The 115343-nt window shown below is 40.8% G+C and carries 84 protein-coding genes and 1 tRNA gene (1 of these 85 running past the window's edge); 33 read left to right on the forward strand and 52 right to left on the reverse strand.

Translation table 11 applies throughout. The annotated features are described in order from the left end of the window. Positions 1-167 precede the first annotated feature (167 nt). Positions 168-419 carry a hypothetical protein gene (locus tag ACSX1H_RS14800; protein WP_439185001.1) on the reverse strand — a complete coding sequence of 84 codons (252 nt, stop codon included), beginning with the start codon at positions 417-419 and terminating at the stop codon, positions 168-170. A gap of 494 nt (positions 420-913) precedes the next feature. Continuing rightward, a complete protein-coding gene (locus tag ACSX1H_RS14805) occupies positions 914-3052 on the reverse strand; it encodes a S9 family peptidase (RefSeq protein ID WP_439185002.1) in 2139 nt (712 codons plus the stop codon). A gap of 273 nt (positions 3053-3325) precedes the next feature. Between ACSX1H_RS14805 and ACSX1H_RS14810 the strand changes: the two genes are divergently transcribed. Beyond that, the gene (locus tag ACSX1H_RS14810) at positions 3326-3763 is read left to right on the forward strand and encodes a hypothetical protein (protein ID WP_439185003.1); all 438 of its coding nucleotides are present in this window, start codon (positions 3326-3328) and stop codon (positions 3761-3763) included. A 42-nt stretch (positions 3764-3805) separates the two neighbouring features. Next, the gene (locus ACSX1H_RS14815; RefSeq protein ID WP_439185004.1) at positions 3806-6895 is read left to right on the forward strand and encodes an ATP-binding cassette domain-containing protein; all 3090 of its coding nucleotides are present in this window, start codon (positions 3806-3808) and stop codon (positions 6893-6895) included. Positions 6896-6940: 45 nt separating this feature from the next. Here ACSX1H_RS14815 and ACSX1H_RS14820 read toward each other — a convergent pair whose 3' ends face one another. The 8 genes from ACSX1H_RS14820 to ACSX1H_RS14855 all read right to left on the reverse strand — a co-directional run bounded on the left by ACSX1H_RS14820 (position 6941) and on the right by ACSX1H_RS14855 (position 14721). After that, the gene (locus ACSX1H_RS14820) at positions 6941-7321 is read right to left on the reverse strand and encodes a DUF1987 domain-containing protein (protein WP_439185005.1); all 381 of its coding nucleotides are present in this window, start codon (positions 7319-7321) and stop codon (positions 6941-6943) included. A 16-nt stretch (positions 7322-7337) separates the two neighbouring features. Then, complete coding sequence (locus tag ACSX1H_RS14825; RefSeq protein WP_439185006.1) at positions 7338-7886, reverse strand: SiaB family protein kinase; 549 nt, start codon at positions 7884-7886, stop codon at positions 7338-7340. 157 nt (positions 7887-8043) lie between these two features. Continuing rightward, on the reverse strand, positions 8044-8967 hold the full coding sequence (locus tag ACSX1H_RS14830; protein WP_439185007.1) for a serine O-acetyltransferase: 924 nt from the start codon (positions 8965-8967) through the stop codon (positions 8044-8046). Positions 8968-8973: 6 nt separating this feature from the next. After that, positions 8974-9507 (reverse strand): AAA family ATPase, encoded by a 534-nt coding sequence (locus ACSX1H_RS14835; protein ID WP_439185008.1) that lies wholly within the window; start codon positions 9505-9507, stop codon positions 8974-8976. Further along, positions 9497-10105, reverse strand: a complete 609-nt coding sequence (gene pnuC, locus ACSX1H_RS14840) for a nicotinamide riboside transporter PnuC (protein ID WP_439185009.1) — start codon at positions 10103-10105, stop codon at positions 9497-9499. Before pnuC ends, ACSX1H_RS14835 begins: the two co-directional genes overlap by 11 nt. 17 nt (positions 10106-10122) lie before the next feature. Next, positions 10123-11712, reverse strand: a complete 1590-nt coding sequence (locus tag ACSX1H_RS14845) for a S41 family peptidase (protein ID WP_439185010.1) — start codon at positions 11710-11712, stop codon at positions 10123-10125. 105 nt (positions 11713-11817) lie between these two features. Beyond that, positions 11818-13347 carry a glutamine-hydrolyzing GMP synthase gene (gene guaA / locus ACSX1H_RS14850; protein WP_439185011.1) on the reverse strand — a complete coding sequence of 510 codons (1530 nt, stop codon included), beginning with the start codon at positions 13345-13347 and terminating at the stop codon, positions 11818-11820. Positions 13348-13512: 165 nt separating this feature from the next. Further along, positions 13513-14721 carry a retropepsin-like aspartic protease gene (locus ACSX1H_RS14855; protein WP_439185012.1) on the reverse strand — a complete coding sequence of 403 codons (1209 nt, stop codon included), beginning with the start codon at positions 14719-14721 and terminating at the stop codon, positions 13513-13515. 108 nt (positions 14722-14829) lie between these two features. Here ACSX1H_RS14855 and ACSX1H_RS14860 point away from each other — a divergent pair, with 108 nt between their 5' ends. Genes ACSX1H_RS14860 through ACSX1H_RS14870 form a run of 3 tightly spaced genes read left to right on the forward strand, consistent with a single transcriptional unit; the run spans position 14830 to position 17203 of the window. After that, positions 14830-15336 (forward strand): UpxY family transcription antiterminator, encoded by a 507-nt coding sequence (locus ACSX1H_RS14860; protein WP_439185013.1) that lies wholly within the window; start codon positions 14830-14832, stop codon positions 15334-15336. A 59-nt stretch (positions 15337-15395) separates the two neighbouring features. Continuing rightward, entirely contained in the window at positions 15396-16400 is a 1005-nt protein-coding gene (locus tag ACSX1H_RS14865) for an NAD-dependent epimerase/dehydratase family protein (RefSeq protein ID WP_439185014.1), read from the forward strand. A gap of 2 nt (positions 16401-16402) precedes the next feature. Beyond that, positions 16403-17203: a hypothetical protein gene (locus ACSX1H_RS14870; protein ID WP_439185015.1), complete on the forward strand. Its 801-nt coding sequence runs from the start codon at positions 16403-16405 to the stop codon at positions 17201-17203. Here the strand turns inward: ACSX1H_RS14870 and ACSX1H_RS14875 are convergent. From ACSX1H_RS14875 to clpB, 3 genes are all read right to left on the reverse strand, one after another. After that, positions 17200-17880, reverse strand: a complete 681-nt coding sequence (locus ACSX1H_RS14875) for a hypothetical protein (protein ID WP_439185016.1) — start codon at positions 17878-17880, stop codon at positions 17200-17202. The two genes, ACSX1H_RS14870 and ACSX1H_RS14875, sit on opposite strands and share 4 nt — an antisense overlap. A gap of 101 nt (positions 17881-17981) precedes the next feature. Further along, positions 17982-18446 carry a hypothetical protein gene (locus ACSX1H_RS14880; protein ID WP_439185017.1) on the reverse strand — a complete coding sequence of 155 codons (465 nt, stop codon included), beginning with the start codon at positions 18444-18446 and terminating at the stop codon, positions 17982-17984. 423 nt (positions 18447-18869) lie between these two features. After that, complete coding sequence (gene clpB, locus ACSX1H_RS14885) at positions 18870-21455, reverse strand: ATP-dependent chaperone ClpB (RefSeq protein ID WP_439185018.1); 2586 nt, start codon at positions 21453-21455, stop codon at positions 18870-18872. Between the two features lie 683 nt (positions 21456-22138). Here clpB and ACSX1H_RS14890 point away from each other — a divergent pair. The 7 genes from ACSX1H_RS14890 to menB all read left to right on the forward strand — a co-directional run bounded on the left by ACSX1H_RS14890 (position 22139) and on the right by menB (position 34810). Beyond that, positions 22139-24082 (forward strand): glycogen debranching enzyme N-terminal domain-containing protein, encoded by a 1944-nt coding sequence (locus tag ACSX1H_RS14890; protein ID WP_439185019.1) that lies wholly within the window; start codon positions 22139-22141, stop codon positions 24080-24082. Next, positions 24079-25374: a glycosyltransferase family 4 protein gene (locus ACSX1H_RS14895; RefSeq protein WP_439185020.1), complete on the forward strand. Its 1296-nt coding sequence runs from the start codon at positions 24079-24081 to the stop codon at positions 25372-25374. Before ACSX1H_RS14890 ends, ACSX1H_RS14895 begins: the two co-directional genes overlap by 4 nt. A gap of 18 nt (positions 25375-25392) precedes the next feature. Further along, on the forward strand, positions 25393-26691 hold the full coding sequence (locus tag ACSX1H_RS14900) for a glycoside hydrolase family 57 protein (RefSeq protein WP_439185021.1): 1299 nt from the start codon (positions 25393-25395) through the stop codon (positions 26689-26691). Positions 26692-26755: 64 nt separating this feature from the next. Continuing rightward, the gene (gene glgP / locus ACSX1H_RS14905; protein WP_439185022.1) at positions 26756-30979 is read left to right on the forward strand and encodes an alpha-glucan family phosphorylase; all 4224 of its coding nucleotides are present in this window, start codon (positions 26756-26758) and stop codon (positions 30977-30979) included. Positions 30980-31207: 228 nt separating this feature from the next. Continuing rightward, entirely contained in the window at positions 31208-32287 is a 1080-nt protein-coding gene (locus ACSX1H_RS14910) for an isochorismate synthase (protein ID WP_439185023.1), read from the forward strand. Positions 32288-32300: 13 nt separating this feature from the next. Further along, on the forward strand, positions 32301-33992 hold the full coding sequence (menD, locus tag ACSX1H_RS14915) for a 2-succinyl-5-enolpyruvyl-6-hydroxy-3-cyclohexene-1-carboxylic-acid synthase (RefSeq protein WP_439185024.1): 1692 nt from the start codon (positions 32301-32303) through the stop codon (positions 33990-33992). Continuing rightward, on the forward strand, positions 33989-34810 hold the full coding sequence (gene menB, locus ACSX1H_RS14920; protein WP_439185025.1) for a 1,4-dihydroxy-2-naphthoyl-CoA synthase: 822 nt from the start codon (positions 33989-33991) through the stop codon (positions 34808-34810). Before menD ends, menB begins: the two co-directional genes overlap by 4 nt. Positions 34811-34898: 88 nt before the next feature. On the opposite strand, the gene ACSX1H_RS14925 is transcribed toward menB, so the two are convergent. Continuing rightward, positions 34899-35537, reverse strand: coding sequence for a LysE family translocator (locus ACSX1H_RS14925; protein ID WP_439185026.1), 639 nt, complete (start codon positions 35535-35537; stop codon positions 34899-34901). Positions 35538-36060: 523 nt separating this feature from the next. Here ACSX1H_RS14925 and ACSX1H_RS14930 point away from each other — a divergent pair. Continuing rightward, the gene (locus ACSX1H_RS14930; RefSeq protein ID WP_439185027.1) at positions 36061-38310 is read left to right on the forward strand and encodes an inorganic phosphate transporter; all 2250 of its coding nucleotides are present in this window, start codon (positions 36061-36063) and stop codon (positions 38308-38310) included. A gap of 165 nt (positions 38311-38475) precedes the next feature. Next, positions 38476-39495 (forward strand): hypothetical protein, encoded by a 1020-nt coding sequence (locus ACSX1H_RS14935; protein ID WP_439185028.1) that lies wholly within the window; start codon positions 38476-38478, stop codon positions 39493-39495. Between the two features lie 34 nt (positions 39496-39529). Here the strand turns inward: ACSX1H_RS14935 and ACSX1H_RS14940 are convergent, their stop codons facing one another. After that, positions 39530-40456 (reverse strand): bile acid:sodium symporter family protein, encoded by a 927-nt coding sequence (locus ACSX1H_RS14940; protein ID WP_439185029.1) that lies wholly within the window; start codon positions 40454-40456, stop codon positions 39530-39532. 176 nt (positions 40457-40632) lie between these two features. On the opposite strand from ACSX1H_RS14940, the gene ACSX1H_RS14945 reads away from it, so the two are divergent. The 3 genes from ACSX1H_RS14945 (at position 40633) to ACSX1H_RS14955 (ending at position 42407) form a co-directional block, all read left to right on the forward strand. Further along, on the forward strand, positions 40633-41337 hold the full coding sequence (locus ACSX1H_RS14945) for an SAM-dependent methyltransferase (RefSeq protein ID WP_439185030.1): 705 nt from the start codon (positions 40633-40635) through the stop codon (positions 41335-41337). A gap of 50 nt (positions 41338-41387) precedes the next feature. Beyond that, a complete protein-coding gene (bamJ, locus tag ACSX1H_RS14950; protein WP_439185031.1) occupies positions 41388-42047 on the forward strand; it encodes a BamJ family beta-barrel-assembly machinery protein in 660 nt (219 codons plus the stop codon). 275 nt (positions 42048-42322) lie between these two features. After that, a tRNA-Ser gene (locus ACSX1H_RS14955) sits at positions 42323-42407 on the forward strand. A gap of 246 nt (positions 42408-42653) precedes the next feature. Here the strand turns inward: ACSX1H_RS14955 and ACSX1H_RS14960 are convergent. The 24 genes from ACSX1H_RS14960 to ACSX1H_RS15075 form a co-directional block, all read right to left on the reverse strand. Next, on the reverse strand, positions 42654-44210 hold the full coding sequence (locus tag ACSX1H_RS14960) for an OmpA family protein (protein ID WP_439185032.1): 1557 nt from the start codon (positions 44208-44210) through the stop codon (positions 42654-42656). A 46-nt stretch (positions 44211-44256) separates the two neighbouring features. Then, positions 44257-44721 carry a sll1863 family stress response protein gene (locus ACSX1H_RS14965; RefSeq protein WP_439185033.1) on the reverse strand — a complete coding sequence of 155 codons (465 nt, stop codon included), beginning with the start codon at positions 44719-44721 and terminating at the stop codon, positions 44257-44259. 334 nt (positions 44722-45055) lie between these two features. Beyond that, positions 45056-45898, reverse strand: coding sequence for a formate/nitrite transporter family protein (locus tag ACSX1H_RS14970; protein ID WP_439185034.1), 843 nt, complete (start codon positions 45896-45898; stop codon positions 45056-45058). A gap of 2 nt (positions 45899-45900) precedes the next feature. Continuing rightward, positions 45901-46401 (reverse strand): hypothetical protein, encoded by a 501-nt coding sequence (locus ACSX1H_RS14975; protein WP_439185035.1) that lies wholly within the window; start codon positions 46399-46401, stop codon positions 45901-45903. Positions 46402-46485: 84 nt separating this feature from the next. Continuing rightward, positions 46486-46830 carry a cupin domain-containing protein gene (locus tag ACSX1H_RS14980; protein WP_439185036.1) on the reverse strand — a complete coding sequence of 115 codons (345 nt, stop codon included), beginning with the start codon at positions 46828-46830 and terminating at the stop codon, positions 46486-46488. Between the two features lie 82 nt (positions 46831-46912). Continuing rightward, positions 46913-47431, reverse strand: a complete 519-nt coding sequence (locus tag ACSX1H_RS14985) for a helix-turn-helix domain-containing protein (protein ID WP_439185037.1) — start codon at positions 47429-47431, stop codon at positions 46913-46915. Between the two features lie 662 nt (positions 47432-48093). After that, positions 48094-50106 (reverse strand): outer membrane protein assembly factor BamD, encoded by a 2013-nt coding sequence (locus tag ACSX1H_RS14990; RefSeq protein WP_439185038.1) that lies wholly within the window; start codon positions 50104-50106, stop codon positions 48094-48096. A 10-nt stretch (positions 50107-50116) separates the two neighbouring features. Beyond that, positions 50117-51508 carry an OmpA family protein gene (locus tag ACSX1H_RS14995; RefSeq protein ID WP_439185039.1) on the reverse strand — a complete coding sequence of 464 codons (1392 nt, stop codon included), beginning with the start codon at positions 51506-51508 and terminating at the stop codon, positions 50117-50119. 1414 nt (positions 51509-52922) lie between these two features. Beyond that, entirely contained in the window at positions 52923-54095 is a 1173-nt protein-coding gene (locus ACSX1H_RS15000; RefSeq protein WP_439185040.1) for a hypothetical protein, read from the reverse strand. 626 nt (positions 54096-54721) lie between these two features. Beyond that, complete coding sequence (locus ACSX1H_RS15005) at positions 54722-55267, reverse strand: HdeD family acid-resistance protein (protein ID WP_439185041.1); 546 nt, start codon at positions 55265-55267, stop codon at positions 54722-54724. Between the two features lie 131 nt (positions 55268-55398). Further along, entirely contained in the window at positions 55399-55818 is a 420-nt protein-coding gene (locus ACSX1H_RS15010) for a potassium channel family protein (RefSeq protein WP_439185042.1), read from the reverse strand. A 155-nt stretch (positions 55819-55973) separates the two neighbouring features. After that, on the reverse strand, positions 55974-56414 hold the full coding sequence (locus ACSX1H_RS15015) for an SDR family oxidoreductase (protein ID WP_439185108.1): 441 nt from the start codon (positions 56412-56414) through the stop codon (positions 55974-55976). Further along, complete coding sequence (locus tag ACSX1H_RS15020) at positions 56411-56737, reverse strand: SDR family NAD(P)-dependent oxidoreductase (protein WP_439185043.1); 327 nt, start codon at positions 56735-56737, stop codon at positions 56411-56413. The genes ACSX1H_RS15015 and ACSX1H_RS15020 overlap by 4 nt, the downstream gene beginning before the upstream one ends. A gap of 116 nt (positions 56738-56853) precedes the next feature. Beyond that, a complete protein-coding gene (locus ACSX1H_RS15025) occupies positions 56854-57495 on the reverse strand; it encodes a MarC family protein (protein ID WP_439185044.1) in 642 nt (213 codons plus the stop codon). Between the two features lie 16 nt (positions 57496-57511). Then, positions 57512-58474: an acetoacetate decarboxylase family protein gene (locus ACSX1H_RS15030; protein WP_439185045.1), complete on the reverse strand. Its 963-nt coding sequence runs from the start codon at positions 58472-58474 to the stop codon at positions 57512-57514. 161 nt (positions 58475-58635) lie between these two features. Then, entirely contained in the window at positions 58636-59085 is a 450-nt protein-coding gene (locus ACSX1H_RS15035; RefSeq protein ID WP_439185046.1) for an aconitase X swivel domain-containing protein, read from the reverse strand. Between the two features lie 85 nt (positions 59086-59170). Continuing rightward, positions 59171-60463, reverse strand: a complete 1293-nt coding sequence (locus tag ACSX1H_RS15040; RefSeq protein ID WP_439185047.1) for an aconitase X — start codon at positions 60461-60463, stop codon at positions 59171-59173. A 216-nt stretch (positions 60464-60679) separates the two neighbouring features. Then, complete coding sequence (locus ACSX1H_RS15045) at positions 60680-62134, reverse strand: CoA transferase (RefSeq protein WP_439185048.1); 1455 nt, start codon at positions 62132-62134, stop codon at positions 60680-60682. 155 nt (positions 62135-62289) lie between these two features. Further along, on the reverse strand, positions 62290-62538 hold the full coding sequence (locus ACSX1H_RS15050) for a DUF8691 family protein (protein ID WP_439185049.1): 249 nt from the start codon (positions 62536-62538) through the stop codon (positions 62290-62292). Between the two features lie 174 nt (positions 62539-62712). After that, positions 62713-65430, reverse strand: coding sequence for a LuxR C-terminal-related transcriptional regulator (locus ACSX1H_RS15055; RefSeq protein ID WP_439185050.1), 2718 nt, complete (start codon positions 65428-65430; stop codon positions 62713-62715). 33 nt (positions 65431-65463) lie between these two features. Next, positions 65464-65712, reverse strand: coding sequence for a DUF8691 family protein (locus tag ACSX1H_RS15060; RefSeq protein WP_439185051.1), 249 nt, complete (start codon positions 65710-65712; stop codon positions 65464-65466). A gap of 376 nt (positions 65713-66088) precedes the next feature. Beyond that, positions 66089-68773: a LuxR C-terminal-related transcriptional regulator gene (locus ACSX1H_RS15065; protein ID WP_439185052.1), complete on the reverse strand. Its 2685-nt coding sequence runs from the start codon at positions 68771-68773 to the stop codon at positions 66089-66091. A gap of 569 nt (positions 68774-69342) precedes the next feature. Then, the gene (locus ACSX1H_RS15070) at positions 69343-70788 is read right to left on the reverse strand and encodes a hypothetical protein (protein ID WP_439185053.1); all 1446 of its coding nucleotides are present in this window, start codon (positions 70786-70788) and stop codon (positions 69343-69345) included. A gap of 714 nt (positions 70789-71502) precedes the next feature. Beyond that, positions 71503-71991 carry a PaaI family thioesterase gene (locus ACSX1H_RS15075; RefSeq protein WP_439185054.1) on the reverse strand — a complete coding sequence of 163 codons (489 nt, stop codon included), beginning with the start codon at positions 71989-71991 and terminating at the stop codon, positions 71503-71505. A gap of 184 nt (positions 71992-72175) precedes the next feature. On the opposite strand from ACSX1H_RS15075, the gene ACSX1H_RS15080 reads away from it, so the two are divergent. The 3 genes from ACSX1H_RS15080 to ACSX1H_RS15090 are packed head-to-tail and all read left to right on the forward strand — an operon-like array spanning position 72176 to position 77840. Next, positions 72176-73318, forward strand: a complete 1143-nt coding sequence (locus ACSX1H_RS15080; RefSeq protein ID WP_439185055.1) for an efflux RND transporter periplasmic adaptor subunit — start codon at positions 72176-72178, stop codon at positions 73316-73318. Between the two features lie 2 nt (positions 73319-73320). After that, the gene (locus ACSX1H_RS15085; protein ID WP_439185056.1) at positions 73321-76467 is read left to right on the forward strand and encodes an efflux RND transporter permease subunit; all 3147 of its coding nucleotides are present in this window, start codon (positions 73321-73323) and stop codon (positions 76465-76467) included. Further along, positions 76464-77840, forward strand: a complete 1377-nt coding sequence (locus ACSX1H_RS15090; protein WP_439185057.1) for an efflux transporter outer membrane subunit — start codon at positions 76464-76466, stop codon at positions 77838-77840. Before ACSX1H_RS15085 ends, ACSX1H_RS15090 begins: the two co-directional genes overlap by 4 nt. Before the next feature lie 80 nt (positions 77841-77920). On the opposite strand, the gene ACSX1H_RS15095 is transcribed toward ACSX1H_RS15090, so the two are convergent. After that, positions 77921-80128: a bifunctional alpha,alpha-trehalose-phosphate synthase (UDP-forming)/trehalose-phosphatase gene (locus ACSX1H_RS15095; RefSeq protein ID WP_439185058.1), complete on the reverse strand. Its 2208-nt coding sequence runs from the start codon at positions 80126-80128 to the stop codon at positions 77921-77923. A gap of 257 nt (positions 80129-80385) precedes the next feature. On the opposite strand from ACSX1H_RS15095, the gene ACSX1H_RS15100 reads away from it, so the two are divergent. Beyond that, positions 80386-82194, forward strand: a complete 1809-nt coding sequence (locus tag ACSX1H_RS15100; protein WP_439185059.1) for a glycoside hydrolase family 15 protein — start codon at positions 80386-80388, stop codon at positions 82192-82194. A 94-nt stretch (positions 82195-82288) separates the two neighbouring features. Here the strand turns inward: ACSX1H_RS15100 and ACSX1H_RS15105 are convergent, their stop codons facing one another. After that, the gene (locus ACSX1H_RS15105; protein WP_439185060.1) at positions 82289-82795 is read right to left on the reverse strand and encodes a ferritin; all 507 of its coding nucleotides are present in this window, start codon (positions 82793-82795) and stop codon (positions 82289-82291) included. 227 nt (positions 82796-83022) lie between these two features. Here ACSX1H_RS15105 and accC point away from each other — a divergent pair, with 227 nt between their 5' ends. From accC to ACSX1H_RS15125, 4 genes are all read left to right on the forward strand, one after another. Continuing rightward, positions 83023-84537 carry an acetyl-CoA carboxylase biotin carboxylase subunit gene (gene accC / locus ACSX1H_RS15110; RefSeq protein WP_439185061.1) on the forward strand — a complete coding sequence of 505 codons (1515 nt, stop codon included), beginning with the start codon at positions 83023-83025 and terminating at the stop codon, positions 84535-84537. 11 nt (positions 84538-84548) lie between these two features. After that, complete coding sequence (locus tag ACSX1H_RS15115) at positions 84549-85055, forward strand: acyl-CoA carboxylase biotin carboxyl carrier protein subunit (protein WP_439185062.1); 507 nt, start codon at positions 84549-84551, stop codon at positions 85053-85055. Between the two features lie 17 nt (positions 85056-85072). After that, positions 85073-86611 carry an acyl-CoA carboxylase subunit beta gene (locus tag ACSX1H_RS15120; protein WP_439185063.1) on the forward strand — a complete coding sequence of 513 codons (1539 nt, stop codon included), beginning with the start codon at positions 85073-85075 and terminating at the stop codon, positions 86609-86611. A 300-nt stretch (positions 86612-86911) separates the two neighbouring features. Beyond that, positions 86912-87763 (forward strand): restriction endonuclease, encoded by an 852-nt coding sequence (locus ACSX1H_RS15125; RefSeq protein ID WP_439185064.1) that lies wholly within the window; start codon positions 86912-86914, stop codon positions 87761-87763. A 30-nt stretch (positions 87764-87793) separates the two neighbouring features. On the opposite strand, the gene ACSX1H_RS15130 is transcribed toward ACSX1H_RS15125, so the two are convergent. The 5 genes from ACSX1H_RS15130 to ACSX1H_RS15150 all read right to left on the reverse strand — a co-directional run bounded on the left by ACSX1H_RS15130 (position 87794) and on the right by ACSX1H_RS15150 (position 94950). Then, positions 87794-88435, reverse strand: a complete 642-nt coding sequence (locus ACSX1H_RS15130) for a hypothetical protein (RefSeq protein ID WP_439185065.1) — start codon at positions 88433-88435, stop codon at positions 87794-87796. Between the two features lie 80 nt (positions 88436-88515). Then, positions 88516-89634 (reverse strand): MFS transporter, encoded by a 1119-nt coding sequence (locus ACSX1H_RS15135; protein WP_439185066.1) that lies wholly within the window; start codon positions 89632-89634, stop codon positions 88516-88518. Between the two features lie 117 nt (positions 89635-89751). Continuing rightward, positions 89752-91041, reverse strand: coding sequence for an MFS transporter (locus ACSX1H_RS15140; RefSeq protein WP_439185067.1), 1290 nt, complete (start codon positions 91039-91041; stop codon positions 89752-89754). Between the two features lie 136 nt (positions 91042-91177). Continuing rightward, the gene (locus ACSX1H_RS15145) at positions 91178-92893 is read right to left on the reverse strand and encodes an alpha-amylase family protein (protein ID WP_439185068.1); all 1716 of its coding nucleotides are present in this window, start codon (positions 92891-92893) and stop codon (positions 91178-91180) included. Positions 92894-92949: 56 nt separating this feature from the next. Further along, positions 92950-94950 (reverse strand): alpha-amylase family glycosyl hydrolase, encoded by a 2001-nt coding sequence (locus ACSX1H_RS15150; protein WP_439185069.1) that lies wholly within the window; start codon positions 94948-94950, stop codon positions 92950-92952. Between the two features lie 364 nt (positions 94951-95314). On the opposite strand from ACSX1H_RS15150, the gene ACSX1H_RS15155 reads away from it, so the two are divergent. Both ACSX1H_RS15155 and rimK read left to right on the forward strand, forming a co-directional pair. Then, entirely contained in the window at positions 95315-95662 is a 348-nt protein-coding gene (locus ACSX1H_RS15155) for a hypothetical protein (RefSeq protein WP_439185070.1), read from the forward strand. A gap of 290 nt (positions 95663-95952) precedes the next feature. Further along, positions 95953-97332 (forward strand): 30S ribosomal protein S6--L-glutamate ligase, encoded by a 1380-nt coding sequence (rimK, locus tag ACSX1H_RS15160; RefSeq protein ID WP_439185071.1) that lies wholly within the window; start codon positions 95953-95955, stop codon positions 97330-97332. Positions 97333-97409: 77 nt separating this feature from the next. On the opposite strand, the gene ACSX1H_RS15165 is transcribed toward rimK, so the two are convergent. The 6 genes from ACSX1H_RS15165 to arcC all read right to left on the reverse strand — a co-directional run bounded on the left by ACSX1H_RS15165 (position 97410) and on the right by arcC (position 107108). Next, positions 97410-99380, reverse strand: a complete 1971-nt coding sequence (locus ACSX1H_RS15165; protein ID WP_439185072.1) for a GNAT family N-acetyltransferase — start codon at positions 99378-99380, stop codon at positions 97410-97412. Positions 99381-99420: 40 nt separating this feature from the next. Beyond that, positions 99421-100665 (reverse strand): radical SAM protein, encoded by a 1245-nt coding sequence (locus ACSX1H_RS15170; protein ID WP_439185073.1) that lies wholly within the window; start codon positions 100663-100665, stop codon positions 99421-99423. 233 nt (positions 100666-100898) lie between these two features. Further along, positions 100899-101753: a mechanosensitive ion channel family protein gene (locus ACSX1H_RS15175; RefSeq protein ID WP_439185074.1), complete on the reverse strand. Its 855-nt coding sequence runs from the start codon at positions 101751-101753 to the stop codon at positions 100899-100901. 215 nt (positions 101754-101968) lie between these two features. Beyond that, positions 101969-104827 carry a S9 family peptidase gene (locus ACSX1H_RS15180; RefSeq protein WP_439185075.1) on the reverse strand — a complete coding sequence of 953 codons (2859 nt, stop codon included), beginning with the start codon at positions 104825-104827 and terminating at the stop codon, positions 101969-101971. Between the two features lie 118 nt (positions 104828-104945). Continuing rightward, positions 104946-105947 carry an ornithine carbamoyltransferase gene (locus ACSX1H_RS15185; protein ID WP_439185076.1) on the reverse strand — a complete coding sequence of 334 codons (1002 nt, stop codon included), beginning with the start codon at positions 105945-105947 and terminating at the stop codon, positions 104946-104948. A gap of 174 nt (positions 105948-106121) precedes the next feature. Next, positions 106122-107108: a carbamate kinase gene (arcC, locus tag ACSX1H_RS15190; protein ID WP_439185077.1), complete on the reverse strand. Its 987-nt coding sequence runs from the start codon at positions 107106-107108 to the stop codon at positions 106122-106124. Between the two features lie 319 nt (positions 107109-107427). Here arcC and ACSX1H_RS15195 point away from each other — a divergent pair, with 319 nt between their 5' ends. The 6 genes from ACSX1H_RS15195 to ACSX1H_RS15220 all read left to right on the forward strand — a co-directional run. Beyond that, positions 107428-108108 (forward strand): hypothetical protein, encoded by a 681-nt coding sequence (locus ACSX1H_RS15195; protein WP_439185078.1) that lies wholly within the window; start codon positions 107428-107430, stop codon positions 108106-108108. A gap of 133 nt (positions 108109-108241) precedes the next feature. Continuing rightward, on the forward strand, positions 108242-110707 hold the full coding sequence (locus tag ACSX1H_RS15200) for an FtsK/SpoIIIE family DNA translocase (RefSeq protein WP_439185079.1): 2466 nt from the start codon (positions 108242-108244) through the stop codon (positions 110705-110707). A gap of 168 nt (positions 110708-110875) precedes the next feature. Then, entirely contained in the window at positions 110876-111517 is a 642-nt protein-coding gene (gene lolA1, locus ACSX1H_RS15205; RefSeq protein WP_439185080.1) for an outer membrane lipoprotein periplasmic chaperone LolA1, read from the forward strand. 335 nt (positions 111518-111852) lie between these two features. Further along, positions 111853-113454 carry a carboxyl transferase domain-containing protein gene (locus ACSX1H_RS15210; protein ID WP_439185081.1) on the forward strand — a complete coding sequence of 534 codons (1602 nt, stop codon included), beginning with the start codon at positions 111853-111855 and terminating at the stop codon, positions 113452-113454. After that, entirely contained in the window at positions 113435-114235 is an 801-nt protein-coding gene (locus ACSX1H_RS15215; RefSeq protein ID WP_439185082.1) for an enoyl-CoA hydratase/isomerase family protein, read from the forward strand. The genes ACSX1H_RS15210 and ACSX1H_RS15215 overlap by 20 nt, the downstream gene beginning before the upstream one ends. Positions 114236-114244: 9 nt before the next feature. After that, positions 114245-115343, forward strand: the 5' portion of a protein-coding gene (locus ACSX1H_RS15220) for an acetyl/propionyl/methylcrotonyl-CoA carboxylase subunit alpha (RefSeq protein WP_439185083.1). Its footprint extends 830 nt past the window's final position; the window shows 1099 of its 1929 coding nt (coding positions 1-1099); it begins with the start codon at positions 114245-114247; its stop codon lies beyond the right edge, outside the window.

The following is a 115343-nucleotide window of genomic DNA, read 5'->3' on the forward strand; positions in this document are numbered from 1 at the left end:
GCAAGAATCGGACTATTAGAAGTTCGCCAAAAAGTGTCTTGATACTTCTCAAAAAATGTCTTGATGCTTTTCAAAAAGTGTCTTGATACTTTTCAGAAAGTGTCTTGATGCTTTTCAGAAAGCAACTATTCAAGCCGGCATTATCAACGTGCAGCAAGGGCTGCCACTCAAGCAACCCCCCTTAACTTTTTAATTCCATCAACTCCATGACTCCCTTTATTCCTACAGACCTGCAAATAAGCCTTGTTTAGATTATAAGGGTTCAAAACCTGACCTAATAAACCATCTTCCTCGGGGAGTGCTACAGTATTGTTTTCAGTTATCCAAATAGAAGTAAACCCTTTTGTACTGCCTCGGTGTTCCGCACCTACCTCCTGCAAAGAGGTATCTTTCGATATTTTCTGTTCTAATCCTTTCATTTGGTAACAGCCGTTAATACTGTCGATTGAAGTTCAGTCCTTCTCTCGTTTTTAAAAAAAACGAGGTACTATGACCTCTGCTGACTTCTCACAACCAACCTTTTTCGACCGTGTTTCATACTTTTGTTTCAACACGTTTGTGAGACCTCCCGTGGTAAGGTAAATTACTTTCATTCCATGTACCCACATCATTTACAAGCCATTGCCCGTGTAGTATTTGGACTTCGTTTTGTTGCGCAAACTCATCCCAACGGATATACCTGATAATGTGTGTGTTCCTTGGGTCGGAATTTTGCCGGGTATTTGCTCATTATTCAATCGCAAATAATCTTCAGGTTATATCTCGCGATAAGCACCCTTGCCTTAAGCTAGTGGTTGGCTACTACAAACCCCTACAATGGACTTGCACCATCTAGTAATTTACCATGCACGGCACACACAAAAGAGGCCGCCCTTTTGGGACAGCCTCTTCATACTCTATTCTTAGTCAATATTTACAAAAAATCATCAAAATATCGGCTTACCTTTTCCATTAGGTGAATGCGGTCCTTACCAAGCACATTGTGCTCATGGCGCGGATAAGGAAAGTAATCGATTTGTACCCGATTTTTAACACACTCCCGAACAAAAGTCAGACTGTGCTGCCAAACCACCACCGGATCGATGGCTCCATGAATAACCAATAGGCGTCCATTGATATTTTTCACTTTACTGTTTAAGTTGGCCTTTTCATAGCCTTCCGGATTTTCCTGGGGCATATCCATGTAGCGTTCGCCATACATTATTTCGTAGTATTTCCAGTCGATCACGGGTCCGCCCGCTACTCCGGTCTTGAATACTTCAGGATGTTGCGTCATCATCGAGATAGTCATAAATCCACCATAACTCCAACCATGCACCCCAATACGTTCAGCATCCACATAAGGCAAAGACTTTAGGTAGGCAATGCCTTGCATTTGATCTTCAACCTCCAACTGCCCTAACTGGCGATGAATAGCCTGCGCGAAAGCCTTACCCCTGTTGGCTGTGCCTCTGTTATCGAGCGTAAAGGCAATATAACCCTTTTGCGCCATATAGAGCTGCCATCCGCGGGCACCACCCATCCACTTATTCTGTACCAACTGTGAATGTGGACCTCCGTATACATACACAATAACAGGATATTTTTCAGCCGGATCAAAGTCGACAGGTAACACCACGCGTGCATTGAGGTCGAATTGTCCATCTTTGGTTTTAAGTTTTAGTAGTTCAACCTTTCCTGTTTCAATGGTTTTATAAGGATTATCCACTACCTGCAGTGTTCTTATCAGGCGGCCCTGCGTATCTTTAAGATTGGTTTTGGAAGGTACATTGAGTGATGAAAAAGTGGTAATTGCATAACGCCCATCAGGGCTAACCTTCACCTTATGAACACCTTTTTCTGTTGTGACCCGCGTCATCTTACCTGACGATAAACTCACTTTATAAACATGGCGTTCCAAAGCTTCCTCTTTTGTAGACTCAATAAAAATGTACCTGGCCGACCGATCAAAACCCAATACCTTAGTGACCTCCCATTCGCCTTTAGTCAGTTGCTTTTTTAACTGCCCGTCGATTGAATAGACGTATAAATGGTTGTATCCGTCTTTCATGGATTGCCAGATAAAATCGCCTTTTTTATTGGGAATAAAAAGAGCCGGATGCTGCGGCTCAGTCCACCTGTCGTCTTTTTCTTCGAAGAGCATAGACACGAACTCTCCTGTAGCAGCCTCATATTTCTTCAGTTGCATATGATTTTGTTCCCTGTTCAACTCTGCCACCAAAAGATACCGGTCGTCTGGTGTCCAGCAAATATTTGTGAAGAAGCGGTCTGCCGGTTCGCCAGTTTTTAAGTAAACGATTTTTTGGGTAGCCAGGTTGTATACGCCTACTTTCACCTGATGGCTGGTCATGCCGGCCATTGGATATTTGATATTTTCGAGTTTAGCAACCCGCTCAGCCACATTAACCAGAGGATAGTCACTTACCATGGAGTTATCTTCGCGGTAAAAAGCCAATGCCTCATCATTATTCGACCAAAATGTACCCTTGTTAATGCCGAATTCATTCCGGTGAACCGTGTGCCCGAAAATCACATCGTCCCCTTCCTTTCCGGCAACAAATACCGGAGTTTCATGTCCCGACCTGATGTACAAATCGTTCCCTACTGTATAGGCCACCCTTTCAGCACCGTGGCTCAAATCATAGTTTTGTCCGCCCTGCTCGCGACCTGCAAACGCCACTACCTGTTTGTTTTTTAAATCAACAGTATAATACCCGTCGGCTGTGCTGAACGAAACCTTATTAGCTGTTTTCCACTTGAGAGAAGGCATTCTTTTCAATGTTGCATGCTTTCCTTCTTTTAGGATAGTATTGAGCTCGTTTAAATCGAACAGAAAAGACTGTTGACTGCTCTTTATTGTCTGTACAAACACCGAATCATTGCGCTGATAAACCAGCTCACTTGCTTCTCCTCTAAACTCAACGTTTAAAGCACGAGGATAATAATTGTAAAACGTTTTTCCGCCGTGAATTACATCTTCAAGCGACAATTGCCCCTTTGCCGATAATAACGTAATTCCAACAAGAAATAATAATAATATTTGTTTTTTCATCAGTAAGTATTTATTGTTGTGATAATGCCATGTAATGCTCGTTACAACTAAGCGTTGAACATGCATAAGTGGCAAATAATTACATATTAAACAATGAGAAAAGTAAATGTTTTTCAGAAAGTGTTGATTGGTAGCTAAATCAAATGCAATTTTAGCTGGCCTGTACGGCAACATTTTTTGCTTTTTTTGATTCATCACTCCCATTTATTGGTAACTTTTAAATATCTTTCTGAAAATTTTGAACCTATTAAACCTCGATAAAGCACTTATAAAATGAAGAAACACTCAATTATTTTCTTGTTAGTCGCCATTATCGCTGTATTAGCACCGGTAAAACTTAATTCGCAAGAAGACGTGTTATTCACTAACTGCATCGACCAGCTTAGGTCTCCGTTTGTCGCCAGTGGTCAACCTTTCAGGGCTTTTCTAACAGGCTCTGAAGTTGCTGAATTTCACACAACCTTTTTTTCTGGAAGCATGTACCGCGTGGTCGCCTGTAGCCACGAAGAAAACAACATATTATTCTCTATTTACGACAAAGAGCGCAATCTTCTTTTTTCAAACGAACAGTTTGAGGCGGCCAGCTCCTGGGATTTTAAAGTCGAAGGATCGCTGGAGTGCATTGTTGAAGCAAGGCTCAATCCAGAAAAATCGACATCTGGCATAGCCATGCTAATGATCGGCTTTAAGAGCCTGGAAGCTTTTAATTAATCAGTTTTTTATAAGGCATAACAGTCCGTTTGAACGAGTGGTATGAGCGAAGAAATATTAAAAGCCCTAATACAGCTATTTGCGCTCATCGCATTTCCCAGAACTGAAATTAAATCGCGCCGGACCATTGTTAAGTCCTTTCTCAATCAGCAACTCAACAGCCGACTTGTAGAAGAATATCTGCAGTTGTTTGACACGCTGCAGGAGGAGCATGAACAGCGCTTATCCAATAAAGAAAAGTTTAACAAACGCTATGCCGCCAGCTCGGTAAAAGTACTTAAAATAGCTACGGGCATTAACGATGCCCTTACCTATTATCAAAAACTGATTGTCCTCATTCAGCTTATTGAATTCCTGAATATTGATGTGGGAATGAGCGACTACGAACGGGAGTTTATTGAAACCGTTGCGCAAACCTTTAATATTCCTCAGGACGAATACCTTTCCATAATCAAATTCGTAACCAGCCCATTTAATGAGCTGCCTGATGACGCCAACTTGCTTATAGTTGACAACTACCCAAAGCAGGAACGAACACCTTTCAGGCACTTATTCTGGGACGGCTTAAAAGGCGAACTGCGGGTCATCCATCTAAAATCGGTTAACCTATTCGCATTCAGGTTTAGCGGAAATATGGATCTAACCATGAACGGGCAACTGATTAGCGAGGGGCGCGTTCAAATACTCAACCCGGGCAGCTCTCTGCGAAACAAACTTATCGATACCATCTTTTACAGTGATATTTTTAGTCAGTTCATGACTGACAATAAGGATCATGAGGTCGATTTCAGGTGTGTGGATGTCGAGTACCATTTTAGCAAGAAGGCAATAGGTCTTCATAGAACCTCCTTTGCCGCCAAGTCAGGCAAGATGGTAGGCATTATGGGCTCCAGCGGCGCAGGAAAAAGCACCCTGGTGAATGTTTTAAGCGGAATTAATGCCCCTACCAAAGGACAGGTTTTTATTAATGATGTTGATGTTCATAAGAATCTGGATAAAGCGAAAGGCCTTATTGGCTATGTTGCCCAGGATGATCTATTAATGGAAGATCTCACCGTATATGAGAACCTCTATTACAATGCTAAGCTCTGTTTTGATAACCTGACAGAGCAGGCTGTACAACGAAAAGTATTAAAGCTTTTAAGAAGCCTGGGACTTTACGAAATCCGGTTTATGAAGGTCGGCAGTCCGCTGAATAAAAAGATTAGCGGAGGACAGCGCAAGCGACTTAACATTGCCCTTGAGCTAATCAGGGAACCCTCCATCCTCTTTCTTGATGAACCAACATCTGGGTTATCGTCGCGCGATTCCGACAACATTATTGACTTACTTAAGGAATTATCCATCCGAGGTAAACTCGTATTTGTGGTCATCCATCAGCCCTCATCAGCCATATTTAAAATGTTTAACCAACTATTGGTATTGGATACGGGTGGATACCTCATTTACAATGGCGATCCGGTGGAGAGCGTCAACTATTTTAAAGCATGTATCAACCATGCCAACCGGGATGAAAGCGAATGCCCGTCTTGTGGGAACGTGAACGTAGAACAAATTCTGAACATCATTAATTCGCAGATACTGGATGAATATGGTAATTTCACTCAGACCAGACGCGTTGATCCGAAAGAGTGGTATGACCTTTTTCATGAAGGATGGGAATCGCATGAGCCACCGGCAGCCAATAAAAGCACGCTGCCCCCAATAAGCTTTCAAATTCCCAGGCGGTTGAAGCAGCTTTTCATTTTTATGAAAAGAGACATTGCTTCTAAGCTGGCCAACAAGCAATATTTACTAATCAACTTGCTCGAAACACCGGTACTGGCTCTTCTACTGGCCTCTATCATACGGTATTACGATGTCGATAATGCTACCGAATCGGTTTACAGCTTTTCTAAAAACCCCAATATTACGGTTTATATTATCATTTCAGTGATCATCGCGCTGTTTGTGGGCTTAACGGTCAGTGCTGAAGAAATCATTAATGACCGAAAAATTAAACGGCGAGAATCGTTTTTAAAGCTCAGCCGCTTAAGCTACCTGCTTTCTAAACTACTCATTTTAGGAGGAATATCAGCCATTCAATCAGCTCTTTTCGTGCTGGTTGGCAACTCTATTATCGCTCTTAAAGGCATGTTTCTTCCCTATTGGCTCATCCTGTTTAGCAGCTCTGTTTTTGCTAACCTTTTGGGTCTGAACATCTCCGATACCTTTAAAAAAACGGTCAACATCTATATCATTATCCCTTTTTTAATCATTCCACAACTAATCCTGAGCGGAGTGTTTATTAGCTTTGATCGATTAAATCCCAATCTATCAAGTCCTGCACGCATACCGGCTTATGGCGAAATTATAACAGCCCGGTGGGCATTTGAAGCACTCGCTGTAACGCAGTATACCGATAATAAATTCGACAGCCAATTTTACAGTTACGAAAAACTTAAAAGCCAGGCTAAATACCGGAAAGAGTTTTGGATTCCGGCCCTGGAAAACCACCTGCAAAAGGTAATCGCTCTTCAGAGCGAACATGTGCAGGAATCGACACAGACACTTAGTTATTCCGTAAATCTGATTAACAAGGAATTAAAAAAACACCATCGACTCTATCCCGAACGAGCAGTTGGTTTAACCTTATTGAATCACACAATACATAAAACTAATCTGGACTCAGTAAAAACTTACATTACCTATCTTACAGAGTATTATAAGGCCTTATACAACGAAGCTGATAATCGTTTGGACCACAAAACAAAACAACATACCAGCAGTCAGGCCGATCGGATTAGTTACCTGAATGCTAAAAGCACCTATCACAATGATGCACTTGAGCGCTTCGTCACCAATTCGAACAACTTTTTTTCCAATAAAATAATTGAATACGATGGTGAGCTGTGGCAAAAACTTGACCCAATTTTTCAGGATCCGGAAGGTAGATTTATTAAAGCTCATTTTTTGTCGCCCACCAAACCTATTGGGACTTCTCGTATAGACACCTACGCTGCTAATATGGGCGTCATATGGCTTATCAATCTGATACTTTTTATAACACTTTACACAAGAGCTCTACCGGGTTTACTATCGCTTCGAACCAGGCTTATCTGGTATTTTAGAGATCGAAAAAAGGCTGAGTAATCACTTTACTCAGCCCTTCAAATATTTCATAATTACGGTCGTTCCTTATTCTTCCATTTCAATCATCTTAAACGGAATATTAATAATGGACTGGTAGTCTTCCCCGGCTTCAAACATATCTTCATCATCCTCCTCGTAATACCAATTGATTTCAACCGGATGTCCTTTTTTATGGATCAACTCAAGCCGTTTAAAAATATCTAATATGCATTTTGAAGAACTGGTATTGAAGTATTCCAGTTGAATATTCACGTTTGTTTCTTCAGAAGGCGCATCTCCAAATTTATCTAACCAATCGATAATTGGCTTATAAAACTCAACAGAATTTTCTGGAATAGAACGCCCCTTTATTTCAACTACTCCTTTTTCTCCATCCAGTCTTACAAATGGTGTTTTAGGACTTCCTTCACGAATTATTGTTTCCATACTGGTAGCTATACGGTTAACTAATGTATACATCTAGCGAGAAGAAGATGTATTCATCATCAAATTGATAAAAATAATATTCTAACTTATTACCTGTTTTCCTCACAATGTCGAGCATTCCCAAGCCTCCCCCTCCTTTTTCAGAAAACTCATCATTGTTGAGTATATCTCTGTATAACATCCGAACTTCTTCATCTGACAGAGAATTAACCTGGTCAATTCGGTCTTTAATGTAATTTAATTTTTCCTTTTTTACAAAATTGCCGGTTGAAATACGGTAGAAGGTGCCATCTTTACTTAAAATAATGATGCCAAAGCTACTCGTTTGCTCAACAGGCGCCGTTGAAGGTGGCAAATCAACATGGTGGTATAGATTTTGCAGGCTTTCAACAAACACATTGTAAACCTTTTTACGAACACGATTTTTTTCATTTTTCATGTTCAAACTGTTTTCAATGGACTGCAAAGCTTCAGAAATCAGTTCTGGCGTAATACTTCCGTTGTATTCCAGAATTACATCTCCTTGCTTCTTTTCTAGATACCAGTTCTTTAAATCAAATGCCATTTTCAATGGTCTTAATTACCTACAAATATAGAAAAATAATAATACCCTTTGTTTAATTACAAGTTTACATTAAAAAAGGGATTTTTCTTTAATTTGCTTAAGATATTTGGTAAAGACCTGAATAGCGCGGATAAATACCTGCTTTTCACTGATTATTTTAGATACCACCACCCTCGGTATACACAGCATCACGAGGTTTGAACTGCACTATTTTTGAATTGGGTGCCACAGAATTGGTGACCCACACATTACCACCAATCACCGAGCCAGCTCCAACAGTAATGCGCCCCAAAATAGTAGCCTGCGCATAAATCACCACATCATCCTCAATAATCGGATGCCGGGGAATACCTTTAATTGGATTGCCGTTTTCATCGAGCGGAAAGCTTTTGGCCCCCAGCGTTACTCCCTGAAACAATTTCACATTATTCCCAATAATGGAAGTAGCACCAATAACAACACCCGTTCCATGATCGATACTGAAATACTCACCAATGGTTGCCCGCGGATGGATATCAATGCCAGTTTCGGAGTGGGCCATCTCACTAATCATACGCGGGATTAAGGGAACGCCAATGGTCAATAGAGCATGAGCAATGCGATAGTTCGTAATGGCTCGGATGGCCGGATAGCAAAATATAACTTCACCTCTGCTTTTAGCAGCTGGGTCGCCTAAAAAAGCAGCTTCCACATCTGTAACCAACACCCTCCGAATTTCAGGAAGCTTGCAGATAAACTGAATGGCATATTCATGAGCAATACTTTTTCGTTCACTCAAATCAAACTTTTCGGGCTGCTCGCACATAAAACACAAGCCTGCAAATATTTGATCGACCAGCAATGCATGCAGGTTTTCGGTATTGACACCAATGTAATACCTGACACTATCCGGGCGGATAGCACTATCGTCATAATAGCCCGGGAACAGGACCTCACGCGATAAGTTCACAATTTTTTCCAGTGCATTAATGGAGGGCATTTGGTGGTCCTTAAAGTGCGGATGGCAAACCCCTTTATAGCTTTGCTCCATGGATAATGCATCAATGGCTTTTTTAATTTTTGAGAAATGGTTAGTGGTCATTGCTAATTATGGTTTTAATAGTAAATTGTTTACATAGCTAATTGCCTGACAAATACGTTCATCACCTTCTCCTTTAACCACCTGATAGGCCAACCCATAGTTTTCCAACTCGAATTTGTATTGCTCATACAGGTAGTTCCTCTTATGCTCATTCTCCCGCACCCCATCGGCCACCCATCGTATATCGGGATAACACAGCAGATGCAGATCAACCTTTAAATCCTTCAGCTTACTTTCGAACCAATCAGGCACCTTTTGATACACTTCGGTAAACCACACCTTGGTGATAATTAGAAAAGTATCAAACACAACCACCGACTTACCCGATCGCATAGCTGCTTCGTAGGCCTCAATTTGCTGCCTCGCAATAGCAATCACGTCCTCATACGTATATGGTCGGTTGAGCTGCTCCACATATTCGCGGGCATGCTCCGGTATCCACATCCCATCAAAAGCAGCACTCACCTGTTTGGATAAGGTTGATTTTGCTGTAGATTCGGGACCCGTGAAAACAATGACAATCGGCTTATTACTCTGCATGCTTTGCCATTAATCGTTTCCACTCAAAAAATCCGATGACCGCACCGATTGTATACACAAAAAACAAAAAGCTGTAAAAATACAATCCTTTATAAAGATACATACCCATCGATACCGAATTAATCAACACCCAAAATACCCAGTGATGGATGTATTTTCGGGCCAACATCCAGGTGGCAATAATGGATGCGGCTGTGGTAAATGAATCAAGGTATGGCATATCTGAACTCGCAATATTTACCATGGCCGGCACATTGAGCAAAACCACCAACAACGCTGCGTAGATTATTGCCCCAATTAGTATCAATTTAAAAAACAGCGACTGACTAATTGCTTTGATCGCTATATAATTATCCGTCGCATTACCTCTACCACTTAACCAATACCACCAGCCATAGGCGCTAATAATCACGTAATAAAACTGCAACCCCATATCGGCGTATAAGGCCGATTGATAAAAAACGGCAATTGATACGGCGGAAGCAAGAATACCCCAGGGCCAAAGCCAGGCATTTTCTCTAATAGAATATATTAGATAGACCAAGGAAGCTACTGTTCCAGCAACTTCCAGTCCATACTGCGTAAAAAATTCGTTCATTGGTGTGTGAGCAAATATTATTTAAGGAATTGGGTATAATCCCGCTTAGACTCAACAATCTCTATTGCTTTTTGATAAGCCTCCGAAATTGGATTAATCATTTGAAAATACTCCGATGGCGTAAATAAATCGCGGGCGATTAAAGCTTTTAATTGAACCACAGCCAATGGCTTGGACACCCCCCACTGCTCGTCATTATATTCTATTCCGGCAGTACTTCCCTCATCAATAAGTTGTTGAACAACCGCGCTATCTAATTCAAACTCTAGCTCGAAATCTGAATAGCTGGTATAACGTTCAGCCAGTTGCTGCCGATTCTGGTCAACATAGTTTAACACCATTCGATTGACAGACCCACTAGCAATTAAATCGCGGTAATAATCGGAGTACATACTGGTATCAACGGCAACAAATACATCGGGCATAATTCCACCTCCACCATACACTGTTCGTCCGGCTACTTTGGTTCTGAACTCCAAAGCCTCATCAAAATGAATGCTATCGGCATTAGACAATTCACCGTGCAGGTAACGCTCGCCGAGTTCATTATGATACGCATCCACACCATCCTCATAATCCTTCTGAATACATCGTCCGGCGGGCGTATAATATTTGGCGATGGTTAAGCGAACCATGGAACCATCGGGGAAATCAAACGGACGTTGCACCAATCCTTTACCAAAACTCCTACGACCTATTACCAGTCCGCGATCCCAGTCTTGCACAGCGCCTGAAACAATTTCGCTGGCGGATGCAGAACCTTCGTCGATCAGCACCACTAAGTTGCCTTTCTCGAACACACCCTTTTTACGGGCCTGATGCTCGCGCCTGGCACTATTAATTCCTTGTGTATAAACCAGTAATTTATCTTCATCAATCAGTTCATCGGCAATATCGATGGCTGCCTTCAAGTAACCGCCTCCATTACCACGCAAATCGAGAATCAGGTTTTCAAAATCATGTTCTTTAAGTACCTTGATGGCTTCAATAAACTCCTCGTGCGTATTGAGCGCAAAGCGGGAAATTTTTACATAAGCTGTTTTTGAGGTGGCCATATAAGCAGCTTCAACACTGTGCAGAGGTATCTTATCACGAACCACTACAAATTCCAAGTCTCCTTTTGTTCCTCGTCGCTGAATGGTTAAGTTAACTTTAGTGCCCTTCTTACCTCTCAGGTATTTAAATACATCGCTGTTTTTAATACCGATGCCCGCTACATTATCGCCATCGATGCCAATAATTCGATCACCGGCCCGTATGCCAACTTTCTCGGAAGGACCACCAATAACCGGATTAACAATCAACAAGGTGTCATCCATGATATTAAACTGGACTCCTACACCTTCGAAGCTTCCATCCAATGGCTCATTCATGGCAGCCACTTCATCAGCCGAAATATATACCGAATGGGGGTCGAGACTTTTTAGCATTCCAACAATGGCCTCTTCAACCAGGTTTTCGCCATTAACGGAATCAACATACAAAGAATTTATCAGTTGATAGGTCAGTTGCAGCTTTTGGATATTTTTATCAAATACCTGAGCATGCCCCCCTTGCACAAATACCCAGCTTATAATTGTGGCTATAAAAAATATTCTTCTCATCATGTCAGTCTTTTAATATCCAATCAAAAATGCAACTAAACTATATATATAAACAAAAGCCGGAAAGAAAAAGTTCCTGCCGGCCTTGTAAAATCTTATTACGCCTAATTATTCCCACTCAATAGTCGCAGGTGGCTTAGAGCTAATGTCATACACTACGCGATTCACCCCTTTCACCTTATTGATAATATCGTTGGATACTTTGGCCAGGAAGTCGTATGGCAGATGCACCCAGTCGGCAGTCATTCCATCGGTTGATGTCACAGCTCGCAAGGCCACTACCTTCTCATAGGTACGCTCATCGCCCATTACACCAACAGACTGAACCGGCAATAACATAGCGCCTGCCTGCCAAACCTGATCGTACAGGTTACTATCTTTTAGTCCTTGAATAAATATATGGTCTACTTCCTGCAATAGAGCCACTTTTTCAGCGGTAATATCACCCAGTATGCGAATCGCTAATCCTGGTCCCGGGAAAGGATGACGGCCCAGAAGGCTATCGTCAATACCCATGGCCCGACCAACACGACGCACCTCATCTTTAAACAACAAATTAAGCGGCTCAACCACTTTCAGGTTCATCTCTTCGGGCAAACCGCCTACGTTATGGTGAGACTTAATGGTTGCAGAAGGGCCGTTAACTGATATGGACTCAATCACATCAGGATAGATAGTTCCTTGTGCCAACCATTTAACATCCTTTATTTTGTGTGCTTCGGCATCAAATACCTCAATAAAGACGCGACCGATGATTTTGCGCTTTGTTTCAGGATCTGACACACCTGCCAATTCGCCTAAAAACTCTTTCTTCGCATCAACACCAATCACATTAAGCCCCATGTGTTTGTATGAATCCAGAACAGCTTCGAACTCATTCTTACGCAACAAACCGTTATCTACAAAGATACAAGTAAGGTTTTCACCAATAGCCTTGTGCAGTAACACTCCTGCAACAGTACTGTCTACACCTCCCGACAATCCGAGAACGACTTTGTCGTTGCCAAGTTTTTCTTTCAGTTCAGCAACGGTTGTTTCCACAAATGAATCAGGCGTCCAATCTTGCTGACAACCACACACTCCAACAACAAAGTTTTTAAGTATCTGAGACCCTTCCGTACTGTGATACACTTCCGGATGGAACTGCATTCCATAGGTCAGCTCATTATCAACCTTGTAAGCGGCTACTTTTACATCTTTTGTACTTGCAATGATGTTGTATCCTTCAGGCAGGTTAACAATGGTATCGCCATGCGACATCCACACCTGTGAGTGATCACTCACTCCTTGCAGCAACTCACTTGAACTGTCAACATAATGAAGATTTGCGCGACCATATTCACGTGTTTTAGATGGTTGTACTTCACCGCCATAAAACTGTGAAAGGTATTGTGCTCCATAGCACACGCCTAATAAAGGCATTTTCCCTTTGATTGCAGTTAAGTCAGGTTTTGGTGCCTCCGCATCGCGCACACTATAAGGACTTCCACTTAAGATAACCCCCTTAACCGACTCGTCCAGCTCGGGACAGTTATTAAATGGATGAATTTCACAATACACATTAATCTCACGTACGCGTCTGGCAATTAATTGCGTATACTGAGAGCCAAAATCCAGAATGATGATTTTTTCCTGCATTAATTTGCACCTTTATTTTTGTTAAACAGCTAGCTTGCTGAAGTAAACCATTTCTAACAACAGCTTCTCCCTGCTAAGCCTGTAACCAAAAGTTATACTTGAAAAATTTTGTGCAAATATACGATTTAATATTGGATAATAGCGAGTTTATAATGGGGCAATGCGTCAAATCTTTATTCGTTTCAGCGTGATTTTATAGGTTTCTTGCGCATCCGATTTACGGAGAAAAAAGGTGAGCTCCTGCCTGTTTCGGGTTAGTTCTTTCAAAGTCAGAAAGGCCTCGCAAATGGTTTTATCCGAAAAGTTCATCCCTTCAATATTTTCGACCACATCGCCTTTTTCAACACCTCCTGCTTCGGCTGCTGTTCCAATCCAGACGCCATTCACTAGAAATTGTTCGTTCAGCATTATCAGATCAATCCCGAAGCCCTCAATTGTTATAGGACTGTCATCGCTATGCTCTTCAAAGAAAATTCGCTTTTGTGGATAATCCAATATAAAATTCCCCTTTTCGAGTAGTTTCATTCCTATTTTGGACTTACCACTGCTTGTCTCCACACTAACTTTGGTAAGCCAAGTGTTTCCTATTTCCAGGTCCAATGCCTTAAAAAAGCTTCGCGCATGTTGTCCAGCTCCCCACGCACCATGAGAATTCGACCCTGTTGATGAGTAGTCGGCTTGGCCAAGTACCCCTTTCTTTATTAGCCAGCTCGCTGTTGGGGCATACAAAGAGAACGAATCGTCGCTGCCAGTGTCTACCAACACCCACTTGATATTCTTATCATTGACTTTCACTTTAACAAAGGGTGAACTCTGCTTTTTATCTGCATACAACTTAGCCGACAGCATGCTTCCCGCTCCCAATGTTTGGTAGGAATCGGCAATAATCAGCCTCCTTTTTTGCCAATCGACCTTAAAAGCCCCAAACCGCAGCAGGTTACTGCCAATAATCCCTTTATACCCCAGGCATCTGAATGGCCCCTCAAACGTTTCCACATAAAGAGCCGGTAGATTTTCGTATGCAAGCCCCCCGACTTCAATCAGCGGCACCTGCACCACCTGTGCCCAACGCTTTTTACCCGTTGCATCACCAATACGCATATCGCTGCTTTTGGCAAATTGATGCGCTGCACTGTCCTTAAACAGGATACACATGGCCCCTGTATCGAATAAATAGCGCCCCTTCACCCCATTCATAGTCGCTTCAATCACAATTTTATTATGGACATATTCAAAAGGTATCTCCGTGTAAAATTTTTCAGTGACCAACCGGCCGGCATTAAACTGTGCACTTACAGATAAGCAAATCAAGAAAATACTTCCGATCACGCATCGCTTAATCACCAGATTTCGCATTTGGCTTGATGCAATCATATCTACATCTTTTTCACAAGGTTAAGTAATAGTTGCAAATTTTGCTTCATAAAAATGATTATTTTTTAGTTCATTTTTTTCATTAAATTCGTTTAAAATTTCGAGGTTTTGAGCAAAAAAAATGAATCAGTCTGGTATGCATTATATACCAAATCGCGAGCAGAGAAGAAGGTCCATGAGCAACTTACAACCATGGGCATTGAGGCGTATCTACCTCTTAAAAAGACTCTAAGACAGTGGAGCGATCGAAAAAAATGGGTTGAAACACCGGTGATAAGCTCCTATATTTTTATTAAGATTCCACAAGCAGACTACCGGCGCGTTTTTGAGGTAAACGGCGTAGTAGCCTATGTTTCGTATAAAGGAGTAGCCTGTGTGATTCCAGATAACGACATCATGGCCATGAAGCGTGCCATAGAAAACCAAATGGAATTTACCGTTGAAGCCGGGCAGGTCGAAAAAGGACAGCAAATTACCGTTACCTCCGGCCCGCTGGAAGGCGTTGAGGGCGAAGTGATGGATGTTAAAGGAAATAAGAAAATAATACTGCGCATCAACCATATAGGGTTTATTCTTGTTGTAAACCTGGATAATGCAACATTTAAAAAAGTTTAAGAGCTATTATCGATTATTCCTATTGTTAAAAATCATCCATCCTAAAAAGTAACCAAACCATGAGTAACTCGAATACAAAACCGATACTGGTTACCGGTGCGGCCGGATTCGTAGGCTATCATCTATGCAAGCAACTTTGCAACAGTGGCCTTATTATAATCGGCATCGACTCTATTAACGACTATTACTCTCCCCAACTTAAAAAAGACCGATTATCACAACTAGCTTCCTTTGAAAACTTCAAATTTATTCAGCTGGACATTTGTGACAAAAAAGAAATAGACAACCTTTTTGCCACCAAGGGCTTTGAAGTGGTCATCAACCTGGCTGCGCAGGCCGGCGTAAGGTACAGCATCGACTACCCATATAAATACATTGACAGCAACCTGATTGGCTTTATCAATATACTTGAAGCCTGCCGGCATTACCCGGTGCAACACTTAATCTATGCCTCATCCAGCTCTGTGTATGGCAACAGCGAGAGCATTCCATTTAGCACACAAGCCCCATGTAACGAGCCTGTTTCGCTTTATGCTGCCACAAAAAAAGCCAACGAAATGATGGCACACAGCTATGCCCAGCTCTACAAAATTCCGGTTACCGGACTTCGTTTTTTTACCGTCTATGGCCCATTTGGGCGACCAGATATGGCCTACTTCTCTTTTACGCGCAAAATTCTGAACAACGAAACCATCCAGGTTTATAACAATGGCGATTTAGAAAGGGATTTTACTTACGTGGATGACATTGTTTGTGCCATTGAAAAGCTCATCGACTTGCCTTTTGATACTGACGAAGAAAAAATCAAACCTTACCGCCTGTTCAACATTGGCAACAACCAGCCAGTAAAACTAATGGACTTTATAACCACCCTTGAAAAGCACATTGGCCAAACAGCAATAAAAGAGTTTCTGCCAATGCAAAAAGGCGATGTTTTCAGAACCTATGCTGACATCAGTGCTTTGGAAGAACGCATCAATTTTAAGCCTTCGACAAGTATTGATGAAGGACTACACCAGTTTGTCAACTGGTACAAACTATACTACAACGGATCACAACATTAAACATGCAGTACGACGACGATTTACCCATTGAGGATTACATCTATAACGAACCTTTAAAGGAGCGCCACTACGATATTGAGCGCTTTAAAGAGCTTATTGAGCTGAATGACAGTAGTAACGAAGAAGCCGCTACAGAACTCCTGTATGTTTCCAAACGCCTTTTTTATAATCAGCATGGATTAGAGAAGGTAATGGAAGCCCGCAACTCCATGCTTCGTTTCTGGGATGTAGATACAGATGACGACACAATTCCATCAACGATGAACAGTGGCATACCAGAGCATGACGAGCTGATTGATGAAGTACTGAATGCCATGGACGATATGGAAGACCTTCAAAAGCTCAACATCAAGAAACTGGCTAACCGTTATCCCGAACTATCATTTTTAGCATTGATAAAAATTATTGTTTTGGAACTTCAGGAAACGGCTCCTGCGAAAATTATGAAGCAGTTGGATGAAGCATTATCCATCTACCCTGACGATCTTTTACTAAAGCTGGAAAAGGAAGCGCAAGTTAATAAGCTCAATAAGGAAGGAGCATTTATTACTGATGCCTTGGTAAACAATCAAAAAGCCTCTGAGCTGTTTAAACGATCAAACATCCACTCCTTTGAGTTGATGACTCTACACACGGCTCTGTATGAGTATTTTGTCAACAAAAAAAATGTTTTGCAGCTGGATGCCTTAATGTTTGCGTCCCAAACCCTTTACCCTGAGTGGGAAGATGCCTGGAGCGACAAACTGCTGTACAGCGAAATTTTAAAAGTTCAGTTCTGTCAGTTACTGGTTACAAGCAGTTAAGCCTGCACTTTACCAAAAACAGCCTTGAGTTTTTCAACCAAAGGACCAATATTCTCGACACCTCCGGTAAAATAAGTTGTGCCCAAATCCACAACTTTTTTACCCGACTGTGTCGCCAATCCTTCTAAAAACTTGCGTAGAATGAGTTTAAAGGTGATGGTTTCGTCTTTTTCGACTTTTACCGCATGCTCACATTCCTTAACGATTCGTGCGATACTGGGCTGCGAATAGTAGTGCTCCAGCAAATCCACAAACGATTCGATGTGGATGCGCACAATCTCAGAATTAAATGAGCTATCGGCATAATGCCCCAGGTTCTTGAGCTGTGCGCCAATGGTACTGCGAATAAACTTATTCTCAATAACAAACTCAACCTTACTTAAATCCACCCGTAACTTCGATTTTGCCACAATCGCAAAAAAGGCCTCCTTGATTGCTGCCTCGGTCATTTGACCGTATTTCAGATCACTTTCGTACGCCAGACGCCGTACTTTGGTTTCCGGAAGCTGCAAGTCAAGGCTCATCTCAAAGTTGGTCTTATCTTTCAGGTCGCCATATCTTCTGAGTAAGTGGAAGATCAAAACTTCAAAGTCATTTTTATTCATCGAACCAAAGCCCCGTTTGGCATACTGCTCAATAAACTCTTCGGCAAATTCCTCCTTATTGAATACTTTCATGCGTTTACATTTGCTATTTATTTGCCATTTGGAACTCTCCTGTAAGTTTTAATCATGCCTGTGGGTTCCGCTTAACAATGGGTTTTACATAATCACCACCTTCAGGGTCTGTAATCAACATCCAATTGACGCCCTTCGCGAGCCGCTTTTTTATCCTGCGCAATGCCCAAGGCAATGCCAATAGCCATGCCAGCGCCAATCCCAACACCCAAGGTCCCCACATGATCAGTCAGCTTTCCCCAAATAATACCAACAGGCACACCGAAAATCACCATTCCAAGCACCATCCATATGTGCCGATAATAGCCCTTTGGCACCAGTTTCAACTCTTTCTCCAACAGCTTAATGATTGCTTTTTGGGAAACATAGATCTGCTTTTTAAGCCCCACCCTGTTATCAATTGCATTATTTACCAGCTGAATATTGTCGTTCACATACTCAACAACAACAGATGGCAACTCCCGCTTTTGCAGCTCTATGACCAACTTTTGAAACTGGCGATAGCGTAAATACTCTTTGGGAGGAATCAATTCCGGCTGAATTTCAATCAAGTTAATTATTCTCATTTCTATCTAATTTACATGCAGAATACAAAGGGGATAAAAGCTTTATGGCAATACTCCCCTATTCCATAGCTCAATTATGTCATGTTCAATCAAGAAAACAGCACAACATCTGCTAAAGTAGAAGTCAAGCTTGATTAATTAACAACCTAACTAAAAGCCAGTTTCAGACTTTAACACTCCAACCATGTCAAATAATCGATCACCAAAAACCAATCGATTTTTACAAGCAAAACTCCAATTATGAATGGTAAAGTTATCAAATTGATACACTTATAAAAACAGATGAAGCCAGAAAAGTTCCCTGTGACGTTCAGACACTGATAACTCAAAATCCCTGCCTGGAACGGGCAAAATATTAAACCCGTAGTGCAGCGTGTTCAATCAAAAAAGGCTCGAACCACTATGATTCGAACCTTTCTGCATTTAATTTCTAAACACCAGTTTATTGTCGACACTATCAATTAATATAGTGGAATTTGGCTGCACCTCACCACCTAGAATCTTCTTCGACAACTCATTAAGAACCAATCGTTGAATAACCCGCTTTACAGGACGCGCACCAAATTGCGGCTCGTAGCCCTGAATGGCCAGGTAATCCAAGGCAGCCGGACTTACCTCAATATTCATCTGCTTTTTAGCCAGCATCTTTTTCAGAGCATTCATTTGCAGCTCTACCACCGATTTTACCTCGTTCATATCCAAAGGCGTAAACATCACCACCTCATCAATACGGTTCAGGAATTCGGGCCTGATGCTTTGCTTTAGCAATGCCAATACCTCACGCTTCGTCTCTTCAACAATGGTCATGCGCTCATTCATATCAATGCCTTCCAGCTTATTTTGAATGATGTGAGCACCCATATTAGAGGTCATAATGATGATGGTGTTTTTAAAGTCGGCTACACGTCCTTTATTATCTGTTAAACGCCCTTCATCGAGCACTTGCAGAAGAATATTGAAGGTATCGGGATGCGCCTTCTCTATTTCATCAAGCAAAACCACCGAGTAGGGTTTTCGCCGCACCGCTTCGGTCAACTGACCTCCTTCGTCGTAGCCTACATATCCGGGAGGCGCTCCCACTAAACGACTCACCGCATGGCGCTCCTGGTATTCACTCATATCAATACGCGTCAGGGCATTCTCATCATTAAACAGATAATCGGCCAGGGTTTTAGCCAGCTCTGTTTTTCCAACACCAGTTGTTCCTAAAAACAGAAATGAACCAATAGGACGACGACTATCCTGCAGATCGGCCCGCGAGCGACGCACTGCATCCGACACCACCTCAATGGCCTCTTCCTGCCCTATCACACGCTTATGCAACTCGTCCTCAAGCCGCAATAGCTTCTCACGCTCGCTACTCAACATTTTCGACACAGGTATACCAGTCCATCGGGCCACCACTTCCGCAATATCCTCACTGTCTACTTCTTCTTTTATCAGCGCATTCTCCTGATTGTTCTTAAGCGTTTCCTGCGCGCGCTCCAACTTCTCTTCTTCCTCTTTTATTTTTCCATAGCGCAATTCAGCTACCAAACCGAAGTTACCATCACGCTCTGCTTTATCTGCTTCCTGCTTAAACTGATCGATGCGGGTTTTAATGGCCTGCACCTCCTCTGCCGCCCCACGCTCCGACTCCCATTTGGCAAAAATACTATTGCGCTGCTCCTTAATATCAGCCAGCTCCTTTTTTATCTGACCAATCTTCACCTTATCATTTTCACGCTTAATGGCCTCCAGCTCAATTTCCATCTGCATAATTCGTCGGTCCAGCACATCCAGTTCTTCGGGCTTAGAGTTCATTTCCAAGCGTAGCTTTGAGGCTGCTTCATCCATCAAATCAATGGCCTTATCGGGTAAAAAGCGATCGCTGATATACCGATGCGACAGCTCAACAGCCGCAATTATGGCTCCGTCTTTAATGCGCACCTTATGGTGCTTTTCGTACCGATCTTTGATGCCTCGCAATATAGATATTGCACTCTCTTTATCGGGCTCGTTCACCATTACCTTTTGGAAACGACGCTCAAGAGCCTTGTCCTTTTCAAAGTACTTTTGAAACTCATCCAAAGTTGTGGCACCAATAGCTCGCAACTCACCTCTAGCCAAGGCTGGTTTTAAAATATTGGCCGCATCCATAGCCCCCTGTCCACCACCAGCTCCAACCAGTGTATGAATCTCATCAATAAACAACACTATACGGCCTTCTTCGGCAACCACCTCTTTCACTACAGCTTTGAGGCGCTCCTCAAACTCTCCTTTGTACTTGGCGCCTGCAATCAGCGCCCCCATATCCAGCGAATAGATTATTTTATCCTTCAAATTTTCGGGCACATCACCCCTTACCAACCGGTGCGCCAAACCTTCAGCAATCGCCGTTTTACCGGTTCCGGGTTCACCAACCAACATCGGATTATTCTTCGTCCTTCTCGATAATATTTGAAGAATCCGGCGAATCTCGTCATCGCGCCCAATAACGGGATCCAGCTTTCCATCATTTGCCAATTTATTGAGGTTTCGGGCGTATTTTTCGAGCGACTGGTAGGTTTCTTCCTGCGACTGAGAGGTTACATTCTTACCTTTTCGCAGCTCATTAATTGCCAGTTTTAAATCATTCTGAGTAATGCCATTATCTTTCATTAAACGAGATGCCTCATCACCAGCTTCCAGCATTGCCAAAAGTAGATGCTCGATGGATACATACTCGTCTTTCATTTTTTTGGCCTTACCATTGGCTTCATTAAGCGTTGCACCCGCTTTGCGGGAAAGCATTATATCACCCCCCTGAACTTTTGGGAAGCTCTGTAAAATGCTGTCCAGCGTTTGTTGAAAAACAGCAGTATTTACACTTAATTTACTTAGTAAGAAAGGAAGCACATTTTCATCAACCAAAAATATGCCTTTTAAGATATGCGCATTCTCAATTTGCTGATGCTGCATACTTTGGGCAATCTGCTGCGCCTGCTGCACAGCTTCTTGCGACTTGATGGTATAGTTATTAAAGTTCATTGTCTCATTTTTTATAACCTGAGAGCTTCAAATCTTGTGCCCCAGCAATCAATTGGTCAGTCTGTCCAGTTCTCCTCCCAACAACAAGTCAATATGTCTGATTTATCTTGATTTTAATGTCATTATTGCAGATGCTGTTAACATCAAAAACCATTATAACTGCAATAGGAGCCCATTTTCATGAAGGAATACTTCTATACCTATGCCACTCTTTACTTAGATAGAAAGCACATCTCTTTCCTTTTATAGATAGCGCTACTTTTTGACCGGTATTCAATTTGTTCTATTTCAACCCAATTACCCACCGATCAGCCCGAACACTGGCTAATCCAATCAAAAATAAGCCAGAATACCATTACCCGCTATAAGCATTTATAAAAATACGCCCAAAAAGCTTTCTACGAACAACTCCCTACAAGCACCACTATCTATCATTAACAGAATATCAACCTGATAATATCGAATTGAAAGTAATCAACCTACATACTCTTTCATTATAAAACAAAACATACAAAAATTGCTTTAATATTAATTCAATGTTATTAAATATTAAAAAAAATGATTTTCGTCATAAAGTTTAGTAACGGACATAAAAATTTAACTAAATTTGATACAAGATTCCCCGATGAGCAACTACACCACAACGGAATCAAAATACAAACAGACCATTACCCTTTATGCCTATGAGCTATTTAAAGTTTGATAAAACCCAACTGGTCAACACTGAATATTCATTAAAGAGAGAGTTTATTCACACTAACCGTGCCGGTTCCTTTGCCAGTTCAACTATTATCAACTGTAACACCCGAAAATACCACGGACTCTTAATCTGCCCCATTGATACATTTAATGGCGATAATCATGTGCTACTCTCGTCGCTTGATGAAACAATTATTCAGCATGGTTATGAGTTTAATTTAGGTATTCATAAATACCCGGGCACCTACAGTCCTAATGGACACAAATATGTTTATGAGTATGAGCTGGATCCCAACCCGGCCATTACTTATCGTGTAGGCAGCCTGTTATTAAAAAAAGAACTACTGCTCGTTGAAAAGGAGCAACGTATTTTGGTTAGGTACACGCTGCTGACGAATAATTCCCCGGTTACCATCCGCCTTCAACCCTTTTTAGCATTTAGAAACATCCACGCCCTAACCAGAGCCAACATGGATGCGAATACCAAAGCTAAATCAATTGAAAATGGGATTGCTTTGCGGCTTTATCAGGACTTCCCCAGACTATACTTGCAAACTTCCCGGGAATCTGAATTTGTTCATGTTCCAGATTGGTATTACGACATTGAATACAGCGAAGAAAAAGAACGCGGCTATGCCTGCAATGAAGATTTGTACGTGCCCGGATACTTTGAACTATCGCTCAAAAAAGGAGCACCTGTAGTTTTTGCTGCGGGAACAAAGCAAGTATCACCGCAAACTTTAATCAGGCAATTCAATTCTGAATTAAAAAAACGAATTAAACGAGATAGTTTTGAAAGCTGTTTGGATAACTCTGCCGAACAATCAATCGCCAGAAAAGGCAAGCAGGTCACCATCATCAATGGCTTTCCCTTTTTAAGCCATAGTGAGCGAAATACCTATCTCTCTATTCCGGGCCTCTGCCTGGCCCGAAACGATGAAAAAACGTTTCTGGAGGTTTTAAACACCTCCGCCCAAACACTCATCAATCGTTTTTCCCCCGATAAAACCATCAACAATGATAAAACCTCTGTTGATGTGCCGCTCTGGTTTTTCTGGACACTCCAGAAGTACATGGAGCATGGAGCTTCGCCAAAGGAAGTATGGCTCAAATATAAAAAAGTCATCAAAGCCATACTTCAGCACTACAAGCACGGCTCTAATCTGGCTATCGAGCTGCATGACAATGGCTTGCTTTGGACCAGCCAGAAGGGCGTAACCTGGATGAAAGCACGCAACAACGGCACCTTTCTGCAGCAGCGCATGGGCTACGTTGTTGAAGTAAATGCCCTTTGGTACAATGCCATTAACCTGGCTATTGAACTGGCCGCAACTACAAACGACAAAGCTTTTATGAAAGAGTGGCGCGAATGGCCCGATAAGATAAAGGATAGTTTCAATAAGGTATTTTGGGATGATGAGCTAGGCTACCTGGCCGACTATGCTATTGAAGGATACACCAGCTGGAGCATCCGCCCCAACATGCTTTTTGCAGTTTCCCTCCCTTATTCGTGCATGCATGAAGAACAGAAAAAATTAATATTGGATAAAATCAAAAGAGACCTTGTAACACCACGTGGACTCCGAACCCTTTCCCCTAACAATCAGGATTATCTGGGCATTATCTTTGGGAACGAGTATGAACGCAACCGGGCCTTTCACAACGGCTCCGTATTTCCCTGGCTATTTGGCCACTATGCTGAAGCGTATCTCAGCTTATACAAACTATCTGGTGTGGCTCACATACAGAAACTACAAGCTGGTTTTGAAGAATGTGTTAACGAACATGGCATTGGTGCTATTTCGCAGATTTACGATGGCAACCCACCACACAAACCTAACGAAGCTACCTCGTATGCACTGAGTGTTGCAGAAATCATTCGGGTTGGCAAAATGATTAAAAACCTAACAAAAGCAGTCGACGCATGAAAGTATTGATGTTTGGGTGGGAATTCCCCCCTCATATATCTGGTGGATTAGGCACAGCCTGCTATGGCCTGACCAAAGGCCTGGCAAAAATTAACGACCTGGATATTGTATTTGTAGTCCCTAAAGCATACGGTGATGAGGATCAGAGTAAAATGCAGCTGGTTGGAGCCAATAACACGCATATAAAACAAGTTCAGGAACACATTAGTAAGTTCAAAAGTAAGCACACTTACCTTGAAGTTGAGTCGCAATTAATTCCTTATAACGATCCGGATGAATACTACACCTTCAGAGAGGCTGATCTTTACCACCAAAACAAACTCTTTAAAGTCAATAAAGAAGGAAAACTGGAGTTTTCAGGAAAGTATGGGGCCAACTTAATTGAAGAAATTTACAAATATGCCTACGTGGCTTCATCGATAAGCATGGAGTATGACCACGACATTATTCATGCTCACGACTGGCTATGCTATCCGGCAGGTATTGCGGCTAAAGAAGTATCGGGCAAGCCGCTGGTTGTGCACGTTCATGCCACCGATTTTGATCGCAGTGGAGGAAGCGTAAACCCCAAAGTTTATGAAATAGAAAAGCGGGGCATGGATGCCGCTGACAAAATTATTGCCGTAAGCAACCTTACCCGCAATATTGTTATCGATAAATACGGACAAGATCCTGCAAAAGTTGAGACGGTTTACAACGCCGTTGAGCCAGTATCGTTTGAACAAAAGCAGATCAGCAAAAAAGGCGTGAAAGAGAAAGTGGTAACTTTTTTGGGCCGAATCACCATGCAAAAGGGCCCAGAGTATTTTGTTGAGGCAGCCAACGCGGTACTGAAAAAAACAGACAATGTTAGGTTTGTTATGGCAGGCAGTGGCGATATGCTCGAAAAGATGGTAGCAAGAGCCGCCGAACTGGGGATTTCAGACCGCTTTCATTTTACCGGCTTTTTAAAGGGAGATGATGTATTCAAAATGTTTGAGATAAGTGATGTTTACGTAATGCCGTCTGTATCGGAACCTTTTGGTATTTCGCCTCTGGAAGCTATGCAGTCCAATGTACCTGTTATCATCTCCAAACAATCGGGTGTTTCTGAAATTCTCACGCATGCCATAAAAGTCGACTACTGGGACATTGACGCCTTGGCAGACGCCATCTATGGCATTATAAAATACGACTCACTATCCGGCATTTTTAAAGAAAAAGGCAAAGAGGAAGTTGATAATTTGAAATGGACCAGTGCCGCCCGGCATGTGCATCGGGTTTATAGTGCAGTGATTAACCAAATCCTTTAATCCCAAAACTTGTAAAACATGAAGTCAATTTGCTTATATTTTCAAATTCACCACCCACTACGACTAAAACGGTACCGTTTTTTCGATATTGGAAACGACCATTACTATTACGATGATTACACCAATGAATCAATCATCAACAAAATAGTGAAAGAATGCTACTTACCCAGTAACCAGATACTGCTCGAACTCATTCAGGCCAATAAAGATAAGTTTAAGGTGAGCTTTTCCATTTCGGGCGTCACACTAAATCTGTTTGAAAGATATACGCCCGAAATAATTGACAGTTTTAAGCAACTGGCCGATACTGGCTGCGTTGAGTTTTTGGCCGAAACTTTTTCCCATTCGCTGTCCTGCCTGAAAAACCAAACCGAATTCAAAGCTCAGGTTAAGGCCCACAGCCAGTATATTAACGACCTGTTCGGACAAGCGCCGAAAGTTTTCAGAAATACTGAGCTCATCTATTCAGATAACATTGGCCATGCGGTAGCCGAAATGGGCTACAAAGGGATGGTAACCGAAGGTGCCAAACACATACTTGGCTGGAAAAGCCCGAACTACCTCTACTGCAACGCCCTCAACCCCAAACTTAAGCTTTTAATGCGAAACTATTCGCTCAGTGACGATATAGCTTTTCGCTTTTCGGATCAAAGCTGGAGCGAGTGGCCTTTAACAAGCGAAAAGTTTGCCGGATGGCTTAACGAGCTTGATATCAAAGAAGACATCGCTAATGTTTTTATGGATTACGCCACTTTTGGCGAGCACCAGAAAAAGGAATCTGGCATCTTTGAATTTCTTAAAAACCTTCCGGCAGCCGTTCTCCAGCTTGGCACTTTTAAATTTACAACGCCATCTGAAGCCATCAAAGAGTATCAGCCCATCGCCGTAGCACACGTGCCTCACGCTATTTCGTGGGCCAACGAAGAACGGGATATATCGGCATGGACGGGCAATGCCTTACAGCAAGAAGCAATTGCCAAACTCTATGAACTCAGAAACGATGTGGCTGCTATAAATAATGAACGCATTAATAAAGACTGGTATTACCTGCAGTCCAGCGAGCATTTTTTCTATATGCGCACCAACTCCATGCCCGATGGGAACAGAAATTCCTCACTCAACCCTTTTAGTTCTCCTTACGATGCCTTTATCAATTACATGAACGTGCTTAGCGATTATAAGAATCGAATTTTCAGCTTAAAAGAGGAGCATGATCATGCCGCCGAATATAAAAATGAACTGAACAAAAAGGATCAGCTTATTAAGCAATACGAAAATGAAATCAGCTTGCTGAGAAAGCAGATATATCAACATTAAAGAGGCAAGCCTTTATACGGCCCCTCAAGTATAAACTACACTAATACAATTTAAATAATTGCGTATGAAAAAAATAAAGCCAACCCCGGATTTTATTTTTGAAGTAAGCTGGGAAGTTTGTAACAAAGTAGGAGGAATTCATACGGTAATTTCTACAAAATCATTATCACTTAAAGAAACCTTTAAGGATAATATCATATACATTGGACCGGACTTTAACGACAAAGAAAACAGCAATAAGGAATTTAAAGAGGACAGCTCACTGTTTCCTGACTGGAAACAAAAAGCCGGAGCTCTTGGAATCCCGGTGCGCATTGGCCGCTGGCAAATTCCGGGCGAGCCCATTGTTATGCTTATTGACTTTAAGCCACTTTTGAAAAATAAAGATGCCTTTTATACCAAGATGTGGGAAGTCTATCGTCTGGAATCACTTTATGGCGCCGACGACTACCATGAGCCGGCCATCTTTGGTTATGCGGCCGGACAAATTATTGAAAGTTTCGTTAAAGAACATTTCTCCGTCAGGGAAAAGGTAGTGGCCCACTTTCATGAGTGGATGACTGGTGCCGGGTGCTTATACATCGAGCATCACATGCCGGAAATCGCAACTATCTTCACAACCCACGCCACCATGCTGGGCCGTGTTTTAGCCAGTAACAACGAGCCTTTATACGATAAACTGCATGAGTTTAACGTCCAACAAAAAACCATTCAATATAATGTTTCGGCCAAGTGCTCACTTGAGAAAAAAGCAGCCATAGCAGCCGACTGCCTTACCACTGTAAGTGAAATTACTGCAAAAGAGTGCAACCAATTCTATGGCAAAATGGTGGACGTTGTCTTACCCAATGGATTTGAAGACAATTTTGTGCCAGCGCCCGAAGACCTCACTTCAAAGCGTAAAGCATCAAGAGCAATTCTGAAAGATGTGGCTGAAACATTGCTGGGCTATAAATTAGCTGAAGACACTCTTTTGCTGGGCACCAGCGGCCGCTACGAGTTTAAAAACAAGGGCCTCGATATTCTGCTCGATGTATTGGCACACATTAACCACGACAGAATGCAGGAGCGCGAAATAGTAGCCTTCTTTTTTATTCCTGCCGACCAGCGGGGACCGCGCAAAGATCTGATTGAACAACTGACGGCCAATAAAAAGAACGAAACATTAGTAACTCCGTTCATCACCCATTATTTAGGCAATGTCGATCACGATCCGATACTAAATAAAATTAAAGCATTAGGCTTTAGTAACCAAGGCAGAGAAAAGGTTAAAGTAATTTTCGTTCCCACTTACCTTACCGGTCAGGATGGAATCTTCAATAAGTCCTATTACGATCTGCTATGTGGCCTTGATCTAACTGTATTTCCGTCCTATTACGAACCTTGGGGTTACACACCCATGGAAAGCATAGCCTTTGGTGTGCCAACCATCACCACCTCACTTGCCGGCTTTGGCAACTGGGTTACTCAGACCGAGCAAAATGGCAATGGCGGTGTTGAAGTTTTCGACCGCAGCGATGCCAATGCGCGCGAAGTAATCGACAACATTGCGCATTACATTCAACAATTTTGCCAACGCTCAGAAAAGGAACATCTTACTTACAGGGAGAATGCGCATAAAATTGCACAAAAAGCCCTGTGGAAGAACTTTATCGGCCATTACTTTAAGGCCTACGAATATGCAATAAGAAACAGCCAGAACAGAGGCACTGACAAGCATGAGATTAAGCACCTTAAAGTCGCTAAAAGCAATGAGCTCCAATGGCGTAAGCTGGTGGTTGAATCCAATCTGCCCGAGGAACTTCTCGGACTTGAGGAGCTATCGAAAAACCTCTGGTGGTGCTGGAACTACCAGGCTATTGATTTATTTAAATCCATCGATCCGGATTTGTGGATAAAAGTAAAACGAAACCCCATCATATTATTGAAGTCCATCAGCAGCTCGCGACTGAGCGAACTGGAAAAGGACACTGAGTTTCTTGAGAATTACCAGACTGTTTATAAGCAGTTTAAAGATTACATGGCCATTAAACCTAAAGAACATGACCCGCAAATCGCATATTTCAGTATGGAATATGGGCTGAGCGACAACCTAAAAATATATTCCGGTGGTTTAGGAATATTGGCCGGCGACTACCTCAAAGAAGCTAGCGACTCCAATGTCAACATGGTTGCTTTTGGCTTTATGTATAAGTATGGCTATTTCACACAGCGTCTATCGCTTAATGGCGAGCAACTGGTTGAGCTAAACGCCCAAAAATTTTCATTCCTCCCCATTTCGCTTGTGCGCGACGAGGCGGGCGTGCCCAAAACCATCAACTTCCACCTGGAAGGGCGCACTGTAAAAGCTTTGATTTGGGAAGTGCATGTGGGACGCATCAAACTCTTCCTGCTCGACACCGATACCGAAATGAATAATGAGCAAGACCGCACCATTACGCATCAATTATATGGTGGCGATTGGGATAACCGCATTAAGCAGGAAATACTGCTGGGCATTGGCGGCATCAGAGCGCTTGATGAGCTCAATATAGAACCGGACCTATACCACTGCAACGAAGGCCACGCAGCACTTACAAATGTGGAACGTTTACGACAGCTAATCAGCGATAGCTTTAGCTACGATGAAGCATTGGAAATAGTAAGAGCCTCATCATTATTTACAACCCATACACCCGTGCCCGCAGGCCACGACACATTTACGCCAGAAATGATACGCCATTACCTCTATTACATCCCTGAAGAATTGGGGATAAGCTGGGAGAAATTTCTGGCGCTGGGGCGTGCCAACCCACTCGACTCTAAAGAGAAGTTCTCCATGAGTAACCTGGCGGCCCATACCTCCGTTGCGATGAATGGCGTGAGCTGGTTGCATGGAAAAATATCGCAGGAAATGTTCAACAACCTGTACGATGGGTACTTTCCTGAAGAGCTGCACATTGGTTATGTAACCAACGGGGTGCACTATCCCACCTGGACCGCCAAAGAGTGGCGCATCTTGTATGAAAGTGAGTTCGATAAAAACTTCATCAACGACTTGTCGAATAAAACCTACTGGGAAAAGATCCATGAAGTACCTGACGAACTGGTATGGGCCATAAAAAACCAGCTTCGCAAACAATTAATCGACTATACCAAAGAACGGTTTCACCGCAGCTGGATCAGGCGCTTTGAAGACCCCAAAAGGCTGGTATCTATCATCGATTCGATTGATGAAAATACTTTAACAATAGGGTTTGCCAGACGGTTTGCGACCTACAAAAGAGCCCACTTATTGTTTAGCGACATTAAGCGCTTGTCGCAAATCCTTAACAACCCCGAAAAACCGGTTCAGTTTATTTTTGCCGGTAAAGCACACCCAGCCGATAAAGCCGGTCAGGATCTCATCAAACTGATTGTGGATGTGTCGCGACGGCCCGAATTTGTAGGAAAAATCCTCTTCCTGGAAAACTACGATATGGAGTTGGGACAAAAACTCGTTAAAGGGGTAGATATCTGGATGAACACCCCTACCCGTCCGCTCGAAGCATCGGGCACCTCCGGCGAAAAAGCCGTGATGAACGGTGTGATGAATTTCAGTGTGTTAGATGGATGGTGGCTCGAAGGCTATCGGAAAGGAGCCGGCTGGGCCTTAACCGAAAAACGTACCTACGAAAATCAGGACTTCCAGAATGAGTTAGATGCACAAACCATTTATTCGATGCTCGAAAATGAGATCATTCCTTTGTTTTACAAGCGCGATGAGCACAACATTCCGAATGACTGGGTTAAATATATTAAAAACTGCATTGCAGAAATAGCGCCCGACTACACAACCAAGCGCATGATGGACGACTACAAAGAGCGGTTCTATACCCCTATGTTTAATCGGGTGAAAAAAATGCGCCAAAGGGATTATGAAATGGCCAGAGAGCTGGCCAACTGGAAACAGAGAGTACTCTCTTCGTGGGATAAAATTGATGTTGTTTCGGTAGATGCCCCAAGCACTCCAAAGCATAAATACTTGGCAGGCGAGGCGTATCATATGGAAGTAGCCCTTGATTTAAAAGACTTGATAAACGAACACATATGCATCGAATTAGTCATCCGCAACTCTGCTGAAAGTCTGGAAACTGGCCCCATCACCACCAAGCGCTTCGAACAGGTTCGAAAAGTTGATACACTGGCCTTTTACGAATTAGATTTGGAACTGGAAGACCCTGGCATTTTCGATTTTGGGTTACGCGTTTTTGCCTGCAATGCATTATTACCGCATCGACAGGATTTCAACTATGTCAAATGGATTTAAACAGAACACTAAGGTGGCCCTCGGGTCACCTTTATTTATGCTTACGCACCTACTTCCAATTTTAGACCTTAGGCTCCATCATTTCATACTTATTACTACCACAGCTTGCTGCATTGGTTTACATGTGCTTAAAACCTCACTCTCGCTTCAAGCACTACAAATCTCTGCCATCTCATCTGTTAATTGCCCCTATTGTTATATCTTTGGACACTAATATAAAGTTGGGATGTGAAAAAAGAATTGAAAGAAGTGATAGATGAGGAGCAATTTGACTCCATCGTTTTGTACCGCTTGCCATACCAGAATGACTGCAAGATCATTTTGGGCACCAGTGAAGAAATAGTGAATGGCATAAACGGCTTACACCTAAGGAGCGATGGATTTGTTTTTGAGCCTTTTGATAACACCAGCTGTAATGGCATTTTTATCGATAGCCTGTTCTCAGCCACATTTCAAAAAATACCCGCAGATCAAAAGGAACTGATTAGTGACCTATTTATTACATCATCAGTTTCAGACAGTGTTTATGAAGATGACTACCAGTCGTATTTGAGCAATTTCAACAAAATGCACGATGCACTTGATAACGATAAACTTTCAAAAGTCATCCTCTCGCGGGCGCTCAAAGGGCCACAAATTAAAAAAAATCACATCGTCGATATATTCGAAAATTTGGCGGCCAAATATCCGCATGCCTTTGTATATGCCATCAGTTCGCCAGATAAAGGAACCTGGATTGGGGCCGGCCCCGAACTATTGCTGAAAAACCAAAGCGGCAACCTGTCGACTGTTTCGTTAGCTGGTACATTACCGAACGAAGACCAATACCGGTGGACAGGTAAAGAAATAACTGAGCAACTGTTTGTTACTGAATACATCGAAAATGTATTACTGCATCACCAGGCTCAGAACATTGAGTACAGCCAGCCCAAATCAGTAAATGCAGGTCAGGTAAAGCATCTGTGCACCAATTTTCGTTTTGGCCTAAGTGAAATAAATGGCAATCACATCGGCCTCTTGTACGATCTACACCCCACTCCTGCCGTGTGCGGCTTACCAAAAGAAGAGGCTTATCAGTTAATACTGGAAACAGAAAAACACGACCGCCAATTCTACTCGGGCTTTCTAGGTCCGGTTACAAAGGGCAGCTATGAGTTTTATGTAAACATACGTTGCCTGAAGGTAACAGAAGACCAATGCGTACTGTTTATTGGTGGTGGTTTAACCAAAGATAGCGAAGCAAAAAAAGAGTGGCTTGAAACAGAGCTTAAGGCCCAAACACTTCTGTCGGTTTTAAGAAATATTTAATTTATGTATAGTTATGAATAAAGCAGTTTCTGACAAAAAAGTTGTGAAAACACTTATTGACATATGTTTGTCTGAAGGTTTGAGAGAGGTAGTTATCTCTCCCGGATCGCGCAATGCTCCTTTAACGCTTACATTCGCAGCGCATCCCGACTTTGAATGCTTCAGTATTGTGGATGAAAGAAGTGCCGGCTTTTTTGCATTAGGCATTGCTCAACAAACCCAACGACCTGTTGCCCTGGTTTGCACCAGCGGCTCGGCACTGCTCAACTATGCACCAGCCATTGCCGAAGCATACTATCAAAACATACCGCTGGTAGTTCTCAGCGCCGATCGCCCTATGGAATGGATTGATCAGGCGGATGGCCAAACAATTCGTCAGTTTGGCGCATTGGATAACATTGTTAAATACAGCTGCCAGCTGCCAACCTCAAAAAATGCCAGTAACTGGTATGTTAACCGCTTGGTAAGCGAAGCCTTCTACCATTGCCAGCACAAAGATGCAGGCCCCGTACATATCAATGTGCCACTGGACGAACCATTATATGGCAAAACAGTGCATCCTGAAGATAAGCAACGACAAATAAAACAGATTATCTCATCCAGTTCTTTGTCGGATCAGGATTTAAACCTGCTGATTGAAGACTGGCATAAACATGATAAAGTTCTGATTGTTGCAGGGCTTAGAAAACCCGACACAAAACTGCAACAAACATTAAGAACACTTGCCGAAATGGAGCAAGTGGTGGTGCTTACCGAAACCACATCCAATGTGAATGGAGAATCCATTGTAACCGGCATCGATAAGGTGGTATCCACCATCACCGAAGATGAAGTGCACTTTTTTAAGCCTTCGCTACTCATCACCTTTGATGGTGCTGTGGTATCAAAAATGGTGAAAAAGTTTTTACGCGACTATAAAGCCAAAGAGCACTGGCACATTAGTGTTGCCAACCATCATTTAGATACCTATAAGCAACTAACGACCTCTATTGAGGCCGAACCGGCCGATTTTTTTGAAAAACTAATCCCCCAATTAACCCCGGTAAAAAGCCGCTATCGCACCACCTGGTTCAACCGTGTGGAGCGCTCGGAAAAACACCATGAGGAATACCTGGCTAAAAATGGCTGGAATGATTTAAAAGTGATGGCTCATATCGCCCGATTACTTCCTGAAAAATGGCAGGTACAATGGGGCAATAGTTCAGCCATTCGCTACGCCCAGCTATTTAACGAGTTTTATAATCAGGATTCCTTCTGTAACCGCGGAACGAGTGGTATTGATGGCTGTGTCAGCACATCGGTTGGTGCCAGCTACATCAGTAAAAAACCAACCCTGCTGATAGTAGGTGATTTATCATTTTTATACGACAGCAATGGTTTATGGAACAACTACCTGCAAGCCAACCTGCGCATTATTGTAATTAATAATGGTGGCGGCGGTATTTTCCGTTTTATACCTGGTCCATCCGATTCCGAAGAACTGGAAACCTTTTTTGAAGCCAGTCACCAGCTAAATGTAGAGCCGTTGGCCAACATGTATGGACTGGACTATTTGATGGCCAATAGTGAAGAGTTGTTGAACGAAAGTCTTGAACAACTGTTTTCAGAAAGGAACAAACCAATTATATTAGAAGTTAGAACACCCGCCAAAGAAAATGCCGGTGTTTTAAAATCATATTTTAAACGCTTAAAAGAAGAATTATGAGCCAACGCAACTGGACTTCTGTAAAAGAATATGAAGATATTAAGTTTGAATATTTTGAAGGAATTGGTAAAATAACCATTAATCGTCCAAAAGTATACAATGCTTTCCGCCCTAAGACGGTTAAGGAACTGATTGATGCATTCGATATTTGTCGTGAACGGCAGGATATTGGAGTAATTGTTCTTACCGGAGAGGGTGACAAAGCATTTTGCTCAGGAGGCGACCAAAATGTGAAGGGCCACGGTGGCTATATTGATGAAGGTGGGGTTCCTCGCTTGAACGTGCTTGACCTGCATAAGCGCATTCGTTCGCTGCCAAAACCAGTTGTGGCCATGGTGAATGGCTATGCAATTGGGGGTGGTCATGTGCTGCATGTTGTGTGTGACTTGACCATTGCTTCTGAAAATGCCATTTTTGGACAAAGTGGACCAAAAGTGGGCAGCTTCGATGGTGGCTTTGGCTCATCGTACCTGGCACGCCACGTTGGTCAAAAGAAGGCTCGCGAAATTTGGTTCCTGTGCAAGCAATACTCGGCAAAAGAAGCTGAAGACATGGGCTTGGTAAATACCGTTGTGCCATTCGAAGAACTGGAAGACACCACTGTGGAATGGTGTAAAATTATGCTGCAACGCAGCCCAATGGCACTGCGCATGATTAAGCGCGGATTAAATGCCGAGCTGGATGGCCAAACGGGTATTATGGAAATGGCAGGTGATGCGACCCTGATGTTCTACCTGATGGAAGAAGCACAGGAAGGAAGAAATGCCTTTCTAGAGAAAAGAGATCCTGATTTTCAGCAATTCCCTAAATTTCCGTAATCGAATTAAGATAAATACTAAAAAGAGCGCATATGAAACTAATCGTATGCGCTCTTTTTGTATCCGCCCTAAAGGCCAGATTAATATTTTAAAAAATATACTCCTTACTTATCCATATCCCAAAAGCCAGAATTACTAAAACAATTATTGTACTACCGGCAATTTTATTGATCCAGAACAAACGACGCAGATTAATCTTTGAGCGAAACATATTAACCAGCGAACTGAGGATTAACCACCAGGTAGCCGCACCTACAAACACACCTCCAATAAGCAGCAGGTTATCAATAAGTGTATTTTTAGCACCTACCACCCGAAAGCTTGCAAAAAAGGCCATAAACAGAAAAACCGCCAGAGGATTAGCCACCGTTAATGCAAAGGTTGAAAAGAAATCCTGAATCAAACTGGTACTTTTCTTCTTTTGCTTTCGCAACTGTATAGCCGGGTTGGTGCTAAAAATTTTCAATCCTAAAGAAATAAGAATTAATGCACCAAATATTTGAATCCAAAGCAGCTGCGTTTCAATAAAACCAACAATAAAAGACAGACTAAAACCGGCAATAATGGCATAAATAGTATCAGACAGCGCGGCTCCTAAACCAGACACGAAGCCCGATAAGTGCCCTTTATTTAAAGTACGCTGCACCACTAAAACACCAATAGGTCCTAACGGTATAGAGGCCGAAATACCTATAATAGCACCATCAACTATGTTTCCAAAATCCATTCAAACCGTTTTTTACATCCTGCCATCTTACCAACCCTTTAATGAAGATTAAGTGGACGAACATCAGAAATCATGCTTCTCTTAAAAGCAAAAGTCTCGCAAAATTATAAAAACCTTTTCAGATAAGGCACCGATAAATGGATATTAATGGATAATTATTAATCTCTGCAGGTATCCACAAATCGCAAGCAAATGCTATTGGCAAGGGTATTTCAATTTTACCAACTAACCTAAGCGCATCACACAGAGCCCCCATTAACACGAACCCATACCAGAAATCAGCTCCGTTCGACCTATAAAAAGGAAGTGCTTCAAGCAGCATATCCTTAAATACAGAAAAGCCATATATAGCTGATTAAAAAGCGATAATAACCAACTGACCTATTGAATTAACCTTAATAATAACTTAACTTGATAGGAGTTAACACAAACTTAACATACACTTAAAAATAAATCAATCTCCTACTGCACCTAACTAAGTAAGTTTGCCTCGCGAAAAAGAATAACAAATAACATTTTTCTGATGGAAAACATTTATTTAATCCTGGTCATAGTGCTCTTTGCCTTGGCTATTTCTGATTTAATCGTTGGCGTTAGCAACGATGCTGTTAATTTCCTTAACTCGGCAATTGGAGCAAAAGCAGCGCCATACAAGATTATTATGGTAGTAGCCGCTTTAGGCATCTTATTTGGCGCTACTTTTTCAAGTGGCATGATGGAAGTGGCCCGTAAGGGAATTTTCAATCCGCAGTATTTTGTCTTCTCCGAAATCATGATCATATTTCTGGCGGTTATGATTACCGATGTGATACTGCTGGATGTATTTAACACCTTTGGAATGCCTACCTCAACAACAGTATCAATTGTTTTTGAAATACTTGGTGCGGCTGTTGCAGTAGCGTTAATCAAAGTGGCAAACAATCCGGAAATGAACCTTAGCGAGTACATCAATACTGCGAAGGCATTGGGAATTATATCCGGCATCTTGCTCTCGGTGGTCATTTCTTTTACAGCCGGTGCACTTATTCAGTATTTCACGCGCTTGATTTTCTCTTTTGACTATGCCAAACGCTTAAATTATTTCGGTGCTATCTGGGGTGGTATTGCCATTACAGCTATTACCTATTTTATTTTGGTAAAAGGGGCCAAAGGCGCATCATTTATGCATGCCGACACCAAAGATTGGATCAAAAACAATGGACTGACGATTATTGCCATAAGCATGGTGAGCTGGACAGTTCTTCTACAAATCCTTAAACTGGTCTTTAAGGTTGATATCCTTAAAATTATCGTACTAACAGGAACATTTGCTTTAGCAATGGCCTTCGCTGGTAACGACCTTGTTAACTTTATTGGTGTGCCGTTAGCCGGCTTCGAATCATTTAAGATTTTTGCAGCCTCTGGCGATATTAACACCAGTATGGAAGCATTGGCCGGTAAAGTAAGTACCCCAACCTATATGCTGATTGTTGCTGGTATTGTGATGGTAATCACCTTGTGGACTTCTAAAAAAGCCAAAAGAGTGGTTAAAACTGAGTTAAGCTTGAGCCGTCAGCAAGAAGGCGATGAGCGTTTTGGGTCATCGTACTTTGCCCGCTCACTGGTCCGCATTTCAATTAATGCCAGTAATGCACTTAATGCCATTATTCCTAACTCTATCAGCAAGGTCATTAACAAACAGTTTGATTCGACTAATTACGATGAGCGAAGAAGAGCTTTAGGTGCCGATGCGCCCGCATTCGACATGCTCCGCGCTTCTGTCAACCTGGTAGTAGCAAGTATCTTAATTTCCATGGCAACTAACATGAAGCTGCCACTTTCCACCACTTACGTCACTTTTATGGTAGCAATGGGTAGCTCATTGGCCGACCGTGCCTGGGGACGCGAAAGTGCGGTGTATCGCATCACCGGAGTTTTATCAGTTATTGGTGGATGGTTCTTCACGGCCTTATCAGCCTTTACTGTAGCCTTTATTATGGCTCTTCTAATCAGCACCATCGGCATTTGGTTTGTGGCCGTTCTTATTGCCATTGTTATTTACGTTGTTTTCAGAACACACATCCTTCATAAGAAGAATGAGCAAACAGAAACTGAAATTGATGAATTTGAAATAGAAGAAGTGAATGGTGAAATCCATGTTGAAACTGTCATGGAAAAATGCAAATACAGCGTTACCGACATTCTCAAAAAGGTTTCACAGCTTTATTCCCAATCTATTCATGATTTTGAAGCAGAAGACAGACGCAGCTTGAAAGTAATATACAAAGAGGTTAAGACCATTAACAAAAAGGCCAAAAAGCTTAAGGGAAATGTGTACCCAACCGTTAAAAAGCTTCAGGAGCAGTCTATCGACTCAAGCTTGTATTACATTCAGGTAGTGGATTACCTGCGAGAAGTAGCTCATTGCCTTTCATACATTACAACTCCGGCTTATGAGCACCTGGACAACAACCACAAGGTCTATTCACCAGAGCAGTTTGAAGAGTTAAACAGCATTCGCACTGATGTACAGGACTTCATGGCCAAATCAATCAGAATAATTACCCAAGGGGAGTACTCACTGCTGGATGAGTTGGTTGAGCAGCAGCAGGAAATCTTCAGCAAAATGCGCGATAACCGCAAAAAACAGCTGAAACGTATTAAAAACGAAAAAGCGGGCACTAAGGTGAGTCTTCTGTACTTAAACGCTTTGCATGAGACGCAAAACCTTATGCTACACCTTGTTAACCTGGTAAAAGCACATCGCGATTTTGTAAATTATCAATCAAAATAGTTGTATCTCATATTAGAAAGAAGCCTGGGGCTTCTTTCTAATACTTCTTTTTAAAATACACAAGGAAACATTATTAGTTATTTGCCGTATTCTGGAGCTAGTATTAAAAATGCGTCAGGAACATTTTTAATCTCTTCAGAAAAGGTTAAACAAATTAGGGGAATCATGACAAAAGGATTACTTATTGTGGCACTTCTGGTCGCCACTATCGGGCAAGCTATTGCTCAGAATGCAGAAGAATTTAAACCATACGGCCGAATGGAAGGACGTATTTATACGGACTTTAGCGCCGATGTGGTTGGTGATGGAGATGAAAAGGCATTTGAATTGAAGCGTGCCTACTTTGGATACCGCTACCAGATAACTCCAGAGTGGAGAGCCCATGTACGTGTCGATGTTGGAGGCAGTGAGTTTGTGATAGAGGATGTGTTGGCACAGTATGTATTTTTCAAAACAGCAGCCTTGTACTATGAAAAAGACCACTGGTTTGCAGCTTTTGGTTTGCACGATACCTACCAGTTTAAGGTGCAGGAAGGCCTTTGGGGCAAGCGCTACATTTTACCATCGATGCTCGACCGCCAGAAGTTTGATTTTAGCGCTGATATTGGTGCTTCGGCCCAATACCGTACCGACAATTTTTCGGTGGACGTTGCTCTTTTCAACGGCGAAGGTTACAAGCAGCTTCAACAGGACGATGCATTTCGTGGAAGCGTTGGTCTTACCGGTTGGTTTTTGGATAAGAAGCTCATTGGTCGAATTTATGTCGATCAGTCAAGTGCGGATGTGCACTTAAGCTCATACACCGGTTTTGTTGGCTTGGATTTAGATAAGTTTACATTTGGAGCCGAATACACGCACCAAAATAACTACACCTATGTAGATGGCCACAACCGCGATGCCTACTCTTTCTTTACTCAATACAACATTACCCCACGTATTGGTCTGTGGGCGCGTATTGATGGCATGGTATCTGAGTTCGATTTTAAAGAGCCTCTTACAGATGATAATATCAATTACATCGCTTCGTGGAGAAGGAAAGATGGTGAAGACATTTTTGCAGGTGTTGAGTACGTGGTTGTACCGAAAAGGATCAATACTTCATTAAACTACCAGCATCACCGTTCCGATGAGGCATCACCCGTCAATTCAGGAAAAATATTCTTCAATGTAGAAGTAAGGTTTTAACAACCTATTAAATAAATGTGGGAGCCGTCAGAAATTATTTCTGGCGGCTTTTTTGTTGCCAATCCATTCGAAAGGATAAAAACAAGAGATAAAGCAACACAAAGATGGCCAAGCCTGCTGTAGGTATTGCTGCTTTTTGTCCGAATAAAGTTATGGCCGTAACAACTGCAAAGCCTGAGCTTTTCACAGTCAGTAATAAGTTTTCTGACATCACTTTGACCTTATCGCGTTTTAGTAACAACGCCAGCTTCTCGTACACCAGTCCCAACACAAAATGCGTTAAAAACAAAATTAAACCAATGCGCAACAGAATAACCGGCTCACTAAAAAACACCTGACGATTTAATCCTACTGCTATAAAAATTAGCAAGGCAAACCCCCAGTCCACCACTTTTCCTCTTACAATATCTACCACTCTAAACAGCCGGGGCATAAGTAAAACCCGCGATATCAGCAACGGAATAACAATCGTTTTCACCATTAAAAGAAATAAATCCAGAGTAGCGATACCATCATTGCCGGTTATCCACCCAACTGCAAAAGGCGTTACAAAAACAGTACACAAAAAAGCCCCCAAAACCCCTTTGATAGAATACTCCACATCGCCTTTTAGTATATAGGAAAAAGGTATAATAGCTACCCCCGGCGGAGTGGTTGCAATCACCACAAACCCATAAAACAAGTCCTTATCCTCAATTAGAAAATATGCCAAACCAATCATCACCACGGCATACACCATATAATTGAGTAAAATACCCAGCAGCATGGGCTTAATCAACAATTTAGGCGGATAAAAACTGGAGGTACGGATGTTGGTCATTGAAAAAGTCATCACGATAGCCAGTACATAAATGGTGTAATCTTTAATACTGCCGGCATAATCGCCCAGCAGCAAGCCCATGAATACGGCTAGGATCAAAACAAAATTTCGATTTCGTAGTAAGTTGATTATAAAGTGCATTGTGTAGGACGCTTAAGTATTATTTTAATTAAGGTTGAGCAAACTTACAAATTTTATTTAGAACTATTCTAAGTAAAATCGATATTCAAATCTTTTTGGCAAGGAAGCTGTCATTTGATTACTTTTGAGCCATTAACAATCGGATGGTTCCGATATTAACACAAATAGCAGTAAGTATGAAAGGTCAGTTATACCTTATCCCCAACACCCTTGGTGACAGCCCTATTGAACGCAACCTTCCGCAGGAAACCATAGACATCATTCGCTCCATTAAATATTTTGTGGTAGAAAACATCCGTTCAGCCCGCCGTTTCCTGAAAAAGGTAGATCGAACAATTGAGATTGAAGAGTTAACTTTTTATGTGCTGGATAAGCACACCAACATCAATGATATTCCCAGCTTTTTGAATCCTGCCAACAACGGACACCGCCTGGGCATGCTGTCCGAAGCCGGATGTCCGGGAGTAGCAGATCCGGGTGCCGATATCGTTAAACTGGCCCATTCTCAAAATATCAGAGTCATTCCTTTGGTTGGCCCCTCCTCCATCCTTTTATCGGTCATGGCATCTGGGCTAAACGGGCAAAGCTTTGCTTTTAATGGTTATCTGCCCGTTAAAAAAGATGAAGTTGGCAAATACATTATGCATCTGGAAGAACGCTCAATAAGAGAAAAGCAGACACAACTATTCATCGAAGCACCTTACCGTAATATGAAGCTGCTGCAGGAGTTAGTAAAAGTTTGTCGCCCGCAAACACGTTTGTGTATCGCCTGCGATATCACGCTTGAAACAGAGCTGATACAAACCAAAACCATTGCCCAATGGAAAAACAAACTGCCAGATATCAATAAGCGTCCGGCCATATTTCTAATTTTAGGATAAATAAGCAGAATAGTACTATCAGATAATTTACATTTATAACAGTATATCACATGAAAAGTATTCTTACAAGAATAAGCGCTGCTGCAATAGTTTTTGCAGCATTGGTATTAACTCAAAGCTGCAGTGCTCCAACAGGTCCTGCTAAATTGACTAACCAGGCCGACAGCTTAAGCTATAGCTATGGAGTAATGCTGGCCCGCGAATTATCATCAGAAACTGGATTGAATTCCGATTTAGTAGCAGCCGGTGTACGTGAAGCCATGAATGAAACGGCACAACTAAGCCTGGAAGATGCCAGCAAAGCAATCACTGCAGCAAAAGCACAGATAGGCATTAACTTTTTGGCAGAGAATGCTAAAAAAGAAGGTGTAGTAACTACCCCAAGCGGTCTGCAATATAAAGTTATTGCAGAAGGCGAAGGCGCAGCACCTGCAGCTACTGATGTGGTAACAGTACATTACAAAGGATCATTAATTAACGGAGAGGTATTCGACAGCTCTGAAGGAGGCGAGCCTATCTCCTTTCCTTTAAACCGCGTTATTAAAGGATGGACAGAAGGCTTACAGTTAATGAAAGAAGGCGGAAAAACCATCTTCTATATTCCTCATGAGTTGGCTTACGGGGCCAATGGTGCCGGCCAGGTTATCCCTCCCTATTCAGCATTAGTATTTGAAGTGGAACTGCTGAAAGTAGAAACAACACAGAACTAAACAATCTGATTTTTGATATTAAAGGGTAGCTCATCAAAAGCTACCCTTTTTTATTGAAAAAAATATTTGAGCTATACAACTAACTCCTAAAAACTTACAAAACCTACCGTAAAAAGCCCACTTATTTTAGTCTATTTTTATTTTGCAGTTCAAAAATAATCTCTACTTTTGCAAGCGTAATCGAAAGAGATAACAACACAGAAGCCGCATGAGTAAAGGGCTTCAGAATTTAATGGAAACAAAAAGTGCTAAATGCACTTCACGTATATCGACTTGGAGAGATGGCAGAGTGGTCGAATGCGGCGGTCTTGAAAACCGTTGTACCGCGAGGTACCGGGGGTTCGAATCCCTCTCTCTCCGCTGAGTAAAATGTCAATAAAAGACACAGAAAAGACAAGTCCTACACTTTCAATAAGTTGTAGGACTTTTTTTTATGCCTTTTCATTTTGTATGTCTTTCATAATATGCCTCAAAACGACATTGAATGGTAACTAAATCACATGAAAACAATTATTCGGGTAAGAACCAATAGCCCTTTAATTACATCAAGTAAATTTTTTATGCTGTTGAATTTATATTATCACTGTCTAATATTTGTTACGTACGTTATTTTTCTAACTGAGAGAATATAGTTTCATCATTATTAATAATTATATCAATACGGCGGTTTTTGCTTCTACCTTCCACTGTTTCATTATTTGCAATTGGATTGTTCTCACCAAATCCGACAGAACTTATATTTCCAACATTTAGTGAAGCCATGTTTGCCTTCAAATATGTTGTCACAGCATCGGAACGCTCCTGCGATAATTTTAAGTTCGAATCATCACTTCCAAAGGAATCAGTATAGCCCTGCACAATAACTTTACTTTCGGGAAAAGTACTAATGGCACTTTGAACCTTTGTTAAGAGACTAAAGTATTCAGGTTTAATATTAGATTTGCCAACATCAAAGCCAAAGCCTTGCATTCTGATAATAACATCGTTTCCTGAACGAAATACCAATGCATCTTTACTTTCAAATAGTTGATTTACTAATTCATATCTTTCATTAATTTTTTCTTGATAAGAAACTCTTTTTGAAAGCATGGATTTTTCATTTTCAATATCCTGCATTTTTTTATTCATGTCTGCTGTGCGCTTACCTATCTCCATTTCGAATTCAGTACTAAGCACATCTCTTTCTTTAATCAAAACTTTTATATTATCATCTCTTTGCCCAATCATATAGTTCTGTTCAATGTTTTTTGCATCGAGGGCATAGTTTTTTTCTTGCAAATCTTTTACGTAGGTAACTATTTGCTCTTTGGGTTTATGAAAACCTTGGTCAAACTCTGCCACAAATCCACTTGTCGCCGCAATGGTCATAATCGGTTTTTCCATACCTAAAATCACATCTTCCAGCTCCTGATTATTATTCTCCATTGTATTTATAGTTTTATACAAATAGATAGCGTGTTTGGCCTCGTATTTAGCTTGTTTTGCTAATGTGCGAGGATAATCCATATCATAACGACTTGTTTCGAGTTGCTTTTCAGCTTCAGCTAACAGGCTTTTCGCTTTTTTTAGGGTTTTTGGAGCTTTATCGGCTACATCCATTTCATCGGCTTTTTTTAACAATCTTCTGGTTTCAGCCAGTAAATCTGTTTTTATGGCTGATAATTCTGCCTTCCGATAAATAGCGATGGCTTCAACAGATGCTTCGTAAGAATCGTCTCTATCCCCTTTTCCCAGTTGTTCTGCTGCTTCCTTAAACTGTTTTTCTGCATCAAGCCACAGTTCTCTGGCATATAAATTCGCCCCGGCCGAAATTGCATCTTCACGGGCATTTAAAGAATTTGCAAAAATTATTTTAGCCGAAATGCTAAAATCTACCGCTCTGTTGAAATAATTAACTGACTCAGTCAGCAATTCTTCTACTTTTTCAATCCCTCTCTGTTTATCAAATTTATCTTCTGCCTTGTTATATCGATCCATGGCATTATCAAATTCCAATGGAGAAAGAATATCTGCTTGCATGACTTTCGCGTTCTCCATAGCAGAATTAGCTTGTTTAAACACGGTTTTTTTTGTCTGCTGTGCAAAATTGTTGGTGCTGGCAAGTAAAATACACAGGCAGCTTAACACAACAATTTTGTTCGATTGAATAAATGAATTTTTCATAATGTATCATTTTTATTTGTTCTGAAATTTATTCCTCTTTAATTTACTAGCGACTGTCATTTACAGTCAAACCTTTAAACGCCTTGCCCAATTCATTCATATCATGATTAAATTCTTTTTTAAAACCATTCCATTTATCTTGCCCTTCATCCTTATATTCAGCAAGTTTCTTTTTTAATTCGTTGTTCTTACTTTCCAACGTTATCAACTTCTCTTCATAATCTTGTTTAAGACCTTCTTTTTCTTTGGCAATTTTCGCCTTCAAGTCGACTATGTTTTTCTCTTGTGTAGCAATTAACTTTTCAGCTTCTATTTTGAATTGCTCATAGTTACTAATTGTATCTAATCGTATTTCGTGCAAGTCTCTTTTAGAATCTTCCAAATCTTTTATAGCTTCCTGTACATTATCTTCTGCATTTTTAATTTTTTGATTTGATGATTGACAACCACCGGAAAGCAATGCTATTGTTAGCAATAGGATGCCTCCTAAAGCTTTAGTTGAGTTTTTCATAACTACAATTTTTAGTTGTTGCAACTGGCAATACAGTAGTGGATATAATTCCACTTTACAAAGGTCAGGCTATCTATCAAAAAAAGCATTACATAGTTCTGTGTATTAATTACATCATTCACACCTTTTTACAGCTAACTTTATAGTATAGAGCAATATTGGTAGGCATACCAAGTCAATATGCTACCTGTCATTTAGCTTAATTATCGGGATTATTCTTAGACTTTTATTGGTCTATAAATTAGATGGGATGCTTTTCGTAAATTTAATAATTGCAAACGCTGAAATTATTGATTACGAATATGTGGGAATTCAATTATATGAGATAACTGCTTTATTTATTTTTCTTATCAGATGACATATAATGCTTATTTCGTGGATTTACATGGCTAAATTTTACGAATGCAACAAATACAACCCCTCCAATAATATTGCCCAAGGTTGCCGATGTTTGAACGTGTAGATAATCTTTCCAGGTTATTTCAATACTTGTTAAAGATGCGGTAAACACTTCGATGGAACCAACAATAGAGTGGTGTAGTCCGCCTATCCCAATTACAAAAGTAATTAAGGTTATTATTACTATCCTGCTTAAAGTATCCTGCGAAGAAGTAACCAGCCATGACAACAAACCCATTAACCATCCGGCCAGAATTCCACTTCCTACAATGATATGCCAAGGGTGGTGTATTAATTTTTTTGCCAATCCATAAAATGCTCCATTATCTATAGCATTCAGTCGTTCAGGAAGAACGGAAAGAATATATCCAAAAATATAACCTCCCAATAAATTCCCGAGATAAACTACCCCCCATAGTATCAATAGGCTCTTTATTGTTGCATCTTTACTTAAAACAGGGATTACCGCAAGGCTGGTATGCTCTGTAAAGAGTTCGGATTTACCAATCACTACAAATATAAATCCAAGAGGGTAGGCAATTGCCAGCATTACATGAAGCATTGATGGATGAACAACTTCATTGAACAAACTATAAATAGAAGCCATGAGGAACACGCTAAATCCAACTTCTAAGCCTGCTGATATGGCTGAGAGAAATAAATCTTGATTTGACCGCTTGTGTTCTCGTAAACCAGTTTCAATTTGCTCATCAAGTATTTCATTAATCTGCTTAGGCTTATTTAAAGCTTCTTTTAGTTTGTTTACCAACCGTACCATAGTTATTTATAAAGCATATAGTTGAAGAAAACTCGTTGGGATTTGTTCAGGTAATCATACTTGTGCAATATAGACCCATTAAAATCCATTGGGACTAAACTATCTTTTAAAATAGAATGTTCAAATAACGTCGTGCTTTCAGGATTGAATGAGAAACGATAAGTGTTTAACCGTCTTTCTTCATATATTTCATAAAATGTAAAGTCATAGGTCTTCGAATACCGGCCTTGCTTTCTCATTGTTTCTTGCAGACTTCTTTCTAGAAACACTCCATACGTAAGTCCTCCATTTTTAATAATCTTATTTTTCAAACCTTTTGCTAACCCTATATAACTCAATGAAGATATGCACGTTAATTCAATTAGCTGCAATTTTTCTTTGCCTTCCTGTTTTGCTTCTTTAATAATGTATTTCTCTCTTGTTTTATTTTCAACTTTAGAATTGACTAAATCTTCTTTAGTATTTTTCTTCTTGTAATTGCAAGAATATGCTGCTATTAACAAATATAAGATGGCAATAATTTATATAAATCTCAACCTTTTAAATTTATCTCTATCATAAGTTATAACAGGTAAATTAATCCTAAATCAGAATTCTTCATAACCACTTTTAATAACAGTTGAAATCATTTTAAATCGTTCGTTTGCTTTGACATTGTGGGAGGTATGGGCTGGAATAATTATTCCCTCACCCGTTTTCAGTAAGTTGGATTGGGAATCAATCACCACTTCTGCATTACCTTCAATAATCTGGATGAATGAATCAAATGGAGAAATTTTTTCAGTTAGATCTTCTCCCATATCAATAGCAACAACCGTTACATTACCAGTAGTTTTCCGAATGATTGTTTTTGTAACCACTGAATTAGGAACATATTCAATAATTTCAATTAAAATATGCGTTTTTGATTTTTCTATCTCCGTGGTTTTCATACGCTTTATCTTTTATTTAATATAAAGGTATCCCAGCCAACCCCAAAAAGGGTTATACAATTGCAAAGTTAAATTACAACATTCACACATTCTCAAGCGTATCACGCCTTTTATTTTTAAGTTCCTTAAAGTGAGTTGGTGTTAAACCTGTAATCTTTTTAAATTGATTGGATAAATGAGCCACACTACTGTAATGCATTTTGTAGGCTATTTCGGTGAGGTTAAGTTCATCGTAAACAATAAGTTCTTTTACCTTTTCAATTTTATGGTTTAGGTAGAATTGTTCAATAGTTACTCCTTTAACCTCAGAAAAAAGATTAGCGAGATAAGTATAATCGTGATTAAGCTTTTCACCAAGATAATCGGAAAGGTTAACTTTTATTTGATCATCGGTATAATGTACCAAGTCAATAATAGCATTTTTGATTTGTTCAACCAGGATGCTTTTCTTGTTATCCATCAGTTGCAGTCCTGATTTTCTTAATTCAACATCTAATTGTCTCAATATTTCTTCAGGTATCTGTTCTTTAATGTTTGCTTCTCCAATTTTCACAACAGTATATTCCAGCCCTAATTTTTCTAGTTCGCTCTTAACTACCATTTGGCAGCGTATACATACCATATTTTTAATGAAAATTTTCACTTGAATAAATAAATTGTTACAACTAACAATAAAGTATTGAATTTACTATTCTACAAGTTAAGGCTATATATCAAAGAATCCATTGTATTTTCTGTTTGTTCGTGAAATCAATAGCTCTTTCAAATTCAATTAAGTTTATTCAGACCAGTTCCAATTTCTGGGTGTAGGCATGAATTTTACACAAAACGATAAAAAAACAATTTTACATCTGACACGCCTCTAACTTGTCTTCTGAAGTCTTTGATTTTAGCATTGAAGATTCTGCTGCTGCATTAGTGCTTCTGCCGGTAAAGTAATTGATAATTGTATCATAATGTGTTTCAGAGGTGCATCGTATTGCAGCAAAAACATCGAATCCCAACTGTTCTATCGGGTTAAACCAATGCGCTAACGTTGGCCTGATAATTTCTAGAGCTATTCTACATAATATGAACTTACACACTTACCGGGACAGTGCCTATATACGCTATATTGTGAATAACGACAAAATAAGTGCATTGCACGTCCATAACTGGCCCATCAACCAATCATTCGTACCCGCCAATAAATATAAAAAGGACTTCAGAACTTTTGCTTTACGATACCATTGCGTCTTAATTTTCTAAAGAACTATTGAATATTTATAGCCCCATTTTAAATACAATTACATCACTTTTTTCCGTTAAGCTAGTAGCGCTAATTACTACAAAATTACCATCAGTGGCTGTTAAATCGTTGAGTTGAATTCCTTGCGGCAAACTAAATTCCTTTTTTGATTTAATACCACCTGTTTCATCGATATGTACTACCTTTATTTTATTATTAAATGTTCCGGCAATAACAAAACTATTATCTGGTAGAGTTATAATTTGTTCTATATTCCCATTTTCAGAAATACTAATTGGAGATTCCCAAATCTTCTCCCCACCTATATCATATGCACTTGCAACAGCTCCTGAAGCATTTAAACCAGCAAAAACTAGCTTATTGTTCGTGTTTATCCCTACAGCGGTATATTTTATGTCTTGATCCAATAAAATATCCCATTTTAAATAACCTGCCTGATCAATAGCAAATATCCAATTGCCAGCAGCAACATAAGTAATACCTGACGCATCATCAGCTAAATGATAAACTTTGCCCTTGCCTGAGTATGCACGAGTCCACATTTTTTTACCATTAGCATTGAGCTTTACTAAACTAGGCGTAAATGTTGATTCTTTTGTGTTTTTAGTATAGCCTGCAATTAGAACTTTATTATCGGGATAAACTACAAAATCAAGTACTTCATCCATATCAATTCCTTGATTAAATACATTGTTACCATTGGCATCGAGCTTATAAAGCCACGCTTGGCCTTTCAAACTATCAACTATGGCACCCGTAATACCTGCAACGAAGATTTCGTTCTGAGCACTTATGCTAACTTTATTTACAGTATCATCAAAACGGTTCCCTAAAAACTTATTCCAAATCATTTTTCCACTGGCATCTAAGCCTAAAAGCCAGGAATCATTCATTTCCCCCTCTGCTTTACGCGACGATGCAGCCACTACAAGTTGGCCATCTGGACGTTGAGCAATTCCACCGCCAAAATCATTAAACTCTCGGTTATCATATACTTTAACAAACTGGTAATCTTCCGCTGGAAATTCCTTAACTACCGACTCTGCTAATACATTGGCTTTTAGATTAAAAATATCAAAGTAACGATTGTCTTCGGGGCATGAAGACACATATTTGTTATAAGCCTCTAAGCTATTTTCACTTTTTGCCCATTCAAAAAGCAATTCCTGTTGTAAGGCTTTTACTTTTGATATTTTTGATGAATTAGGAAAATCTGCTATGAAATGCTCAATAGCTTCAAGTGTATGTTTATTACATGCTTCTTTAAAAGCCATTTCTTCCATAAGGTTCTTAATCTCTATAACATGTTCAGCCTCAGGATAATTCTCAACGAAATTCCGGTAACCTTTTAATTTCCCCTCACTTATAGCTGTTTGATAGGCTAACTTATTGCGCATCTTTTTTACTATATCAGCTTGAGCCGATTCAGGATAATCCTTTAAAAATTGATTAAATGCAGCAACCGTATTTTCATTTTCGGCTTCACGAAACTTTATATAACTCAAAATATGCGAAACATTGCGATAGTATTTTGAATCGGGAAATTGAACTAAAAACCGCATGGCAAAATCTGAATCCTTTTCTTCTCGTATAAACTTTATCAGTTTATCTTCAATTTGTTGATTCAGCCAATCCATATTCTCAATAAAAGGTCTATTTCTTCGGCTATTATCTTGTTGTAAAACCAAATCATTGACAACGTCTTTATCTCCGTCGGTAAACTGTGATTGAGCTACATCAGCTTTATTAAAGTATTCCAGCGCTTTACAATAGTCTTTGTTCGAATATTTATCATATGAGTAAACAATAGCAAGTCCTAAATTAGCCATTGCCGACTCAGGCTCTTTTAATAACACTTTATCGAAATCTTCTTTAGCCTTACCAAGTTCACTATCAATATCAGCTTTTGCTCTTGCCTCCATGCCTTTGAATAAATTACTAGTAAATATTCTTTTAGGATTCTGTGCCACACTAACAACCGATATTAGCAGTGATAGGATTAGTATATTTATTTTTTTTGAAATCATAATTAAGAGCTTATTTTTTTAGTACTGCAAATTCCACCCGACGATTCTTTGCTCGTCCAGCGTCGGTTTCATTGGTGTCTATAAACCTGGATTCACCATATCCAACAGCTTTGATTGTTTGAGGATTGATGCCGTTACTAACAAGATACTTAACCACAGCCTCGGCGCGTTGCTGACTTAAAAGTTGATTTAATTGATCAGAACCTACATTATCCGTGTGACCACTAATTTCAATCAACCTAACGGTTCCTTCTTTTAAAAAATTAACTACTTTATCCAGTTCTTCAAATGAAGCTGGCAAAAGGGTACTTTTAGCTGTTTCAAAGAAAATATTATTTAAAGTAAGAGCACCTCCTTCTTCAATAGTTCTTAATCCTTCGATAAAAGCATCTTCAGGCAGTATGGGCTCTTTAAAAACAACAGTACCCTCGGTGTGGCAATCGTTTTTATCACTTACATAGTAAGTATATGAGCCGGCTTTTAGGTTCTGAATTTTTGTTGCATTGATTGTTCCGTTACTCCATTCAATATTATAAGGAGATTCGCCACCTGATATTTCTATGCTTATGGTACCATCATTTATTATTTTATCAAATTGACCGGTAACAGGATTTTTACCTCCTGTATAAGAAGAATCAATAACCACGGCATTTAATCCTTTAGGAACGCATGCACACATATTACAATCAACTAGCGGACGGATCTCAAAATCGTCAAAAAAGTAATATGCATAAGCCTTGCCTCTTTTATTTTTAGTATCACGACCAGTAGCTACATAGTTCGTATTGTCGTAATTATTAAAGTTCCCCACAACAAAGCACTGCTCACCTCCTTTAGCTGTATATACTTGACAGAACTGGTTCCATTCTTCTGTATTGTCTAAAAACAAACCTTCTTTGTTGGTTAAATGGGGCGCTAAACTTAAAAATGAACTATTGTCAGTAATTATTTTTGTAGTTGTAAAATGCATACCCAACTGATCAATAGCAAATTTGCTTCTAGATGCTAATTTGTACCAAAATGAAACGCAATATTTTTGACCTTCAACCATAGGGACGCTTAAAGTACCCTGGATGTATTCTCTGAAATTGCGATTACTTCCACTTAAAATAGCTCCTGCGTAGCCTTGCCCAGATTTAGCCTTGCTGTATCCTGCAAAATTATCTGGTACTTTTACTTCGCCCGAACCGCACTCGTTGAAATAATCTGGAGTAGTAGCCGTTGGATACGTCCAGTCAGGAATTAATGCATGAGAATTGTTCGTGTGAGTGTAGCTTTTAGGACATTCATCATATACCTCAAAACTAGGGTTAAGTACCATATTCTCAACTTGCGCATATGAATCAAGCCATGTGAAAATTACACTTAATGCAATAAGATGTTTTATATATAATTTCCTCATTATTAAATGAAATTATGTTTTTTTGAATAAAATAAATTAGTGCGCTTAATACCAAGATTAAAGTAGGAAGTGCCCCAACATTACGTGCAAACGGATTTTTGCATAAAAAGTTATAATTTTTTATATCCAAGCTTGAATTCTGCCTACTACCTGTGGTTTGAACTGCTATGCCCCTCTTTGTCCATATCAAAGCTTGTAACTGCGCTTCTCCTGCCAGGCAGTCGGCAAAAACCTAAGGGCGATTTTTAAAAAATAAGGGCCCAATTCCAATTTCTGGGTCTAGGCATAAATGTTACACAAGGAATAAAGAAAGCACTTTACATCTGACACGCCTCAAAATTGTCTTCTGAAGTCTTTGATTTTAGCATGGCGTGATGCTGCTGCCGCATTAGGCTTCTGCCGGTAAAGTAACTGAGAATTGTATTGTGATGCGTTTCAAAAGTTCGTCGTATTACGGCAAAATCTTTGAAACTCAATTGTGCTATTTGGTATAAACCAATGTGCCACTCTGGTTCTTGCATTAGCAGACTTTAATAAGGATCAGCTACAAAGTCTGGTTCCAAGCTCTAATTTTTTCTACGATTCCCTCTAAGGATACTCATGCCTGCTAACACCCTATCTTCTTAATTTTATGGATGTAGCATCCTTATAGCATTCATAATACAACCTCAATATTAAGTCATAATAACTACATATTTCAGTCACATTAAACTCATTAAAAATCGAATTTAATATGAGTTTAGTTTGAGTTAAATATGTCTTTACTTTGAGTTTAACACCTTGTTGGTACGTCACAGGCATTGACAGTACACTTTTTACTTCTTTGCGAAACCGTCCATCGGTCTTTTCTCCATACACTGTTTGCCAATCAAGTTAATATTACCAGTCATATCAAGGGTTACCTCACGCACTATTTTGCGCCGATGAGCTGGATCGTGCTAATATTAGGTTGTTAGTTCCATTGGACTGTGTGCCTTAAAACTCCCAACAGTGGCACCTTTCTTACCTTGTTTTGAGTTATTGATAATGATGGTGACAACTCCCCATTGGAGAGAAATGACGCAGCGTTATGCTAATGACGTTGGTAGGCCATCACTGCCAAATAATTAACCTTAAATATTGACATATAGAATAGAAACTTTCTTCAAATAGATAAAACTGCATCTATGTATTACGGTATTTTTTTCCACCAGCACTAGAAACGTCACCTGCAACGTTTTGGATTACAATCACTACTCACTATTAGCAATTGTAAAGATAAGGCTTGAGCTGGCGGTAAACTTTTGCTCAAACATATGGCCTAACCATATTTGAAAAAACCATTGTTAAAAACAATAATAATGAATCCTAGTAATAGATATATAACTCTTAAACAGATAATTAATAAATATTATTCTATAGTTCAACATGCAATTCATGTCCCTAAGGTTGCATTAATGATGTTTCGAAATAATTCTGTTGGACTATATAAAGTAAAAACCAATGGAAAGAATGGGATTGAGATAAATACCAAACTTGTAAGAAACATCCGCACATCAATCGGTACTATTTTCATGTCCATTACAGCCATATAGCTTCCATTGATATCATTTAAAGATGAGTTATCAATCGAGCCTAAGATAGTTTCCTTCTTCAGTCTTTTATAAACCCATCTTTCCATATAACTTACATTATGCTCCGTGATGAGACTACCGAAGCTGTGAATAGCTCTTGTCTTTGTTTCCATTAAAAGTGGAAAATATATTAATAAAGGAGCATAGATTATGATATCTATAAAAAGAATGTAAAACACGATTCCGTATAAATGATCCACCAAAGTACTCCCATCATACAGTATATGCATAAGGATTATTGAAGCATAAACAGTTGAAGCAACCATTACCAGCATACTAAAATATAATGGGAATAAATTGAAATAGCCCAATCCAGCCATCTGATCTGTATGCATTGCTTCAAGCTTAAATTTATATCCTGAAAACTTCCACATGCAAAAGGTCCAAATAATAAAACGCCAAAGCCATCTAAATATTAAAAACTGATATACAGGCAATGAAAAAATTATCAAATACCAGCCTGCAATCGTTAGATCACCATTCTCCCAATCGACAAAACACTCCCTTCCTGACTGGAATATATTTAGCTCCTCCCATCCTAAGATAATCATGCAATAAATAATAATTAGAATAATAACTTCTGATAGCCAACAACTAGTAAATTTATCCACTCGAATCATTGCCATTTTAAAATCACTCCACAAATTGGGAGCAATTAACTGTTCTGTGGTTTTTAAATATTGAGCAAAAACATTATCAATAGGTTTTTCAAGCAAAATAAGCAGAGGGACCACAACTAAAAATCGTGTGTGCATTGTAATATCCTCAAAAAAACTTATTCCCTCCGGTCTTTCTTCCGTAAAGAGGTAAACTACTGATAGCACAGCCAAAGGGAGCCATGTTAAACTGGCCATTACAATTGCACGGTTTCTATGATTATATTTAGTTAATAATTTACAGCGGATCCGCATAATAATCACGTAAAGTAGGCCTCCCTTTGCAAGTGAATAATTATTGCTTTTTACTTGCTCCATTTTCATTTATTTAATACTATGTCATATCTTCTTTTTAAATTGTAATCATATGCTTAGTTAATCTGAGGCATAATCATGTGCTATTTGATTTATGTGCTTATCTATATTTTGATCACCAAACAAGTAAATGTATTTGAATTATATCTTTTCCAGCCCTCCAATGAAAGATGCTCCAAATTCAATGGCTACCTGAAGAGTCGACGAATCGATTTCATCTGAATTACCACCCGTAAATATTGAACCTACTGAAGTTGAGCCACATCAATTTATTGCTTTCAATTAATAGCTTGCAAATACTAGCCTGATTACTCACTATAAATCTGAAATATTGCCTTAAAGTGTCAATCCAAAGTAATATGCCTGCCCAGGTACCCAGGCTGATTCCAGTTCGTAGGTTATCGATTGTAGAGTTTCTTTTTCAATACCCCTATAATTAATGGTTACTGCACTACTGCGCCAATATATTATTCCATCTTCAGAAGAGAGTTTTAAACGTCCATTGAACATTAGGAATGTGAAAGTTAAAATATTATGATACTCACAAAATAAGACAATAAACTGTAGTAATATTCTGCCATATTGTTTGGTAAATAATAGTTTAAAACGTTAAAGCAATATTAGACCAGCTAATGCCTTTTCGCTTCTATCGTTCTTAATCGAAATGCTATTGATAGATTCAGTATTCCAAAGTTTAAACATCCAAGACCAATCCAGAAAGTAACTGTAAGAGCACCAACAAATGGGTTACTCATAACAAGATAACCAACGATAACAGCCAAAATACCTCCAACCATCTCGGTAGGCCAATTCTGAAATCCTGCCTTTTTTACACGAAACGAATTGGTAAAAAGCATAATTCCATAAAACACTATCCAGAAACCAACAATAAAAGGAAATACTGCGGCTGTTATGGCGGGATTTGTAAGTAATACACTTGCAAAAACAATATCAATTATTCCAGTTGCCAGATGCCATCCAAAATTATCATTTGTCTTGCGACTTATAATAGCTGCAGCGGTTTCAAAAAAACCAGTTATAAGTAAACTGACTCCTAAATAAACGGCCAAGCCTAACAACATAGTAGCAGGCTGAAAGAAAGCCAGAAAAGCAAGGACAAGAAGAACAATACCCTTAAAAAAGGTCAACCACCAGTATTTAAAATAATTTTTCATAATAAATTACATTTTATAGTATTAATATATTTGACTTGTATTTCAGGGAACAAACAATAGACATACTTTTCGATGTCAATTCGTTAACAATCTTACTGCTTGTAATAGTTGTCTATATTATTTTCATAATACTAAACGTTTTTGCTGTTGCTTTGAAATATCTTTTGAAGTGATGTAACAACTATTGCGGTTGACCAACCAAAGATGATCATCCCATTTGTGGCTGCAAAAGCACTTAATAGCCTTGACGACGGAGCAAGAACAATATCCCCATATCCAAGTGTTGTATAGGTTACCATTGAAAAATAAAGAGCTGATTCAATGTTTGGCAGCGCATCATTTGCTAATAAACAAACTGCCCACAACCATGCTTCCACTAAAGTTGCAATTACAATTATTACAATGACGAAATCAAATCGAATTATTCGATGAATAGTATTCATTTTACTCCAGTCCATATTTAAAACACTTACAATTAACTTTGTAGCAAGCGTATGTATAAAACAAGTTAGGACAATAAGCATCAGCCCAGTAAGCGTATTATTTAACATTATTATTAAGGTTATAAATAGTTTGAGTAAATATCATTACCGCTGAGATTACCAAAAAGAACTGTATATTTCGCTGTATTGAAAACGTTCGTTAACAATCAACGAGCATGATTCGCTTTCTAAAAAAATCATTTCTAACCAATTATGCATTAGAGTTAAGTTGGGATATGTCCATCAACTGATAGTACCTGTCCACTCACACGCACCCCAAAAGGGCTGTCAAAGTAGAGTATGCAGCCAGCGATGTCTTCTGGTGGAATAAATGTGTGCATGGAATTCACAGAAAGCACATCTTTTCGAACATCTTCCATAGCGCGATTCTCAAGCTTTGCCCTTGCGGCAATTACCCTTTCCTGCCTTTCCCCTGAAATGACACCTGGACAAACAGCATTAACGCGAATGTTGTATGCCCCAACCTCTGCAGCCAACGACTCGGTAAGTCCAAGCACCCCGCGCTTGGCAGCTGAGTATGGCGTGCGATTTGGGAATGCGTGTAAGCCTCCCACCGAAGACATGTTCACTATTAATCCGCTCTTTTGCGCTTTCATCACAGGTAATACTTTTGCAATGCAGTGAAATTGTGCTACGAGACCTATATAAGCACGTTACGAACCTGTTCTGGAGTCACCTCTTCTATTGGTGCTGTTGGCCCAGCAATTCCTGCGTTGTTGATCAATGTATCACAGCCACCAAGAAACTCAAGCGCATTCTCTAACCATGCGCTGAGCTCAGCATCATCACCTACATTACAAACTTGAGCCATAGCGTCTGGATGTGCGTTCAGAAAGGTCCTAACCTTGGCTTCTTGTAAGTCACAAATAGCTACCTTACTACCAATTTTTAAATAAGCTTCAGCAATGACCTTACCGATACCATCTGCCGCCGCAGTAATGATAACTCGTTTGGGATTAACACTCATAATGTTTAGTTTATGTTAAAACTATAGCATCTAAAATAACACCTGTAAATATTCAGGCTAATAGTGACTTAAGTTATTAACTTGTCAATACAACTATCGGCTAATATTCGGATCACTTAAATACTAACCTTGAGCCCCTCTATAGAAACCACTCCCCAACTATTAAGACCGACAAACATTAGTTCCACAGCAAGACCAATAAGCAGAATTGCTATTATTTTACCGAGAGTCAGCATTACTGAAGGGCTTAAAACACGGGCAATACGAAGGCAATTGCCCATAAATAAGTAGTTGATCAACAGAATTACTGTAGTACTTATTATAAGAGGCAAAAGTGGTATAAACCCATCACTTTCACCAACCATACTTATAATGAGAATCAACACAGCAGGTGAGGACATTAAAGGCATAGCTAATGGATAAATAGCCATATTTGAAGACAACGCAATATGCCGTCCTTCTTGCTTTGCTCGCTCAGGGTCCTCAATAACTGTTTGCATTGCGAATACAAGCAAAACCAAGGCTCCCCCAATCTGAAAAGCCGGAATAGACACCTTGAATAAATCAAGTGCAAATTCGCCAAGAACAATAAATGCAGCTAATATCGAAGCAGCTGTTACGACTGCGCGGAGGGCGACATTTCGAACCTCAGCATCACCAGCATCTGAAGCTGAAGCAGCAGCAGCAAGCACCACAGTGGGCTTAAGCGGACCTATAACAGCCCACATAAGAATAAAAAGCTCTAATGGATTAAACATAGTTATAGTTTATGTATTATCTTAGAATTTTCTGGTCACTTAAATCTTTACTTCCCTGATAATGTCGAATAGTTGCTCCTCGATACTCCTTCACCTCAAGCGCCGCAAGTGCATTAACTATCATGTATTGTGTTGGCATGTCTTCCCACTGGGCTTCATGAAACTTTATTGTTCCGCTCCCCTCAAGCAGCTGTGTCACCTTAACATTCGAATTATCGGCAGGTGTCAGCACCGGATAAGCAACATCAGCTGTATCTAAATCACCTGTTCTAGGCATATACTTATAGTGCAGCATGCCTAATTGTAAATCAGAGCCTAAAGAAAGAGATGAAGGAGGTTTTTTTTCGGGCACGGATTTCATGTTTGTGAACTCCATATTCAAGAAGGTATATCCTAACCAGCTTGCCGCAAAACGCGTAGTGCCATTAAACTCCCAAGGATCAGGCAATTCGCAATAAATCTTTGAAAACCCTAGTTCCTCTCGTCCGGAGAGGATTGGATCAGCCAGGTTCTCCCAAAGCACAGTCAAGAATGGCCCAGCTGCCTTGTCCTCCTCACCTTCAAAAACGACATCAAAACTTACCCCCAGCATCTTATAACCACGGCCTGCGAGCCAGGGAATACCCCTCATATCAGTTAGGCTGACAGTAACAATTGGCTCTCCAAATGGCATAAAACTCTCGGGGCAAAGGGCGAATAACTGCTCTTTGTTTGTTAAAAAACTCACTGCCCACTCTGTCTGTTTTGGCCATTCTTTATTCTCTTCCTCAAAAGTTTTACCACCAGGCCCTTGTCGCGGACCAGTGCTTGGGCCAAAGTAAGTTGGCATACGGAAAATCTTGCCGGGAAGAAGTTTGTAGCTTCTCTTATTTGTAGTCATGAGTTTGGTATCTTTATAGTTGGTTACGAATTGATTATTCAACATTTGATGTTCTTGCTTCAAATAAGACCGCCCAGATAATTCCGAGTTCGCAACCATTTGCAAAACTCCATTTTGACTCGACAATACCTCTGGTTACAGTGAGAAAAGAATTTTTCTTTTCTCACTGTATTAGATTTAAGCTCAAAAACCTGCCAAATAGACTCCATTCCCACTATCTTTCGTTTAAATAGCCTATTATGTTGAATTTTGATTTTCTTTTAACCTACTTCAACAGTACCATCTTCCATCACTTTGATGGGATCACCTGTTTTAACAGCTTCCAAAAATTCAGAACCCAGAAGATCGATGGTTATAATCCGGTGCTCCATCCATATGTCAGCCATCAACAAACCACCAATGGCAAGTGAATCAACATGATTAGCAAATAGCATAGCCTTCGGTGCGAGCCCCATTTTAGCCACACCCATTAAAACAAAACCGCCAGTTGTTGAACCAATTGTTTGAGGGAGACAAAGAATGGCTCCATTCAAATCCTTATTATATAAATCTTTATTATCCCCATCAGTACAGAGTGCTTTATCTTTAACACCTCCTATTACGTTAGCTTTGTAGGTTGAAAGTGTATTTAGCCCAATATGCGATACTGTTGCCGCTCCTTCTATCTTTCCAGAAAGAATAGGGCGTCCGTGAAATATTTTTTTAGCCATCTTATTTAATTTTATTAATTTGTTTTGTTATTTGTTGGTTTTCATGAATCAGTTTCGGCTAACCGATCTGCCTCTCACTTTTCCTTTAGTTTGCTCGCTCTGGAATCTCACCTGTAACAACAATCTCTAAAATATCCTCGTCTTCAAAGAATCGGGAGTTGGTATACTCACGAGCCTTGTTAGAGTTAGTTACCGCAAACTCCTTTTGGATAATGCCCGGAATACCCATGAAGGTGAGCGGACAACTATTGGTAAAGGTGATTCCTGCTCGCAGCATATCACGAACAAGCTCTGGGTGTTTATCCAGAAAATGATTCTTCACGAGTGTAGAGCAAAGAAGATGTAAAGGAATAGCAACTTTTTTCTTTCCTCTGTTAGCTAATTCATGGGTAACTTTCATTCCCCAATCATACAATTGATGAAAAGAATTGTGGGGACATCCAACAAAAGCCCGTGTTGGTTTGGCGTCCTTCTTGGTCCAAAGGTTTGGATAGTCATTGCGCACCCGCTCTATCTCTGCGTCATCAATAACATAGGTTTTATAGTCTTCAACTAATAGCTTTCGACCATGATCTATCGCATCTGGCGTTATGTTCTCTACATGATAGAGCCCAACGGCACCATTCGTAGCTGTAGCAGCTCCCATGTCCTTGAGCTTGCCCATAGATAAATTATCTACCTGATGCAGGTATTTGTCGATTCCAACAATGTAGGGAATTTCTTCTGTTACCTTCATACCAATTGCCCCACCCAAAACAGACCAACTGGGCTCAGACTTCGTTTTAACCTCAATCAACCACTTCGCCTGACGTCCCTCATCTGTCATCAAACCAAAATAGGGTGCCTTACCTAATATGTTGCACAGCATCTCAATACCACCTGAGTTACGATTGGATCGTGCCCCCAAAACAGAATTAGCATAATTAACAGCTGATGACTCTGACCAAGCCAAATTGGTCCCGTGTGCAGGAGCATTACCCACCTCAGGCCAGTAACAAGCGCAACTCCAATAATTGTAATTCTTTGCTCCCAAACGCACATGCATTTTTTCTAGTTCGGTTTGAGTACTGAACATTGTTTGCAACTTTAACTGATGATCTGGTTCAACCTCAACATTATAAAAATCATATGGCCTTGGGTTTATAGTATAGTCAGCATACGTTTTTAACCCTGCATCAGCACATTGATTAAGGATGTCAATTACAGGTGTAACAGCAGATGTACCTCCTAGGAGGACAGTATGTGGATTTCCACCTAGAGCGACCAATTTAGAAGCTCCAAATGCTTCACCATAGGCAACTACTGTTTTCATCACCTTAGCCAGCACTTCTCCTTTTTTGCCGTCCAATATTTCCTGCTCTTCTTTTGTGAGTGTCATCTTATACCCTTTAGGGATTGAATCGTGATTGCCTTGAACCGCCGCGTGACCTGTACCAGTGCACATAGCACCATGTGGATCTGAAGCAACCCTCAAATGTTTGTCTAACTCGTGTTTACCAGTTAATAGATCTTCTTTTTTCATATTAAAAACTCCTCCAATTTTGTGTTGTTTGTTATTGAAATATATTTAACGATCGTTACCGCAATGCTTTATTCATCTTAACCACTCCGGGTAACTTGAACCGGGAACTGATACGATGGGGTCATTCCAGCGGGGCTGTGTAAGTGACATATCAACTTGCCCAGTCATAACAGTCGTATCTCCATAAGCAGTTATTCCACTTTGTGTATCCGGCTTCTTCCATTGATGCTCAGGTCCTAGGCTACTGATATCAAGTAAATTGACTTTAGGAATCAACCCTAAACTCATGAACCAGGTACAAACCTGTGCCAGTGAAACGGACACCTTATAGCTGCCCCCTTCTCTGGCACGACGGAGCAATGCAGCTTGGATTCCGGCTGCGAGTAGCCTGCCAGCAAAAAGGTCGCAGATAACATTCACAGCATTAGGGGCGGCCGGTTGATCTGGTGTACCTGTTTCGGTAAACAAACCCGTCAGAGCAGCAGCATTGAAATCGAACCCCGGCATTTGGGAGTAGGGACCTGACACATTAAGCTTTATACTCCCCTGAATAATACCGGGGCGTATCTCTGATAGTTGCTGAGCCGACCAACCTTGACGATCTGCTAAGCCGGGACGTAGATTTTCCACAAAGACATCTGCTTCTTTAATCAACCGGTAAATTTTTGATCGATCATTAAGCGGATCGATAGCTGAGTGACGAACCCCCGTAAAACAGTTCAATAAGAATGTTGGCTGCTCAAACCAATCGACAGGATGAAGATTGAGGCAGTCTGCACCGGCTTCCGCAAGCAAAGACTGAGTATGTGGGGCAGCTACAACATGTACCATGCTCAATGAGCGAATACCTGAAAGAGGTTGAGGACCTTTAGGAAGTGACTCTGGTGCACTGTCACCAACTTTCTCAATGTGAATAAGTGGTGTGGTGATATGTGCCTGCCACTGCTCCGATTCCTTAAACTCTTGCTGGGTGCGCACCTTCGTAATTGGCACCATAGCTGCATTACCCATTGCCTCCCATTCATCGGCAGTGCGCTTTACAGAAGAGGCGGCTAACTGTTCAAACTTATAGCCCGAATTAAAGATAAGACACATTTTCATCATTTGAGATGGATAATTGGCATCAACCATTATCCAGCGCTTATCCAGCGTTGGCAAAAAGTGACAATTACTATGCTCACCAAACTTACTCATCTGCAACAAGTAGGAATGACCATTAACTGTACAACAATCAAACGAAATATCCTGCCATTTGCTATGGATGGCCCAGGCCTTACGTAAATCCACATGAATATCCTGACCTTTTCCAGTTTTCTCCTGGTAAAGCAAGGCACTGGCAATAGAGTTAGCAACACCAACGGCGGCTCCACCGGCACCAACTTTGAGCACTGTTGGACGAATAGGGTCGAGTCCTTCAAAAGTCACCTTTCCTTTTAAATCGGTACGTTTAAGACCGATATCATCTAGGAGGTTATCAATGACCTTTAACAAATCATCATGGTTTTCTATGGTTTGATCAATTTTCATAATATTTTATTTAGTAGAATATCTGAGACAATTAAGTTATTTCAATAATATTACAGTTAGCATTATTGATGATTAGCTGTTTCATTAATTTATCGGAACTCCAAAGTGTAAATCCCACTAGAAATATCAACCCACTAACTTCATAACTAACTATTTTAAGGTTCCATAGATGATTCGATGGATATTATGGGATAATGAAAATCATAAAGCATATTAATCATCCCAATGAGTGCGGATTGATCTTTGACGTGACCGCTTAAAATTGATATCCTTTCTCCTCTTTTGCTGGTGAGAAAGCGAATGTCCATATCTTCAAAATAGTTTAAATCACTTAAACTAATTACTCCCTGAACTTTTAGGCTGTAAAAAGAAAGCACTAACGGTTCGCTTGTATCCTCTGCCATAACACTGTTTTAATATTGCTTACGAACAATACAAAACTCAATAAAACCAATGGACGGTTCAAGTACCTTTAGTGGACAAAAAAAAATAGAAAGTGGACAAAAAAATAGGCTGAGCTATTTGAGGAATAAAACTCAGACCATATCACAAAATATAAACGATGCTGATTTAAATATCTAATTTACGACTTCTTTATGGGCTACAACCCCTAATTTCAAGGCCGTTAATATCGCATTAGAACGGTTATTAACTTCTAATTTCTGATATAATCGATACAAAGATTTTTTAACAGCTTCATTTGTAACAAAAAGCTTATTGGCTATTTCTTTATTCTGATATCCCAGGAACAGCAACTCAAGTATCTCTGTTTCCCTTTTTGAAAGCTTCAAGTCGGCACCAGGCTTAACAGTATCAGCACACTGTAAGTTTTCAAATGTGTGACATATTTCTATGTCTGGATTGAATGCCTTCTCAATTGAAATTAAGAACAAATCATCTGGCCTTTTGCGAAGACATGTATTTATCATCGAATGCATCAATTTTCCGAGATCTAGGAAGTTTCGAATATACCCATGCGGTCTAGAAATACAAACGGCCTCCTCCAAAGCCAGATTAGCCATTTCATACTTGCCTAATATATGCAACAATACCGCTTTTAACGGCAAAGCTTTAGCCAGTAAGTTGTGTAAATGCCTGGCTCTTCCTTTCTCTATCAAATCATCTAAAACCTCCAGTGCCTCATTCTGTTGTTCCCTATGCCCTGAATAAATACTTAGCCGCACTTTGGTTAATTGAGGGATATAATAATATCCAAAGGGTTCGTAAGGCTCAAAATCAGCCTCTTGACTTATCTTCAGCGCCTTATCATAATCACCATGCATTAAGGCAATTTCAGCTTTAAAGGCATTAATCAATGGCACCATATTTTCATGCTCTACCGCATTTGCAAACTCATTTATTTGGTTCAGAGTTTGGTTATATCCCAGAAATTCACCCTGTGCATTGTAAGCAAAGCCCTTTAGAAAAAGATAGTTTAGAATCATGAATGACCAACCAAAATAAATGTGGTCATCAAAATCGTTAACTAGATTTATAGCTTCTGATAGTTTGTTTTGACGATAATGAAGACTAAACAAAAAATAATTGGCTCGTATATAAGAAGCCTGTAATTTATGCTTTTTACTATAAGCCTTTAATTTTGATGCTGAAGTATTTAACATATTTAAATCCCCTTCCATAGCACAAACAACAGCCCTGATTGTAAGCACCTGGATATGAGATTTGTTATCTGATTTTGGGAAACTTTCCAGGTACTTATCAATTAACTTGAGTGCTTTACTAGCTTGCCCTTTAACCTGAAAAGCTATTGCTAAATAATATAATGCGATGTTTTTAATAAAACCCGGAAATGCTTTTAATAATCTTAAAGCCTTTTTAGCAGATTCAATAGCTAAATCGGAATTCCCGGATGTATAAGATATAATTGCCAGACAGTTATAGTACTCTCCCCAATATCGGTTTAAATGTACATTCGTCTTCTTGATACTACTTAATAACAATTCACAGGTTGCAAAATCTCTTTGCATCGCCACAAAATCATTATTTTGCTCATGCAAGAACGTACGGGTTAATAATAATTCAGGATGTTGCTCGATCCATGTTCCAGGAATCAATTCAACCCATTGACATACTTGTTTTGATTTTTCATTGTTAAAATATGCATATTTATTTCTTTCAAACAGATCTGCAATTAAATCGATATCTTCTGCCGACACCGCCTGCTTTATAGCTATTTCCATTTGCCCTTGCCTTTCAAAAAACAAACTAACTCTTCGGTGTAATTTTCTAATTGTTTCTTTAGTGAAAGTTTGTTTCAGACGAGATACTAAAAAATCATGAATAATTTGATGAAAACGATACCACTCGCCTTGATTATCAAGCGGGATAACAAACTGCCATGTTTTTACCACATGCTCAAAAGTATCGAAATCGAATTGAGGCAGTTCTTCATCCGAACTATCCAGTACCTCACACAATAAGTCTTTACAAAACCATGGAGCTATAGCAGACGCTATTAAAATATTTTTTGCATGTTCAGACTGCCTCTCAAACAGCTGATCTAGCACATAGTCTCGAAAGTACTGATAGTTAATTTCCAATTTATTAATTGGCTTTAAAATTCCATTACAGCCCTTTAAGTCGCACAAAGCAAGTTTTAAACCCGCAATCCAACCTTCGGTCTTATCTAACAAAAATTTACAATCGTCTTCACTTAAGGCTTCGTTAAGCATATCACCTGCAAATTCCATTACTTCAGATAAATCAAAACTTAAATCTGCCTGCCGGATGTCATTTACCAAACCAAATGTACGCTGCGATCCAAGTTGCAAAGTAGGATCCCAACGGGAAATAATAATCACGTGAAGTTTCTCAGGAGGGTATTTTAGAATTTTATGAATTAAATCGTTAATCTTTTGATTCCTAATCCAGTGATAGTCATCTAAAATAATAATCAACTCCTCATCAATTTCATCGAGCTTATTAATTAACAAAGAGGCAATTGTTTCAAACGAGGCAATATCATTTTCACTCAAAATTTCTTGGATTCTATCAAACTCCCCTTCAAAGTGCATTTCTATGCCATACACCATATGGGATAAAAACCTAGAAAAATCATTAAGTTCCTCATCCAGTGTAATCCAACAATATTTGGTATTAGTTTTTTCAAGCCAACTGCTAATAATAACACTTTTACCATAGCCCGTAGGAGCTATTACGAGGGAAAGGGATTTGTCTTTTCCGGCATCTAATTTTTCTATAAGCTGCTTACGTTCAATAAGTTTACCATTGATTTGCGGTTTATACAATCTTGTTTTTAATATTTGTTGTCCCATTTGGCGATACCCTCCTTCTCTTTACAGCTTCAATCAGAGCATTGCTACAGATTTTAATGTTAAATGCAAGTCATATAAAGTATTTATTACACCTATTAATTCGGCCTGATCTTTCAACTTTCCAACTAAGAAGTATTCATTTTTGGTACCCATATTTGTTTCTAGGGAAATTTGCATATTAGCTAATCTGGAAGACCAAGTTTTATCCATTTTCCCAATTACTACTATCTGATAGATAGCAGACTTACTAAAATCATATTCTTCAAACACTTCTTTAGTCATATTTTCGTTTATATTCTTGATACTTTTAACCCGAGAACGGAACGAATTTATTAGTCTGTCTCAGCAAATAATTGATATATCAAAACTATGTATCTGTTAAGAAATAAACAATCCCTCAAAGGAGTGAAAAAGAAGTGATTTAGATAAATTTATCCCTCACAATAAGTTAAATAATAGTCACGAAACTACATAGGAATGTAACTTCAAGCATTCTGCAGAAGGGAATAGAAATAACATCTTTTATTGAAATGTTACCAGCGCACATAAACTGACTAAATGTACAAATAATATGATGCCATAAACTTCTAACACAAATTAATTGCTTATACTTTGGCTTCATCCTTTACGTAAATTCAATAAACATGTTAGCGGTTTCTCATTCGGTAATTTCGTTGTAATATAAAGCTTTATGTACCAGCTCTACTCTGTTTTTGGCCTCCAGTTTACGCAAACAGCTTTTCACATGGGACTTTACAGTCTCAACTGAGATGTTGAGTATATCTGCGATTTCTTTATTACGAAAGCCTTGGGCAATGTATTGCAGTGTCTCTGCTTCGCGGATGGAAAGAATGTCAAAATCGTTTTTTGTAGTCGTTTTAGCACACTGTTCCTGATGCTGCACAAATGGTAACTCCTTTTTAAAAGCCTCCAGAATTGTTGATAGATAATTGCTGTTAGGCTCTTTTAGCTGCAACGCGTTCAATACCAACTTCATTGGCTCACCTAGATCAACAAAAATTCTGATAAATCCATTGGACTCTGCTAAATTCATAGCTTCTTTTAGTGATTTAAGAGCTGCTTCCTTATCGCCCAGTTCATATAAAAAGATAGATTGTAGTGGCAACACTTGCATGAGTAGGTTGTATTTGTGTCCTAATCTTCCTTTGTTAATATACTTTTCAAGAAGTTCTTCTATCTGATTACGATTTAGAGTAGAATCAACCGTAATGAGCAACCGGATATATGTTAATTGCTGAAAATAAAAAGCATAATCAAGATAAACAGTATCAAAATCTGTAATTTTTGACAGTTCCAATGCGCCCTCAATATTTCCTTGTCTAAGTGCCAAATCCACTTTAAATGCCTTTGTCAATTCATAAAATGCTTCAAGTCCTGTATTTTCGGTCACTTCATCTATTTCACAAATAGTTTCTTTCAGTTTTTGTGTTTCGCCGAGAGCAAGAAATGATAGTGCCTTTGTGTAGATCGTCGGTAAATCCCAATAGGGACGACCAGCATAGTAATGTTCTTTAAGCGCCTCTGTATACTCAACTGCTTTCTCCAGGTTATTAAATTGATAGTGTGCACTACCAAGATAATACGAAACAGAACTGAGCAAAACCCACAGTCTATTTTTCTTAAATAAGGGAAAAACTTTTGTCAACGCTTCTGCAATTTCTTTTATGTTTCCTCTAAATGAATTGAGGTATGACTTTAAGGTTTGAAGATAGATAAATGGTATAGATGTGTTTGTTGGAATTTGTTCCAGAACATTTTCAACATGCTTTCTTGCTTCATCATATCGGCCGAGGGCATTTAATGCATACAAACAAAATGCAAATGCATAATTACTGATCATTTGTGTTTTATCTTCCAATAAGCTCAGCGCCTTATTTGAGTGTGCGAGGGCTTCCTCATAATTTTCCAGAGAGAAATCCAACAAGCTGCGCACGGTATAATACTCTCCGAGTAGTTGCTTATTTTCCCTACTATCATCTTTAACCTTTTCGACTAACTTTTTTGCCAAATCTAAATCAGCTCTCATTGCAACTAAATCATACCTGGCTTCATCTAATATTGCTCGTGTTACAAGCAGCCCAAGATCTTTCTCAATAGTCCCTTTAGGTAAAAAACACATCCATTGATGGATACGCCTAAATTGATCAGTGTTAAAAAAGTTGATTCGATGTTTATTAAAAATACTTACTGCAAGCTCTACATCCCCTGACTTCAAGGCATGCTGGAAGCTCTCATCCCAAAAGTTACTTTTATCAAAACAACTACTGGCAATTTTATGTAAACTTGATATTTGCTCATCTGAATAGTTTTGCTGCAACTGTCTGAATAACATTTCGCGAAAAAAATGGTGATATCTAAACCAAACTCTTTCATTATCCAAAGAATAAACAAACAAATTGTTAGCAATAAGATCATGGATAAAATCATTACCAGAAATCTTAGACGATGCTCCTATTCCTAAAAGCAAGGCGTCGAGCAGCTCGCTGTTAAAACGCTCCAGGATGGAAGATAAATACAAAGCTTCGCGAAATTCGGCAGAAAAGCGTTTTAAGGTAAGGTCTGTAAAAAAAAATGAATATTCCTTCAATGAAAAATGAGCAACACGTTGCATAGTAGAGGTACCTCTTTGGATCTCATCTGTCATTAATATCATCTGTAGACCAAGCACCCAACCTTCTGTTCTCTTATGGATTAAAGAAATATCTTGTTCTGAAAGACACCGGCCAATCTTTTGGTTAATCAGCACTTTTGTAGCATCCAAATCAAACTCCAAATCTTTCATTCGAAGTTCGTTTATTCTATTGAATAGTCTAAGTTTATTTATATTGAGTGGTGGGTCGTACCTGCAGATAATAACCAAGTGAAGTCTTTCAGCCGGGTAAGTCAAAAACATATTAATCAACTCATGAATACGATCATTCTTAATAACCTGATAATCATCCAATACAAATACAAGTTCTTCATCATGAGGCTCAAGAACATCAATTAGTGCCTCGTATAACATTTCCACAGGTGGTAATTTTTGTCCATTGATAAGCTCATTAATGTGAACAAAATCATCCTCAATAATTGTTTGTAGAGCTGCCACTACATATTCAATAAATATTGACAAATCCTGATGCTCATTGTCAAGGGAAAGCCATGCTGCCTTTACTTTGTAATTTTCAATCCATTGACTTACTATAACACTTTTCCCATAACCGGAAGGAGCTGAAATAAGTGTCACGGGTTTATGAATGTTATGATTTAATTGTTTTAGCAGACCTGTCCGGAGAAGAAGATCTGGCGCAAGGTTAGGGCGTTGAAGTTTAGTTCGTAACATTTATTCGGAATTTATCTCTTTAATCTGTTTATCCTAGATTAACCAAACTGCATATTATGCATATTTTAGAATACTGACAGGAGTGTTTAAATTATATTAATTTGTGCAAATCCATAGCCTATTATAAACACATAGCTATCAAACGTCTTTTATTATTAACCTTTCTAATATAATACTGTTTCCAGTAATAGCAAAATAACTATAACCATCATTATTAGCGAATTGAATAATAAAATCGTTCTTTGGGTAACCTTATGTCGCTTTAATTTAACCATACAGTAAGGATATATATTTCACCCAATAGAATTTTTTAACAGTATTAGCATCTAAAATATACACTAACTCTATATCGAACAGAAAGCTTTATTATCCGTATCCTGAAAAATCAGAAATACCTTAACAAGGTAACACATAGCATTTAGCCTGAATCGAAAGAAGGTTTTTGTGCAATAAATCCAATCTGCACATAAGACTTTAAAACTCCTAATATTTTTGGGAACTGTCAATAAAAAAACTTTTCGTCAAATTTCCAAAAAGGAGAAAATAGATACTATATCTAAATTTGATTTTCAATCAATCCTCAACTTTTGTTTCGCTTTTTGCTCTATTTTTTTCAAGAAGATAGCTGAGAAACTGACAACAATTTTCCACTTTTCCAGGTTTGCCATCACATACTCTTGTTCATGAAATAAATCACCAGATGTATCTGGGAAAACTCCAGGTTTTAAGAGCTTAAAGTTGGTTCCGGTATACGATAGTCCTAAAGTGATATCGACGTTGTCAAGATCCATTACAAGCCCTCCGGCATAGTGGTTGAGGTTAGCATTAAAAACACTTTTCCTGGTCTCATGGTCTTCAACAAAACCTCTCATATCAGAACTAACAGCACTGATATCGGAACATATGCTTGAGTAAAGTGAAAACTTATCCGATAAATATATTTCAACCCCTAAACCAGCATTTAGTATAGACTTATATTCATCAACAAGCTTAAAACCATAAGTTTCACCATTTGATTGCCCAATAAAACTCTCACTCTCCATTAGGGTGTATTTAGGAACACCTTGATAGTACTCAGCACTAAAATGTAAACTATTTTTACCAACTTTTCGACTGACTCCAAATCCGATTGCCAATGGGGAAATATGATTTGTTTTCAAATCATTCTGAAACCCTGATAAATAAACTTTTTTATCAAGATTACTATCGACAATACCTGATGAATATTCCTCAAAAATGTAGTCCCCTGTTCCAGTCAGGCGAATGGATGGTGTCTTTAATGTCAAACCAACATTGTACTTTTCATTCCTATAGGATAATGCAACTTTCAATAACCCGCTATAGTGCTCAAGTGAGTATTGCTTTCGATACCTATAAAACGCCGATTGATCAGCGTCGGATAGGGCCTGCATATTTATCAGTAAATTTTTAGATGATTTTAATACCGACAAATAAATAGATGAGCCTATGCTCAAATGCTCATTAATATTATAGGCCCAGCTAACCCCAGCCCAATCCTCTTTTTCATTTGAAGCCAATTGCACATCTGCACCAAAGTACTCTTGTCCAGGAATCTCAGTAATCACATTTCCATAAAACTGATCACGATACGAAAAATGATTACTAGAATTCTGCCGATTTAAAATAGCCCATGCAAAGTAGTGTTTTTTTAGAAAAGGTACATAAAAGGTACCGGCTGCTAAGCTAGGTACTCCTCGAAAATCTGAATTTGATAGTTTCTTATTGTCTCCAAAAGCATTGTCAATCGAAAGAGAGTACCATTCGTATACATTGGCACTTATAACAACACCTTTTTCTTCTAGTTGGGCAATCCTAGCCGGGTTATAGTAAACTGCACTCAGGTCGTTTACACCTCCGATAATAGAATTGCTTAATAAAATAGAACGGGTTCCATACTGTTGGCTCCAGCGATTAGCATCCTGCGAGTATAACCTGATTGTCCCCCAACTAAGGAGAAAAATTGTTAACAATGTATTTAATATAAATCTACTCATTTAGGGAACAGTCATTAGTACAAGTACTCTAATAACCATGGAGATTCTTGATAATAAACTACTACTCTTCTGTTATGGATATAAATATCAATTTCAAATTAGACAAAAAATTTTAAATCTCCACATGCATAAGTTATGATTAGCTCTGTGCTATTTTAAATACGTAACTATCATAAAGCACTCTCAGCATACTAATACATTCTTGCATTATGTACCAAATATAATCCATATTATAATTGAAACAAAGAAACTTATGTGGACAAATAGCTTTGAGCATAGGCAATATAAAATTCTGCCCTCTTTTCTCTTATTATAGTTATACACAAACTGTGGACCTTTAAATCGTCTCTTTTTATTGGACAAAAACAGATGCTATGACCTACGAAAACATCTAGGTTGTCAATACTGACAATCGGAATATCAATCCATGTTCAAAGCATTTGGAGGTCCATTACTAAACGAAACACAAATCGATTGGGGTAATGCTGCTGCCATATCCTACTTTATACATCTTTCTGGACTGAGTGCCGAAATCATTAATGGAAAATTTCTTCAATTTAATCTAAGAAATAGCGGTGTTTATCACAAACACAAAACCAACAGCAACGCCCTCCGATTGATTTTCCCTATATTCGTATCATCTTTCCTGACAGGTTGTTTTCCCCTTGCCCCGTTCTCACACTCTTTCCTAGCGAGCGGGGCTTTTTTATTTGCTTACTCCCAAAACTGCTCTTTACCCGGATACATGTATTTACTTCTAGCTAATTGTGGCGGAAATAGAAAGTACTCAACTGTGGCGGAACTACACAAAACTCCTTTAGCATTATATAGTTGAGTCAAAATAACAGCTAATCTGTCATCCAGCTTCTTTAGCTCGGCCTCCACTTTTACTTCACCACTACTTACATATAATGGTTTATGATATGATACATTCATCCCTTTGGTTACCCCTGCTGTATCAAGCATCGAATAGATATACCAACTCGCGATCTCATCCATTAGCGTTGCCTGTATGCCTCCATGCACAACGTTCGTGTAGCCTTCAAACTGTTGCTTTGGCATCCAATGAGCAAACACTTTCTGACCGTCAGAAAAGAAATTCAGATTGAGCCCTGCGTGGTTATGCGGTGAACAACCAAAACAATTATAAGAATTGCCTTTATGTTTAATAAATGGGTTTAAAATCATTTTTATGTCATTCATTATCAAATCGTATTTTATAAGGTTAACACATATGTACTTTAAAATCTAACGCAAGTCTAAACAAACATTACATATATCAAAAAACTCTAATTCATTCAACAGATAATTGTATATCTAAGCTTTAAATTCCATAAATTTACTTCAACTTTTAAAAAAACAAGATTGATCATTCACACTATTTACTATGAGAAACCTACTAACGCTAATTTTACTAATTTGGGTATTAGTTGGCTGTAAAAACAAGCAACCTCAAACAGAAGTTCCAGTCATCCCTATTTACACTGCCAAAACTGAAAAAATAAAATTTACAAAAGATTTTGTTGGCCAAACATATGGATTGTATGACATTTCTATTAGAGCTCGTGTTGATGGTTACCTAGAAGGCATTCACTTTACAGAGGGTGGACGAGTAAAAAAAGGACAACTATTATACTCAATTGATCCGGCACCGCTTAATGCTAAAGTTGCTGAGGCATATGGATTAGTTGCTCAGGCCCAAACGAACCTGGTAAAGGCCGAAAGCGACTACCGAAGGTATAAGCCACTGGCTGAAACTAATGCTGTTAGCCAGAGTGATTACGATGCAGCTGTTGCCAATTTTGGTGCTGCACAGGCATCCCTAAAAGCAGCTGAAGCCTCACTTGAGTATGCCAAAATACAGCGCAGTTACACACAAATTTTTTCTCCAATCAATGGTATAATTGGACGATCTGAAGCTAAAGTAGGAGATTACGTAGGAAGAGAGCCAAACCCTGTTGTATTAAACACGGTATCACGACTTGACTCAATACTTGTGCGCTTTTACCTAACAGAGCATCAATATTTAAATTTGTCAAAATATTCCAAATCGCAGATAGCTCTATCAACTCCACCTAAAGAACGCCAGGCAGATATTAAGCTATTCTTCTCCGACGGAAGCGTGCACCCAGAGGAAGGCAAGTTTGATTTTATTGGTCGCAACATTGATCCAACTACAGGCACATTATTAGTGCAGGCTTCCTTTCCAAACCCACATGAGCTTGTTCGCCCCGGGCAATTTGCGCGTATACGATTAGTACTTTCGGAACCCATTGAAACCCTATTATTACCCATTAAGTGCCTACAAGAAGTTCAAGGGCAATACAATGCTTATGTAGTTAACGATCAAAACGTGGTAGAGTTTCGTCCCGTAGAAACCGGTGAAACTCTCCAAGATATGATTGTAATTCGATCAGGCATAAATGTAAATGAAAAAGTTGTTATGGAAGGACTTAGTCGCGTTCGTACAGGCATGACAATTCGACCTGAAGAGAAGTCATTTAAATCAGTACGCAATAATCAAGAATAGTTATGGGTGATTTTTTTGTAAGAAGGCCCATCGTGGCCATGGTTATTGCCATCGTCGTACTTATTGTCGGTGGACTTTCTGCACTTCAACTGCCAATGGAGCAGTTTCCGGATATTACACCACCAATGGTGCAAGTGAGAGCTAACTATACGGGTGCTAACGCGCTTAATGTTGAACAATCGGTCGCTACCCCGCTCGAACAGCAGCTCAATGGCGTTGAAAACATGCTCTATATGGAATCAACGAATTCTAACGATGGTAGTATGTCAATAAAGATTTCATTTGAAGTTGGTACCGACCCCGATATGAACACGGTTTTTGCTCAAAACAGAGCCTCCGCTGCCACAGCGAAGTTACCCGAGGAGGTAAAACGCTTGGGAGTTACTACTCAGAAAAGTATGAGCAGCATTGTAATGGCCCTTGCGGTGTACAGTGATGGCCGGTATGATCAGGAATTTCTCGGTAACTACTCCATCATCAATATTCAGGATATACTGGCGCGAGTGCAAGGTGTCGGACGCGTCCAAGTAATGGGAGCCAGCGATTATTCCATGCGCATCTGGATTAAGCCGGATCGCTTATCACAACTCAACCTGACCGTACCAGAAATTACCTCTGCTATTCGTGAACAAAATGTCATTGTACCAGGCGGTAAGTTTGGTGCTGAACCTGCCCCCGAAGGAACTGAGTTAACCTATACAGTGACGCTTCCCGATCGCCTGATAACCGAAAAAGAATTTGGGGAAGTAGCTATTCGCACGAATAAAGATGGTAGTCAGATAAAGCTCAAAGATGTGGCTACAATTGAACTGGGAACTGAAAGTTATGACACAGATGCACGATTCAAAGGAAAACCTTGTGCGTTAATTACCATTTATCAGTCTCCTGGAACCAATGCGGTTGCTATGGGCCAAAGCATTCTTAATACAATGGACGAACTGTCATCCTCTTTTCCAGAAGGGGTATCATACGATGTCGCACTTGACGCCACAGCCCCTATTACAGCAGGGTTAAAAGAGGTAGCTATTACTCTGATAATCGCACTCATTCTTGTGATACTGGTCGTATTCGTTTTTATTCAGGATTGGCGGGCAACCTTAATCCCGACCATCGCTATTCCTGTATCACTAATTGGCGCTTTTGCTGTATTCCCCATGCTGGGTTTCTCCATTAACACCTTATCACTGCTAGGCCTTGTATTAGCTATTGGTATTGTGGTGGACGATGCCATCGTAGTGGTTGAGGCTGTTCAGGTGAATATTGAAAAAGGAATGAATCGACGCGAAGCAACTATCGCTGCCATGAAAGAAGTGACGGCACCTGTTATTGCAACTACCCTTGTACTAATTGCTGTATTCATCCCCGTCGCCTCCATGGGCGGTATTACAGGCCGTCTATATCAGCAATTCGCCATAACCGTGGCTGTATCTGTCTGTTTTTCTTCCGTTAATGCTTTGACTCTCTCACCGGCACTAGCTTCTATTTTGTTACGCAAACCCAAATTACCCGGCGGGCTATTAGGGCGTTTCTTCAAATCATTTAATACCGCGTTCGATCGTGGTTCTACTAATTACATGAAGGTCACCAATATTGTTGCTAGGAAGATCACCCGCAGCATGCTTTTTATTGGACTCTCCATTATTCTCATTATCGTGGCTAGCCGCTTTGTCCCAGGCGGGTTTATTCCTGAAGAAGACCAAGGTTATTTATTTGTTAATATCCAATTGCCCGATGCAGCTTCTATTCAACGCACAAGGGAAATAATGAGTGAAATTGAGCAGCTTCTTTCAACGGTTGAGGAGATTGAAAGTGTGTCGGGGGCATCTGGCTTTAACCTATTATCTGGAAGTATGTCAACCAACGCAGGGGTTGTGTTTATTACACTAAAAAAATGGGATGACCGCAGCCTTAAAGCCAATGACGTTGCCAGAAAATTAAACTATATGTTTCATCAGACCATTAAAGAAGCCCAAGTGTTTGCCTTTGGTCCTCCAGCTATTCCCGGCCTGGGCAGTGGCTCAGGTTTCTCCCTAATGCTTCAAGATAAATTAGGTAAATCCCCTCAGTACCTGGCAGAAGAGGCTAGTAAATTTATTACAGAAGCCCAGAAAAGACCAGAAATAGCCAATATTTTCACAACGTTTAGAGCTAATGTTCCCCAAAGGCGCTTGAACATTAATCGTGATAAGGCACTAAAAGCCGGTGTTCAGCTCAACGACCTTTACACCACAATCAGTGCTTTCTTGGGAGGAGCTTACATCAATGATTTTAACCGCTTTGGTCGTTTATACAAAGCCTATTTGCAAGCTGCCCCTGAATTTCGCCAGGATGGTGAGCAACTCAATATGTTTTTTGTTAAGAATAAAGATGGCGAAAGCGTCCCTCTATCCTCTTTTGTATCAGTTGAAAAAAGTTATGGAGCTGATTTCACCAACCGCTTTAATCTCTACCGATCAGTTGAGCTAACTGGTTCACCGGCGCCTGGTTACTCATCGGCTCAGGCTCTTGATGCTTTAGAAGCTGTTGCTGAGGATATTTTACCTCCGGGCATGGGGTATGAGTGGGCAAATATGTCGTACCAAGAAAAAAAAGCAAGTGGTTCGGGGTCCATGGTATTTGTGTTTGCATTGATATTTGTGTTCTTAATTTTGGCAGCGCAATATGAAAGCTGGTCATTACCTTTCAGTATTTTGTTAGGAACCCCTTTTGCTGTGCTTGGAGCCATGTTATTCATTATGATAGCCCGCTTCTTCAGCCCCAGCTTTGAAAATAATGTTTTTATGCAAATTTCATTGGTGATGTTAATAGCCATGGCGGCTAAAAACGCCATTTTGATTGTTGAATTTGCCAAAATAAAATTTGATGAAGGCATGAGCCTGTTCGATGCAGCCATCGAATCAGCAAGACTGCGCTTCCGCCCAATATTGATGACAGCCTTCTCTTTTATATTAGGCGTTTTACCCCTTGTAACTGCCTCCGGGGCTGGTGCAGAGGCTCGAAAAGTGATGGGTATGGCCCTTTTGGGGGGTATGACTATTGCCACCATACTAGGGGTAGTAATGTATCCAATGCTTTTTGTCTTTATTGGAAAGATTGCCAGGTACGAGGAAAAAAGAGCCATAGCTAACCAAAAGAAAGAAGAGGAATGAAACAAATTAAATTCATAATAATAGTTGCCTTTGCGGCAGTTCTACTTGGCAGCTGCCGAATGGGGAAAAATTACGCACGTCCGGCAATCGAAACACCAGAAAGCTTTATGTTTTCTGGTGCCGACACCACCTTCAACGCATCGTTAGGGTGGTGGGATTTATTTGATGACACTGTTCTTGATACTTTAATCAGAAAAGCTCTTGAGAACAATAAAGATCTGTTAGCTACCGCTCAAAATGTTGAAGCTGCTCGTCTCCAGATGGCCATTCAAAAAGCTGAACTATGGCCTCAATTGAACTACTCGGCCTCTGCCGGCAGAGGGAATTTTCAAGCCCTGAAACTCCCGGAACCCACCAACGCGTTTAGCGTGATGGGCCAGGCCAGTTGGGAAATTGATTTCTGGGGAAAAATCAGACGAATGAATGAAGCGGCAAAGGCACAGTATCTGGCCTCTGAATACGGATTAAACGCCTTACGGTTGTCACTAATAACCACTGTTGCCTCTACCTATTTTCAGGTGATAGAGTTTAAGACCAAAACCTTGATCGCTGAGCAAACCTATGCAATTAGAGATAGCTCATATCTTCTTTTAGAAGAACGTTTTGAAGCCGGAATAATTCCTGCTATCGATGTGAATCATTCTAAAATTCAAAAAGCGATAGCGGCAACGGCCATCCCAACATACAGACGTTTAGCAATCCAGTCAGAAAACTTACTAAGTGTATTGATCGGTGAAAACCCCAAGAGTTATCAATTAGATTCACACATTTTAGATAACTGCCTTAATATCCCAGATATTCCTGCAGGAATACCCTCTGAGATTCTCAACAGGCGTCCTGACATTTTAACGGCAGAGCAGCAATTAAGAGCGCAAAATGCGTTGGCTGGCGCAGCTCAGGCTGCGCGCTTGCCAGCTTTAAATTTAACCGGTATGCTGGGACTGGCCAGTGATGACCTGAGCACACTAACCTCTGGCGATCCTGCCTGGAATGTTAGTGGCAGTTTGTTAGGCCCTATTTTCAACTGGGGAAAAAATGCGAAACGGGCCAAAGCCGAAAAAGCCCGAACAGAAGCGGCTGTGTATTCGTATGAAAATACCGTTCTTAATGCGTTTAGAGAGGTTGAAGATGCTCTTATCACTATTGAAACACTCAAAGAGGAGGAGGCTGCAATCAAAGAACACGTTGAAGCAGCTGTTGAGGCCGCTAAACTCTCAGCCGAAAGGTACGACAAAGGAATTGCCAGCTACATTGAGTTTCTCGAAAGTCAGCGGCAGGCTTTCGATGCACAAATGCTTCAAACCGGCAATAAACAAGATTTACTGGAAGCCTACATCAAACTCTACCAGGCACTGGGCGGCGGCTGGCAGTAAACTAATAGTGCTTCTTACAACAAAACGGCGCCTCAAAAGTGGGCGCCGTTTGTTGTTTATGTCTTGTTACTTACTTTAAACTATTTCACCAATTTAGTGAGGAATTTCCGAACAGCTTCAACCGACTCTAATTTATAGTTTGCACTTGTTCGCTGAATCCCAACTTTAACAGTAATAGCCTCTTGCGGTAACTCCTTAAACATATACTCATCCGTCCAGTCATCCCCCATGGCCATGATATAGTCATATTTTTCGTTGTGAATAAACTGGTTAGCAGCAATGCCTTTATTGATACCTCCGCTTTTAACTTCGATTACTTTACTGCCCTCCATGATCTCCAGATTCAAATTACCAACTAAATCAAGCAGCTCATCCTTCAACTCATTAGCACGTATTAAACTTTGCTCTGGCTCTGCTTTGCGATAATGCCATACCAGCGAATAATTCTTTTCCTCAATGAACGAACCGGGTGTTCGATCGACAAAACGCTCTAATACAGGACGAATTACCGGCATCCAATCGTTATTAACTTTCGTCAGGGCCTGCCAGTCCTCACCACACTTGCGAAGCCAAACACCATGCTCACAAATCAGGTTAATAGGCACATCGGCAAACCACTTTTCTAAAGTGGCCCGATCCCGTCCGCTAATTATTGTAACCGTATTGTCCTTATCATCAATCAGGCGATTCAAAATACCATAGAGCTCCTTGTTAGGCGTTGCTTCCTGCGGATTCTTATGGAAAGCTGTAAGGGTTCCATCGTAGTCAAGAAAAATAGCACGCTTCTTAGCCTGACGATAACGCTTATTAATATCCTCAAATACAGCGCCCATAATCTTCTTGGCTAAAAACTCTTTCTGAATGCGCTTAACATTCTCTAAAGCCTCAACAAATTCGCCAGCCCATTTGAAAACCGAATAACGCTGAAGACGTTCCTGCAGGTAACTCATCCGCTCTTTTTGTTCGTGCAGCGGCATGGTAAGCGCGCGATGTAAGGCTTCAGCAATTTCATCCTCATTAATCGGATTAATAATTATTGCCTCTCCCATTTCTTTGGCCACACCAGCCATTTCACTCAATACGATAACCCCTGTTTTGTTGCCTCTTGAAGCAACATACTCTTTGGCTACCAGGTTCATACCATCACGAAGCGGCGTGATTAAAGCTACATCAGACATGTTGTACAACTCAACCAGATTTTCAAAAGGCATCGCCCTGTAGAAATACCAAACGGGTGTGTAGTTGATGTTGCCATACGTTCCATTAATATTACCAACCAGCTCATCCACCTCTTTCTTAAGCATCATGTACTCTTCAACCTTCCCTCTACTTGGCACGGCCAACATCACCAGTGTGACCTTACCATGAAATTCGGGATATTTCTCGAGGAATTTTCTGAAAGCCTTCAGGCGCTGCGGAATCCCTTTAGTATAGTCGAGTCGGTCGATGGATAGAACCAAACGCCTGTCGGGCGAAGTCATAAAGTATTTCTCCAGCTCTTTATGCAGGTCTGAACGCTCCTGAATTGATTTATGCATAACGGCTGCAGACGTCTCCTTAAATTTATTATAGTCAATTCCCATTGGGAAGGAATCAGCCTTAATGATACGCTCCTCTGCATGAATCTTGTTAAAAGCAATCTCATAGCCATACAAACGACGGACCGAACTTAAAAAGTGTCGCTCATAGTCGTATATATGAAAGCCTAAGAGGTCAGCTCCCAACATTCCCTTCAGCAGCTCCATGCGCCAGGGTAAAATACGAAACACCTCGTAGGATGGAAATGGAATGTGCAAAAAGAAACCAACGGTAACATTGGGCTTAATGGACTTGATCATTTCCGGAACGAGCAGCAGTTGATAGTCATGCACCCACACCGTATCGCCATCCTCTGCCACTTCCAAAACTTTATCTGCAAAACGCTGATTAACCTTCTTATAGGTCTCCCAGTTAACGGGTGAATAATCAACATATTGGGTGAAATAGTGAAATAGTGGCCAGATGGTTTTATTGCTAAATCCCTCATAGTATTCAAGAATTTCTTGCTCACTAAGTGGAACAGTCACACAGCTCTTTTCTAACAGTAACTTATCAATAGCCGTTTCCTCGTCTGCTGATAAGGTATCTGAATTAACACCTGACCAACCAATCCATTTGCCCCCATACTCAGTATAAACAGACTTCAGGCCGGTGGCTAATCCCCCGACACTTTCAATCAAGTCATATCCTTTTTCCTCTTTAACTAAGCTATATGGCAACCTGTTGGCCACAATGTGTAATTTTGACATAGGCATATATTTTGATTTTTACGTTTGACCATATTTGCAGACCGTATATGAATATAGCAGGATAACCGGTCTGCCCTCTAACACAGGCTTCTGTATTAGTCGAATAAATGATTTATTAAAAGAAAACTGCAAATAGTAGTATTATTAAAAAAATACCTTTTTTTTTGCAGTTCAAAGCAAATATACATTTTTATAAATTATATCAAAGTTTGCTGAGAAGAAGTTCAAAGAAAAAACAAGCATAAGTTGGATTGCATATGAAGAACCTTGATTACGGTATCATTGGAAATTGTAGAAGTGCTGCTCTGGTTTCGAAAACCGGTTCGGTCGATTGGTTATGCCTGCCACACTTCGCGGCTCCTTCAACCTTTGCAAAACTGCTGGACGAAAATAAAGGTGGTTTTTTTAGTGTCGTGCCTAATGAAGCGTATGAAACAGAACAGTTTTACATTCCCCGCACAAATATCCTGGTAACCAAATACACTTGTCAGTCAGGTGTTTTTGAGCTACACGATTTTATGCCGCGCTACCGTAACGAACACGGTGTTTATTACACGCCGCCCGATATTGTTCGATTTATTAAACACATTTCAGGTTCGGTAGATGTAGTGGTTAACTTTGAACCTCAACTGGTTTATGCGCAATCGAAAACTGCGGTTGACGTTGAAGACGAGTATATAAAGGCCTACACAACCGAAGGAGAATATGACTCCATTTATCTCTATTCTTCCTTTGATAAAACAAGCATAAAAGAGAAGTTACCTGTTACAATCAAGCAGAACGAGTACCTATTGCTTAGCTACAATCAAAAGCTATTAAAGCAATCAACCGATCGCTCGTATCTGAAGCATCAAAGAACTAAGGTATACTGGCTCAACTGGTCGGACAAAACCACCAGCTTTAAAAAATATGAAGAGGAGATCAACCGAAGTGCTTTAACGCTGAAACTGCTCAACTATCAAAAGTCGGGTGCCATTTTAGCAGCAATTACAACTTCGCTCCCCGAAACAATTGGAGAGGTGCGCAACTGGGATTACCGTTTCTGCTGGATTAGAGACGCATCCATGGTGGTTAAAATCATGTCGGAACTGGGACATGAGCGCATTGCCGAACGTTACCTCAATTTCATCATCAGCCTGATGCCCGAAAAAGGTCAAAAGATGCAAATCATGTACGGCATCCATGGTGAAAAGGAGCTGCACGAGATGGAATTGAACCATCTGGAAGGCTATGAAGGCAGTCAGCCTGTTCGAATTGGCAACGCCGCCTATGTTCAGAAACAAAATGACATTTATGGCATTTTGATGGATGTGATGCTGCAATATTTCGAGCGTTTTCGTTCAACACTTGGTAATAGTGAGGATTTGTGGACCATTGTTCGCAACACGGTTAAGGTAGTGGATGAAAACTGGCAACAACCCGATAAGGGCATTTGGGAAATAAGAAGCGAAGGCAAGCACTTCACATTCAGTAAAGTATTGTGCTGGGTAGCCATTGACAGGGCGCGTAAGATTGCGCAACTTTTAAAGCGTGATACATATGCCAAAAGATGGAAACAGCTGGAAGAAAAAATTGCGGCCGACATACACGCAAATGCCTGGTCGGAACAAAAGCACACATTCACCCAATCGTATGGCTCAAATGATTTAGATGCTGCCGTCCTGCTCATGGAATCCTATGGTTTTATCAGTGCCGATGATCAACGCTACAAAAAAACAGTTTTGGCTATTCAGAAAGAGCTGGAGCATGACGGGTTAATGTACCGCTATAAAAACGAAGATGATTTTGGCGAGCCTCAATCAGCCTTCACCATCTGCTCCTTCTGGTTAATTAACAGCCTCTATAAAATTGGACTTAAGAATGAAGCCAAGCGCAAGTTTGATGCCTTACTGGCGTGCTCAAATCACCTGGGACTGTTTAGTGAGGACCTTGATTTCAAAACACGTCGCCTTTTGGGGAACTTCCCTCAAGCCTATTCGCATTTAGCAATCATCGAAACGGCCATTACACTGTCAGGCGCCCAAATTTCTAAAGAAGCCCAAATAATGAAGTCCATTCATTTATAATGAAAAGCACTCTGTATAATAAGAAAGCCGGCTAATTGCCGGCTTTCTTATTATGTTATCTATCAGAGAACTTCGAGCGCTCTCTTGGCATAAACTACTCTGCACTTGCAGGTACCTGACCACGCATGCTCATAATATCTCTGTCAAACATGTATAAGTTGTGGTCTCCTAAAAGTCTAAGCTTATCATTAATGGCAGAAACAGATGCCTCTTCCTCAATCTGCTCATTTACAAACCATTGAATCCAGTTGTGTGTCGTAAAATCCTTTTCTTCCAAACACACCCCAACAATCCCGTTAATTAACTCTGTCACATACTGCTCGTGCTCGTATACCTTTTCAAAAACAACTTTGATATCCTTATATTCGGCCGGTGGCTGCTCAACCGAAGGAATTATTGCCTTTCCTCCCCGCTCATTCACATACTTAATAAATTTCATCATGTGTAAGCGCTCCTCTTCGGCCTGCGCATATAACCATTTGGCTGTGCCTTCATACCCATTGGTATCAGCCCAAACGGCCATAGCCAGATATAAATTAGACGAATAAGCTTCCTTTTCAATCTGATTAATCAGAATTTCCTCTACTTTTTTCTTAAGCATAACAGTTAAAAATTAAGATTTTCATTAACAAATATACACTTATTAAACCATCCAGATTACAGGCTGTTTAGCGCTATACTTATTTATACTCATTCCATACAATTTTATCCAGCTATTTGGAAGTTGAGCAAAAATCAGCATTTTTGCGTTTCGGAATTAAAGGTCTTCTAATGTTTTTTAGAACATTTTGACTCTTAATTTTTTATAAATGAAATCTTTATTCCATTATGATTAAAAAAGTATTAGTTGCTAACCGAGGCGAAATTGCGGTCCGTGTCATGCGATCGTGTCGCGAAATGGGCATTCGATCGGTGGCCATTTTCTCAGAGGCTGACAGAACGGCAATGCACGTAAGATATGCCGATGAAGCCTATTGCGTTGGCCCGGCTGCGTCAACCGAAAGTTATCTTAATATTAAAAAGATACTGGAGGTAGCTCAAACATGTAAAGCCGATGCCATTCATCCTGGTTATGGTTTCTTGTCTGAAAACGCACATTTTGCAGAAGAAGTTGCTAAATCAGGCATCATTTTTATTGGTCCATCGGTCCATGCTATCAACACCATGGGCGATAAACTCACCGCCCGGCAGTTAATGATCGACGCGGGCGTACCCGTTGTACCTGGCACCAAAGAGAATATTAACGATCCTCAAAAGCTTAAAAAAATAGCTGACGAAATTGGCTATCCGGTAATGCTAAAAGCCAGTGCCGGAGGAGGTGGAAAAGGGATGCGCCTGGTACGCGACGAAAAAGATTTGGTCAACGCATTCGAGATGGCCAAATCGGAAGCTCGTTCAGCCTTTGGTGATGATGCCGTTTATATTGAAAAATACATTGAATCGCCGCACCACATAGAGTTTCAGATAATGGCCGACCAACATGGCAATTATGTACACCTCTTTGAGCGCGAGTGCTCGGTGCAACGGCGCCACCAAAAAGTAGTGGAAGAAACCCCTTCTCCACTGATGACGCCCGAACTGCGCAACAGAATGGGCGAACAGGCCATTGCTGCGGCCAAATCGGTCGATTATGTGGGTGCCGGTACGGTTGAGTTTCTGGTCGATAACCAACTCAACTTCTACTTTTTAGAAATGAATACCCGGCTGCAGGTGGAACACCCCATAACAGAGCGTACAACAGGGGTTGACCTGGTTAAGGCTCAAATTAACGTGGCCAATGGCCTGCCGCTTGAATTTAAGCAAGAAGATTTGCAACAGCATGGCCATGCCATTGAATGTCGTATTTACGCCGAAGATCATAAAAACAACTTTATGCCCTGCCCAGGGGTGATTAAAAATATTACCGAACCAATGGGGCTTGGCATGCGCACCGATGGCTATGTCTATGAAGGCTATGAAATCCCGTTCCATTACGATCCAATGATATCCAAGCTCATATCGTGGGCCCCCACCCGAAAAGAGGCCATTGACAGGATGAAACGTGCCCTGTACGAATACAAAATCACCGGTGTAAAAACCTCCATCCCTTTTGTGGCCCGTATTATGGAAGCCAAAGACTTTGTGGAAGGCAACTACGATACCCATTTCATTGAAAATAACATGGACTTTTTGATGACGGAAGAAGACGACTGCACCGACTACTGCGAAGACATCGCCCTGTTTGTTGCCTTTCTGGACTACACTCAAAAACTTAAAGATGCAGCAGACAAAACAAATGTTGCAACGCCCAACCAATCGGCCTGGAAAGAGTATGCCCGCCGTAAAAACATTTTACGATTATAAAATAAGCGACTATGCCAATAGAATTAAAAATAGATACTCGCCGTGCCAGAATTAAAATTCTTGAGCAGGATGGCTCCAAATACAAAGTGGATATTGACGGACGTGTTTACGATCTGGACCTGATAAAAGTTGAATCCGATACTTATTCTATTCTACTCAATGGCCAGTCCATAAACATGGAAATGATTGAAGGAGATAGCCTGAATGAGTACAAGGTGAACACCATCAACAGCTACTATGAAATTGAAGTTATTGATGCGGCTACACGTTACCGCAATGCTTCTAAATCATCACTCGATGAAGCAGGCACTACCATCTCCACCCCTATGCCAGGTAAAATTGTAAAAATACCAGTAAAGGAGGGCGATACCGTTGAAAAAGGCCAGACAGTGATCATTGTGTCGGCCATGAAAATGGAAAGCGAATACAAAAGTGCCATCGATGGTGTGGTAAAGCACATATACGTTACCGAAGGTGATGCGGTGGAAGGCAACCAGCCATTAATAGAAATTGAATAACCAATTAGTTAAAAGCAATGCAAAGTTTAAAAGATAAATATAAGAAATTCGAAGAGCTTAACCGCGAAGCAGAAGCCGGTGGCGGTAAGGCGCGCGTAGAAAAGCAGCATCAGGGTGGCAAACTAACTGCCCGTGAGCGCATCGAAGTATTTTTAGATGCCGGTACTTTTGTTGAACTGGATAAGCTGGTGAAACACCAATGTAATAATTTCGGCATGGAAAAAACACATTTTCCGGGCGATGGGTTTATTACCGGCTACGGTAAAGTAGATGGGCGCCTGGTCTATGTTTTTGCACAGGACTTCACCGTATTTGGGGGATCACTAAGCCGCACCAATGCCGATAAAATCATTAAGATTTCCAATCTGGCCTTGAAAATGGGAGCGCCCCTAATTGGACTTAACGATTCCGGCGGAGCACGCATCCAGGAAGGAGTGCAGAGTTTAGCCGGTTATGGCGATATATTCTATTTAAATGTGAAAGCATCAGGTGTTATTCCTCAAATTTCCGCCATTATGGGACCTTGTGCCGGAGGTGCTGTCTACTCTCCTGCCCTTACCGATTTTATTTTTATGGTGAAGGATACCAGCTATATGTTTGTGACCGGCCCCGAGGTGATTAAAACCGTCACCCACGAGGAGGTCACCAAAGAAGAGCTGGGTGGAGCCAATACACATAATGCTAAAAGTGGTGTGGCACATTTTATGGGCGATAATGATGAACATACGCTCATGATGATACGTGAACTTCTGAGCTTTATTCCATCCAATAACATGGAAGATCCGCCGGTTTTACCAACAACAGACGACATACGCCGCGAAAGTGCTGAGTTACAGGATCTGATACCTGCCGATCCGAATAAACCTTACGACATGCACGATTTGATTGGTAAGGTAGTTGACAACCAGCATTTTTTTGAGGTAATGCCTCATTATGCGCAAAATATTATAACGGGATTTGGGCGGATGGCCGGACGCACTGTAGGGATAGTTGCCAACCAACCGAACTATCTGGCTGGTGTGCTCGACATCGATTCATCAACCAAAGGGGCCCGCTTTGTGCGTTTTTGTGATGCCTTTAATATACCCATTGTCACCTTTGTGGATGTACCCGGCTTTTTACCCGGAACCGTTCAGGAATATGGCGGCATCATTAAACATGGAGCTAAACTACTATATGCCTATGCCGAAGCCACTGTGCCAAAAATAACCATTATCACCCGCAAAGCTTATGGTGGTGCCTACGACGTAATGGCCTCCAAGCACCTGATGGCCGACATTAACTTTGCCTACCCAACAGCAGAAATTGCAGTTATGGGCCCTGAAGGAGCAGTAAATATCATCTTTAGAGGCGAAAATGATGACAAGGCCAAAGCCGACCGTGTTGATGATTACCGGGAGAATTTTGCCAACCCATACAGAGCTGCTGAATTTGGTTATATAGATGAAATCATCATGCCTAAAGAAACGCGCTTCAAGCTTATACAGGCACTTGAAATGACACAAAACAAGAGTGAAGCAGCGCCTTTGAAAAAACATGGAAATATGCCCCTATAAGAATTGTCCGTTGTTTTGAAAAATGCAGAAACTGTCCGTTAATAAAACGGGCAGTTTTTTTGCGTATTTTTCACTTTACGCTGATGAAGATTCGGCTTTCAGCAATTGTGACTACAAAACAATAAAAGCCATATAAGTCCATAAGTATCCTTTCAATGCTTCTCGTAGCTCTGCCTTTGCATTGCCCTCCCACCATAGTACCTTCATATTAGCCAACTTGTTTTGTTTAACTACATATTCAGTATTGAAAGTAAGGCCACTTCAGTTTTTCTCCTATCTTTACAAAAAACGCTACAGAATATGCATACAAAGTCCTTATCCAACTACCTGATTGAAAAAGCTTCGGGTGAAAAGGTCTATTTTGAAGGTCAGAAACTGGTTGATTCACTGATCCGCTCGGGAGCCAGTCAAGAGTTGGCTAATCAGATCCTGCAAGCTATCAGTTTGGAGTTGCACGATGGCATGCAGACCAGCGAAATTTATCAAAAAGCGTATCATATATTAAAAAAGCAGGAACGCAAAACAGCGGCCAACTACCGCCTTAAGCAAGCCGTTTTTCAGCTGGGCCCTTCAGGCTATCCTTTTGAATACTTTGTAGGCGAACTATTCAAGGCACGTGGCTTTAAGGTAGAAGTTGGTAAACTGGTAAACGGCTACAGCGTGCGACATGAGATTGACGTGATCGCCACCAATTCCCATAAGCATATATTTGTAGAGTGTAAGTTCCATAACTACCAAGGCACCAAAACCAATGTCATAGTGCCCATGTATATTCGTTCACGGTTTAACGACCTCAACCGGGCACGTCAGTTCGACGACCAGCTGAAGGAGACCAATACACAAGGATGGATCATTACCAATACGCGTTTTACCGAAGATGCCATCAAATTTGGTCGCGATTACGGCTTAACCCTGCTCGGATGGGACTACCCGGCCAAAGGCAACCTGAAGGATTGGATTGAACTGGAAAACCTCCATCCGATTACTTGCCTTTCATCCATTACGCAAAAGGAGAAAAAAGCATTGCTTGATAAAGGGGTGGTGATGTGTAACGACCTGTATAAAAAGATTATGACCCGTGACACTCTGCCCCTAAAACCGCGCAACCTAAGAGCGTGTAAAAGGGAATTAAAGGATTTCATCGAAGAGTAAAGAAGGTATCCGCAGCGTCTGCTCTTAACCTTAAACCAGATTGAGCACATAAGTGTGCTCATTGGCAGCCGCCTGGAAGCCCATGTTCTGCAAATAGTTCTGATGATCACTATTTTTGGTGTTACTCACCAGCTGTTTAATACCTTTATCAATTAATGCCTCGTGGTATTTTTCAAGCAAGAATTTACCGGTTTTATAGTCGCGGTAAGGCGGTGTTACATAGTCTAAAAGCACCTCTGACACCCCATTTTGGGGCGGTGTACTAATAAACACACCGGCTACATTCATATCGCGCAAGGCCATTAGAATATTACAGCCTTCAATCGCCTCTTCTCTAAATGCCGGGAAAAAGCGTTGAATGTCCTTGGCATGCCTCCTGAGAAATAAACTCACAAACTCCTCTTTGGCGGTCATCCAGATACCATCAAACATTTCCTTTTTAAACAGCAAAGCACGCAGGTAATAGATGTTAAAGAAACAAATGAGCAGATTCATGATGCCCACCGGCAATGCATCAATATAAAACCCATAGAAGGAAAACAGTGCAGAGCCTATCAGGTTAAAAACCCTAAGCTTAACAATGGAAGAAAGGCTAAGTGATATTAGTACGACTGTGGAAGCTCCATAGCCAATCCACTCAATTAATGGCAGATCCAGAATTACAGTTGACATAACAAGGTTTAGTTAGTTAGAACTTGCTAAATAAGCAATATTACTTTAAACCTGCAAAATAATATCAGACGTGAGCAACGTTAGGTAGTTCGCTCCAGTGATCGCAAAAACAAAAAGATGCTTGAGCCTGTAAGAACCATAAAAATGACGCCAATAATTATAAAAGCCTGACTTAAAGATAAGCGGTCGGTCATATAACCAAAAAGTGGGGCCAATATCGAAAAATTAGCTCGTATGATTAAACTGCGAATAGAAAGTACCGTCGCTCTCCTATCAGAAGAGGTAATGCGGTTGATATAATCTTTCAGCACCGGCGTGGCTATACCTCTTGAAAAATAAAAAAACACCATAACCGGTAGCACATAAATGGAATGCAAAAGCCCGGCCGCTATAAACGCTCCAGTTATAACCAAAGTAGTACCCCAAACCGTTGATTTGGGCCTCAGTTTCTGTTCTATTTTATAGGCAAATAGAGTTGTCATTCCCACCACCAGGTTTAAAACAGTACTGGTGGTACCAATATGCAGCTCTCTAAACCCTATTTCTTTGAGATAAAGAGGGTACACCCAGGCCATGGTAAGCGTAGCCGAGCCAATGATAGAGGAATAGATGATGTTGTATCGCAGGCTGCGATTTGTAACCATGGCATACTTTACCACATTGAAAATATCGCTCCAGGTGGCCTTTTGTGTGCGGGTATAAAGCTGCGGCTCGACCAGCATAAAGGCGGCCGGCACCGCAATAAAAGCAATACCCGTCTGAAAAAAGAAGGGTGTTCGCAAGCTAATTTCTGCCAATGCGCCTCCCAAAAAGCCAGCAATAGCTTCGCTAAAATTACCTACCGAAAAATTTCGCCCTTCGTATTTCAGGTACTTCTGCTCTCTGCCATCAGCTTTCAGACTATCGTATAACAGAGCCGAGTCGGCACCACTGATAAAGCTTTGGCCAATCCCCAAAATGAGTTCTGCTGCCAAAAATGCATAAAACCCGGAAGTGAATGAATAAATGGCAAAGCCCAAGGTTCCCATAATGCTGCCAATTATCAGAGTACGCCTTCGCCCCAGCACATCGGCCGCATAACCTGATGGAATTTCAAATATAACAATAGCGATGCTGTAGATGGCTTTGAGCTGAAATGACTCCTCCACGGTAAAGCCTAAATCCTGAAAAAACAGCATCATAATGGGCATCGTGAGCATGAACCACTTGGCTATTTTTATCAGATAAAGCTTTGTTATATTGCCTGCATACATGGTAAACTATTTCTTATATTCTGATGGCCTGTTGCTGCCACTACTTAACTCATTAATTATAGACTATGATTTAACACTATTTTGATAGTGTTTTTCTGAATAAATCATCAAAAAGATAGCCAGCATCAATAATACAATACCTACCCCATAAGTGAAGCTAAAGCCATACCACTCGTACAATTGAATACCAATTATTGGCGCAAACAAGGCTCTTAACCCGGTTAAAAATAGATGAACAGACTGGTAATCGGCCGCTTCATGCGACTGACAAAAATAGCTACTGCCAATCCCCCACAGAATGGGCATGCTGCCGGTAAATACGCCGTTAAAAAACAAAGCTACCAGAAACAGGTAGTATATTTTATAATAGCCCAACTCAAAATAATAAGGATAGTACTGGGTTAGAGCCGTAAAAGTTATAAAGAGCATTAGTGAACCAAACGTCAGAATGGCAAAACGACGGGGATCTCGATTGCCAATTAGTTTTCCGAAAAGTGGTAGCAGAATTATGGCTATCAGATTGAATATAATATTGTAAAGGGCAACCGTTGGATAGTTCACATCTAAAGCCTCCTTGTAGAAAATGGTGACCACAGCATGGGTACTCATCCAGGCAAAACCATAAATAATAAAACCAATCTCCATGTGCCGGAAAGGCTTATTCAATCGGAGAATTTCCATGATGCGCTTAAACGAACCTCCAACAGCATGCCAAATGGGTTTAGTGATGACTTCTGACTTTTGAATAAAGTCAATCTTTGTGAGCTGATAAACTGAAATAACTCCCAGAATACCAACTACCGGGTAAAACAGTTTATACGAATTAGCATTAAAGTGCAAGAGTTCGCCCACTAAAAACGTAGATAGCAACACGCATACCTTATTAATGGTGGTGGCGTAACCAAATAGCTTCCCGAACAATTGATGACGGTAATTTCCTTTGAGGTATTGATTAATTGACGGGACCACTGCAATTTTTGAGGTATGAAAAAGCAGGAAAACCGTCAGAAAAATCAAATGATAAACTTCTGGCAGCCCGTTTTCCCCTGTTATGTTGGGGAAAAATACAAAGCCAACCAATGGCAGGCGAGTAATAATTCCTGTTATGCGTAAAAACCGCTTTCTGTTGGCAAAACGTCGCATTACTTCATTGGCAACCATAGCAAACAAAAACACGACCATGCTAAACTGAAACAGGAAAGCCAACTGTACATTAGATCCCTTTAGGGATTTAATAAAAATAAACTCATTAAGAATCAACGCTCCGCTGGCAATGCCATCGATACTGCTGTAAAATAAATGCAAACGGAATGTGCGTGCTTCCTGTGTGTTGAGCTTACTGAAAATATTCATAGCGCGCAAAGTTAAGCTTTTTAAAGAAAAGTTGCCCGCATCCATTTACTAAGAAGAAATTCATGCGACGCTACCCAACCTGCTTGGCGTATTGTATTCCCCTGGAAACAAAAAGCTTATGCACCCGTCATGCATTTTAATGGCTTAACTCAACCACCAAAAAATCATTTGCCGGCACTTGCAGTGACAATCCCTCACGAATGAGCCTTTCACTTCCAATGGCTGCTTCGCAATGTCCTTTCAGGGAGTGAAGCTCTAATTTTGAGGGCCGCAGTATTTGCATTAACTCAAGGGCATGTGCGGGTACTTTAACCATAATTTTGGAGTCTGCATTGGAAAAATTGCAAACGATGAGTAAGCGCTGCTCACTGCTGTAACGCAAAAATGCATACACCACATCCGAGCTTAAATAAGGATTGTCTTTATTGTGCCACATAACATCGTAAAAGCGCCCCTGGCTGATCGCGGGCTGCTGGCACAAAAGGTTGATAGCGATATAGGCTTCCCTCAAAGAGCGCTGTTCATCTGAGAGACCTGCTCCATCGAAGCGTCCTTCGTTCATCCATTTCTGATGCTCGGGCAAGTGCCAGTAGTCGAAAATAGTCGTTCGCCCGTCATCACCACTAAAACCGCAAGGCCCTTCGCCCTGCTCTCCTACCTCTTGCCCATTGTAAAGCATTAATGGTCCCTGGTGTAAAAATGCGCAAACAGCCATGGCCGGAATGGCCATTTCAGGCTGTCCGGCAATAAAACGAGAGGCCAGTCGCTGTTCATCATGGTTTTCCATAAACCGAAGCATGTAAGGATCCATTCCTTGCAAAGCCAGCCAACAATGAGAGATATCACTGGCTGGCTGTGCCCCTTTTAGAACGCCAATTAAGGTATCGTAGAGCCCCACTTTATCGTACAAGAAGTCAAAATGCCCCTGAAAAACATAGGATTGATAAAGAGATGGATCATACACCTCTGCAATAAAAACTAAATGAGGAAAGGCCGTTTTAAGTTCAGGTATCACCCACTCCCAAAACTGCACCGGCACCATTTCAGCCATATCACAACGAAAACCATCTACGCCTTTAGCAGCCCAATAGAGCAAGACCTGCTTCATCTTCAACCAAGTATCGGGAGGTGGTGTAAAACCGTTTGGTTGTCCTCCTTTGTAATCAACTCCATAATTGAGTTTTACAGTTTCGTACCAATCGTTGATACCTGGACGAGATGTAAACGAATCATTACCTGTTACTTTGGCCGGATATTCATCATACTCCCAACCAGGAAACTTTTCCAGAAGCTCCGTTGGCAATTGGAGTTTTTCGTTGGGCAGGTAATAAAAATTGTTGGCACATGAAAAGCTCACCGACGAATCGTCTGTTGCTCCAAAATCAACCACTCTTGGAGGTTTGCTATCTGAAGCATAGTCCCGGGCAAGATGATTCGGCACAAAATCGATAATCACTTTCAGACCTGATTCGTGCACTCGTGCTATTAAGCTCTCAAACTCCTCCATCCGTTTGGCAACATTTTCAGCCAAATCGGCACTCACGTCATAATAATCCTTAATAGCATATGGCGAACCGGCTTTTCCCTTAATTATCAGAGGATTTCCATTTTCTATTCCAAGATCCGGATACCCTTCAGTTTGCCCATGCTCAATAACTCCGGTCAGCCATAAATGGCTTATTCCCATTTGATGCAGTGCCTGAAGCGCGCGCTCATTAATCGCATTGAATTTACCACAACCATTCTCTCTTCGGCTGCCATTCACCTTCATTTGCCGTTGCAAGTTCCCAAACAAACGTGGCAGAAGCTGATAGATTATTATCTTTTTCTTACTTTCAATTTTTTCCTTCATGGCAACCTATCTTCTTAATAATCATTAAGATGTTAATTCTTCAACCTTTGTCTGCATTAGTAAATTTGCTTTGGCGGCGTATGTTTTAATACTAAAGCCGTTCGACTTGGCAGGTATAAATGCAGGCGATGTCTGCTCGACATTTGTGCCTCAGGTCGGGTATAGTAATCAATGCTGTCATCAACACGGCTGAACCCTCCAAAATCGGCAGCATCAGAATTAAGTATTACATTGTACTTACCTGCTGGTGTTGAGATGCCATAAAAGGTAAACGACTTTAGCGGATTGAGGTTAAATACAAAAAGCAGTTGTTTGCGCTTGATGGCCAACACCTGGTCGTGCTCGTTAGCTTCCAGGCACTCGCTACCAGAGTCATTCAAAAACTGCTCGCTTTGTTGCAGGCTAATCATGGCCATATCAAAGGCATTTAGTTGCTCATAGCGCAGCTCCGGGTTATCCAGCAAACTCCATTGCCGTCTGGCATATTGATAGGACCAATTATTACCCGCCCTGGGAAAATCAATCCATTCGGGATGACCAAATTCGTTGCCCATAAAATTGAGGTAACCATTACCAGCACAGCAAAAAGTCATCAAACGAATAAGCTTATGCAAAGCCATTCCCCGGTCAACCGTCAGGCTGGGATCCTTTTTACTCATCGCCCAATACATATCTGCCCCTATCAACCTGAAGATAATTGTTTTATCGCCTACCAGCGCCTGATCATGCGATTCGGCATAGCTAATCGTTTTCTCCTCGGGACGTTTATTGGACAGCTCATAAAATAGATTCCCAACTGCCCATTCTTCATCTTTCTGTTCTTTAATCAGTCGGATCCAGTAATCGGGCGTGCCCATGGCCAATCGAAAATCAAAGCCCAAACCGCCCTGTTCAATGGGCGATGCCAATCCGGGATAGCCGCTCATCTCCTCCGCAATGCTCATCGAGTTGGCATTACATTGTTTCATCAGCTTATTGGCTAAGAGCAAATAGCTGATGGCGTCCTCATCCTGCCCCCCATCAAAATACTGCTGATAATCGGTAAAACTGCGCTCCAAGCCATGGTCGAGGTACAGCATACTGGTCACACCATCAAAGCGAAACCCATCAAAGTGATACTCCTCCAGCCAGTACTTCACATTGGACAGCAAAAGGTGAAGTACTTCATTTCGGGCATAATTGTAACACAACGAATCCCAGGCTAGGTGCTCTCGCCGGTGATTATCGTGAAAAAACTGGTAAGGAGAGCCGTCAAAGAGTCCGATGCCCTCCAATTCGTTTTTAACAGCATGCGAATGCACAATATCCATAATAACAGCCATGCCCAAGCCATGTGCCTTATCAATCAGCTCCTTTAGTTCATCAGGCGTTCCAAAACGTGAGCTGGCAGCAAACAGACTAGATACATGGTAGCCAAAAGAACCATAGTAGGGATGTTCCTGAATGGCCATTAGCTGAATGGTATTGTAACCCGCCTTTTTAATATGTGGCAAAATCCTTTCGGTAAATTCCTTGTAAGTACCAACCCGTTCGTCTTCGGTAGCCATACCAATGTGGGCTTCATAAATCAAGGGCACTTCAACTTTTTGCCTCTTTTCATCATTTTTCCACTCAAACGATTCTGAAGGACACCATACCTGCGCTGCAAAAAGCTTTGTTTCCTCATCCTGCACAACCCGTGTTGCCCAAACCGGAATACGCTCTCCTTCGCCGCCGGGCCAGTGCACTTTCAGTTTATACAGATCCTCATGAGCCAGCAATTGCTTATCAATCACTAACTCAAACAATCCATGCTCCTTTTTCTCGAAGAGAAAAGGCGCTTGTTCCTGCCACTGGTTACATTCGCCAATCAGATACATCTTAATGGCATTGGGTGCCCACTCTCGCAACACCCAGGTATCGCCATTGTCGTGCAGACCATAATAGCGGTAACCATTGGCAAAATCATACAAGGATGTTTGACTTAACTGCTTTTCTTTATTTATAGCCGCCTGAGTACGTTTAAGCAGAATCGATTTGTAGGGCTTTAAAAAGGCATCTGTCTCTGTAATGTGCATGGACATAGTTAAAAATAATTCAAAGGATTTGAATTGCTGATAGGGATGTTTAAATATACAACTATTATTATTTTGCACGTACTTTTTAAGTATTAAAGAATGATGAAAGATGCATTGCCAAACTATGATACCCTGATAAAAAACAAGCTGAGATAATGAATAACGACGCACCTGCCTGTTGTGAGAAACTAGCTATAGGAGCCCAATCGATAACGAATATTTATCAAAAAAGCCACTCAACTTCCTATTAATAAGTACCCTGAAAAAAATTAGGCAAGAGTGAAAAATTTTCCATAATATGTGGAAACAGTTATTATATTAGTACCATCAAAACAGGTATGAAAACTCAGATAAAACACACATTATGATTACAAATAAACCGAAGGTAATCATGGATTACCAAAAGTTGTCTGGAGAACTCAAAGAACAGCTTAAACTTGTGTACCCAGAAGGATTCCATGATAATATTATCTGGTTTACGGATGCTAAAGGGCAGCGGATTTCGGCATTACGGTTTGAAACCGATGAAAAAATATATATGCTACGGATGTCGACTGAAACTGCCATGGAAATAATGGACGATGACGATGATTTTGGCAGTGACTACAAGCTAAAATCAGATGTTCATAAATCCTACGCCGATAAGCACAGTGATGTGGACTACCTTCCGGATAGCTTTGATGAAGATGAGGATGTAGATGAGGATGAATAGGTGTACAAACAGTACCCGTTTAATCGCCAGATAAACACCTTTTATCCCGTAACAACCATTACGGGATTTTTTATGTCCGCCTGTTTATCAATCGCTCATTTACTTAAACACACCACCCACCTTCCTTTAACCACTATGAACCAATTGATTACCATACTTGCTTTTTAATATATTTTAACCAAACAAGCTGCTGATTCATGATGGAAAAGTAAATATATTGCGCCCGCAAAAATGCAACACTTAAAATTATTAATTCTATTTTCACTACTAGCATTATTAGCTACAACTAAATGAATAACAACAAAATAGTAGTTGGTTCAGAAGAATGGTGCAACCTACCCCAATTGAACCTACCTGGTATTAAAGCACGGGTGGATTCCGGTGCTAAAACTTCAGCTTTACACGCTGTTAACATCAGCCCTTTTACAAAAAACGGGGCCCCATGGATCAGCTTTGACGTGCATCCGATACAAAACGATGGCAAAACTACCGTACATTGTGAGGCCCCTGTGCTGGATAAACGTCGGGTGAAAAGCTCCAGCGGCTCCAGTGAAATGCGTTTTGTGATTAAAACCATTCTGGCCCTTGCCGAAGAGGCCTGGGAAATAGAAGTGACCCTCACCAACCGCGACTCAATGGGCTACCGCATGCTGCTGGGACGACAAGCTATGGCGGGAAAAATATTAGTTGATCCGGAAGCATCGTTCTGCAGAGGTGAGCTCTCGAAGGAAGCTCTTCTGGGATTCTACCATACGCACATAACCCGTCCTACGGGATTAAAGATTGGCTTACTGGCTAGTAATCCGGACCTATACAGCAACCTAAGGATTATAGAAGCCGGCCAGGAACGTGGCCACGAAGTCGAGTTTTTAAACCTGAAGGATTGCTACATCAAACTGGATGGCAGCAATCCCGAAATGCACTACAGGGGAGGCCGGATTCTAAATGATTTTGATGCCATTATACCACGTATCAGGCCAAGTGCTACCTTTTATGGATGCGCCCTTACCCGTCACTTTGAGGCAATGGGTGTTTACACGCTTAATACGGCTTCTGCCATTACACAGTCGCGCGATAAGCTGTATGCGCTCCAGTTGCTTATTAACAATGGCTTACCCATACCTACCACTGGTTTTGCTAACTCTCCGCTGGACACCAATGAACTGATAAAAATGGTAGGTGGAGCTCCACTGATAGTAAAACTGCTGGAAGGAACGCAAGGCAAAGGGGTTGTATTGGCTGAAACTAAAAAAGCAGCTGAAAGTTTAATTAACGCCTTCAAGAGCTTGAGGGCCAATATACTTGTTCAGGAGTTTGTAAAGGAAGCTAACGGAAAAGACATTCGCTGCTTTGTGGTGAATGGCAAAGTCGTGGCCAGCATTATGCGAACAGCTGCACCCGGTGAGTTCAGAGCTAATATTCACATGGGCGGAACAGCCTCTATAACCCGTATTACACCCGAAGAAAGACGCATTGCTATTCTGGCTGCTAAAACACTGAATCTAAAAGTAGCGGGTGTTGACATCATACGTGGCAACAATGGCCCCATGCTGCTGGAGGTCAATTCATCGCCCGGTTTAGAAGGCATTGAAGGTGCCTCCAACAAGGATATTGCCGGCAAAATGATTGAAGCCGTTGAAAAAGATTTGAAATATAGAAAAGACAACTAGTAAAAAGCCGGCTCCTCTGATTTGAAGAGCCGGCTTTTTTATCTTTCATCCAACTACTGAGAGCATCTATCTGACTACTAATGCTTCTTATCGCTGGCAAAGTTTATTTTACGCACATTTTTAGCCAGTTCTATCCGGTTGATAAATGAATCGACCAGCTGCTCATAGAGTTGCTCTTTTAACACAGCATCCTCAACACCAGCATCAATGTTTGGGTTGTCGTTCACCTCTACAACATACACTGAGCCATTAATAACCTTTAAATCGACACCATACAAACCATCACCAATCAGTGAGGCAGCCTTCTGGGCTGTTTGAAGAATTTTAACGGGCACATCGGCCACATCGATGGTTTCGTGAGCACCAGCCTTCTCTTCATTTGCGCTGTCCCAATCGTAAATTTGCCAGTGATTATCAGACATGAAATACTTACAGGCAAAAAATGGCTGATTATCTAAGATCCCTATTCGCCAGTCGAATTCAGAGTACATAAACTCCTGACATATAACCATGTCTGACTTTGTAAAAAGTGTGCGCAGCTCATGCTCAGCCTCATCCTTGTTCTCCACCTTAATAACGCCTAATGAAAATGCACTATCGGGCTGCTTCAGTACCATCGGATACTTAAAACTTTCCAGACACTTTTTATCAAAAAAGTTTTTGGTCAACACCAGCGTATTGGGCGTTTTAATTTTGTTCTTCTTAAACAGTTCGTTCTGATAAATTTTATTGGAGCAGCGAAGAATTGACCATGGATCGTCCAGTACCACCAACCCTTCGGCATAGGCTAATCGCGACATCTCATAAGTGTAGTGATTAACGTTGGTAGTTTCGCGAATAAACAGCGCATCAAACTCGTTAATCTTATCCATGTCTGCCTTGGTAATCAACTCTACATACACTCCTTTTTTGTTGGCCGCCCGCTTAATGTTTTGCAATGCTTCAGGGTTCGAAGGCGGATTTTCCTCATTGGGATTAACCAATATGGCCATGTCGTATTTATAATTGGTAAGCCTCGAAAAGTGATAACGCTTACGCTTAAAAAAGCGGCTTGCAAAATCATACATCAGAGCTTCGTCTTCCTTCGATACGGTTTTAAAACTCTGAATCTTAATATCTTTAATCAGCCATTTGTCGTGTTTAACAAAATTTACTCTAAATAAAGGAGCTTCATACAACTGGTAAAGCTTCATGGCCAATGCTTTATACCTCTTATTAGGGGTTTGACCAAAATAAATACTAAGTGAAAACAACGCACCTTCCTGCTTCTCCAATAAACGATTGATCAGCTCATCAATTTCATAAGCGGCCGACTGGATAACATGATGAATCCGAAAATCACGAATGGTAGTAATACTTGGTATCACACGCTGTCCGCGGGCCGAAGCCAATAACGACACGTAGTAACCATAGCTTTGATAGCGATACGAACTACACAGATTGAACACGCGAAAATCAGAACTGTTCTGATAAGCCGGATTATTAATGTAATCTTTAACGGAAATAATTGTGGCATTCACAGTGCTATCTTTCCACACATTAGGATGGTTAATAACAATGAGGTTATTCGTCTTTCCGGACCTTGAAATCACATTGGTTTTGTATTTCATTTTCAGAGCATGGCGCTGCGGGGCATAATAGTTTTCCAACAAAGCAGTTTCAACAAAGCCCTTTTCTTTGTACCAACGTATTAAACGGTCATTATCACAACTCACTTCAAGTGTGATGTTCTCATAATGTCGCCGATCAGCATATTCCTTAATCTGTCGCAATAAAAAATCACCTACTCCACTGCCCTGATGCTGCGGGCACACACCTATCGAGTAGATGCGAAGCGTGCGCTTGTAATGATATAAGGTTAGCGCTGCAACAGGTGTTTTTTCCCTGTTACTTTTTTCGGCAATCAGCACCTCCTGAAAGCTACTCGCAATGGCATGCTTGATACTTTGAGGCGCTATTTGCTGATAAACAGGAAATGCTTCCTCCTCTAATTTTAACAGAAAGGCCAAATCATCCGCCTGTGCCTTTCTAATCATCAATTGTTTCATTTCAACCACCTATTTTACTCTAATCAGCTCATCCTCAATTTTAATATGTTCGCAAGCCCGGCTCGATGTATTCACATTGCCATATCTGAAATAATAAATGATCGGCTGGTGGCATTTGAGGCTCACTACTCAATAAAAGGTCTATCTGTTTTTGCTGCTCAACAGATAAATTTTCTTCCTTAAAAACGATCGATTCATTAAATAAATAGGGTTGTTCTTCCAAATCACCAACCCTAGGTAAGGAGGCCACAACCTGTGCTTCCGGCTTCAGTTTTACTAATTTATACACAATGGAATCACCGGTATATTGGCGCACATAACCGGCTTGCGTGATGCTGTCGTTAGCATAAACCTGGGCAGCCAGCATTTTGCGATAACCAGCTTTTTGGAAACGATGCTTAAAATGAAAAGAACAATAATTGATACCCATATCAATTCCTTGCTTCTGAGCCGCCGCAATTATCTCCAAAGCAGCCAATTCTGACTCCAGCACTAAAGGCCGCTCGGCATTAATAATGGTATAACCGCGTTTAATCAGTTTATCAGCATTGTGCTGTGTCATCCGCATTTGATGCAGGTTCAGGTTACTAACTCCTGCATCTGCCATAGCAGGCAGCATGGCTATGAGCTTATCTTTCTCTTCGGGAACAGCAGGAATTTCAATCGTTACATTTGGAATAATTCCTTTGGCCTGCTTCAGCCTATCCAATGAAAAACCGGTAGCTCCAATATCGAAGCGCAGCTCATCGAGTCCTGCATCAGCCAATACTTTAATCTTCTCTGTATCTGCTAACAATCCGTTTGTATACATCCACACATACAAATCGCTGCTGCATTGGCGCCTGACAGTTTTGAGATAGTCAACAGTCCGGTCGAAATACAATAATGGCTCACCCCCGCTAAAACTAACTCCTTTAAACCCCAACAGCCTAATATACTGAGCATAATCATCCGCACTGGCAAACTCAAGTCCTTGAGTTGATGGCACTTCATCGCTGTTCTGTGACACCGGACAATAAAAACAGCTGGCATTACACTTATTGGTGATAAACAAGCAACTCCATTGTCCTGAGCCGCAAATGGAGCAGCCCTTAGATATCTGTTTGTGATAAGGTTTGGTCTCTTTAAATAAGACCTGTTGCTCAAGGGTTTTTAAAAGAAGGGTTCTTTGATCCTCGTACGCCGCAGCGCTATATGGGTTCAGCCAGTTAATAGCCGACCATTTTGCAAACTCACTCTTGTTTTTGTTAACCAAGGAGTTTAACCAAACATAAATTGCTTCCATTAAACGGAAATAAATGATAAAATGATGTGAAGTAGATAGAGAATGCTTAATGGCATATAAATGCCCCATAACTTAATGGGTACACATTAAGCAGAGTGAAAGAACTGTTACAGCTCAGAAAAAATAATAAGAAACAAAAGCAACTGTTTCCGCTTAAAAATTCCTCTACTATGAAAAGTGGGGTCTGTCATTCTCAATTAATACAGCATCAAATACATTTACATCCAAATTCCTTACCTGTCATCAGGCTTCTCGGCATCTGCATGCTGAATAATTACATTCCGGTAAGGATAAGGTATTACAATACCTTCTTCCTTAAAACGCTTAAGCACAATTTTATTTAAGTCGCAGGCAATCAAAAAAGCATCATCACTGTCTTTAGACCACACATAGGCGCGCAGTTTAATGGCATATTCCATCAGCTGAATGGTGCGTACCACCACTTTATGGTTCCCTTTTTCGATGTCTTCGGGAGAGCGAACATCCATGGTTAAGGGATGTTTTTCAGCCTCCTGCCTGATAATCTCATGCGCTTTATCAATGTCTGAATTAAAATCAATACTAAACTCAATGTGCTTTTTTATGCGAGAATCTGAAATAGAGCTGTTGACGATTGTTTCGTCGCTGATAATGCCATTGGGAATAATAATGCGTCGATTCTCGTAATTACGGATAATGATGTGACGCAGAGTTATCTCCTCAACAACCCCCCGGTAGTCGGTTCCGATAAAAATTACATCGCCCACGCGGAAGGGTCTGAATATTAATATAAACACGCCTCCTATAATATTGGCGAAGGCTTTTTGAGCAGCAAAACCAATGATAGCGGCAAAAATACCGGCACTGGCAAATAAAGCTGTCTTTACCTGATTCAGGCCCGGTATGTTTTGAAGAATATAGATGGCCGCCATGCAAAAGATGATGAAACCAACCGAGTTTTTAAGAAATGAGAAAGATGTTGCATCGGCCGAAACCCGCTTCGCATAGCGATTTATAAACACTTTCAGCACACGCCTGAGTGAAAAGTTGAGCAAGAAGGCAATTGTTAATGCACCACCTACTTTAAGAAGCACTTGATATTCCTCCATAATCAACAGGTAATCTGAATATTAATCATCTCAATCACAAGCAAATTTGCAACGGCAATATACATTATTTAGTCAAATACAAGGATAAAAACCTAAAATTTCGAATGCCATTTGGCAACAATTTATTAAGCCAATAAGAATGAGAAGTATATAAAAAAAGTACCCCCACCTTTTCGGGTGAGGGTACTCTCCTGTTTCTTTATAAATAGGTCAACTTAGTCTACAAGATCGTAACCTAATTCCTCCCCTTTCTTAGCAGCTGGAATACCATCGTGCATCCACACTGGCATTGGCTCACCTTTCAGGTAATGATTAAAAAACTGCATCATTCGAATACTTAGGTCTTTTGAGTTAGCCCGACGCGTCAGGTTGTGCTGTTCGCCATTGTATACCAGCATCCAAACGGGCTTTTCTAAACGACGGAGCGCCATGTAGTATTCTATTCCCTGATACCAGGGCACAGCACCATCTTTATCGTTATGCATCATTAACAATGGTGTTTCCACTTGAGGTGCATAAAAAACAGGTGAGTTTTCGATGTACTTTTGTGTATTTTCCCATAGTGTGGCTCCAATACGGCTCTGGGTTTTCTCATACTGGAACTGTCGGCTCATGCCCGAGCTCCAACGGATTCCACCATATGCACTGGTCATGTTACTTACCGGTGCACCTGCCATACCCGCTTTAAACAGGTTGGTGCGGGTTACCAGATAAGCGACCTGATAACCACCCCAGCTTTGTCCCTGGATACCCATATTATCGCGATCGATAAAGCTAAAATCATCGGCCATGGCCAAACAGCCGCTCACAACAGCTTCGTAGGCACACAAGCCAGGATCGCCTTCGCGGTAGTAAATGTCTGGCACAAAAATAACATAACCATTAGAGGCATAGAAGTTCCAGTTAACCGTTGAGCGGCTTGGAGCTGGTGCCCGGTAATTATGCAACTCATCAGAATAACGCTCATAAAAATAAGAGATCATGGGGTACTTTTTGTTCGGATCCAGGTTCTCAGGCGTAATTAACAAGCCTTGGTGCACCAGGCCATCCGATGCCACCCAATCAACCAGTTGAATATCTCCCCACACATAGTCTTTTTGCTGTGGGTTTGTATTACTGATTACCTGCGATTCTGTTAAATCCCCTTTACTCACTCTCAGTTCTGGATACTGTTTGAACGTTGACTTGCGCCACACCATTAAATCGGCATCCTTTGCTTTGATTGGCTTTGTAACATTGTAGTCGCCCATCATAATTTGTTGGATGCCATTTGCAGATAGAGTTGAAAAACCAGACTGCTTTGTATTCACATTAAAGGTTTGCAGCAACCATTCTTTTGATAAATCCAGGTAGTTCTCCTCATTATCAAGTTTGATGTAACGGTATTCGGTTGCAGCCTTACGCCCTTCACCTTTTGTTAAGCATTGAGCGGCCGTTTTTCCACTTAGATCCAGTTTCCAAATATCAAAACGGTCATACACAATTACATATTTCTCATCGGAAGTAAAGCCAACAACCCCGTATGCTTTTGCATCACTAGGAGTATCATGTAACTCATCGGCAAAGTTTACCTCTGCCCCTTTTGATATCAGAGCTTTAGAGCCACTCTTTACATTAATCGAGTAATACTGTCCGTCAGCTGACTGATAATATACAAACCATTTTCCAGTTTCCGATACTTCGGCCTCACCGGAATGATTGCTCAGTATCAGCTTTCTATCACCAGAAGTTACATCTACTTTGTATACATCGGAGCTCCAGCTACCTGAGTAGGTTCGAGCCCAACGATAAGGTGTATTATCATACCCAATAGCTACTGTTGAGTTGCCTTCATCCAGCAGTTTGATTGATTTCATACTTTCATTGGTCAACTGCACCACATTTTTCTTCTTAATGTGATAAACACAGTTGTAAGTTGGATCTTTCTCTTTCCCCACATTCTTTTTTTGCATCGGCTGAATATCCAGATCTTTCCAACTCCAGATATCGACGTATGTTTTTTCGTCGGCCGTTAAAGTGTCTTTGGGCTCTTCAGCAGGGCGCTTACCGGCTCCAAAAAACAAGTGTTCGCCATTTTTAGAGAACCATAAACTGCCCTTGGTGCGAGCAGACCATTCCTGTGGTAATGATGGATGCAAAGTATCAATAATCATTTGAGGCGCTTTTACTTTCAGCCCAAAATGATACAAACGATACACTTTTGTTTTGGTGGTGTCTGGCGAGAAATAGAAGGCGCATTGCTCCCCATCATACGCACTTACAATTTTGGCTATGTTACCTGTTTCTTCAAAAAGTGTATCCACTGTGAAGGTTTGAGGATCGAATTTAAGCACTTTAGCTACTTCAGCAGTATCGCCTACACTCTGCACGATATAAGCTGCCGATCCATCTTTTGCCAAAGTGTAGTGCAGTACTTTTTCCAAATACAAGCTGTCGCCGTTGGCAGGACGATAAAACACGAGTGGCTTACCTTTTGATTTAAAAGACTTCTTCTTTTTTTTCTTGGCGACAGGCTTTTTCTTCGCCTCTTCTTCCTTTTTTGGCTCTTCCTCTTTTTCTTCTACTTCGGTTGTATCAGCTGATACTTCCTTCTTCTTCTTTACTTCCTTTTCGAGCAAATAGGCTAACCAATCGCCCCCTTCATTGGGGATACTCCATTTATTGATATTGCCTAGCTTCTGTACCTCGCCATTTTCCAGGTTATGGATAAAAAGGCTATCCTTAGGCATTTTACTCTTTTTGGTTTTCTTAAGCTTCAGGCTTCTTATGGTATCGGCCTGAGGCTTTACATCATAAACCAAAAACTGGTTACTTTGCGAAAACACCGGACTCACCCCTCTTGGTACTGAATCCAACTCATTGTCTTTTACATCATACAAGTACAGAAAGCTATCACCTTTCTGAGGTTTAATAACATAAGACACATACTCACCATCATTTGAAATCACATATCCTCTGTCGATAGATTTCCAGCCATCGTACACAGAGGCATCCATTTGTTTTTTTTCATCGGCCAATGAGGGCAACAGCACCAACATTGACGTCATCCACACTAAAATTGTCTTTCTCAACATAGATTTACACATAGTTATTTATATAGTTTATACCCTTTTGCAGATAAATCGGCATCCCAAAGTGAAACAACAAAAAGGCACCTCCAATGAGATGCCTTAATGTGTTAATTTCTAATACTTATGCACCCAAGGTAGCCACCATTACAGCTTTGATGGTATGCATGCGATTCTCAGCCTGATCAAAAACAATTGAGGCTGGCGATTCGAATACATCTTCGGTTACTTCCATTCCGTCTAACCCAAACTTCTGGAATATTTCTTCACCCACTTTTGTTTCGCGATTATGGAATGCCGGCAGGCAATGTAAAAACTTACAGGCTGGGTTACCTGTTGCTTCCATAGTTGCTTTATTGATTTGGTAGGGCTTCAGCAGGTCAATACGTTCTTTCCATACTTCATCAGCTTCACCCATCGACACCCATACATCGGTGTATAAGAAATCACAACCAGCCACTCCTTCATTTACATCATCTGTAATGGTGATGGTAGCTCCTGATTGTTCGGCAATCTCTTCGCATTTTTTCACTAAATCAGCATCGGGCTGCAACGATTTTGGACCTACAATACGTACATCCATGCCCATGATAGCACCGCCAACCAACAATGAGTTAGCCATGTTATTGCGTGCATCGCCCAGGTAGGCATAAGATACCTGATTTAATGGCACACTGCTATGCTCCATCATGGTCAGAAAATCGGCCAGAATTTGGGTTGGGTGGAACTCATCAGTAAGACCATTCCACACCGGCACACCGGCATATTCAGCCAACTCTTCCACAATGGCCTGTCCATAACCACGGTATTCAATGCCATCGTACATACGACCCAATACACGTGCGGTATCTTTCATAGACTCTTTATGTCCAATTTGTGAGCCTGAAGGCCCCAGGTATGTTACGTGCGCTCCCTGATCGTGAGCTGCCACTTCAAAAGCACATCGGGTGCGGGTTGATGACTTTTCAAAAATCAGAGCAATGTTTTTACCTGTTAAGCGCGGCTGCTCAATACCTGTGTATTTAGCGGTTTTTAAATCCTGCGATAACTTTAATAAAAACTTAATTTCTTCCTGAGTAAAGTCAAGTAGTTTCAGAAAGTTCCGATTTTTTAGATTGAATGCCATAATTCTTTGTTTTATATGTTACTTATTTGGTTTATTTATAATACTACTAACTGTTATCAGCTAGTTTTCGGCGATTACCAGTTCCAATTTATAATGCTTATGCAATAGCCATTCACATCAGAACGAAACCGCCACTCAATTCCTTGTCAACGACTTCTGCCTATGAACTACTGACTAACCCTGCTTCTCGTACTTTTTCAAATCAGCCTCATCATAATCAAGGGTGATTTTAGTGCCATAGGCTTTATCTTCGAGCTTTGTTGCTTCGGTGATAACGCTCATATCGCCACCACCTTCAACAAACTGAAGGGCTGCTTTGATTTTTGGCGCCATACTTCCCTCTCCAAAGGTACCGGCATCCAGGTATCTGTGCGTATCCTCAACATTCAAAAACTCCAATACCTCTTGCTCTGGCTGACCAAAGTTAGTATAAACAAATGGCACATCGGTTAAAATATAAAAACGATCTGCATTAATTTGTCGTGCTAACAACGAATTAGCTAAGTCTTTATCAATAACAGCTTCGATTGGACGGATGTCTCCTTTCTCATCGGTATAAACAGGAACACCACCGCCACCTACGGCAATAATAATGGTGCCTTCACGTGCATTTTTTTCAATAACCTCCCAGTTTCCAACTGTTTTGGGCTGGGGCGAGGGCACCACCCGGCGGAAGCCACTGGTCGTTTTCTTTTCTTCTTTAAAGGTCCAGCCTTTTTCTTTCGTCAGCTTATCGGCCTCTTCTTTGGACACAATTTTCCCAATGCGTTTGGTCGGATTTTTAAAAGCTTCATCATCAGGATCCACCTCTACGGTCGTCATCAATGTTAAAACATTGCGTTTGATTCCATGCTTACGCATTACATTTTTTAGAGAACGCTCAATCATATAGCCAATGCCCCCTTGCGAGTCGGCTACACAAACATCCAGCGGCATCTGCGGAATATTATACATCTGTTCGCCGGCATCGTTACGCATCACAATATTACCTACCTGTGGCCCGTTACCGTGCGATATAACAATGTTGTACCCTTCTTTTAACAGAAAAACAATGTTCTCTAATGTATCTGTGGTATTTTGCTCCTGTTCTTCAATGGTTCCTACTTGGTTATCACGCAATAGCGCATTTCCTCCAAGCGCAATAACTGCTAATTTGCCCATGGTTCTTAGATTTTTTTTGTTACTTGGTTTAATTAACTAGGTCTTCTTATTGCGATATAACAAACTTTTAGCGATTTAACACATGATTAATATCATTCGGCCTACACAAGCTGTTGTTAAGCACATTTCAATGCTTTCAAATTGTAAGCCAAGCACTTTTAATGGCGCAAAAAAAGCCAGAATGCCCCAGTCTGCTTTCAATTAAATGTAAGCTTTTTTTGACTAAACAAAGGTTTTAGACGATCAACGGCTCACGCTTCCATCCAATATATTATTACTTTTGGAGCATGCATCACAGTGTATTACAAACCAAAACAGAATGCGCCAACTAATTGTTTTTTTATGCCTGCCTTTCATACTAATCAGTTGTTTGAATAATAAACCAACTGCCAAAAACGAAGGTGTAATAACCTACACCATCGAGTATCCTGAGGAAGTTAAGATGAAAGACTATGCCTCTTTTCTTCCCACCAAAATGATTACTACTTTCAAAAGGCACAACTACAAAATATCGATTAAAGGAGAACTGAGTTTGTATGATCTCCAATACATCTCAAGAGCAAACGGAGACAGCTCAACCACACTGTTCAGGGTATTTGACAAGCGCATTTTTCACAACCATGAAGACGGTGAGCATTTATTCCTTTTTGAAAAAAACGCGCCGGCTAAAGTGGAGTTCATAAAAAAGGAAACAAAAGAAATTGCTGGTTACATATGTAATAAAGCCATCGTTCACTTTGAAAACGCCGACATTTCGTGCATTCATGTTTTTTACACCGAGCAAATAGACTTCAAACGCCCAAAAGAAAACAGTCCTTTTGATGATATTCCGGGAGCACTGCTGCAGTTTTGTATTCCATATAAGGGACTGAACCTTACTTTTAGTGCTAAGGCTGTAGAGCTGAAAGAGGTGAATGACAAAACCTTCGAAACACCTGATAACTACCAGGAAACAGGACGTGGAGAAATAGCAGAGCTTGTAAGCTCTCTGATTCAGTAAGGTAATTACAGATAACCATTTGTCCAACTGGGCTTAACAAGCTTCTTTTTAAAAACTAATAAAGTAATGGCACGATTGGTGGTGGTTTTATTATTTTTGTCAGTAAACAAGATTGTGCACAACAAAACGGTTTATGGCAAAAAAGAAAACAAAGACAAAATCACAAAAAACCTCTGCCACAGGGAGAATAAAGGCGTTAACTGATAATTTCAAAGATTTCAAGTTGCGTTTTATCCTTGGTGTCGCAACAATTGGAGTGGCCTTTTACTTTTTACTGGCTTTCTTCTCCTTTCTGTTTACCGGATTTGCTGATAAAAGCATCTTTGACATTAATCGCTGGGAGCTTTTTAAAAGCTCAGACATCGTCGTACATAACTGGACAGGCCACCGGGGTGCGCTCATTGCCGACTTATTTATCAACCAAGGCATTGGCATTGCTGCTTTTTCTATTGTACTGCTGCTGTTCATTATTGGTTTTCGACTGTTGGGAGCCCGCATTCTTCCCCTTAAAAAAACCTTTTTACACTGTTTTGTAGTTTCAATTTGGTTATCCGTTGCTTTGGGCTTTCTATTTATTAGCTCTATCAACGACCAATACCTGCTATTGGGAGGTGCACATGGGTATTTTATGAGCAAATGGTTAACGGCTGCCATCGGGGGCGTTGGCACGGTTATTTTACTTCTTGTTAGCTTAGTAATCTACCTGTCGGTTACCTTTGAATCCTTTTTCCATTTAATCAGTCGTCCTTTGGCAAAAGGCCAGACAGAACCCAACACCAAATCAACTGAGGCGCCTGCTGAAGCTGTCGCAGAAAAGCCAATTTCGAGAGATGACGAGAACCAGGAGCAGCAGAATGAGGAGCCGCCGGTTGAAGAACTCAGCTTCGAAAAAGAAATAGAGCCCGAAGTCACACAGCAGCCAGACGAGGCAGAAACAGCTACTACAAAAGAACCACTGGCCGGTTCTACCTTAGAGTTTTCGCCAACCGTTGATAAAGGAGCAATTGATGACGAAGCCAACCTTGATTTAACCATTGAAAAGGTTGAGGAAGAAGAGATATCCGATGGCTATGAAAATGAGCCTTTGGGCGACTACGATCCAACCCTGGACTTATCATCCTACAAACTTCCAGGTATAGAACTGCTCGATGACCATAGTGCCGATAATGCAGAGGTATCGATGGAAGAACTGGAGTCGAACAAAAACCGGATTGTTAAAACCCTGGAAGATTATAAAATCCAGATTAAAAACATCAAAGCCACGGTAGGCCCAACAGTAACACTGTATGAGATTGTGCCGGCACCCGGTGTGCGCATTTCCAAAATTAAAAACCTGGAAGACGACATTGCCCTGTCGCTGGCTGCTCTGGGTATTCGCATTATTGCGCCGATACCAGGGCGCGGCACCATTGGTATTGAAGTACCAAACTCAGAGCCTGAAGTGGTAGCCATGCGCTCCATTATCAGTGCTAAAAAGTTTCAGAATACAAAATATGAGTTACCTATTGCTTTAGGTAAAACCATATCCAACGAAACCTTTGTGATTGACCTGGCCAAAGCGCCACACATGCTGGTGGCTGGGGCAACGGGCCAAGGTAAGTCCGTAGGACTGAATGCCATCATCTCATCACTGTTGTATAAGAAACATCCATCGCAGCTGAAATTTGTAATGGTGGATCCGAAGAAAGTGGAATTAAACATCTATTCTAAAATAGAACGCCATTTCCTGGCGAAGATGCCCGATGAAGAGGATCCGATTATTACCGATGTACAGAAAGTGGTGAATACGCTTAACTCGCTGGCTATTGAAATGGACAACCGCTATGAGCTGCTAAAAACAGCCCATGCCCGTAACATAAAAGAGTACAACCATAAGTTTGTTAAGCGTCAGTTAAACCCTGAAAAAGGACACCGTTTCTTACCATACATTGTGGTCATCATTGATGAGTTTGCCGACTTGATTATGACAGCCGGTAAAGAAGTTGAGTTACCAATTGCCCGTATTGCCCAGCTGGCACGTGCAGTAGGTATTCACATGATTGTCGCTACTCAGCGTCCGTCGACCAACATTATTACAGGGGTTATTAAAGCGAACTTCCCAACGCGTGTGGCCTTTAAGGTAGCGTCGATGATTGACTCCCGCACCATTTTAGACTCACCGGGCGCCAACCAGCTGATTGGGCGTGGTGATATGCTAATTTCACAGGGCAGCGACCTGGTGCGCGTTCAGTGTGCCTTTGTCGATACACCGGAGGTGGAACGCATCAACGATTTTATTGGCTCGCAAAGAGGTTATACATCAGCCTTCCTGTTGCCCGAATATGTCGGAGAAAACAGTTCTGAGACTGCAGCAGGTGAAGTTGACCTGAGTAAGCGCGACTCCATGTTTGAAGAAGCGGCCCGGGTAGTAGTGGCTAATCAAAGTGGTTCGACCTCCCTTATTCAACGGCGCTTCTCCATTGGCTACAACCGGGCCGGACGAATCATCGACCAACTGGAAGCAGCTGGTATTGTTGGTCCTTTTGAAGGCAGCAAGGCACGTCAGGTTCTTATCCCCGATGAGCTGGAATTAGAAAAACACCTGACTCAATTCAATTAAGCCAACAGTTTGGAACAATTATTGAAAGCCCTTACAGACCTAAGCATTTACATATAAAACAACTATTCATATGAAACAACCATGCAAATTTGATTACCCAAATAGACACACAGGATGATCAAATTTATTTGGGAGTTCCATCGGACCAATGAAAATAAATTTTAACAGATGAAATACTTAATCACATTCGCTTTAGCCATTATCGGCCTTATTGGTAACGCTCAATCACAGGACAAAGCAAAAGGCATACTCGACCAGGTATCGGCCAAAACAAAGGAATATACATCAATCGTCGCCAACTTCTCGTTTGCCATGGAAAACCTCCAGGAAGGCATTAATGAAGCCTACGAGGGACATATCATTCTGAAAGGCAATAAATACAAGGTAAACCTGATGGATGTGGATACTTACTTCGATGGAGAAGTGCTTTACACTCATATGATTGATGCCGATGAAGTGAACATCACCGTTCCAGATTTAGAAGATGAAGAAACGCTCAATCCGGCTACCATTTTTAGCATATACGAAAAAGGCTACACCTTTAACTATGTAGCAGAAGGTAATGTAGATGGCAAAGCCTGTCACGAAATTGACCTGTATCCGGTTAACCGCGACAAACCCTTCTCTCGCATTAAACTGTTGGTTTTAAAAGATGACTTACAACTTTACTCCATTCGTCAGGTGGGAAAAGATGGTAATAACTATACAGTTACAGTTAAAGAGATGCAAACCAATAAGCAGTTTGATGATAAAGCCTTTGTGTTTGACCAGGCTGCCAATCCAGATGTGGATGTTATCGATATGAGATAAAACACTTTTTTAATAATTAAAGGAAAGTCTGGCTGAGGTCAGGCTTTTTTTGTACCATCATCTCACGCCAAAATATAAAAGAATACTGCTTCTCCTCCACGGCTAAATTGTGCAACACAGTAACAAGGCATATCACTATTCACTCACTAAACTGAGAAACCAATCTCTATTGCTTAGTAATTATTCGTTTTCAGAATAATAAACCTTATTAATTTAGAATCAGAACATCACAGCATCGACACTAAAACATGCACTGAAAATCGTTCAGATATTTTACCATTTACCTGAACATTTACCGGTCGAAAAGGTTATTATTTGCGAATAGCGAATAAAAGATGTTTAAGTATAAATCGACCATAAAGACCGATTCAGAGGAATTCATCAGGAACCAAAAGTTAAACCAGCTTTTAACAGATGAATACCATCAAAAGCTACGCACTGTTTATAAAGGCGGCGGAGCCAAAGCCCTGCAGAAGCACACGCAAAAAGGCAAATTAAGCGTTCGCCAAAGAATTGATTACCTGCTTGATAAAGGCTCTTACTTTTTAGAGCTATCAGCTCTGGCAGCTAATGGCCAGTACAACAACGCGTTTCCATCAGCCGGAATTATTACCGGCATCGGACAAGTACATGGACGGCAGGTAATGATTGTAGCTAACGATGCCACCGTGAAAGGCGGCACCTACATAGCTGAAACCATAAAAAAGCATCTGCGGGCGCAAGAAATTGCATTACAAAACCACCTGCCCTGCATTTATCTGGTAGACAGTGGTGGTGTATTCTTGCCCAACCAGGCTGAAGTTTTTCCCGACAGGGATGATTTTGGTCGTATCTTTTTTAACCAATCACGTCTGTCGGCCCAAGGCATTGCTCAAATAGCCATTGTGATGGGCTCGTGTACAGCGGGAGGCGCCTATGTGCCAGCCATGAGCGATGAAACCATTATTGTTAAAGACCAAGGCACTATCTTTTTAGCCGGGCCACCACTGGTAAAAGCAGCTACAGGCGAAGTGGTGAGTGCCGAAGAGTTGGGTGGTGGTGTGGTGCATACACAAATTTCAGGGGTTGCCGATCATCTGGCCGAAAACGATATGCACGCCATTCATACTTGCCGCAACATCATTGAGACCTTGCCGGCCCCACAAGCCAACACAGCAACCATTTTTAAAGAGCCACACTACTCAGCTAAGGAACTAAGCGGAGTAGTACCTGAGACCGGGAAACCATTCCCGGATGTGCATGAGATAATTGCCCGCCTGGTTGATAGTAGCGAATTTCATGAGTTTAAGGCCGATTATGGCTCTACGCTAGTCACGGTATTTGCCAGGATTGAAGGCAAACAGGTAGGAATTTTGGCCAATAATGGCATTCTCTTTTCTGAGTCGGCATTAAAAGGGACGCATTTCATTCAGTTGTGTAATGAGCGTCGCATCCCAATGCTGTTTCTGCAAAATATTACCGGATTTATGGTCGGTAAAGATTACGAGCATGGCGGCATTGCCAAAGACGGGGCCAAAATGGTGAATGCATTGGCCAACTCAACGGTGCCTTACTTCACCATTATCATGGGTGGCTCTTACGGCGCAGGCAACTATGCCATGGCAGGACGCGCCTACGATCCTCGCTTTTTATTTATGTGGCCCAATGCGCGGATATCGGTGATGGGTGCCAGACAAGCAGCTCAGGTCTTAACGACCCTTAAACGCGATCAGGCAGTGGCACACAACTCCACTGTTGATGAAGCTGAACTGGAAAATATTGAGGCATCTATCCTAAAAAAATATGAAGAAGAAGGCTCTCCCTATTACAGCACCAGCCGCCTGTGGGACGATGGCATAATTACACCAGAATCCACGCGCTCTATTGCGGGCCTGGTCTTAAAAATCATTTACAACAACGATTTGAAAAGCACAAAATATGGCGTCTTTAGAATGTAGCATCCAACCGCTTGTAGAACTGAATCAGTCCAATGGCATTAGTCGTTTATTATTGAACGACCCAACCAAAAGAAATGCCCTTTCCAAAGGCATGCTGTCGTGTATAATTAAAGGCCTCAATAAAATCAAAAACGACAATCGGCAGAAAGTTGTCGTTATCAGAGGATCCCAAGGGGTATTTAGCTCTGGAGCCGATTTGGAGTGGATGCAGCAAGGTTTAAATCAAACTGAGGAGGAAAATATTGCAGATGCTAATTTGTTTTATGAGACCTTTGAACTTCTCAATAATTTTCCAAAGCCAGTCATTATGTGGGTCGAGAAGTATGCCATGGGCGGTGCTCTGGGACTTTTAGTCACTGCCGACTATGTGGTAGCGGATAAAGATGCACGGATGGCTTTTTCAGAAGTCAAGTTAGGCCTGGTACCAGCAACCATAGCGCCATTTGTGATCAATAAAATTGGCAGTTCGCAGGCACGTGCTTTGATGTTAAGCGCTACACCTTTCTCGGCTAAAAAAGCCCGCCAGATAGGGCTCGTACACGAAACAATGGCCAGCAAAGATATTCCTGCCCGAATCGATGAGCTATGTGAAACGTTTAAAGGAAACAGCCCGCAAGCTATGGCTACTACTAAACAGCTCATTAATCAGTTAGCAATAGTTGACCTGTCTGCCAATAAAGAAACATGCGTTACACAGATTGCTAAAGCGCGCAGCAGTACTGAAGGTGTTGAAGGAGTTAAGGCTTTTTTTGAAAAACGGTTGCCGGAGTGGAACAAATAGAATAAAACGATGAGGAAAGTATTGATACCAAACAGGGGAGAAATTGCTGCCAGAATAATAAGGGCGGCTCATCAGTTGGGTTTGAAAACGGTTGTCACCCTCTCTGAACTCGAAAAAGAGACACTTCCGGCTCAATTGAGTGATGAAGTGCATCTGTTTGAAGATGGACCATTCGAGGAGAATTACCTCAATATTGAGCGCATTATTGACATTGCCAAACAATATAAGGCCGATTGTATTCATCCAGGCTATGGGTTCCTGTCGGAAAATCAACATTTGGCCCAGGCCTGTCAGGAGGCAAATATAACCTTCGTAGGGCCATCGCCCGAGAACCTCAAACTCATGGGCGATAAACAAGTTGCCCGCAGCATTGCTCAAAAAGCCAATGTCTCGCTAACCCACTCATGGGAAGGCTCTTTGCAGACTATCCTTGCCGAAGCGGATGTGTTGCCCTACCCGGTATTGGTGAAAGCAGCCATGGGTGGTGGTGGAAGAGGCATGCATATTTGCCATAACAAAGAGGAGCTGCTCGAATACCTTCCTGTTTTAAGCAAACAAGCCTTGCGCTACTTTGGTGACGAGCGCATTTATGTTGAACAATACATTGATAAGGCCCGCCACATTGAAGTGCAGGTATTGGCCGATAAACATGGGAACACGCTACACCTATTCGACCGTGAGTGTTCGGTGCAGCGCCGTTTTCAGAAGATAATAGAAGAAGCACCTGCTGCTAATCTGTCGGCTGGCATAAAACAACGCTTATACAACGATGCGCTGCGTCTGTGCCGTTCCATTGAGTATACCAATGCGGGCACCATCGAGTTTTTAGTGGATGATGAGGGGCAGCATTACTTTTTGGAGATGAACACCCGCATTCAGGTTGAACATTGCGTTACAGAAGAAATCACCGGTATAGATTTGGTGCAGTGGCAGTTTAAAATAGCCAATGGATTAGCGCTTGACTTCAGCCAGGATGACCTGACTATTAATGGCCATGCCATTGAATTGCGCGTGTGTGCCGAAGATGTAACGAATAATTTCAGACCCAGCCCGGGAAAGATAAGAAATTTACTATTACCGGATTCCAATACAGGACGGCTGGAGATAG

Source organism: Carboxylicivirga taeanensis (assembly GCF_051851475.1).
GTDB lineage: Bacteria > Bacteroidota > Bacteroidia > Bacteroidales > Marinilabiliaceae > Carboxylicivirga > Carboxylicivirga taeanensis.

What these genes read in the sequence shown, in the direction of transcription:
- ACSX1H_RS14875 (WP_439185016.1), bottom strand. Translation starts at nt 17,880, where the DNA reads ATGAAAGTATTCAATAAGGAGGAATTTGCCGAAGAGTTTATTGAGCAG.
- ACSX1H_RS14925 (WP_439185026.1), bottom strand. Translation starts at nt 35,537, where the DNA reads ATGGATTTTGGAAACATAGTTGATGGTGCTATTATAGGTATTTCGGCC.
- ACSX1H_RS15125 (WP_439185064.1), top strand. Translation starts at nt 86,912, where the DNA reads ATGCATACAAAGTCCTTATCCAACTACCTGATTGAAAAAGCTTCGGGT.
- glgP (WP_439185022.1), top strand. Translation starts at nt 26,756, where the DNA reads ATGAAAAAAATAAAGCCAACCCCGGATTTTATTTTTGAAGTAAGCTGG.
- ACSX1H_RS14805 (WP_439185002.1), bottom strand. Translation starts at nt 3,052, where the DNA reads ATGAAAAAACAAATATTATTATTATTTCTTGTTGGAATTACGTTATTA.
- ACSX1H_RS15195 (WP_439185078.1), top strand. Translation starts at nt 107,428, where the DNA reads ATGCGCCAACTAATTGTTTTTTTATGCCTGCCTTTCATACTAATCAGT.
- ACSX1H_RS14830 (WP_439185007.1), bottom strand. Translation starts at nt 8,967, where the DNA reads ATGACCACTAACCATTTCTCAAAAATTAAAAAAGCCATTGATGCATTA.
- ACSX1H_RS15170 (WP_439185073.1), bottom strand. Translation starts at nt 100,665, where the DNA reads ATGGAAGCAATTTATGTTTGGTTAAACTCCTTGGTTAACAAAAACAAG.
- ACSX1H_RS15130 (WP_439185065.1), bottom strand. Translation starts at nt 88,435, where the DNA reads ATGTCAACTGTAATTCTGGATCTGCCATTAATTGAGTGGATTGGCTAT.
- ACSX1H_RS15005 (WP_439185041.1), bottom strand. Translation starts at nt 55,267, where the DNA reads ATGAAAAATTATTTTAAATACTGGTGGTTGACCTTTTTTAAGGGTATT.
- ACSX1H_RS14980 (WP_439185036.1), bottom strand. Translation starts at nt 46,830, where the DNA reads ATGAAAACCACGGAGATAGAAAAATCAAAAACGCATATTTTAATTGAA.
- ACSX1H_RS15215 (WP_439185082.1), top strand. Translation starts at nt 113,435, where the DNA reads ATGGCGTCTTTAGAATGTAGCATCCAACCGCTTGTAGAACTGAATCAG.
- ACSX1H_RS15070 (WP_439185053.1), bottom strand. Translation starts at nt 70,788, where the DNA reads ATGAGTAGATTTATATTAAATACATTGTTAACAATTTTTCTCCTTAGT.
- ACSX1H_RS14865 (WP_439185014.1), top strand. Translation starts at nt 15,396, where the DNA reads ATGAGTAACTCGAATACAAAACCGATACTGGTTACCGGTGCGGCCGGA.
- ACSX1H_RS15095 (WP_439185058.1), bottom strand. Translation starts at nt 80,128, where the DNA reads ATGTCAAAATTACACATTGTGGCCAACAGGTTGCCATATAGCTTAGTT.
- ACSX1H_RS15045 (WP_439185048.1), bottom strand. Translation starts at nt 62,134, where the DNA reads ATGAAAATTGATCAAACCATAGAAAACCATGATGATTTGTTAAAGGTC.
- ACSX1H_RS15020 (WP_439185043.1), bottom strand. Translation starts at nt 56,737, where the DNA reads ATGAGTGTTAATCCCAAACGAGTTATCATTACTGCGGCGGCAGATGGT.
- ACSX1H_RS14815 (WP_439185004.1), top strand. Translation starts at nt 3,806, where the DNA reads ATGAGCGAAGAAATATTAAAAGCCCTAATACAGCTATTTGCGCTCATC.
- ACSX1H_RS14810 (WP_439185003.1), top strand. Translation starts at nt 3,326, where the DNA reads ATGAAGAAACACTCAATTATTTTCTTGTTAGTCGCCATTATCGCTGTA.
- ACSX1H_RS15105 (WP_439185060.1), bottom strand. Translation starts at nt 82,795, where the DNA reads ATGCTTAAGAAAAAAGTAGAGGAAATTCTGATTAATCAGATTGAAAAG.
- ACSX1H_RS14990 (WP_439185038.1), bottom strand. Translation starts at nt 50,106, where the DNA reads ATGATTTCAAAAAAAATAAATATACTAATCCTATCACTGCTAATATCG.
- ACSX1H_RS14970 (WP_439185034.1), bottom strand. Translation starts at nt 45,898, where the DNA reads ATGGTACGGTTGGTAAACAAACTAAAAGAAGCTTTAAATAAGCCTAAG.
- ACSX1H_RS14900 (WP_439185021.1), top strand. Translation starts at nt 25,393, where the DNA reads ATGAAGTCAATTTGCTTATATTTTCAAATTCACCACCCACTACGACTA.
- ACSX1H_RS15140 (WP_439185067.1), bottom strand. Translation starts at nt 91,041, where the DNA reads ATGAATATTTTCAGTAAGCTCAACACACAGGAAGCACGCACATTCCGT.
- ACSX1H_RS15010 (WP_439185042.1), bottom strand. Translation starts at nt 55,818, where the DNA reads ATGTTAAATAATACGCTTACTGGGCTGATGCTTATTGTCCTAACTTGT.
- accC (WP_439185061.1), top strand. Translation starts at nt 83,023, where the DNA reads ATGATTAAAAAAGTATTAGTTGCTAACCGAGGCGAAATTGCGGTCCGT.
- ACSX1H_RS14825 (WP_439185006.1), bottom strand. Translation starts at nt 7,886, where the DNA reads ATGGCATTTGATTTAAAGAACTGGTATCTAGAAAAGAAGCAAGGAGAT.
- ACSX1H_RS15150 (WP_439185069.1), bottom strand. Translation starts at nt 94,950, where the DNA reads ATGCACATTACAGAGACAGATGCCTTTTTAAAGCCCTACAAATCGATT.
- ACSX1H_RS15090 (WP_439185057.1), top strand. Translation starts at nt 76,464, where the DNA reads ATGAAACAAATTAAATTCATAATAATAGTTGCCTTTGCGGCAGTTCTA.
- ACSX1H_RS14800 (WP_439185001.1), bottom strand. Translation starts at nt 419, where the DNA reads ATGAAAGGATTAGAACAGAAAATATCGAAAGATACCTCTTTGCAGGAG.
- ACSX1H_RS15200 (WP_439185079.1), top strand. Translation starts at nt 108,242, where the DNA reads ATGGCAAAAAAGAAAACAAAGACAAAATCACAAAAAACCTCTGCCACA.
- ACSX1H_RS15085 (WP_439185056.1), top strand. Translation starts at nt 73,321, where the DNA reads ATGGGTGATTTTTTTGTAAGAAGGCCCATCGTGGCCATGGTTATTGCC.
- lolA1 (WP_439185080.1), top strand. Translation starts at nt 110,876, where the DNA reads ATGAAATACTTAATCACATTCGCTTTAGCCATTATCGGCCTTATTGGT.
- ACSX1H_RS14985 (WP_439185037.1), bottom strand. Translation starts at nt 47,431, where the DNA reads ATGGTAGTTAAGAGCGAACTAGAAAAATTAGGGCTGGAATATACTGTT.
- ACSX1H_RS15145 (WP_439185068.1), bottom strand. Translation starts at nt 92,893, where the DNA reads ATGAAGGAAAAAATTGAAAGTAAGAAAAAGATAATAATCTATCAGCTT.
- ACSX1H_RS15180 (WP_439185075.1), bottom strand. Translation starts at nt 104,827, where the DNA reads ATGTTGAGAAAGACAATTTTAGTGTGGATGACGTCAATGTTGGTGCTG.
- guaA (WP_439185011.1), bottom strand. Translation starts at nt 13,347, where the DNA reads ATGCAGGAAAAAATCATCATTCTGGATTTTGGCTCTCAGTATACGCAA.
- ACSX1H_RS14845 (WP_439185010.1), bottom strand. Translation starts at nt 11,712, where the DNA reads ATGATGAGAAGAATATTTTTTATAGCCACAATTATAAGCTGGGTATTT.
- ACSX1H_RS15175 (WP_439185074.1), bottom strand. Translation starts at nt 101,753, where the DNA reads ATGGAGGAATATCAAGTGCTTCTTAAAGTAGGTGGTGCATTAACAATT.
- ACSX1H_RS14880 (WP_439185017.1), bottom strand. Translation starts at nt 18,446, where the DNA reads ATGAGAATAATTAACTTGATTGAAATTCAGCCGGAATTGATTCCTCCC.
- ACSX1H_RS15050 (WP_439185049.1), bottom strand. Translation starts at nt 62,538, where the DNA reads ATGGCAGAGGATACAAGCGAACCGTTAGTGCTTTCTTTTTACAGCCTA.
- ACSX1H_RS15115 (WP_439185062.1), top strand. Translation starts at nt 84,549, where the DNA reads ATGCCAATAGAATTAAAAATAGATACTCGCCGTGCCAGAATTAAAATT.
- ACSX1H_RS14895 (WP_439185020.1), top strand. Translation starts at nt 24,079, where the DNA reads ATGAAAGTATTGATGTTTGGGTGGGAATTCCCCCCTCATATATCTGGT.
- ACSX1H_RS15210 (WP_439185081.1), top strand. Translation starts at nt 111,853, where the DNA reads ATGTTTAAGTATAAATCGACCATAAAGACCGATTCAGAGGAATTCATC.
- ACSX1H_RS14835 (WP_439185008.1), bottom strand. Translation starts at nt 9,507, where the DNA reads ATGCAGAGTAATAAGCCGATTGTCATTGTTTTCACGGGTCCCGAATCT.
- ACSX1H_RS15100 (WP_439185059.1), top strand. Translation starts at nt 80,386, where the DNA reads ATGAAGAACCTTGATTACGGTATCATTGGAAATTGTAGAAGTGCTGCT.
- ACSX1H_RS14870 (WP_439185015.1), top strand. Translation starts at nt 16,403, where the DNA reads ATGCAGTACGACGACGATTTACCCATTGAGGATTACATCTATAACGAA.
- ACSX1H_RS15060 (WP_439185051.1), bottom strand. Translation starts at nt 65,712, where the DNA reads ATGACTAAAGAAGTGTTTGAAGAATATGATTTTAGTAAGTCTGCTATC.
- menB (WP_439185025.1), top strand. Translation starts at nt 33,989, where the DNA reads ATGAGCCAACGCAACTGGACTTCTGTAAAAGAATATGAAGATATTAAG.
- menD (WP_439185024.1), top strand. Translation starts at nt 32,301, where the DNA reads ATGAATAAAGCAGTTTCTGACAAAAAAGTTGTGAAAACACTTATTGAC.
- clpB (WP_439185018.1), bottom strand. Translation starts at nt 21,455, where the DNA reads ATGAACTTTAATAACTATACCATCAAGTCGCAAGAAGCTGTGCAGCAG.
- ACSX1H_RS14965 (WP_439185033.1), bottom strand. Translation starts at nt 44,721, where the DNA reads ATGAAAAACTCAACTAAAGCTTTAGGAGGCATCCTATTGCTAACAATA.
- ACSX1H_RS14855 (WP_439185012.1), bottom strand. Translation starts at nt 14,721, where the DNA reads ATGATTGCATCAAGCCAAATGCGAAATCTGGTGATTAAGCGATGCGTG.
- ACSX1H_RS15040 (WP_439185047.1), bottom strand. Translation starts at nt 60,463, where the DNA reads ATGACACTCACAAAAGAAGAGCAGGAAATATTGGACGGCAAAAAAGGA.
- ACSX1H_RS14940 (WP_439185029.1), bottom strand. Translation starts at nt 40,456, where the DNA reads ATGCACTTTATAATCAACTTACTACGAAATCGAAATTTTGTTTTGATC.
- ACSX1H_RS15065 (WP_439185052.1), bottom strand. Translation starts at nt 68,773, where the DNA reads ATGTTACGAACTAAACTTCAACGCCCTAACCTTGCGCCAGATCTTCTT.
- ACSX1H_RS15165 (WP_439185072.1), bottom strand. Translation starts at nt 99,380, where the DNA reads ATGAAACAATTGATGATTAGAAAGGCACAGGCGGATGATTTGGCCTTT.
- ACSX1H_RS14995 (WP_439185039.1), bottom strand. Translation starts at nt 51,508, where the DNA reads ATGAGGAAATTATATATAAAACATCTTATTGCATTAAGTGTAATTTTC.
- bamJ (WP_439185031.1), top strand. Translation starts at nt 41,388, where the DNA reads ATGAAAAGTATTCTTACAAGAATAAGCGCTGCTGCAATAGTTTTTGCA.
- ACSX1H_RS15055 (WP_439185050.1), bottom strand. Translation starts at nt 65,430, where the DNA reads ATGGGACAACAAATATTAAAAACAAGATTGTATAAACCGCAAATCAAT.
- ACSX1H_RS14930 (WP_439185027.1), top strand. Translation starts at nt 36,061, where the DNA reads ATGGAAAACATTTATTTAATCCTGGTCATAGTGCTCTTTGCCTTGGCT.
- ACSX1H_RS14890 (WP_439185019.1), top strand. Translation starts at nt 22,139, where the DNA reads ATGAGCTATTTAAAGTTTGATAAAACCCAACTGGTCAACACTGAATAT.
- ACSX1H_RS14960 (WP_439185032.1), bottom strand. Translation starts at nt 44,210, where the DNA reads ATGAAAAATTCATTTATTCAATCGAACAAAATTGTTGTGTTAAGCTGC.
- pnuC (WP_439185009.1), bottom strand. Translation starts at nt 10,105, where the DNA reads ATGAACGAATTTTTTACGCAGTATGGACTGGAAGTTGCTGGAACAGTA.
- ACSX1H_RS14945 (WP_439185030.1), top strand. Translation starts at nt 40,633, where the DNA reads ATGAAAGGTCAGTTATACCTTATCCCCAACACCCTTGGTGACAGCCCT.
- ACSX1H_RS14820 (WP_439185005.1), bottom strand. Translation starts at nt 7,321, where the DNA reads ATGGAAACAATAATTCGTGAAGGAAGTCCTAAAACACCATTTGTAAGA.
- ACSX1H_RS15185 (WP_439185076.1), bottom strand. Translation starts at nt 105,947, where the DNA reads ATGGCATTCAATCTAAAAAATCGGAACTTTCTGAAACTACTTGACTTT.
- ACSX1H_RS15075 (WP_439185054.1), bottom strand. Translation starts at nt 71,991, where the DNA reads ATGAATGACATAAAAATGATTTTAAACCCATTTATTAAACATAAAGGC.
- ACSX1H_RS15080 (WP_439185055.1), top strand. Translation starts at nt 72,176, where the DNA reads ATGAGAAACCTACTAACGCTAATTTTACTAATTTGGGTATTAGTTGGC.
- ACSX1H_RS15025 (WP_439185044.1), bottom strand. Translation starts at nt 57,495, where the DNA reads ATGTTTAATCCATTAGAGCTTTTTATTCTTATGTGGGCTGTTATAGGT.
- ACSX1H_RS15120 (WP_439185063.1), top strand. Translation starts at nt 85,073, where the DNA reads ATGCAAAGTTTAAAAGATAAATATAAGAAATTCGAAGAGCTTAACCGC.
- rimK (WP_439185071.1), top strand. Translation starts at nt 95,953, where the DNA reads ATGAATAACAACAAAATAGTAGTTGGTTCAGAAGAATGGTGCAACCTA.
- ACSX1H_RS15135 (WP_439185066.1), bottom strand. Translation starts at nt 89,634, where the DNA reads ATGCTCACGATGCCCATTATGATGCTGTTTTTTCAGGATTTAGGCTTT.
- ACSX1H_RS15000 (WP_439185040.1), bottom strand. Translation starts at nt 54,095, where the DNA reads ATGGAGCAAGTAAAAAGCAATAATTATTCACTTGCAAAGGGAGGCCTA.
- ACSX1H_RS15155 (WP_439185070.1), top strand. Translation starts at nt 95,315, where the DNA reads ATGATTACAAATAAACCGAAGGTAATCATGGATTACCAAAAGTTGTCT.
- ACSX1H_RS15035 (WP_439185046.1), bottom strand. Translation starts at nt 59,085, where the DNA reads ATGGCTAAAAAAATATTTCACGGACGCCCTATTCTTTCTGGAAAGATA.
- ACSX1H_RS15030 (WP_439185045.1), bottom strand. Translation starts at nt 58,474, where the DNA reads ATGGTTGCGAACTCGGAATTATCTGGGCGGTCTTATTTGAAGCAAGAA.
- arcC (WP_439185077.1), bottom strand. Translation starts at nt 107,108, where the DNA reads ATGGGCAAATTAGCAGTTATTGCGCTTGGAGGAAATGCGCTATTGCGT.
- ACSX1H_RS14935 (WP_439185028.1), top strand. Translation starts at nt 38,476, where the DNA reads ATGACAAAAGGATTACTTATTGTGGCACTTCTGGTCGCCACTATCGGG.